Below are 112,773 nucleotides of genomic sequence, written 5' to 3'. Positions count from 1 at the left end.
TGCGGGTGTGCCCGGTGCGTTGGTGTTGGGGGTGATGACCTTCGGCTTCAGCCTGATCATGGTGCCACCACTGATCTGGGGCCCCGCTGTGGGCTGGTTGTTCTGGCAGGGCGAAGTCGGCATGGGCATCTTCCTGCTCATTTGGGGCATCTTTGTGATCAGCGGCGTCGACAACATCCTCAAACCTTACCTGATCAGCCGCGGCGGCAACTTGCCGTTGATTGTGGTGTTGCTTGGGGTGTTTGGCGGCATCCTGGCGTTTGGCTTTATGGGCCTGTTCCTTGGCCCAACGTTGTTGGCAGTGGCCTACAGCTTGCTGAGTGACTGGGTAAGAACTCCCATTGCGAGCAACAGCAGTGCTGAGCCTGCCGAGCCGCCACGCAGCTAGGTGCTCAGTGGCTAGCGCTCTCCGCGTTCGTATTTATCCAGCGTGTCGCTGGCGATCTGCCGACCGAGCATGATCAGCTCCGGGGCCTTGTAGAACTCAAAGAAGCGGCATACTCGTTTGGGCACGTTGATCAGGATGTCCGGCGGGTAGCCGGCAATTTTGTACTGTGCCAATGAAGTCTGCATGACCTCAAAACTCTGGTTGATCAACTCAAGCAACGAGGCGGGGCCGCTGAGATCGGCCACCCGCGAGCCGCTGGCCGATTTCGGTGCGGCGGGCTTGTTCAAACTGCTGCGGGCATTGTGCTGCCAAGGATTCATGGCTTCAGGTTGCACGCCATTGTCGCGCTCTTCGAGCAAGAGCATTTCGTCATCTTCGCCGTGTTTGCGTTTGAACGAAGGCAGGTGCGAGCCCAATGAGCTCATCAGCAGGTCGAAACGCCCTTTGAGTGCGGGCGTGCGCTCGATTATCGGCAGCTCGTACTGCCGCTGATTATTCGAGTTGAGGTTAACCGCGACAATCAAATCGCAGTGGCTGGACACCACCGGCACGATGGGCAGTGGGTTGAGCAGGCTGCCATCGACCAGCATGCGGTTGCCTTGAATCACTGGGGTGAACAGGCTGGGAATTGCCGCCGACGCGCGCATGGCCTGGTGCAGGCAGCCTTCCTGAAACCAGATTTCCTGCTGATTGGTGAGGTCGGTGGCCACTGCAGTAAAGGGGATCGACAGGTTTTCGATGTCGATTTCGCCGACCATTTCGCGAATCTTGCCGAAGACTTTTTCTCCGCGAATCGCCCCCAGGCTAAAACTCACATCGAGCAGGCGTAATACGTCCAGGTAATCCAGACTTTGTGTCCATTCCCGGTATTCATTGAGCTTGCCGGCGGCATAGATCCCGCCGACCACCGCGCCCATGGAGCAACCGGCAATGCAGGCGATTTCATAGCCACGGGCTTCCAACTCTTCGATTACCCCGATATGCGCATAGCCACGCGCACCCCGGAGCCCAATACCAGTGCAATACGCTTACCCATCAGCCTGTCCTCCGTAACTAGATATGCAGTGAACATACGCGCGGTACAGCGCGCCGCCAAGGCGCGATTTGCTTAGTATCCATGGCATTCACGCTCGAATGCGCGGTTGCTTGAGGTGTGGGCACTTTTATCTGTTTTGTGCGTCTGAAAGGCTGTGTTAACGCGTGGCGATCAGGTGTTATTCAGCATCCTGATACGCAAGCAAAGTATGTCTCTCTTTCTGGAGTTACCTGATGAAACTGTGGATTGTGTTGCCTATGGTGTTGCTGGTGCTCAGTGGTTGCGCCGGAAAAACCGCTTATCGCGACAGCTGTGCCAACCAGTTAGATGCCTCCTGGCGTGAGCTGGACTTGGCCAAGGCCGAGGGTTTTGCCGGCACCGTGAGTTACTCCAAAGCCTTGTCACTGCTGACCGCGGCGAAAACCCAGCAGCAGTTTGAAGCCTACAAAGGCTGTACAGCGAAGGCTGAGCGGGCGCGTTTCTACATCCGTGAATCGCGAGCGGGGCGTTAATGCAGCTTAATTTCAGCACCCTTGAACCGCTTGAGCGTTATCGCTGGTTAGCGTCGACCATCACGCCGCGGCCGATTGCCTGGGTCTCCAGCCTGTCGGCAGACGGGATCACTAACCTGGCGCCGTTCAGCTTTTTTACCGTTATCAGCGATGATCCCGCGACCCTGCTGATAAACGTCAATCACCGGGGCGATGGCAGCCTGAAAGATACCTTGCTGAATGTGCAGGCCAGTGGCGAGCTGGTGATTCAACTGGTGTCTTTCGAGCAGGCCGAGGCGATGAACGCCAGCGCGGCGCTATTGCCTCACGCCATCAGCGAATTCGAACACTGTGGCATCGCCAGCCTGCCGTCGGTGCATGTTAAGCCGCCGCGGGTGGCCGGGGCGGCAGTGGCTTTCGAGTGCCGTTTGGTTGAGGCCATGCCGTACCCAAAGGCGGCACCTAACTGCCACCTGTTGTTTGCCGAAGTGCTGTTGGCGCATATCGATGAGCGCGTGCTCAACGAGCAGGGCCGCATTGATGCCGGCAAGCTCGACTTGATTGGTCGCCTCGGCGGCGCGGCCTACTCACGCACCACCGAGCGCTTTGATCTAAAACGGCCGTCCTGAGCTGTTCGTGTCACAAGTTCGTCAGTAAAGGTTTCCAGTGGCTATGCCCTGGCCGCGTCGCGCAGTAGCATCGTCCGCTAGCCTTTAAGGAGTGGTTCATGCGCGCCAAACTGGAAACTGTGCTGCAGACGGTCAATCACGTGCTCTTGGGCAAGGAGCCGCAGGTACGCCTGGCGCTGACTTGCCTGTTAGCCCAAGGCCATTTGTTGATTGAGGACTTGCCCGGTATGGGCAAAACCACCCTCAGCCATGCCCTGGCCAAAGTACTGGGGCTGAGTTTTCAGCGTATCCAGTTCACCTCTGACCTGCTGCCGGGGGACATCCTTGGCACCTCGGTGTTCGACAAGGACACTGGGCAGTTCATCTTCCATCCTGGGCCGATCTTTGCCGAGTTGGTGCTGGCCGATGAGATCAACCGCGCTACGCCGAAAAGCCAGAGCGCATTGCTTGAGGCCATGGAGGAGGGCCAGGTGACCATCGAGGGCGCGACCCGACCGTTGCCTGAACCGTTTTTTGTCATTGCCACGCAAAACCCGGTGAGCCAGGGCGGCACCTTCGCCTTGCCTGAGTCGCAGCTGGACCGCTTTCTAATGCGCTTGTCGCTCGGCTACCCCGGCAAAGCGGCGGAAAAAGCACTGTTACTCGGTGATTCGCGGCGTTTCTTGTTGCCCAATCTGCCAGCGCTGCTGGATCACGCTGAATTGGCGCTGATTCAGGCCGAAGTGCCAAAGGTGCGCGCCAGCGATGCCTTGGTCGATTATGTGCTGCGCCTGGTCGATGCCACACGCACTCAGCCGCAATTTGCCTGGGGTCTGTCACCGCGGGCCAGCCTGGCACTGCTCGCCGCGGCGCGAGCTTGGGCGTTTCTCGCCGGGCGTGATTATGTGATTCCGGAAGACGTTCAGGCGGTGTTGCCTTCGGTGGTCGGTCATCGCCTGCGTGAACGTGCTGACCCGGCCGGGCATGGGGCTGGCAGTTTGGTGCAGTGGCTGCTGCGTGAGGTGCCGGCGCTTTGATCGCTCAGCTCAGGCCACGCTGGAATCGCTGGCTGACCCGGCGCATTCCGCCCGCAGCCAGTGTGCGGCTCAACCAGCGACGAATTTTTATCATCCCCAGCCGGGTCGGCGCGGCCTTTATGTCGGCGTTACTGCTGATGTTGCTGGCCGCAATCAATTACCAGAACAGCCTGGCTTACGGCCTGACGTTTCTGTTGGGATCGGTGTTTGTTGTCGCCATTCTGCACACCTACCGCAACCTGGCCGGGCTAATCATCAAGGCCGGCAGCACACCAGCGGTGTTTGTTGGCGAGCCCGCCGGCTTTCGCGTACGCCTGGAAAGCAGCCAGCGGCCGCATCAGGCCGTCAGCCTGGGTTGGCCTCCCGCCGAGTTACAGACCCTAGACGTGCCGGCTCAAGGCGTGAGCGAGTGTCAGTTGAACCTGCCTGCGTTACAGCGCGGCTGGCTGCGGCCAGGCCGTTTGCGGGTCGAGAGCCGCTTTCCGTTGGGGATTTTGGTGGCTTGGAGTTGGCTCGACCTGGATCAGCGCGTCTTGGTCTATCCGCGTCCCTTGGCGGGTGAGTTGCCGCTGTCCGCCGGTGCCAGTGAAGACCAGGACGAGGAGGGCAGTCGTCCCCATGGCCAGGGTGTCGATGATTACCAAGGGCTGAAAAACTATCAGCCGGGTGATTCCAAACGGCGTCTGCACTGGAAGGCCTATTCCAGAGGCCAGGGCCTGTTGGTCAAGGATTTTGTCTCGATCAGCGGGCGTGATCTGCATCTGGATTTCGACGCCATGACCGGTGATGTTGAAACGCGCTTGTCATTACTCTGCCATTGGGTGCTGCAACTGGCAGAGCGCCAGCAGCCATTTGCCCTGAGTTTGCCGGGCCAGCTGTTGAGCGCCGATAGCGGCGAGCTGCATCGTGATGCCTGCTTGCGCGCGCTGGCACTGTTTGGCCGTGCGCCATGAGCCGAGTCATGACAATTCCCCGGGTCAGCCTAACGTGGTTGCTGGTGGCGCAGCTGCTGGTGATTATTCCGCACCTAAGCCATTTGCCGTTGTGGATCATCGGCCTGTGGCTGGGCAGTGCGGCTTGGCGGATTCAGATTTTCCGCATGCGCGCGCGCTACCCGAATGCCTGGGCCAAGGGCGCGTTGATGCTGGCGGCAGCCGTGGGGGTGTTTGTGTCCCGCGGCAGCTTAGTCGGACTGGATGCCGGGGTGGTGCTGCTGATCGCCGCGTTTGTCCTCAAGTTGCTGGAAATGCGCACGCGGCGTGATGCGCTGGTGTTGATCTTCCTCGGCTTCTTCGTGGTGGTCACCGCCTACCTATTCGATGACAGCATGCTGATGGCCTTCTACAGCCTGTTGCCGGTCACCGCCTTGCTTGCCGCGCTGATTGGCCTGCAGCAGAGCAGCCTAGCCACTCAGCCGTGGCCAACTGCGCGCCTGGCTGGCAGTCTGATGCTACAGGCGCTGCCGGTGATGCTGCTGCTGTTTGTATTCTTCCCGCGCATGGGGCCGCTCTGGTCGTTGCCGGTGCCCAACGACAAGGCCACTACCGGCCTATCAGACAGCATGGCGCCGGCGGATATTGCCGACCTCAGTCGCTCCGCCGCGTTGGCGTTTCGCGCCAGTTTCAATGGTGCAACGCCGCCACGCAGTGAACTGTATTGGCGTGCCTTGACCCTTGATCGCTTCGATGGGCGGCGCTGGTCACAATCTGATTACGCCGAGTTTGCTCCCAGTGCGCAGTGGCAGCCACGTGGTGCAGCGCTTAACTACAGCATTGTTATGCAGCCGAGCGGGCAGCGCTGGTTGTTTGCCCTGGATGTGGCGCAAACCAATCTAGAGCAGACGCGGCTGATGAGTGATTTTCGCCTGCAGCGTCGGCAACCGGTGGATCGCTCGTTGATCTATCAGGTCAGCTCCTGGCCGCAGGCGTTGCGTGAGCCGCAATTGGCGGCTGGACTCATGCGCCGAGCCTTGCAACTGCCGGCGCAAGGCGAACCGCGCAGTCGTGCCTGGGCTGAGCAGCTCAAACGCGACTATCCCCAGCCTGAGCAGCTGGTGCAGGCGCTGCTCAGCCACTTCAACCGTGAGCCCTATGCCTACACCCTGCGTCCGCCGGCGCTGGGGGTGAATAATATCGATGACTTTCTGTTCGAGACGCGCAGCGGCTTCTGCGCCCACTATGCCGGCGCGATGACCTTTGTGTTGCGCGCGGCTGGCATTCCGGCGCGGGTGGTGGCGGGCTATCAAGGCGGGGAGTTCAACCCGGCGGGCAACTATGTGCAGGTGCGGCAATTCGATGCCCATGCCTGGGTTGAGTATTGGCAGGCGGGACGTGGCTGGGTCAGTGTCGATCCAACCTTTCAGGTAGCGCCCGAGCGGATCGACCTGGGGCTGGAGGAAGCCTTGGCAGGCGAGCAGAGTTTTCTCGAGGACTCGCCCTTTTCGCCACTGCGCTATCGCAACCTCAGTTGGCTGAATGAGCTGCGCCTGGCTTGGGACAATGTGAATTACGGCTGGCAGCGTTGGGTGCTGGGCTACCAGAGCCAGCAGCAGTTGGAGTTTCTGCAGCGCTGGTTGGGCCGTGTCGATGCCCAGTCACTGGTAATCGGCTTGGTCGGCGGCGGTGGCGTGCTGCTGGGTATGCTCGCGCTCTGGCTATTCAAACCTTGGCAGCGAGAGCGTGACGTACAGCAGCGCTTGTTCCGCCGTTTCGAGGCGCTGCTGGCGCGCCATGGTGTACCGCGGTATCCCGGCGAAGGCCCGCGCGACTATGCCGCAAGGGCAGGCCTGCTGTTACCTGACCAGGCGCAGGCGATTGCAGATTTTGCGGCGGCATTCGAGGCGCAGCGCTATGCCGGTCAACTGCTAAGTGCCGTGCAACTGCGTCAGCGTCTAAAGGCACTGCGCCGGGAATTGCCATGGCGTTTTACCCGTGCGCAGCCCTAGTGACGTTTGAGCACTTGTGGCAAATCAATAAGCGCATAAGCTTGGGGCACGATTTCACAGGAGTGAGGCGATGCAAGGCTTGAAGGATGAGATACAGCAGCACGTTGTGCGCACGCAGGTTCGTTTGTTTGCCTGTCGTGAACGGCTGCAGGCGGACACAGACAATGAGGCGCTGCATGATCTGCGCATTGCCTTGCGCCAACTGCGCAGCCTGTTGCGGCCGCTAACGGCGCTGACAGCCTGCGCGGACCTGCAACAGCGTGCGGCCGAGTTGGGCCGCTTGACGGGGCCGCTGCGTGACCTTGAGGTGCTGCACGGTTATTTGCACGAGCAAGGGCTCAACATGGCCGCGCAGGCGCGCCAGCCACTGCTGCGCCAGGGCTATAGCGCGATGCTGAGCAGTGCACCGCTGGCACAGCTTTTGACTGCCCTGGATGAGTGGCCGCAGCAGTGGCGAGAAGCGGCCGGCAGCGGAGAGCTGCATGGCCTGCATACGTTGATTGGTAAGCGCTTACGCAAGGATCGCCAGCGTTTGCTGCAGGCGCTGCTTGATCCGACCCATGACCGTCACCGCCTGCGCTTGCTGGTCAAACGCCTGCGCTATGCGGCTGAGGCTTATCCGCAATTGAGCGAGTTATCAGGGCGCACGCGGATGCGCTTGAAACAGGCGCAGTCCGCACTGGGTGATTGGCACGACCATTGGCAGTGGTTGCTACGCGCCGAGAGCGAGGCTGATTTACAGCCGTGCGTGCCCACTTGGCGCGCAGCCATGCAGCGGGCTGAGCAAGAGGCCGATCTGGCCTTGGCGCAATTGGCTAAGGCTTTTGCCCGCGCGAAGGGCTGATCAGCGGATATACCTTCGGCTTATTTGGCTGAAATGCCGTGCCAATCACCGCTGTCTTTGCCCTAAGATCACCGGCATCTTTAGTGGTTGAGGTGGTTATGGGCTTTTCCGAGTTACTCCAAGCGGTGCGCGACAACCCGCAGGCCGTGCATATTCCCGCGCAATGGGGGCAGGGGCGCGCCAGCTTTGGCGGCCTGGTGGCGGCGTTGGTATACGAAGCCATGCGTGCCCAGGTGCCCGATGGACGCCCGCCACGCTCCCTGGCGATCACCTTTGTCGGCCCTGCTGCGCCGGATGTACCCATCAGCTTTACCGTGGAAGTGCTGCGTGAAGGCAAGGCCGTCAGCCAGGTGCTAGGCCGTGCCGTACAGGATGGCCAGGTGGTGACCATCGTGCAGGGGAGTTTCGGCGCCGGGCGTGATTCACGCATCGCGGTTCAGGCTGAGCCGGCCCGCAGGCCAAGCCGGTCGATGAATGCCAAGAGCTGCCCTATATCCCCAACGTAACCCCGGAGTTTACCCGTCACTTGGCAATGCGCTGGGCCATTGGTGGCATGCCGTTTAGCGGCAATCCATCGCGGGAGATGGGCGGGTGGGTACGTCTGCGCGACCAAACCCGCATCGAGGCTGCCGATGAAGCCCATCTGCTGGCCCTGGTTGATGCCTGGCCGCCTGCGGTGCTGCCGCATCTGACTGCACCGGCACCCGGCAGCTCGCTGACGTGGACCATTGAGTTCGTGCAGCCCATGAGCACCTTGAGTACCGCGGACTGGTGCCTGTACCGCGCGCAGATAGAGCATGCGCGCGACGGCTACGGGCATGTAGCCGCAGCGCTATGGTCGCCAACAGGGGGGCTGTTGGCGATCAGTCGCCAGACCGTGGCGGTGTTTGCCTAGGACGCGTTGAGCACGCTCTAGAGCTTGAGCTGGCGAATGGCGGTATTTAGTTCGCCGGCCAGGCTGGCTAGGTCAGCACTGGTGACGGCCGACTGGCCGGTGCGGCTGACGGTCTGTTCGGTTACATCGCGAATGCGGATCACCGCGCGGTTCATCTCTTCGGCCACCTGGCTCTGTTGTTCAGCCGCGACGGCGATTTGCGTATTGCTTTCACGCATGTGCGCCACGGACTCGGTGATAGCAGCCAGCGCCTGACCGGCTTCATCGGCTTGTTTGACGCACTCATCGGCCTTGATCGAGCTGTCCTGCATAAACTCCACGGCATCACGGGTGCCACTTTGCAGGGTGTTGATCATCTGGGTGATGAGGTCGGTCGAGTCCTGTACGCGCTTGGCCAGGTTGCGCACTTCATCGGCGACCACGGCAAAGCCTCGCCCCATTTCGCCTGCGCGGGCCGCTTCGATTGCGGCGTTAAGGGCGAGCAGGTTGGTCTGTTCGGCGATGCCATGAATCTCGCTGACCACGCCGCCGATCTTCTGGCTGTCGGCAGCCAGTTGCTCGATCATCTGCGCGGTTTGCTGCACGCCGCTGGACAGCCCGGAAATGGACAGCGCCACGCGGTTGACCACCTGCTGACCGCTGCGGGTCAGTTGCTCGGCGGTTTTCGATTGATCGCGGGTGTCGGCGGTGTGCTCGGCAATATGGTGAACCGTGGCGGACATTTCGTTGATGGCCGTGGCGGCCTGTTCGGTTTCGCTTTGCTGCTCCAGCATGCCGTGGCGCACATCACGCATATTGCCGGCCAGGCGTTCGGCGCCTTCATCCAGCTGCGCTGCCGACTGCGCAACAATGCCCACCACTCGTTGATAACCGGCTTGCATGGCATTGAACGCGCTGGCCATTTGGCCCACTTCGTCACGGCAGTCGAGTGGTACGCGGGCGCTCAGGTCGCCGCTTTTCTCGACCTGTAGCATCACGTCCTTGAGGGTGTTTAGGTGGCTAAGGAGGAAACGAATCAATAATTGCGACGCGGCAAGCAACAACATCATCAACAGCGCGACGACCCCGGCATAGCTGAGGGCACGGTCGAAAAATACGTCGCTGAAGCTCGGCGCCACAGCGCTGATGGCCAGGCGCTGACCGTCTTCACGGACGATAACCTCAGCCCCGATCAGACCCTCACTGCCGTTTAACTCGACCCAGCCGCGCGCGTTGAGCAAGGCGCTGCCCTGGTTGTCCGGCAGGCGCGGTGCCTGATCTGCGCTAAAGCTCAGCAGGTTGTTGGCGCTCGGCAAGGCCTGGCCTTGAGGCCATTGGCTTAACAAGCGGGCCTGTTGCTGCGCCGCCTGCTTGGCCGCGTCGTAATGCGATTGTTGTTCCAGGTGCAGGGCGTAGAGCACCAGTAACAAAGTGGTGAAGAAGGCCACCGCGTTTACAGCCCAGAATTTGTATTTCAGGGAAAGATCGCTAATCCAGTGACTCATGCACATCTCTTCCTTGTGAAGGTTGATTGCCGGTATTCAGATTTGCTGGGTAATCGAAGGCAATTGTTCGACAAGCCTTATATCGGCGAAGAGCCCATCGGGTTTAGGCCGCCGGCTAAAAATCATTTTTGGCAAAGTGCCAGCAGTATCGGCTAAAGCCAATCATGGCCTATTGATCCTTATCAATAGGCCCCACTCAACTGGCCGATTGAGCACTATTCAGGCTTGGCAAATTGAAGAAAGCCTGTGCGCTGGCACTGCTGTGAGCAGCCACGTCCTGCTCAGTTTCACCGCGGTGTAGGGCCACTTCACGGAGCACTTCAACAAGAAAGGCCGGCTCATTGCGGCCGCTCTTGGGTTTCGGCCGCAGGCTGCGTGGTAGCAGGAAGGGCGCATCACTTTCCAGCATCAGGCGGCCGCGGGGTATTTCCTTAACCAGTGGATGCAGGTGGCTGCCGCGGCGTTCGTCACAGATCCAGCCCGTAATGCCGATATGCAGGTCCATATCCAGGTAGTTGAACAGCGCACGTTTCTGCCCTGTGAAGCAGTGCACCACGGCTGCCGGTAGCTGGTCACGGTAGTGGCGCAGGATTGCCAGCAGGCGCTCGTCGGCATCGCGTTCATGCAGGAAGACGGGCAACTGCAGCTCCACCGCAAGGGCCAACTGCTGCTCAAGCACAAGTTCCTGTTGCGGGCGTGGCGAGAAATCACGGTTGAAGTCCAGGCCGCATTCGCCCACTGCACGCACCCTGGGATCGGCCAGAAGGGCCTTGTGTTCGGCGTAGCTGTCGCTGTTCCAGCTGCTCGCATCGTGTGGGTGCACACCCGCGGTGCTGAACAAATGCTCGGCGCTATCATCCAGCTGTCGGCAGAGTTCCAGGGCGTGCTGGCTTTCGCCTAGGCTGGTACCGGTTAGCAGCATTTGCTGGATGCCCGCCGCATAGGCACGTGCGAGGAGTGCTTCGCGCTGTTCGGCAAAGCTTGGATGAGTCAAATTGACGCCGATATCGATGAGTTGCATGGTGCTACCTGCTGAATTGACAGGCCAGCATAGCAGAGCTTTTTAAATAGATTAAAAGTCAACAAATACAATGACTTAAATCGTATATGTGATGTTGCGTGTGATTGCTAGCTGGTATCCGCGGGCAGGCTGTGCCAACCTCCGCGCCCCGCGCGAGGGGCCGTTGCCCTGTACGTAGGCTGTTTCGATGGGCTGCTGCACTGAGCGATCGGCCGACTTTTCCCTGGAGCCTTGATGGTGCGAGTGCTGCTCACCTGCTGCCTATTGCTGCTGTCGTGCACGGCAGTCGCGCGCGTGGCTGGGCCGTTAGAGGTTGAGCAGGCCAAGGCCGCCCGAGATCTTGCGAGTATCCGTAGCAGTGGTGAGTTGCGCGTGCTGGTCAACCAGAGCCGCAACAGCTCCGGTGAGGTCAAGGGGCAGAGTATTGGCGTTGAGTACCAGCGCATGCGCGCCTTCGAGCAGTACCTCAACCGCAACGCGCGTGATGGCCGTACGCTCAAACTCAAGGTCATACCCCGTGCCAAGGATCAGCTGCTAGCGGCCTTGCAGCGCGGTGAAGGTGACTTGGTCGCCCCTGGTGAGCTGCTGAATATACCGCCGGGCAGCAAACTCAGCGCCAGCGTGGCGATCCGCAGCAATGTACCGCTGATCATCGTTGCTAAGCAGGGTAACCGGCGTTATCAGAACCTTGAACAGTTGTCCGGACGCAGCCTGGCGTTGCCTGCGGGCAGCGTAGCGGGTGAGGCCATCCGGGCGCTCAACCAGCGCCTGATCGCAAGCAAGCGTTCCCCGATCATTGTCGAATGGGTCGACCCGAGTCTGGCCGTCGAGGATGTATTGGAAATGGTCCAGGCTGGCATCTTCAGCGTCACGGCGGTCGAACAGCCGATTGCCGAGCGCTGGGCCAAGGTCATGCCCAAGCTGCGTCTGGATCGTCATTTGCCGCTGTCCAAGGACGGCGACATGCGCTGGTATGTGCGCCGCGATACGCCAATGCTTGGCGCGAGCATCGATCGTTTTCTCAAGGGCTACCGCGACCCAGCGGACCAGGACGCGGCGTTCCAGCGCGTTTACCGGCGCTTGTACAAGGTGCATTACCCGCTCGGTCGCACTGAGCGTCAGCGTCTGGAAAGGGTGCGCTCGGTGCTGCAGCGCTATGCCAGCCAAAATAACTTTGACTGGCTGGCCCTGGCTGCCGTGGCCTTTAAGGAATCCACCCTTAACCCGGCTGCACGGGGGGCGGGTGGTGCCACGGGGCTGATGCAGATCACCCCGGCGGCGGCACGCAGCGTGGGTGTCAGCAATATCAATGTGCTGGATAACAATGTGCAAGCCAGCGCCAAGTACCTGGCGCTGATCCGCCGCAACTACTTCAATAGCCCGCAGCTTAACGAGCGTGAGCGCATGGCTTTTATCCTGGCCGGCTACAACATGGGGCCGCAACGGGTGCAGAGCCTGCGTGCGGAAGCGCGTAGGCGCGGCCTGAATCCTAACCAGTGGTTCTTTCAGGTGGAACGTGTGGCCATGGAGCAGATCGGCATGGGCGTCGTCAGCTATGTGAATAGCGTCAATAAGTACTACCTTGCTTATGACCGTGAGCGCTATTTGCTGGAGCCATAGCGCAGGGTAGAAGGGCAGATATATTAATTTTTTAGATTGTTTGTAGCGATTTTATCCGCTTTAAGTATTGGTAAATTTGTTTAATCTGCACGCCATCAACTCCTCACTACAAGGACCGCTGCATATGAACACGCTGATCAAATCTGTTGTTGCTACTCAAGCGGGCTACGGCCTGACCGTGCTGCGCATTATCGCTGGCCTGACTTTTGCCGCCCACGGCGCGCAAAAGCTGTTTGGCTGGTTTGGCGGTTATGGCCTCGAAGGTGTGGGCCAGTGGATGGAAAGCATCGGCCTGGCCCCGGGCTACCTGCTGGCGCTGATGGCGGGCAGTGCAGAGTTCTTCGGCGGCCTGGCCTTGGTCATCGGTCTATTAGCGCGCCCTGCGGCTGCCGTATTGGCAGTGACCATGGTGGTGGCGATTGCCACGGTGCACCTGGCCAATGGCTTCTTTATGAGCAACAACGGTTATGAATTCGCTCTGGCGTTGCTGGCCATCAGCGTAGCGATTCTGCTTGAAGGTGCTGGCAAGCTGTCGCTGGATAAGCGCATCGCCAATTAAGCGTTACACGACTCGGCAGCAGCTTGCTAAAAGCCCACTTCGGTGGGCTTTTAGCGTTTTAGGGGTGTGGCGTTTTCTGGGTCGCCAGCTGTTCGGCGGCTTCCAAACGCAGTTGTTCACGCTCGTTGAAGTTTTCTATGACCAGTTGGGCAATGGCGCTGCGTTTGTCACTGTCGCTTAGGCCGGTATTGTTCTCGATAGTGGCTTTGTCGCGGCGGTACTGAGCGATGCGTTTTTTCCAGGTCTTTCGCTGTTGGTCGAGTACTTCCAGGCGCTGAGTGGCTTCAGCCCCCACCAGGTGCTGGCGCAGTTGGCGAATCTGTTCGGGTTCTGCGCCGGCGGCCTTTAATTGAGCCGTCTGCTGGCGCAGATCGTTCTGCAGTTGTGGCAATACCGTGTCCTGCATCTCGGCCGGCAGGCTGTTGCGCAGCTGGTCGACGGCGGCGGCTTTACCAGCATCGTTTAACTGCGTGTTATGCAGGATGGCCAGGCGCTGCAGGGTGAACTGGTTGTAGGCCGTTTCCCTGGCAAAGAACGCCTGCTGGGTCTGAGCATCAAAGATACGTGCCCGTAGGGCCTGCACCGCGGCCTCGCGCTGGCGCAGGGCTTCCAGGTTGGCCGTCTGTGGCAGGTCGCGCTCGAGCAGCACCAGTTCGCGTTTGTAGTCGAGGTACTGGTTGAGCAGGGCCAGCGCCTGCCCACGGGCATTGGCCGGCAGTTGCGCAGCAATGTAGGCGCGTAATCGCTCGACACTGGTGCGCAGCGGTTCTTCGCCTGCGGCGGCGAGGAAGTAGTCGAAGACCCGTCGAATGTCCTCGCTGATGAGCAAATTGCCATCGGCATCCAGACGAAAGGTGCCATCCACCGTTGTACCACCGAATGAGGCGGGCAGGTTTTTCAAGGGGCCAACTCTGCTATTCGGCTGTTTTGGGAGCGGGGTAGTGGGCTGTGTTGCTGCGGGCTCTAAGGTAGGTGATGTGTTGCGGCTGAGCTGGGTAGGCGTTTGCAGCGGTTGCAGGTAAAGCGCCAGCGCCAGGCATAGGGCGAACAGCAGCGGGGATAGCAGCAGGATTTTTTTCACAGGCACTCTTTAGACGGTAATTGTAGAAACGCCAGGGGCTGTTTGCAGCCCCTGGCACATCCATTACAGGCCGTCGTTTTTCAGGCGGTTGGCATGTTGCCGATAGACCGTGACCGGGTCGGTCTCGAACAGGCTGGTTAGCCCTAGTGTCTGGTTAACCTCATCGAGGTGGTTCATCCGGTAGTTGTCGCGAATCACCTTACCCATGTGCGAGCTGCAGCGGCCGACCAGGCCATCGTTGGCTGCGCCGTTGAAGGTCAGCGCGGTGGCACCCAGCAGCAGGTCACTCGGGTCGATAATATTGGTCACCGGGCTGGTTCCGCTCCACGAGTAGTAGCGCACGCCGTTTACGCTGTAAGCGCCTTCACCGCAGGAGGAGGTGGGAATGCCTTGCGGAAACTTGGCGTTGAAGCGCGCGGCGCCTTGGCTGTTGAGTGATTCCAATGAGCCCAAGGCGTTTTGCGGGCTGGTGCTAGAACTGCCGGACAGGAAGTTGATCAGCGTGCCGAGGCCATTGACGATGCCCGCGAGCAAGGTTTCACCGGCCGAGCCGGGCGGTACCTGGCGGATAAAGTCGGCAGCGGCCGAGCCTTTATGCGGTGCGCCGACGCTGGTGGCTGAGGCAATCAGGTTGGGGCTGACGGCGGCGACATAGCGAATGGTGGGCCCGCCATGGCTATGACCGATCAGGTTGACCTTGGGCTTGCCGCTGATGGCGACAATCTCCTCCACCTGTGCCAGCAGTTCTTCGCCGCGAGCTTCGGAGGTGTTCAGTTGGCTGACCTCGGTGATGTACACGCTGGCCCCGTCGCGACGCAGCGCGCCTGGAATGCCGTACCAGTAGTCGATACCGAGCAGGCTGTCGAAACCGAGCATGCCATGTGCCAGGACGACCGGGTATTTGGTTTGCGTATAACCGGAGGAGCCAAACCAGAAGGCCTGGGTGTTGCCAGAGGCCAGTAAACCGGCGCCGAGGCAGAGGGCGAGCAGAGTCTTATTGTTGTTCATGTGTGCTCTCGCTAGGGTTGATCGGGCTGTTCAAGGCAATCCATGCAGCCAAAACGCCGATCCTGCGGCGTGTACGTCAGCTGAGGGTTATTGGCAGAAAGCGTGCCAGTAGTAGGCGAAGTGACTTTTAGCGCTCTATTTCAGGTGTTTTGTCTGATTTTTGCCGCTTTTAACCGCGTGTTAGTGGCGCGGTCTGTTACGCAGCGTAACGTTGCAAGGACGTCGTGAGGCCTCAATAACGTGCTGTGGGGCTGCGCGTTGCACGCCACTTCAAAGCCGCGCGAGGCTAACTAAGCAGCCAACTGGCGGCGCGTGCTTGATGCCGTGTATTGACAGCTTTACGCGGCCTTCTCTAGGATGCCAACCCATGCGCCGATTTAAACAGCTACTTGCGGGGCGCCGGGTTGCTTGCTCACAGCACAACCCTCAGAAGTACTCCACGGAGGCTTCGAAATACCGCTAAAGCGCTGGTTCGGTGTCGCCTCTCACCGCTGCCCAGCGGATCCAATGAGGCGGAGACACACCATGACCTGTCCCCAACCGCTTATTCGCCTGGCCCCCATTACCTCTGGGCTGGTGCAACGCAATCCGAAAATCCTGCTTGGCGGCAGCCACCAGCCAACCCTGCTGCGTTACCTCGACGGCTGGCCAAAACGCTGGGCGGGGCCGCGTACCTTTCTGATCAATTTTGTTCACGATGGTGAATCCTTGGCGCGCTTTTCCAGCAATCACTTCGATATGGCGGTGATCCAGGCGCCGACATCGGCGCAGCTGGAAGAGACTGTGCGGCAGCTGACGCGCGTGGCCAAGCAAGGGCTGATTACTCGGCGTTAGCCGCAGGGCAGGTGCTTGGTCAGCCAAGGCACGGCTTATCCGCTAGGCTCAAGCGATATTGTCAGGGAGTAAAGCATGTTCGAATCTGCCGAGATTGGCCGCTGCATCGATAAAGACACCTTCGACGCTGAGGCGCCAGCCCTGCGTGAGGCGCTGCTGGAGGCGCAGTACGAGCTGCAGCAGCAAGGACGCTTTGCCGTCCTCATCCTGATCAACGGGATTGAAGGGGCGGGCAAGGGTGAGACGGTCAAACTGCTCAACGAGTGGATGGACCCTCGGCTGATTCAGGTCAGCACCTTCGACCAACAGACCGATGAGGAACTGGCGCGCCCGTCGGCCTGGCGCTACTGGCGACAACTGCCGCCCAAAGGGCGCATCGGCGTGTTTTTTGGCAACTGGTACAGCCAGATGCTGCAAGGGCGCGTGCATAAGCGCATCAAGAATGCGGTACTCGACCAAGCTATCGACACCACGCTGGGCATGGAGCGCATGCTCTGTGACGAAGGCACGCTGATCTTCAAGTTCTGGTTTCACCTGTCCAAGCAGCATATGAAGGCGCGCCTTAAAGCGCTGCGGGACGATCCGCTGCACAGCTGGCGGATCAGCCCGCTGGACTGGCAACAATCGAAAACCTACGACAAGTTTGTGCGTGTCGGTGAGCGCATCTTGCGCCGGACCAGCCGCGACTACGCACCGTGGTATGTGGTGGAGGGCGTGGATGAGTATTACCGCAGCCTGACTGTCGGGCGCATTCTGCTCGATGGCCTGCAAGCCGCGCTGAAGGCAAAGAGCCGGCCGCTGCCTCACCCTCATGCGGCACCGCTGACCTCCAGCCTGGGTGAGCACGGGCTGCTGGATAGCCTGGACATGAGCCAGGTCTTGGACAAGGACACGTACTCCGAGCAACTGATCACTGAGCAGGCGCGGCTCTCTAGTTTGATGCGAGACAAGCGCATGCGTCGGCATTCGCTGATCGCGGTGTTCGAAGGCAACGATGCAGCGGGCAAGGGCGGGGCGATTCGCCGGGTGATTGGCGCGCTCGATCCACGTCAGTACCGTATCGTGCCGGTGGCCGCACCCACTGAGGAAGAACGTGCGCAGCCGTATCTCTGGCGCTTCTGGCGGCATATTCCCGCGCGCGGCAAGTTCACCCTGTTCGACCGCTCCTGGTACGGCCGGGTGCTGGTGGAGCGGGTCGAAGGCTTCTGCGCACCTGGCGACTGGCTGCGCGCCTATGGCGAGATCAATGACTTTGAAGAGCAACTCAGCGAAGCCGGCGTGGTACTGGTGAAGTTCTGGTTGTCGATTGATCAGCAAACCCAGTTAGAGCGCTTCAAGGCCCGCGAGCAGATCCCCTTCAAACGCTTCAAAATCACCGAAGACGATTGGCGCAACCGCGAGAAGTGGCCGCTGTACCGCGATGCAGTGGGCGATATGGTCGACCGCACCAGTACAGAGATCGCGCCCTGGACGCTGGTGGAAGCCAATGACAAGCGCTTTGCCCGGATCAAAGTGTTGCGCACCATTAACGAGGCGCTTGAGGCGGCGTTCGACAAGCACTGAGTGGCTACGCGCCAGGGCTAGAGGATGGTTGCGCATACGGCTGATGAATGATCATCGCCGCGCGAGATTGTTCGGTCTTATTCTCATGGGCAACTTAACCCGATGACAATGAGGTGCAGCATGCGTGAAGTGGTGATCGTTGACAGCGTACGGACTGGTTTGGCTAAGTCTTTCCGCGGCAAGTTCAATCTGACCCGTCCAGACGACATGGCGGCCCATTGCGTCAATGCACTGCTGGCGCGCACTGGCATCGATCCAGCCTTAGTGGATGACTGCATCGTCGGCGCCGGCTCCAACGAAGGCGCGCAGGGCATGAACATCGGCCGCAACGTCGCTGTGCTGTCGGGGCTGGGCATCAATGTGGCGGGCATGACCCTTAACCGTTATTGCTCCTCGGGCCTGCAGGCCATTGCGATTGCGGCCAACCAGGTGGCGTCCGGTTGCAGTGATGTGATCGTGGCCGGTGGTGTTGAGTCGATCACCATGACCCTAAAAAGCATGAACATGCAGAACTTGTTCAACCCGGTGCTGCAAAAAGACGTACCCGGCATCTACTACCCCATGGGCCAAACAGCAGAAATCGTCGCGCGGCGTTACAACGTCAGCCGTGAGGCACAGGACGCCTACGCCCTGCAAAGTCAGCAGCGCACCGCGCGAGCTCAGGCTGAAGGTTTGTTTGACGATGAAATCGTGCCGATGCACGTCAAGTATCAGGTCGAGGACAAAGCCAGCGGTGAAAAGAGCATTGTTGATGGCATCGTCGCCCATGATGACTGCAACCGCGCCGACACCACCCTGGAAAGCCTGGCCGCGCTCAAGCCGGTATTCGCTGATGACGGTTCGGTAACGGCGGGCAATGCTTCGCAGCTGTCCGACGGTGCATCGATGACCCTGGTCATGAGCCTGGAGAAAGCCCTCGAGCTGGGCCTCAAACCATTGGCCTTCTTCCGCGGTTTTGTTGCTGCTGGTTGTGAGCCGGATGAAATGGGCATTGGCCCGGTGTTCTCAGTGCCCAAGCTGCTCAAGGCCAAGGGCTTGAGCATTGCCGATATTGACCTGTGGGAACTCAATGAGGCGTTCGCCTCGCAGTGCCTGTACGCGCGCGATCGTCTGGGGATCGACAACGCCAAGTACAACGTTAACGGCGGCTCCATCTCCATCGGTCACCCGTTTGGCATGACCGGCTCACGCCAAGTTGGACATCTGGTGCGTGAGTTGCAGCGGCGCAACCTGCGTTACGGCATCGTCACCATGTGCGTGGGTGGCGGTATGGGGGCAACAGGGCTGTTTGAAGCCGTGCGCTGATTTGCATCTGCGATGAGCAACAAAAAACCGCGAGTTATCGCGGTTTTTTTGTTTATAGGGTGCGATGACTTAGAACGCACGGCTCTCGATGATTTCGTTCGCCTGGATCATCCGACGAATATAGAAAGCAATCTCACGCTCCGCATCCGTTCGTGTGAAATAAGGCCCTTCCAATGATCCCTCGCGGGTGGAGAAGAAGTATTGACCGTTGACCGCGCTGACGCGCTCGCTGCGATAGTGAGTGCCAGGGCTGTGATCGATAGCGCGTTGACCGAACATAGATGAACTCCCGCGAAATAAGGTGCTGGGTGGAGTCTAAACCTCACCGGACCATCTATCTGAGTTAACGATAGATGGTCGTTGTTGCGGGTTATTTGCAGGTTTTTGCGTGCTTTTGGTGAGTTTTGACGCCAATTCGCTGGCCTGATGCTGTTCGGCTATCAGTACAGTTGCGCTATTTGCTGGCGCTTCGCTGTAGCTGTGCCGGTTTGGGCTGGCGACCTAAACTGTGCGTTCGCCGTTGTAACCTGCGTTGGGCAAAGGTTGAGGCGTTGATTGCGGAACAGGTATGCATATTTCTTCTGGTCGTTGGCTCTACGGTCTATTTCTCGCATTGCTGACCGCCGTGTTGTGGGGCGTTCTGCCGATCAAGCTCAAGCAAGTGCTGCAGGTGATGGACCCGGTTACGGTGACGTGGTTTCGCCTGCTGGTGTCCGGCTCGATTCTGCTGGCTTATTTGGCCGCCAGTAGGCGCTTGCCGGCGTTCCGCCCGCTGGGCAAAAAGGGCGCGTGGTTGCTGTTGCTGGCGATCGCCGGCTTGACTGCCAACTATGTGCTGTACCTCGTGGGCCTTAATTTGCTCAGCCCTGGCACCACTCAGCTGGTTATTCAGGTGGCGCCGATTTTGTTGCTGATCAGCAGTTTGTTCGTCTTTCGCGAACGCTTCAGTCTGGGCCAGGGGCTTGGCTTGCTGGTGCTGCTGGTTGGTTTCGCCTTGTTCTTTAATCAGCGCTTGGATGAATTGTTGAACTCGCTGACGGCTTACACCACTGGCGTGTTGACCGTGTTGCTGGCCGCCTTTGTTTGGGCATTTTATGGCCTGGCGCAAAAACAGTTGCTGACGGTGTGGAACTCGCTGCAGGTGATGATGGTGATTTATCTGGCGTGCGCCTTGCTGTTAACACCCTGGGCGCATCCACTGCAGGCGCTGGAGTTGAGCGCGCTACAGGGCTGGCTGCTGTTGGCCTGCTGCCTGAATACCCTGGTGGCTTATGGCGCATTTGCCGAGGCGCTGGCCCATTGGGAGGCCTCGCGGGTTAGCGCGGCGCTGGCCATTACGCCGTTGGTGACGTTTACCTCGGTGGCGCTGGCAGCCAGTTGGTGGCCTGAATATGTGCAGCCGGAGCAGATCAACTGGCTGGCTTACGCTGGCGCGGTGTTGGTGGTGCTGGGCTCGGCGCTGACTGCGCTTGGGCCTTCGCTACTGGCGGGTTGGCGCGCCCGCAAGGCGCGTTTGGCCGCGCTGGCTTGATAGGTTTAAGCGCGCACGCCGAGTGCTTCAGCGCGGCGTAACCAGCTCTGGCGTTGTTCTTCGCTGGAGGGGCGTACCGGAGCGAATTCGGCCAGGCGGCGGGTTTTGATGCCGCTGAAACCGAGAATGGTACGGGTCATTTGTCGATGCCCGGGCGCGCCATAAATCCAGCGGAAGTACCAGGGTGGGGTGTCCATCGTCACTAGCAGGTCTGCGGTGCGGCCGCTTAGCAGTTTGTCCCAGCGTTGCGAGCGGTTGCGGTACTTGAAGGCAAAGCCGGGCAAAAACGTACGGTCAAAAAAGCCTTTGAGTAGCGCCGGAATCCCGCCCCACCAAACCGGATAGACGAACACCAGGTGCTCGGCCCAATGTATCTGCCGTTGCGCTTCCAGCAGGTCGGGTTCCAGTTGCTGGCTTTGCTCGTAGCCATCGCGCAGCACGGGGTCATAGTTCATTTCGCCCAGCTTCAACTGGCGCACCACGTGGCCCTTGCTGCGAGCGCCCTGGGCATAGGCTTCACCTAATGCATGGCACAGGCTGCTGTTTTTCGGTGTGCCGAGGATCATCAGGATGCGCTTGCCATCACCTTCCAAGGGCGTTGCACCGCTCTTTGCTGCATCACTCATGTTGACCTGCCTCCAGCATGTTTTCCGGGCGCACCCAGGCGTCGAATTGCTCATTGCTCAGGTAGCCCAGTTGCAGCGCCGCTTCACGTAGGGTGGTGCCGTCCTGGTAGGCCTGTTTGGCGATTTGCGCTGCTTTGTCGTAACCGATATGCGGGTTGAGCGCGGTGACCAGCATCAGGCCGCGTTCCAGGTGTTCGGCCATGCGCGTGGCATCCGGCTGCAGGCCGGCGATGCAATGCTGCTGGAAGTTATGGCAGCCGTCGGCCAGCAATCGTACCGATTGCAGCAGGTTGTGAATGATCACCGGTTTGAACACGTTGAGTTGCAGATGCCCCTGACTCGCGGCAAAGGCAATGGTGGTGTCGTTGCCCAGTACCTGGCAGGCCAGCATCGACAGCGCCTCACACTGGGTTGGGTTGACCTTGCCCGACATGATCGAGCTGCCAGGCTCATTGGCCGGCAGGTGAACTTCGGCAATCCCTGCACGTGGTCCAGAGCTCAATAAACGTAAGTCGTTGGCCAGTTTCATCAGCACCACGGCGAGGGTTTTCAACGCGCCCGACAGCGCGACCAGTGGCTCGTGGCCCGCTAGAGCAGCAAATTTATTCGGCGCGCTGACCAGTGGCAGGCCGCTCAATGGGCCCAGTTCGGCGGCCATGGCTTCGGCAAACCCTTGCGGTGAATTCAGCCCGGTGCCCACGGCCGTGCCGCCTTGGGCCAGCTCGCAGACGGCGGGTAGGGCGACCTGGATGGCCCGTTCGGCGTAACCCAGTTGGGCGACAAAGGCCGACAGCTCCTGGCCGAAGGTCATCGGCGTGGCGTCCATCATGTGCGTGCGCCCGGTTTTGAGCAGATGGGCATGGCGCTCGGCTTGTTCCTGCAGGCCTTCACGCAATTCACGGATGGCCGGTAACAATTGCTGCTGCACGGCCTGCGCAGCGGCGATATGCATGGCGGTAGGGAAGCTGTCGTTGGAGCTTTGCGCGCGATTGACATGGTCATTGGGGTGTACGGGTGACTTGCCGCCACGGCCATTACCGGCTAGTTCATTGGCCCGCCCGGCGATGACTTCATTGACGTTCATGTTGCTCTGCGTGCCGCTGCCGGTCTGCCAGACCACCAGCGGGAATTGCGTATCGTGTTGGCCGGCCAGCACTTCATCGGCGGCTTGCTCGATCAGCCTGGCCAGGTCGGCGGGTAGCTCGCCAATACGTTGGTTGACGCGTGCGGCAGCCTTTTTGATCAGCGCCAGGGCATGCACCACCGGCAACGGCATGCGCTCTTGGCTGATTGCAAAGTTGATCAGTGAGCGCTGGGTCTGTGCGCCCCAGTAAGCCTCATCCGGTACTTCAATCGGGCCCAGGCTATCGGTTTCAGTGCGGCTCATGGCGGCTCTCCTTATCATGGCGCATGCAGCATTAAGAGTTGCCGGGCCATTGCCTGGCTCGGCCTTATCCCAGCTTAGGTCGCTCAGTAGGCGCAGAGGTTCAACATTGAGGCTCTTCTACCAGCGGGCGCGAGTGTCGCCGAGCCAGCCGAGAGCGTTTTGGACCGGCACGCGCTCGCCTTGCGGGCCATGCAAGACCCCGTCGAAATGCCCGAACCACTGCCGCGTATCGGCATAAAACGGCCCTAATTGGCGGTAGGCCTTGTGGCGTTGGCGTGGGGTAAAGGTCAGGTTCACGCTGTCATCCGGGCTACACAGCTGCCAGGGCGCCAGCGAGCTATGCGGTGACTGGGTGATGGTGATGGGCATATCCAGATGCTGCAGTTCGCCGCCAAACCACAGGGTGTTTTCCGACAAGCCGCTGTAGTCCGTCCAGCCCGAACCAAAGTTACCGGCAATGCCGCCTGGCGCCGCGAAGGCGGCGCGGGTCCAGTGGCTGTTGAGCGGCCAGACGCCGCGCCCGAAGTCCAGCGAGGCAAAGCTTTGCCCTGCGACGCAGCTGTACTGCTGTTTACCCAAGCGCACGCTGCCGCTGCAGGGCAGGCCAAGATGACGGCTGGTGGCATGGAAGCACTGCGGGCCCAGCGGGGCAACCAGGTTGACTGAGTCCAGGTGAGCCGGCCGTTGGACATCCAGATCAACCTGCAACGGCTGACCGCCAATGCTTGAAGCATTGATGGTAATGCAGCTACGGCCCGCCTGTTCAGCGACGCGTAATTGCAGACGAGGGTGGTTGAACGCGTGGCTTTTCTGCGGTTGGTCTGGCAGATCATGGCCGCGACCGAACAGGTGGAACTGGCTGTAGGCGGCGGCCTGGCCGGTTTCCAGGTCAAGAAAATAGGCGGCGGCATAACCCAGGTAGTCGAGGTCGGCCTGGGTAAAAGACAGCATCCAGTGCGGCGTTGTGATGCACCAGTGGTTCCAGCGTTTGCGCCGACCAAAATGGCCGGAGATGGCGCAATCCACCATGGGCCGGGGTGACCAGCCGATCGCTTGGGGGTTGAGTTGGCCCCGGCTGTCGCATAGCGCGAGGGCGGCGAAAGGCTCAGGCTGAGTGAAGCTGTTCATCGGGCACGTCCATGTGTGTGCGAGTGCTTGGCCTTTATGGGCGTGGGCACGTTGAATCTTGCGGGACAATCCACCGAGCATGCACGGGTGTGTGTCAGCTCGACAATTACTGGCATTTTGGCCTTTAAGCAGGCTGTGCGCCAGTGCACAGTTGTAGCGTGAATTGCGTGGGCCGCCGCTCATGCTTGAGTAGGACAAGCGCTTGGGCACAAAATGCCGCTAATCGAGTCAAACAGGGCTCTTCATGTTCAGGAGTAGTACATGTCACGTTTACCCGCCTTTTGTGCTGCCTTATTGCTGACGTGCGGTAGCGCTCAGGTTGTCGCCGATGCCAAGAGCCATGCCGCAGATGCCGAGCGCTTCCTGTTATTGGCGCGTGCTGACAAGCTGGCGGTGCCGGTGTACGCCCAAGTGCAGCAGATGTTTGCCCAGCGTTTTGCCGAGAGCAATGCGCCGCAAAGTGAAAAGGCCGTACTGGAAACCTATCAAGCCCAGGCCAATACGGCCCTTGAACAGGCCGTGGGCTGGGACAAACTCAAGCCGGACATGGTCAAGCTCTACACCCGCACGTTCAACGAGCAGGAAATGAAGGACCTGATTCGCTTCTACGAATCGCCGCTGGGCAAGAAAGTGCTGGAGCAAATGCCTACGTTGACGGCCCAGTCGGCGCAGTTGACCCAAAGCAAGCTGGAAGCGGCAGTGCCCAAGGTCAATCAATTGCTGGCAGAAATGACCACCAAACTAACCCCTAAGAAGCCCTGAGTGAGCCCCGTGATGCCGAAGATTGATCTGTTGCAGGAGGCTTTACAGGCTCTGCAGCCCCAGCACCTCGACGTGCTGGATGAAAGCCACATGCACAGCCGTGGCCTGGAAACCCACTACAAAGCCGTGGTCGTCAGCGAGCAGTTTGCGGGGCTGAATGCGGTCAAACGCCACCAGAAGACTTATGCCTGCCTGGGTGAGTTGATGGGGCAGATTCATGCCCTGGCGCTGCACACCTACACCCCCGATGAGTGGTCGCAGCAGGGCGTGGCGCCTGCCTCACCCACCTGTAAAGGCGGCCACTGAGGCGATTCGCCTCTACACGGTTTGTCTGAAGGACAGTAAACTGTCGCCCCCGCCGGCCTAGCGCCGGCGTATTTATTTGTGCACCGCTTCGCCTGGCGGTCACGTTGTAACTCGCCGCGGGGCAAAGTGAACAATCGCTTCCGGTAATTTTATCTATCCCAGTCCGCCCTTTACGTGGGCGACTACTGAAGGACATACCCATGACTGACAAGATCGTTGTCGCCGCGCTGTATAAATTCGTTTCCCTGCCAGATTTTCATGAGCTGCGTGAACCGCTGCTGCAAGCCATGCTGGATAACGGCATCAAGGGCACGCTGCTGATTGCCGAGGAAGGCATCAACGGCACCGTGTCTGGCAGCCGCGCCGGTATTGATGGCCTGCTGGCCTGGTTTGGCCTGGATACGCGCCTGGCCGATATCGATCACAAAGAGTCCTATTGCGATGAGCAGCCGTTCTACCGCACCAAGGTCAAACTAAAGAAAGAAATCGTCACCCTGGGTGTACCTGGCGTCGATCCGAACCAGAAGGTCGGCACCTACGTCGAGCCCAAGGATTGGAACGCGCTGATCAGCGACCCGGAAGTGCTGCTGATTGATACGCGCAACGATTACGAAGTGTCGATTGGCACCTTTGAGGGCGCGGTAGACCCAAAAACCAAGTCGTTCCGCGAGTTTCCCGAGTACATCAAGGCGCACTTCGACCCGGCCAAGCATAAGAAAGTCGCGATGTTCTGCACCGGCGGCATTCGCTGTGAGAAAGCCTCCAGCTACATGCTCGGTGAAGGCTTTGAGGAGGTCTTTCACCTCAAGGGCGGCATCCTCAAGTACCTGGAGGAAGTGCCGCAGGAACAAACCAAATGGCAGGGTGACTGCTTTGTGTTCGATAACCGCGTGACCGTGCGTCATGACCTGACGGAAGGCGACTACGACCAGTGCCATGCCTGCCGCACGCCGGTTTCCGTGGCGGATCGTCACTCCGAGCTGTACACCCCAGGTGTCAGCTGCCCGCATTGCTGGGATTCGCTGCCAGAGAAAACCCGCGCCGGCGCCCGTGAACGCCAGCGGCAGATCGAACTGGCCAAGGCGCGCAATCAACCGCACCCCTTGGGCTACAACCACCGCCAAGCGCGCGAGGCTTGAGCATGCACGCACGCCTGCTGTATGTGATGGACCCGATGTGTTCGTGGTGCTGGGGGTTTGCCCCAGTGCTGGAGTCCCTCGCCGAGCAGGCCGCTGCGGCCGGAGTTGGCCTGCAACTGGTACTCGGTGGCCTACGCCGCGAGAGCGTAGCCATTGATGCTGCCGCGCGGGTGCGTTACCTGGGTTACTGGCAGGCGGTGAATGCCAGCACCGGCCAGCTGTTCAACTTTGATGATGGTTTGCCCGAAGGCTTGGTCTACGACACCGAGCCGGCTTGCCGCGCCTTGGTGACTGCCCGCCATCTGAACCCGGAACTGGCCTGGCCGTTGGCCCAGTTGATTCAGCGCGCGTTCTATAAAGAGGGCGTAGATGTTACCCGGGCGAGCGTATTGGTGGAGTTGGCTGAGCGTGCTGGGTTTGCATGCAGCGAGTTCGCCGAGGCGTTCGACAGCGTCGCGCAGCGTGAGGCCACCGCCGCCGACGTTAGCTGGGCTCAGAATTTGGGCATTGCCGGCTTTCCGACCCTGTTGGCTGAACGCAACGGCCAACTGGCGCTGCTGACTAACGGCTACCAACCGCTTGATGTGTTGCAGCCGTTGCTGGCGCGCTGGCTGGAGCGTGTTGAACATGCTTGATCGCCTGAGCTGGGCAGAAATACGCCGGCTGGCCCTGCAGCATAAAAAAGCCCTGATTTGGGCCAATTGTGTCGCGGTGTTGGCCACGCTGTGCAGCGTGCCGATTCCGCTGCTGTTGCCATTACTGGTCGACGAAGTACTGCTCAATGACGGCGATGCCGCGCTCAAGGTGATGGATAACTTCCTGCCGAGCGACTGGGAAACAGCCGCCGGCTATATCGGCCTGATGCTGGTGCTGACCTTTTTCCTGCGCAGCGGCGCATTGGTGTTTAACGTGCTGCAGGCGCGGTTGTTCGCGCGCCTCTCCAAAGACATCGTTTACCGCATCCGTATTCGCCTGATCGAGCGCCTCAAGCGGATTTCCCTGGCCGAATATGAAAGCCTCGGTGGCGGCACCGTGACCACGCACCTGGTTACGGACCTGGACACCCTCGACAAGTTTGTCGGTGAAACCCTCAGCCGTTTCCTGGTGGCCATGCTCACCCTGGCCGGCACCTCGGCGATTCTGATCTGGATGCACTGGCAGCTGGCGTTGTTAATTCTGCTGTTCAACCCACTGGTGATCTACGCCACGGTGCAGCTGGGCAAGCGGGTCAAACACCTTAAAAAACTGGAAAACGACAGCACCTCGCGCTTTACCCAGGCGCTGACGGAAACCCTGGAAGCCATTCAGGAAATCCGCGCCGGCAACCGTCAGGGCTTTTTCCTCGGTCGCCTCGGTGGCCGGGCCAAGGAAGTGCGCGACTTTGCGGTGAACTCGCAATGGAAAACCGATGCCTCCAACCGTGCCAGCGGTTTGCTGTTCCAGTTCGGTATCGATGTGTTCCGTGCGGCAGCCATGCTCACTGTGCTGTTTTCCGACCTGTCGATCGGCCAGATGCTCGCGGTGTTCAGCTACCTGTGGTTTATGATCGGCCCGGTCGAGCAGTTGCTCAGCCTGCAATACGCCTTCTATGCCGCTGGCGGCGCGCTGACACGGATCAACGAGCTGCTGGCGCGGAAAGACGAGCCGCAATACCCAGGCCGTGTCGACCCGTTCAAGGGGCGCGACACGGTTGGCATTGACGTCCACGGCCTGACCTTTGCCTACAACGATGAGCCGGTGCTGAATAATCTCAACCTGAGCATCGCGCCGGGGGAGAAGGTCGCCATTGTCGGCGCCAGCGGCGGTGGCAAAAGCACCCTGGTGCAACTGCTGCTCGGGCTGTATACGCCGCAGGCCGGTACTATCAGCTTTGGTGGCAGCAGCCAGGAAGAGATTGGTTTGGAAGCGGTGCGCGAGAATGTCGCCGTGGTATTGCAACATCCCGCACTGTTCAACGACACGGTACGCGCCAACCTGTGCATGGGCCGTGAGCGCACGGACGAGTTCTGCTGGCGCGCCCTGGAAATTGCCCAGTTGGCTGGCACCATTCGCGCCTTGCCGCAGGGGCTGGACAGTATTGTCGGCCGCTCCGGCGTGCGCCTCTCTGGCGGTCAGCGCCAGCGCTTGGCCATTGCGCGGATGGTCCTGGCTGAGCCCAAAGTGGTGATTCTCGACGAGGCTACCTCAGCCCTCGACGCCGCGACTGAATACGCCCTGCACCAAGCCCTCAACCAGTTCCTGCGCGGCCGTACCACGCTGATCATCGCCCACCGCTTGAGCGCGGTGAAACAGGCTGATCGGGTGCTGGTATTCGACGGCGGCAGCATCGCCGAAGACGGCGGCCACCAAGAGTTGATTGCCGAAGGTGGGCTCTACGCCAAACTCTACGGGCATCTGCAGCACTGATAGGCGCGCTGGGAAAACCGTAGGGTGGATGACGCTCTTTTCATCCACCGTGAGGTCGCATTGGCGGATGGGTGAAGCGTCATCCACCCTACGGTGCCTTTTGATCGCGCCTTTTCTTGCGGGTATTGACCCGGTTAGACGCACTGCGGCCCTGCACTTGGCAGTTAAATCGACCGCTTTGTAAATCTTTCGTTACGCGATGTGGGTGGTTGCAGTCAGCAATCACGCTGTTTTTCTGGGTGTATTAAAAACTTGCCGGAAGGCCTAGCCAATCCTGCGGCAGGGTGCTCTGGGCCCGCTTGTTAGCGCGGCGGCGCTCGGTTGTTATGAGGTCAATCCGCACCGTGCGACGGGCCGTCGCAGGGTTGATCAAAACAACAACGAGGAGGCGCAATGAACGCCGTGAACAAGATCGAACAGCACAACCCTATAGGCACTGACGGCTTCGAGTTCGTCGAGTACACCGCGCCGACCCCGGAAGGCATCCAGCAGCTGCGTGAGCTGTTCACCGCCATGGGCTTTACCGAAACCGCCAAGCACCGCTCGAAAGAGGTCTGGTTGTTCCAGCAAAACGACATCAATTTCGTGCTCAACGGCAGTCCCACCGGGCATGTGCGTGAGTTTGGTTTGAAGCATGGCCCGAGTGCCTGCGCCATGGCCTTCCGCGTGCAGAACGCGGCTCAGGCTGCTGCTTATGTCGAATCCCAGGGCGCCAAACTGGTGGGCAGTCACGCCAACTTTGGCGAGCTGAATATTCCCTGCGTCGAAGGCATCGGTGGTTCGCTGCTGTACTTGGTTGATCGCTTTGGCGACAAGAGTATCTATGACGTGGACTTTGAATACATCGAAGGCCGCACGCCAAACGACAACTCGGTTGGCCTGAGAGAGCTGGACCACCTGACCCACAACGTTAAGCGCGGGCAGATGGACGTCTGGTCCGGCTTCTACGAGCGCATCGCCAATTTCCGCGAGATTCGCTACTTCGATATCGAAGGCAAGCTCACCGGTTTGCTGTCGCGTGCCATGACCGCGCCTTGCAGCAAGATTCGCATCCCAATCAACGAATCGGCCGACGACAAGTCGCAGATCGAGGAATTTATCCGCGAATACCAAGGCGAAGGTATCCAGCACATCGCCCTGAGTAGCGAAGATATCTACGCCACCGTGCGCCAACTGCGCGCCAATGGTGTGGATTTTATGGTCACTCCCGGCACCTACTACGACAAGGTCGACACCCGCGTCGCCGGGCATGGCGAGCCGACTGATGTGCTGCGCGACCTGAACATCCTGATCGACGGTGCACCAGGTGACGACGGCATCCTGCTGCAGATTTTCACCAATACGGTGATTGGTCCGATTTTCTTCGAGATCATTCAGCGCAAGGGTAATCAGGGCTTTGGTGAGGGCAACTTCAAGGCGCTGTTCGAGTCCATCGAGGAAGACCAGATCAAGCGCGGCGTGATCAAAGTCGATTGATCGGTAAACCGTAGGGTGGGTTAGGCGCAGGCACGATGATCGGAATTCACCATGATTTCGTTGCGCCGTAACCCACCTTTGCGGTGTCGGATTGGTGGGTTACGCGGCGCTCATGCACCGCAATAAACGACCCATCAGGGTTAGCGCCGCTAACCCACCCTACGAAGCGCCGTATTTAGGAGATACCGGCCATGAGCCGTAACTGGATCAGTTTCCCCCTGCGTGAAGGCGAGTGTTCGCGTCAGGCGCACTGCGACTTTCCCGAGGGCACCTACGAGCGTGAAATGGGCCGCGAAGGCTTCTTCGGCCCTACGGCGCACCTGCACCACAAGCATCCACCCACCGGCTGGATCGACTGGCAGGGGCCGCTGCGTCCGCATGCGTTCAACTTCAATGATATTTCCAGCGAGCGTGATTGTCCGCTGGCCGCGCCGCTGACCCTGCACAACAGCGATGTGAAGCTACGCGTTTGGAAAACCCACGGGGCCATGCGCCACCTGGTTCGTAATGCCGATGGCGATGACCTGCTGTTTATCCATGAGGGGGCAGGGCACTTTTACTGTGACTTCGGTCATTTGACCTACCGCGACGGCGATTACCTGTTGATTCCACGCGGTACGGCTTGGCGCATCGAAGCCGATGAGCCGACCTTTATGCTGCTGATCGAAAGCACCGATGGGGCTTATCAGCTGCCGGACAAAGGCCTGGTTGGCCCGCAGGCGATCTTCGACCCAGCGGTGCTCGACCATCCGAAACTGGATGAGGCCTTCAAGGCGCAGCAGGACGAAGACACCTGGCTGATCCGCATCAAGCGGCGCGGCCAGATCAGCACCGTGACCTATCCCTACAACCCGCTGGATGTGGTCGGCTGGCATGGCGACAACACCGTGGTACGCCTCAACTGGCGCGATATCCGCCCGCTGATGAGCCACCGTTATCACCTGCCGCCCTCGGCGCACACCACCTTTGTCGCCAACGGTTTTGTGATCTGCACCTTTACCCCTCGACCGGTGGAAAGCGACCCCGGTGCGCTGAAAGTGCCGTTCTATCACAACAACGACGACTACGACGAAGTGCTGTTCTACCACCGTGGCAACTTCTTCAGCCGCGACAATATCGAGCAAGGCATGGTCACCCTGCACCCGTGTGGCTTCCCTCACGGCCCGCACCCCAAGGCGCTGAAAAAGGCCCAAACCGATCCGGCGACCTTTATCGATGAAGTGGCGGTGATGATCGACACCCGCCGTGCCCTGGAAGTCGGCGAAGCCGCTGCTGGGGTCGATGTTCCCGACTATGTAAATTCCTGGCGTGCGCCGGGCAAGGAATCCTGATGAAACTCGCATCACTGAATCAAGGCCGCGACGGCGTGCTCGTTGTAGTGTCGCGCGATCTGAGTCGCGCCACCGAAGTCCCGGCGATTGCCGCCACCCTGCAGGCCGCGCTGGATAACTGGGCAGTTGCCAAACCCAAGCTGGAGGCGGTGTATCAGCGCTTGAATGATGGTTTGGAAGAGGGCGCATTTACCTTCGAACAGGCGGCCTGCCACAGCCCGTTGCCGCGTGCTTATCACTGGGCCGATGGCAGTGCCTACGTCAACCATGTGGAGTTGGTACGCAAGGCGCGCGGCGCTGAGATTCCGGAGAGCTTCTGGCACGACCCACTGATGTACCAGGGCGGCGCCGACTGTTTTATCCCGCCGCACAGCCCGATTCAGATGGCCGACGAGGCCTGGGGCATCGACCTTGAAGCCGAGATCGCCGTCATCATCGATGATGTGCCGATGGGCGCCAGCGCTGCCGAGGCTGCCGGGCATATCCAGCTTCTGATGCTGGTCAACGATGTGTCGCTGCGCAATCTGATTCCTGGTGAGCTGGCCAAGGGCTTCGGCTTCTATCAGAGCAAGCCGTCGTCGAGCTTCTCGCCGGTAGCGATTACTCCGGATGAGCTGGGCGATACCTGGCGCGATGGCAAGGTGCATCGGCCGCTGGTGTCGCATATCAACGACGCGCTATTCGGCCAGCCGGATGCCGGTGTAGACATGACTTTCAACTTCCCGACCTTGGTTGCCCACGCCGCCAAAAGCCGGCCATTGGGCAGCGGCACCATTATTGGTTCCGGCACCGTGTCGAACTACGACCGCAGCGCCGGCTCCAGCTGCCTGGCGGAAAAACGCATGCTGGAAATCATCGAAAGTGGCGAGGCGAAAACCCCGTTCCTCAAGTTCGGTGACCGAGTGCGTATCGAGATGTTCGACGCTGCTGGTCACAGCCTGTTCGGCGCTATCGACCAGGCGGTAGAGCGCTATGAGCACTGAGTTGAGGCTCTATTCTTACTGGCGCTCCAGCGCCGCCTACCGGGTGCGTATTGCGCTCAACCTCAAGGGCTTAGCCTATGAGCAAGTGCCGGTGCATCTGGTTAAGGACGGTGGTCAGCAGCACAGCACTGACTATCAAGCGCTGAACCCGCAGGAACTGCTGCCGCTGTTGGTCGATCACGGCAACGGCGGGGTGCGCATTGCCCAGTCGCTGGCCATCCTTGAATACCTCGATGAGAGGTTCCCCGACACGCCGCTGCTCCCCCGCGCCCCGGCGCAGCGCGCTCAGGTGCGTGCCCTGGCGCTGCATATCGCCTGCGACCTGCACCCGCTAAACAACCTGCGGGTGTTGCAATACCTCACTGGCGAACTGGCCGTGGGGGAGCAAGCCAAGGATGCCTGGTACCGCCATTGGCTGCACAAAGGTCTGGCCGCTGTCGAAGCCGGCTTGGTGGTTTTCAATGATCGCCTGTCACTCGGCGAACAACCCGGATATCTGGAAGCGTGTCTGATCCCGCAGTTGTATAATGCGCGCCGTTTTAACTGTGACCTTGATGCGTACCCACGCATTCTCGCCATGGCGGCGCGCTGTGAACCCCTCGAAGCCTTTGCGCAAGCAGCTCCGGAGGTGCAACCCGACGCCGTTTAAGGTGGACCTGCCTTGCCACTCCGCCGCGCCACAAGCGCAGCGGGTTCTATTTCGTCACAGATAAAAACAAACAGGTGACGCATGACTCGTGAAAAACCCAAGAACCTCTGGCTCTCGCGCTGGGGCTTTATCCTTGCTGCTACTGGCTCCGCTGTGGGCTTGGGCAATATCTGGAAGTTTCCTTACATCACCGGCGAATACGGCGGTGGTGCGTTTGTGCTGATGTACCTGGCCTGCATTCTGGCCATCGGTATTCCGGTGATGATGACCGAGATCGCCATTGGCCGGCGCGGCCGTGGCAGCCCGATTGATGCGATCGGCCGGGTGGTTAAAGAGAATGGCGGCAACCCGTTGTGGAAGGCCGTGGGCGGCATGGCCATGCTCGCCGGCTTTATGATCCTGTGTTTCTACGTGGTGGTGGCGGGTTGGGCGTTTGCCTATACGGTGAAAATGCTCGACGGCTCGCTGGCGGCGACCAGTGTCGAGGCGCTGGCTGGGGTATTTGAGGCGCACAACGCCAACCCCTGGCAGCTCGGTAGCTGGAGCGTGCTGGTGGCGCTGCTGACCCTGTGGATCGTGGCCAAAGGCGTGCAAAAGGGCATCGAAAATGCCGTGCGCTGGATGATGCCGGGGCTGGCCGTCATGCTCGTGGTGTTGGTGGGCTACGCCTTCACCAGTGGCGGCTTCAGTGCTGGCTTTGATTTCCTCTTCAGCTTCGATGCCTCGAAAATAACGGGTGAAGCACTGCTGGCGGCCTTGGGTCATGCCTTCTTCACCCTGAGCCTGGCCTCTGGGGCGATTCTCACCTACGGCTCCTACTTGCCGGATGGCCAGTCGGTGGCGCGCACCACCTTTGTGGTGGCCATCTGCGACACCTGTGTGGCGCTGTTGGCTGGCTTGGCGATCTTCCCGATTATCTTTGCCAACGGCATGAGCCCAAGCGCGGGCCCTGGGCTGATCTTTATGAGCCTGCCGCTGGCCTTCCAGCAGATGCCGTTTGGTACCGCCTTTGGTGCGCTGTTCTTCGCGATGGTGTCGATTGCCGCGCTGACCTCGGCCATCTCCATGATTGAAGCGACCGTGGCTTACCTGAATGAGAAGTACGGCGTCAGCCGCTTCAAAGCGGCAGCAGCCTCCGGTGCGGTGCTGCTGGTGATCAGCTTGCTGGCCATGCTGTCGTTCAACCTGATGGCGGGCTGGACCCCCATGGGCAAGAACTTCTTCGATTGGCTGGATTACCTGACCTCACGTTGGATGATGCCGCTGGGCGGGATCTTTATCGTGCTACTAGCCGGTTATGCACTGCGCAGCGAGATCATGCGTGATGAGCTGGGCCTGCCGCCGCTCGGCTACGCCTTGTGGCTGTTTATGGTGCGCTACGTCAGCCCGGTGCTGATCATGGTGGTGTTCCTGCACGCCTTGGGCTGGTTGATGTTTGACCCGGTTGCCCATTGGTACTGGATCGCCGGAGCGATTGGTGTGCTGGCAATATTGGGCGAAGTGCTGCGCCCACGGGTCGTGCCGGCGCTCGCAGGGCGATAAACCAGACGCACTGAGCCGCAAAAGCAGCAGAGGGCGCATGGGCGAGAGCCGTGCGCCCTTTTGCTTGCCTGCTGACTAGAGGCTTTCGCCATCATGGTGACGAAGATTCTCTGGCGGCTACTCGCCACTGTTGCCGAGCGATCAGCGGAAACTTGCCGATACACCAGGCAAAAGGCGTTTTCTGGCCAGCTGCTTTACGCCGCTGCGTCGCCGAATACCGCACGGGCTCAGGCGTTGGCGATGCTTTTAAGGTTTTGCCGTGGCATAGCAGCAGGCTGGCGCAAGGGTTGCAGTAAAGCCGAGCTAAGCTGCTAGCTGGTGTGCATGTGCTAGCCAGTACCGTCATTGCCATGTCGGGCTGCACTCGATAATAAAAACGGAGCTGTCGTTATGTCTTCTTCTGCCCCCCGCCTGTTGGCCGATTTGTCTGTCAGTAAAAAGCTTATGAGTGGCTTCGGCCTGGTGCTGTTGCTCACGGTTGCCGTGACGGGCAGTGGCTTTCTGGCGGTGCAAGCCGTGCTGGAAGGGCATGCCAGCACCAGTGGGCTGTCGACAATCGATGCCGAGGTGCTGCAGGCGCGCCGCGCCGAGCGTGATTTTGCCCTGCGCCAGAGCAGCGAGGCGGCCGCTCAGATGCATGCGCAGTTGGACCGTGCTAGCGCGGCATTGGCTCAGCAACTGGCAGGCGCTGCCAGTGCTGACCAAGCGGGCTTGAACGACATGCAGCAGGCCCTCGATGGCTATCGCCAGCAGTTCGATCGTTTTGTTGAGCAGCAAAATAATGCCCGCACGGCACGTACACAGATGCGTGAGGCGGCGGGTGAGGCGCGCGATCAGTTCGATGTGATTGAGCTGGATATGTATGACGCCGTGCGTGAATTACGCCTGGAGGGCGACAAGCTGCGTGGCAGCGATCCGCTGACCCTGGCGGAAACCGCTTCGGGCCTGAGCAAGCGCATGCTCGACCTGCGCGGTTATGAAAGCCAGTACATCATCGAGGGTTCAAGCGAAGCCTTAGATGAGTGGACCTACATCAACGATGACCTGCAAAGCGTGGCGCGCAGCCTGATGGTCTGGCTGGATGACGACCAGAAGCGTTCAATCGAGACCGCCTTGCAAGCCCTGACGCTCTACCAGCAGGCATTTACCAATTACCGCCAGGTGCGCGAACAGAGTCAGCAGAGTGAAGCGCAGATGCTTGAGCAGGCCCGCGCGTTGCTCGCGCTGGTGGAACAAAGCAAAGCGCAGCAAGAGCAAGCCATGGCCGCAGACAGTCGTCAGGCCTTAATGATGCTCGGCGCCATGGGCATTGCAGCGGTGATCCTGGGCATGCTGGCGGCGCTGGTTATTTCCCGTTTGATTGTCGCGCCGTTGCAGCAAACCGTGCTGTTTGCCCAGCGTATTGCCGCCGGCGATCTGAGCCACGACCTGCCTGAAGATCGACGTGATGAACCCGGCCAGCTGATGGCCGCAATGCAGGTGATGAGCGTCAGCCTGCGTACCCTGGTTGGGCGTATTGGCGGTGGCGTGAGCCAGATTGCCGCCGCCGCCGAGCAGCTCTCGGCGATTACGGCACAAACCAGTGCCGGCGTGCTGAGCCAAAAAATGGAAACCGAACAAACCGCCACCGCCATGCACCAAATGGCCGCCACCGTGCAGGAAGTGGCGCACAACGCCGAGCAAGCGTCGCTGGCCGCCCGCGTGGCCGACAACGAAGCGCAGCAGGGTAATCAGGTGGTGCAGCAAACGGTCAGTCAGATCGGCCAACTGGCCACTGAGGTGGAAGAGTCCGCCGAAGCCATTGCGGCGTTGAACCAGGAGAGCGCGCGCATCGGCGGCGTGTTGGAAGTGATCCGCAACGTGGCCGAGCAGACTAACCTGCTCGCGCTAAATGCGGCCATCGAGGCCGCGCGGGCTGGCGAACAGGGCCGTGGCTTTGCCGTGGTCGCCGATGAAGTGCGCGCGCTGGCCAAGCGTGCGCAGGACTCCACCGAGGAAATCGAAGGCCTTATCGTCAGCCTGCAGCAACTGGCCAAGGGCGCCGTGGAGAAAATGGACAGCAGCCGCACCTTGACCCAACGCACGGTGACCCTTGCGGGTGAGGCGGGGGATGCGCTGGGGCGGATCACCCAGGCGGTGAGCACCATCGAACAGATGAACCAGCAAATTGCTGCCGCCGCCGAAGAGCAGAGTGCGGTGGCCGAGACCATCAGTGAAAGCGTCACGCGGGTGCGCGATATCGGCGAGCAAAGCGCCAGCGCCAGCCAGCAAACTGCTGCCTCCAGCGCTGAGCTGGCGCGCCTGGGCGTTGAACTGCAGGGCCTGGTGGCGCAGTTCCGCAGCTGAGTGGGCGGTTCTTAGGCTGGTGTCACACAGTGCCTGCGCAATAGGCGCTATTGGCCGTCGCGGCGCGCCAGCGGTGTTCTGCGCAGCTCGTCGGCCCAGGCCAGCAGTGGCACTTGCACCGAAGGTTGCCAGGTACGTGCCCACAGCAGTTTTAGCCGCGATAAATCGCCACGTTCAGTTGGCAGGTGCTGAATCTCGTCAGCGACGCGCCATTGACCGTTTTCCCGATTAGCGAAGGCGAAGCGGAACGGGTGAAAGCCAGTCATGCCCAGGCGAATATCGGTGACCACCAGCTGTTCGCCCAACTGGTCGTAACGCAGTACGCCATTGGTAAACCAGGCGAGGCGCGCATGCGCCGGCGAGTCGGCCAGCGCGGCTGCCAGGTGCGTGCCACGGGGAATGCGCTGCAGTTGCGGTGGGGCAGCGTCGAACCAGCTGACCAACGCCTCATGGTAATCCTCACCGTCCAGCACAATCACCCGCCACAACAGGCTGTTGAACGGTGTCGGCGTGCTGAACAACTGCTGCGCCTGTATGCCTTGGCGCGCCAGTTCGGCTTCTACGCGTTGTTCGGCCATGTATTTGCCGCCCAAGGTCGAGGTCAGGTACAGCGATGAAACCAGCAACGCCAGTACCGGGGCTTTGGCTGCTTTGTCGCGTAAGCCAAACAGCAGCCCCAGCGCTACGGCAATCAGCAGCGGCACGGTGTAGAGCGGGTCGATGATAAAGATGCTCGACCACGCCGTAGGGATCGGCGTTAGCGGCCAGAATAATTGCGTGCCATAGCTGGTGAAACTGTCGAGCAGCGGGTGGGTAATCAACACCAGCCATATCGTTAGAAACAGCCGTTGTGATGAGTAACCGGGGTTATGCCGAAAGCGCCGCATCAGCCAGGTCAGCAGCAGGGCCACACCGGTGAGGACAAACAGCGAGTGGCTGAAGCCCCGGTGGTACGTCATGTCGGCCACGGCGTCGCCGTAATCAATCACTACATCCAGATCTGGCAGGGTGCCGAGCATGGCGCCATACAGCAGCGCCTTGCGGCCTTGCCAGCGGCCGAGCAGTGCGCCCTGAATACTGGCGCCAAGTACCGCCTGGGTTATCGAGTCCATGACTGATGCCTGAATTAAACAGAGGGGTAAATTAGCCGACTGACCTGATTTTGGCTGCGGCTAATGTTCAAGCAAAGGTTTCAGCTGCGCTGCAGCCAGGTATTAAAGGGCCAGGCCAATGTGCCTGCCCTGGCGGCCCAGATAGAGCAGGTGCTACAGCTTGAAAAAGCTGACCTTGTCGGTCAGGCGGTTCGCCAAGGTGGTCAGTTCACGGCTGGACGCTGCCACTTGCTCGGAGCCGGCTGAGGTTTCCAGGGTGGCGTTGTGGATGCGGTTGATGTTCTGGTTGACCTCTTCGGTCACCGCGCTTTGCTCTTCCGAGGCACTGGCGATCTGCGCGTTCATGTCGTTGATGGCCGTAACTTCACTGCGGATTTTGTTCAGCGCGGTTTCCGCCTGGCCGGTTTGCTCGACGGTTTGCTGCGCCAGTTGGCGGCTGTTGCGCATCACCTCGGCGGCCTTGCCGGCACCTTCCTGCAGCTTGCCGATCATGCCGCGGATTTCCCGCGTGGAGTCCTGAGTACGGGTTGCCAGGGAGCGGACCTCATCGGCCACCACGGCAAAGCCGCGGCCATGTTCGCCGGCCCGTGCGGCTTCAATGGCTGCGTTCAGGGCGAGGAGGTTGGTCTGCTCGGCGATGGCGGTGATCACCTCGATGATTTTCTCGATGTTTTCGCTGTCGCTGGAGACCTGCTGCACACTTTCAGCGGCGCTCTCCAGGGTGCGTGCCAGGTTCTGAATGGCAGTCGCTGTGGCGCTGACCACCTGATTGCCTGTGGCCACCTCACTGTCAGCGTTGCGTGTGGCCGATGCGGCGCTGGCTGCATAGTTGGCCACTTCATTGACGGTTGCTGCCATTTGATTAATGGCGGTGGCCATCTGTTCGGCCTCGCTGGACTGCAAGCGGATCTGCTGGTTGTTGCTGTCGGAGATGGTGAGCAGTTGGTCTGAGGCCAGGGTCAGCTCACGGGCGGCGCTGCGCACTTGGGTGATGGTCTCAGCCAGGTGTTTGACCGTGTCCTGCAAGGCCCCCATGACGCTCTCCGGATAACGGGTCTGGATGCGCTGGTTAAGTTCACCATTAGCCAGGCGCTGAATTGCCTGGGCGACCTCATAGGGCTCGGCACCGAGGGTAGATTTCAGTTTGTTGATGATGATCAGTGACACGCCAATGCTCAGCAGCACAGCGGCGGCAGTGATCAGCAGAATCAACATTTGAAAGCCGCCAGCGGTCTCGCGTACCGCGCCAATATCATTGCCGATGACTTGTTCCTGATAATCGATATAGGCGTTGATGCGCTTGAGCCATTCCTTATAAGCCGGCGAGGCTTGCTCCATCAGTAGGCTTTTAGCTGCGTCCGTATCTCCTCGACTGCGCAGGCTGATCAGTTTGTCGGTCAAGGTCAGGGTGCTGCGCTCAATAGCCTGAATATCGCTCAAAAGGCGCTGCCCTGTAGCTGTTGGCGGTTGCTCCCGCTGCAGGTTATCCATGGACCGGGCGGACTCCTGGTAGAAGTCCTTGAGGCGTTGAATCTCTGACAGTTGGCGATTCAGTGCGGCGTCGTTATCCACCAATACTGCATCGCGTATCGCAATGGCGCGGTCATGCACGCTTCCACGGAAGTTAATGGCATAGCGCTGCTTAAGCGAAGCCCCTTCACTCACCGACGTGAGGGTCTCGTCGATAAAGCCAACACGCTGCACACCGATCAGGGTAACCAGGATCATTAGCGACAGAATCAAGCCAAACCCGAGGCTCAGGCGTTGCGCAATGCTCAGTTGTGATTGCATGAAGTCAATTCCTCTTGCCCTGTAGGGCGGCGACGGTGTGTTGCGATTTGAAAAGAAGGGCTATACCAGCTGAATCTTTGAGTTGTGCAAATCTTATACATGAATATTTATTTGTACAATTATGTTTTGCGGTGTGATGAGGGTGAATGCCGTAATTATCCTGAGCATCCACCCACGCAGAACAGCGTAAATCCTTAATAATTAGGTTTGCGCTGTTATGTAGACGATGTGGTGGCGGCTTTGGTGGCACAGGCGATGCGCGCTGTAACCTGTACCTGGGTTGTACAAGTTACAGCGCTAGGTAGAAACGCCCGCACGTTGCCAAATCAAGGGGCTAGTGGCGTATCAATTGGCCTGCTGGCCGGGGATTAGAAGGAGTTGATGATGCGCCCGAGCACGATCATGGCGTCTTCGCTCTGCGCATTCCACGGATGGCCGTAGTTGAGGCGGGCGCAGTTGCCGAAGCGTCGGGTGGCCGAGAAAATCGGCCCCGGGGCCAGGCTAATGCCCTGGGCCAGGGCTAATTGAAACAGGCGCAATGCGTCGACCTGTTCGGGGAACTCGAACCAGAGAAAGTAGCCACCGCTGGGCCGGGTGACTTTACTGCTGGCGGGGAAGTGCCGCGCTGCTGAGGCCAGCATCGAGGCTTGTTGCGCTTCCAGGGCATGGCGCAGCTTGCGCAGGTGGCGGTCATAACCGCCGTGTTGCAGGTAATCCGCCAGCGCAGCTTGGGCCGGTACAGACGGTGAGATGGTGGTCATCAGTTTGAGCCGGCTGATTTGCTCGGCATAACGCCCACCGGCCACCCAGCCGACCCGGTAACCGGGCGCCAGGCACTTGGAAAACGAGCCGCAGTGCATCACCAGGCCTTCGCGGTCGAAACTCTTGACCGGCTTGGGCGGCTGGCTGCCGAAGTACAGCTCGGCGTACACGTCGTCCTCAATCAATGGCACCTGATGGCGTTGCAGCAGCTCATATAAACCGCGCTTCTTGTCGTCACTCATGCTCGCGCCCAGCGGGTTCTGCAGGCTGCTCATAAACCAGCACGCCTTGATCGGCAGGCTGCTCAAGCGCTCGGCCAATACGTCCAGGTCGATACCCTCGCGCGGGTGGACTGGAATTTCCACGGCCTTGAGTTTCAAACGTTCCAGCACCTGCAACGTGGCGTAAAACGCCGGAGCCTCAATCGCCACCAGATCGCCGGGTTGGGTCACCGTTTGCAGGCACAGGTTCAGCGCCTCCATGGCGCCGCTGGTGATCACCAGTTCCTCCAATGGCAACATCACGCCGCTGACCATATAACGCAGGGCAATCTGCCGGCGCAGGTTGGGGTTGCCCTCGGTCATATCGGCGATCACCGCGTGCGGTGACAGGTCGCGTATGGCATGGGCCATGGAGCGGGCCAGGCGTGGCAGAGGGAACAGGTCGGGGCTGGGGAAGGCCGAGCCGAACGGCACGGTGTCGGGGTCTTTCAGCGAAGCCAGCACCGAAAACACCAGTTCGCTGACGTCCACCTCGGTGGTTTGCGTCGGCTGTTGGCTGGTTTCGGGTTCGGCCAGCGAATGCCGCGCCAGTTCTCTAACGAAATAGCCGGAGCGCGCCCGGGCCTGAATCAGGCCACGGTCTTCCAGCAGGTAATAAGCCTGGAACACCGTGGACGGGCTGACCCCGTAGGTGCGGCTGGCGTGGCGCACTGACGGCACTTTTTCACCAGGGGCGAGCACGCCAGTGCGGATCAGTTCGGCAATCTGGTCGGCAAATTTCTCGTAGCGTTTCATCGTGTCCGTCGGTGCGCTCAGCAGGACAGCGCACTCTACGGGGAGTTGCTTTGCCATGCGACTGTCAGCGTCCACGTGGCGAGAGAAAAATGCTCTGCGTTTGCGCCTGCTCGCTGGCATCGGCCAGGTTATGGATCACAAACCTCACCGGCATCGTGCTGGCGCTGGCCGTTTCGCTCTCCAGCACCAGGGTTACGGGCACATCGAGAATTTCCCCAGGGTTCAACTGCAACTGTTGCGGTGCATCCAGGCGCAGGCCGGGGCTGTCGCGTAACGCCAGGGCATACTGCTGCGGTTGCTGAGTCTTGTTTATGACCTTGAGCAGGTAGGTGTTCTCGATCTGCCCCAGCTGGTTTTCACGGAACATGCTGCGGTCCTTGGCCGAGTCGATGGACAACATCGAGCGTGCGCTCAGCGCCCAGGCGAACGCTGCGAGCATCAACACCAGGGCGATGCTGTAGCCGATCAGCCGTGGCCGCAGCCAGTGGGTTTTACCCCCTGCAATTGGCGCTCGGAGTGATAGCCGACCAGCCCGCGGGCGTAGCCCATTTTGTCCATGACCCCGTCGCAGGCATCGATACAGGCGCCGCAGCTGATGCAGTCGATCTGCAGGCCATCGCGGATATCGATCCCGGTCGGGCACACCTGCACGCACATAGTGCAGTCGATGCAGTCACCCAGGCCTTCGGCCTTGTGGTCGCTTTCCTTTTTACGGGGGCCACGGCCTTCGCCGCGCTTGGCGTCGTAGGCCACCAGCAAGGTGTCATCGTCAAACATCGCACTCTGGAAGCGCGAATACGGGCACATGTGCACGCAGACCTTCTCGCGCAGCCAGCCAGCGTTGAGGTAGGTGGCGGCCATAAAGAACAGCACCCACACAAGCGTGCCGCCGTCCAGTTGCAGGCGCAGCAGGTCGCTGGTGAGTTCGCGGATCGGCGTGAAGTAGCCAATAAAGGTCAGCGCTGTGAGTAGGCTGACACCCAGCCAAATGCTGTGTTTAGCACTGCGCCGCAGCAGCTTGTTCAGCGACCAGGGCGCGGCATCCAGCTTGATGCGCTGATTACGCTCGCCCTCGGTGATTCTCTCGGCCCACATAAACACCCAGGTCCACACACTCTGCGGGCAGGTGTAACCACACCACACGCGCCCAGCCACCACGGTGATGGTGAACAGGCCAAAGGCGGCGATGATCAGCAGCGCCGACAGCAGGGTGAAATCCTGCGGCCAGAAGGTCGCGCCGAAGATGTAGTAACGGTGTTCGGCGAGGTTCCACAGCACCGCTTGACGGCCGTCCCAGTCGAGCCATGCAGTGCCGAAGAAAATCAGAAACAACAGGCCCGCACCGTACAGACGCAGGTTGCGGTAAAGGCCCGTGAAGCTGCGGGTGTGGATCGGGCCACCGGCCTGCGAAGGCGTCAGGTGGATGGGCTTGCTCGGATCGATAGTCTCGATGATCTGCGCGGGAATACGTTCGCTCATTGCGGGCCTCGTGGGCTTTATCAGGCGGGGCGAATGATGCGACTGGAGCTGATCCGATAACAGACTCAGGTTTTCAAATAAAAAGCGGATCAGATGGCCGGGTAGGCCATGTGACGGTGAGTGGTGGCTGACTTAGAAAGCGTTGGCGACCACCAGCCGCCTTTATGCGCTACGGTCGCGCTGCTCAGGCGGGCCTGCTAAAGCGGCTCACTGGCGGATCGGCTCGGCAGCACTAAGTCCACCCGCAGGCCATTGGCGCTGCTGACAAACTCAAGCGCGCCACCGCAGCGCTGAACGATGGCGTTGACGATGGAAAGGCCGAGGCCGCTGCCGTCACCGGCTGAGTTGCGCCAGAAGCGCTCGGTTAGCTGGGGCAGCTTTTCGGCGGCCACGCCAGGCCCGGCGTCTTGCACGCTAAAGCACAGGTGCTCCCCACGCGATTGCACACTCAAACTCACGGCCGCATCGGCTGAGTTATGCCGTTGGGCGTTGTCCAGCAGGTTGCGCAGCGCGGCAATGGCCAGGGTCGGTGGCATTGCCAGGAGGCGCTGGGCACTGGCATCGAGCAGGTGCAGTTCGATAGGCCGGCTGTCCGGTTGCTGAGCATCACTGATGGCCATGTGGGCCACTTGCGCAGCGCTGTATTGCAGGGGCTCGTCAAATGGCAGGCGGCCTTCCACCCGGGCCAGTAGCAGCAGTTGTTCCAGGGTCTGGTGCAGGCGGTCAGTGCCGGCTTCGGCATGGGCCAAGGCCTGACGAGCAATCGCGCCTTCAGTCATGCTGGCCACTTGCAGGTGGGTTTTGATCGCCGTCAGCGGGCTACGCAACTCATGGGCCGCGTCATCAGTCAGCCGGCGTTCGCGCTCAATCGCCTGGCCAATGCGTTGAAACAGCTGATTCTGGGTGGCCACCAGCGGTTGCAGCTCTTGCGGCAGGCCGTCGACATGCAGCGGTTCGATGCTGTCGGCGCTGCGTTCGGCCAGCGCCTGGCGAATGCGCCGCAAGGGCGATAACTCGCGGCTTAGGCCAACCCATAGCACCAGTAAACTGCCGAGCAAGGCGAGCACTACAGGCGCAGCAGCTGCCAGCAAAATCGAGTGGTTGAGGGTGTCGCGCTCGTCCAAGCGGTCTGCTGTGGTTACGCGCATGTCACCTTCAATCAAGGTGAAGGTGCGCCAAGTGATGCCGTCAATGTTGCGCTCATGGAAGCCTTTTTCATCCACGCCCAGGGCGCTGCCTGGCGCGGCGCGGCTGCTGGCGAGAATCTCGCCGCGCACCGAACTGATCTGGCAGGCAATGCCTTCCGGCATCCCCAGCTGTTCGGTACTCAGCGGCGCACTGCCTTCGGTTTGCTGCAATTGCGGCAGTTGCAGGAGCAAGCCCGAGACCATCCGCGCCGAAGACGCCAGGCGTTGGTCGAGGGTCAACATCAGCTGGTTGCGCAGGTCGAACAGCATCCACACGGCGGCCAGCGACCAGAGCAGCACAAAGGCAGAGCCGAGAATCAGGCTAAGGCGCAAGCGTAGGCTCATGGCGTGTGTTCCTCGTTGTGGCCGGCGGGGCCGAGGCGGTAACCCAGGCCGCGCACCGTCTCTACGATGGCGCTGCCTAACTTGCGCCGCAAATGGTGAATATGCACGTTGAGGGCATTGCTCTCGACCTCGTCGTCAAGGCCGTAGACCGCATCCTTAAGCTGTTCGCCACTGAGCACCCGACGAGGATTGTGCAGCAGCGCTTGCAGCAGTTCTTGCTCGCGGCGCGACAGGTCGATTGGCTGCCCATGCAAAAAAGCCTGGCAGGCCACCGGGTCGTAGCGCAGCGGACCGTGTTCGACCAGTGAGCTGGCGCGCCCAGCGGCGCGGCGTAGCAGGGCATGCAAGCGGGCGGCAAGTTCACGTAAATCGAACGGTTTGACCAAATAGTCGTCCGCCCCCTCCTGCAGGCCAGACACCCGGTCGGCTACTGAATCGCGGGCTGTCAGCAGCAACACTGGTATGGCCACGCCGCGCTGGCGCAGGCGCCGCAGCAGGCTCAAACCGTCTTCATCCGGCAGGCCCAGATCCAGCACCCAGGCATCGAACTGCAGCGTGCGCAGCAGGGCTTCAGCTTCAGCGGCGCTGGCCGCATGCATAACGCGAAAGCCCTGGGCGGTGAGCCCGGCGACAACGCCGCTAGCAATCAGGGCATTGTCTTCAGTTAGCAATATGTTCATGACGCCGATCCGTGGAGGGGAGGTGAAGTATCCATCAGCAGGATTAAGTCAGGGTTATAGCGGGGCCACGAATGATAACGGGCTGTGGGTATTTACGCGGATTAACCCGAGTTTAATCCTGACTTAACCGCCAACTGCGATGCTCGGCATCTGATTATTTGTCGGTGTGGTTTTGCATGCGTTCTTTTCTGCTGTTTTCGCTGTTCTGGGCTTGGCTGCTGCAGCCCCTCCAGGCCGCCAGTTTTACCGCCAATCCGCTGCAGGCGGGCAACACCCAGCAGGCCGAGTTTCTCCCCGTTGAGCAGGCATTCAACTTTCGCGTCGAGCGTCAGGCCAGTGGTGAAACCCGGCTGCGTTGGGATATTGCCCCCGGCTACTACCTCTATCAGCAACGCTTGCAGTTCAGCGGCTTGCCGGCAGATGCCGCCCCAGAGCTGCCTGCAGGCTTGCCTTATAGCGATGAGTTCTTCGGTGATTCGCAGATTTATCGCGAGCGCTTAACGCTGACGCTCCCCGCGGGGCTTGCCGGCAGCATTCAGGTTGGCTGGCAAGGCTGCGCCGATGCCGGGTTGTGCTACCCACCGCAGACCCAGCAGGTTGATTTGTTGAGCGCCGGCGCGCCGAGCGAACCGGGCACCAACCTGGCTGAGGACCAAACCCTGGCCGGTGGTTTGCAAAACCAACACCTGATGTTGAACGTATTGCTGTTCTTTGGTCTGGGTTTGTTGCTGGCCTTTGCCCCATGTTCCTTGCCAATGCTGCCGATTCTGGCGGGCATTGTGGTGGGCAGCGGGGCCTCGCCACGGCGCGGCTGGTCACTGGCGGCCAGCTATGTGGTGAGCATGGCACTGGTGTATTCCGTGCTGGGCGTGGTCGCTGCGTTGCTGGGCGCTAACCTGCAGGGGCTGCTGCAACAGCCCTGGTTGCTGGCCAGCTTCGCCGCGCTGTTTGTGCTGCTGGCCTTGCCGATGTTCGGGCTGTTTGAGCTGCAGTTGCCCGCGGCCCTGCGTGACCGCTTAGCGCATGCGGGGCGCAAGCAACAAGGCGGCAGCCTGGTCGGTGCGGGCATGCTCGGTGTGTTCTCCGGCCTGCTGGTGGGGCCTTGCATGACCGCACCGCTGGCCGCCGCGCTGCTGTATATCGGGCAAAGTGGCGACGCGCTGCACGGCGGCCTGGTGTTGTTTGCATTAGGCCTGGGCATTGGCACGCCGCTGGTGTTGTTGGTGACGCTCGGTAATCGCTTCTTGCCAAAACCCGGCGCGTGGATGAATCGGGTCAAGGTGCTGTTCGGCTTTCTGTTTCTACTCGCCGCGCTTTTGGTGATCCGCCCGCTGCTTGCGGAGCCGACCTGGCTGGGTTTGTGGGGCGCGCTATTAATTGTGCTGGCCAGTACGTTGCTGCATCTGTCGCGGCAAGTGCTGCAACACGCCAGCGTGGCCAAGGCGATTGGCGCGTTACTGGGTATTTGGGGCATGGCGATGGTGCTGGGGGCCGCCGGGGGTGCCAGCGATCCGCTGCAGCCCCTCAAGGTGTATGCCGGCACCGGCATTGCGGCGGCGTCGAATGCACAGCAGGTTATCGGCATGAACGAGCCGGCCACGCTGGAGCGTGAGCTGGCGGCGGCCAAAGCCGAGGGCCAGTGGGTGCTGATTGATTACTACGCCGACTGGTGCGTGTCGTGCAAAGTCATGGAGAAAACCGTGTTCGCTAACCCCGATGTGCAGGCCAGCCTGCAAGGCGTTCGCCTATTGCGCCCCGACGTGACTCAAAGCAACGCGGCAAGCCGTGCGTTGTTGGAACGCTTTAAAGTGCTGGGCCCGCCCACTTTGTTGTGGATCGGCCCGGACGGTGAGGAGCGCCGTTCGCAGCGCATAACGGGCGCGGTGAATGCCGAGCAGTTCTTAGATATTTGGACGACTACCCAGGAGCGCGGTTGATGCTGACGGTGAATATTGGTCCCTTGGCCCTCAGCACCGCCCACGTGCTGTTGATGATCAGCCTGCTGCTGGCGACTGTTACCGGCTGGTATGTCGGCCGGCGCAGTGCGGTCAATCCGGAAAAACAGCTGTTTCGTTTGTTGTTGGTGGCCTTGCTGGTCGCACGGCTGGCGTTTGTTGCCGTGTACCTCGAGCACTACCGCGCGCAACCCTGGCAGGCGCTGGATATCCGTGACGGTGGCTTTATCGCCTGGCCTGGCGTGTTGGCCGCGCTGTTGTTGGGTGCCTGGCAGGCCTGGCGTACCCCAGCCATCAGAACATCCTTGGCCAGCGCATTGGCCGTCGGCGTGTTCAGTTGGGGCTTGGGTAGCCTGACGTTGTATGGGCTTGAGCAGGGCACCCGGCTGCCGGCGTTGTCCTTCAGAGACAGCAACGGCGCCTCAGTGGCGCTGCACGACTACGTCGGCAAACCGCTGGTGGTCAACCTTTGGGCCACGTGGTGCCCACCGTGCCGTCGGGAAATGCCGGTGTTGGCCGAGGCGCAGCGCAACCATCCCGAACTGACCATCCTGTTCGTCAACCAAGGCGAGGGTCAGGGCGAGGTTAACCACTACCTGGCCGCCGAAGCCCTCGGTTTGGACAACGTATTGCTCGACAGCGGCGGCCGTCTGGGCCAGCACGTTGGCTCCATGGCGTTGCCCAGCACGCTGTTTTACGACGCCGAGGGTCGCCAGGTTGGTAGCCACTTGGGTGAATTGTCGCGCGCCAGCCTGGCTCGCGCGCTTGAAGTACTGAACAAGGATCAATAACCATGCTGCGACTTACCCACCTGGCTGCACTGCTCACGACGTTCTTGGTGCTGCCCCTGGCGCAGGCTGAGGAATGGCCGGCCCCGATCAAGGCGATCGAGGCGCGTGGTGCCGAGATTATCCAGCGTTTTGACGCGCCCAGTGGTCTGCAGGGCTATGCCGCGCGCTTCAACGGCCAGGGCGTTGCCCTGTACCTGACGGCCGATGGCCAGCACGTGTTGGTCGGCAGCCTGCTTGATGCCCAAGGCGAAGACCTTAGCCGTGAGCCGCTGGATAAACTGGTGTACGGGCCGCAGGGCAAGGCAATGCTGAGCAAGCTGGAAAAAAGCAGCTGGATCACCGACGGCAAGGCCAGCGCACCGCGCATTGTCTATGTGTTTTCCGATCCCAACTGCCCGTACTGCAACCTGTTCTGGAAACAAGCGCGGCCTTGGGTCGAGGGCGGTGCTGTGCAGGTCCGCCATGTAATGGTCGGCATGTTGCGCCAAGACAGCGCCGCCAAAGCCGCCGCGTTACTCAGCGCCAGCGATCCCCAGGCGGCGCTGCATGAACATGAGTCGGCCGGTAAAGCCAGCACCTTGCAAGGGCTGAAAAAAATCCCCGACGCCATCCAGCAGCAGCTCGACCACAACCTTGGCCTGATGGCTGAAATGGGCGCCTCGGCTACGCCGGCGATTTTCTATCAGGATGAAGCGGGCCAGTTGCAGCAACAGCTCGGCGCACCGAGCCCCGAGCTGCTGATACAAATCCTGGGGCCGCGCCCCTGAATCCAGGGCGGAGAGCGGGGCGGGGTATAAGGGCGTGCAAGGCCGACTGCTTAAACGCAGGCTGCGCACTGCGCGAAGTTTTAACCCGAAAAACGCCCTGACCGTCCAGCCACTCGCCTGGCTTCTCGCGGCGCTTTTCTTTATTCTGGCGGCCCGCAAAAAAGCTTGAGTAATCAATATGTTGGAAAATGATCTGAGTCAGTTGGAACAACTTGTCAGCGAGTTGGTGCAAGAGAACAAAGCGCTGCAAGAGGCGAACCAGCAGATTCGCAACGAATTGGCTCAACTCAAGGACGAAAATGACGCGCTGCAAATGAGCGCACTGGAGCAAGACGAGCTGAACAGCACCACCGCCGCACGTATTCAGGCATTGGTTCAGCTGGCTAGCGGCACTGCCAACGCGGCGCCGAGTCCTGCCCAGGCATGAGCCTCGAAGGGGACACGGTCACGGTCATTTCCATCCTCGGCAATGACTACAGCATCAAGGCGCCTGCCGGAAAACAGCAGGCCTTGAGCGACTCGGTGCGGCTGCTCAAAGAGCGCCTGGCTGAAAGCAAGGCGGCCTCACCAACCCTGCTTGGCGACCGCCTGCTGGTGCTCACGGCGTTAAAACTGTGCGCCGAACAGGCCGAGCAAGAGCAACGCCATCGTCAAGACATGCAACGCCTTGAAGAACACGTGAGTCAGCGCCTCACCAGCATTGCCAGCCTGATCCCGCGCTAACCCTCTTGCTCCGCTCTCGCCGGCTATAGCCATAAGGCTCGGCCGGCTGGCGGCGGTGTGCGTGATGCTCACGTGGTTATCAGCATGGCGAGGGCGCTGGAGATGGTTGTATAGGCTGCCGCTGCTTTGGTTAAAGGGCGGGGTTTAGCCCGTCCCAGTGAGCTAGGCCAAGGATTCAAGTTACTTGTTAGGTTTGGCCTACACAAACCATGTGACCGCACCGACAACGCAAATGATCGGGACGGACGCAATAACCAAAAATAGACCAAGACAACCTGACTTTGATGAAGCATAAGCGCTTCGGCTTTCTTGTTGGTCTTTAGGTTGTTCGCGCAGCCATGCCTGGTGACAAGGTTTACAATATAACCGATTAAACCCTCTATTCCAGGCAAGCACTGTTCTCTCGTCGTGACTGGAGACTGCACGGCATTTTGAGCATGAAAATAATTTGTTTTCAGGCTGTTTCTTTCTATTTAATGAAAAGAACAAAACCACTAAAAAAATTGCACCAGGCACTAACGAAGACTCTGGTGTACCTGTTTCTATTAATAGGCCTAGTGAGATGGCAAGAAGTGCAACCAAAATAAAGTAGGTAAAATAATCTAGCGCATCCTTCTTGACGGGCTTCGTGAATATTCTTTTAGAGGTGCCTGGGTTTACAAGTGATACACCCTCAAGTAGTACATGGGTTGCTTTGGGGCGACCTTGAGAGTCTTTGGCTGCTTCAAAAATAACCACATCGCCAACTTCAGGTTTGCGCGCTGCCTTTTTAACACTAGAGATGTGGAAGAAAACCTGTTCGCTTTTACCTTCAGGAGTGATGAAGCCGAAGCCTTTGTCATCCTTCCATGAAATAATTTTCCCTTTCATTCTTGTGGTGCTCTCATTTGTATTGGTGTGCTTAAAGTTTGCCTATAGTCCGTTTTTAGGTCGTACCAGTCAGCGCAGCGAACGGTTTGAACCAGTTGTTATGTTTTACGAAACACGGACTCGCGGTGAAAACTAATGTACTTCTGATGTTCAGGCTTAAGAGCGATTACCATTGAGGAATTAATGCCTATACTGCCTGGCTCTTGTAGCAGTGGTGAAATTAAAATTTTTCCGGCTTCATTAAAAGATATAAAGCCTGAGTCAAATGCTTTGTCGAGATTAGGCAGCAAAAGCAGACCGTTGTAGGTATCAAGCCGTTCGGCATTAGATGATGCGCTCCATGGTTTGATATGCGAGGCCACAAGCATTGAAAGGTCTTTGTAGCCTGTAATGGAGCAGCCGCCCCAAAGTGAAATTAGTTTTTGACGGAAATTCCCCTGGCCAATTCTAGTTTTTAGCAACAGCAATTTTTCTGTATCTGAAATATTAATTTCCAGAAATATTGACTCAACATCAGATTCTATGTCTGAATCAAATCCTTCCTGTAAGTATTCCGTGTACTTTTTAATGCGCTGCTATACATGTAGTGGCCGCGATCATTTCGCGCCTGATAGGTTGGAGTGTTTTGCAAGCCAATAGCTATTTTTTCGAACTGACTATAACTCTGGATTGAAGTCAGTGGTCCATCCAGTAGTCCCTCTTGTACGGCCCACTCGGAAATTATGCCGCTGACAGCACCTTCGTATTTCTTTATTGAGGACTCCGATAAGCCTCGGAGTCTCATCCATTTCTCAAAGGTCACAACACACCCTGATTTGTAAAACATAACGTTTGGTTAAGGGCGGGCTTTAGCCCGTCCCAACGAGCGGAGCGAGCGATTTGAACCACTTGTTAGCCGGCCCCAATAGGTGCATTGCAAACGGGGCAGTGACGGAATCGGGTATTCACTCGGGTGGTAGAGGATTTTTGACGTTTTGAGTCCCAGCATGCTGGGCAGTAAAGACCGCTGTCGGCCTCGAAGATATAGCAGCCCCACTTTCTTCCAGTAGGTTTTTCATCAGCGGGCTGTGATGTCTTTTTAAGCAGTTCATTTTCTTCTTGGAGATGGGCGATGCGCTCTTTAAGAAAGGCTGCCTCCAACTTTAGGTCAGCAAGTTCGCTCGAAAGATCAGCTAACAGGTTTTTGAATTCGGCGTCTTCAATATTTTTGGAGATTTCACGGAGCCACTTCGTCAGGCTAAGTGATGTACTTATTGTTGAGATGATGTCCATAAGCTCTTCCTTGATAGGCTAACTATTAATTAAGCGACATGCTGTCGCATAACGTCGAAAAGAGCGTCGTATAACGCTCCCTATTTATCTGTAAATCCTTGCGCAGACTAACTGTTGACTCTGCAAACACGACATTGCGATGGGTAAACGCGACATGAGTTGCATGCACATTACTGGTGCGCGGGGCGGTGTGTCCACGGGTGATGCTGCTGTGGTGGCGGGGCGGCGTGCCGATGCATACCTGTACAGCGATGTCGCAAGGTGCAGCTGAATTCACTCCGGCTACAGGCGTCAACGCCACTACCGGTTTAGGTGGTGCAGCGTACAGACCCGATGCCGCTTAAGGTCGACCATCGTTGATCAAGCGCGTAGTCGCGCATGCAGCAATGGTTGGCGGGTTAAAGCGCCTGTCGCATTGCCATGGCAGCAGGTTGAGCGGCTGGGTATGTGTAGGCGTGACCTTCGGTATTTATGTGCTTGACCTTGCCACGATGGCAAGGCTGAAGGTGAGTCAACAACCACTGCCCTTAAAGGAGCACACGATGATTACGTTCGACGTACAAGGCATGACCTGCGGACATTGCACAAAGGCGATTACCCAAGCAGTGCTGGCCGTGGATGCAGCTGCCAAGGTGCAGGTCGACCTGCCGTCACAGCGGGTGCAAATTGAGTCGGTTGTCGGCGAGGCTGAACTTAGCCAGGTCATTGTGCAGGCGGGCTATACCCCGGTTTTACTGACTGGCGAGCCGGCCATCAGTACGCCGGCCAAGAAGGCCGGTGGCTGCTGCTGTAGCTGAGCGGCTGCCGATGCAGCGCGTTGAGAGTGATCAATGCGCGTTGATAACGCCGACGTAGATTAAACCCAGTTTTTGGAGGTTCGCATGAACACTAAACTACTTGTCGCCACCCTGGCATTCACCTTCGTGGCCGGTGCGCAGGCCGCCGCGCCTGCTATGCAAGGCCAGCAGCCGGCTGATGCCGCCGTTGCAGTTGCGGCGCCACAGTTTGACGCCGGCAAATTCGATCAGCACACCAAGGCGATGCAGGCCATACACCAACAATTTATGGCGGCCCGGACACCTGAAGAACGTGATGCGTTACGTCAAACCGGCATGGCTGCCATGCAGGACGGCATGACGATGATGAAGCAGATGCCTATGGGTGGGGACATGCCGATGGGCAACCATATGGGTGGTATGGGCATGGCCAACGGTATGCCGATGGACTGCGCCGGTGCAGACCGACGCATGGAGATGATGGACACGATGATGAAGCTGATGAATGACCAGCAGCTGCCGGCTAAGTAGTAAGGCCGAGCACTAAAGCGCATGACTGGGCGAGGATTGCCCAGTCGCGATCAGGGCGGCGAGGCTGAGCTAGAGGCCCTTGCCCAGCATCTGCCCGTTAATGGTTTTGCCGTATAAGTTGACGCCGTCATTGGCGTGGTACTTGTCGCGGGTTTTCTCGACCGAGCCATCGATCAAGCGCGGGTCTTGCGGGCGTTCATGGCTGTTCATAAAGGCGGCCACATGCCAGGCGTCTTCATTGGACAAGGTGCCGCCTTTGCCCAGCGGCATGTTCTCTTTGATGAATGCTGCGGCGGTGTTGATCCGGTGCATACCGGCGCCCCAGTTGAATGAGTCTGCCCCCCACAGTGCGGGGAGCACGTAATCCTCGCCGGCCTTCTGCCCCTCGCCATTCTTGCCGTGGCATACCGCGCATTGTGCCGCGTAAACCTTCTCGCCTTGGGCAAGGTCGAACCCGTCCTTGGGCTCCGGCACTGACGGATAGGCACGGCCTGGCAGTTCTTGCCCGGTCGGTGCGCCGGTTGCAAGCCAATAGGAGTAGGCGGTGAGCGCGGTGATAACCGGGCCGTTGGCTTCAGGGGCTTTGCCGTTCATGCTGAATTGAAAGCAGCCCTGCAAACGCTCGGTGTAGCTGTTGACCTTGTCGTTTTTCTTACGGTACGCCGGGTACATGGTGTACGCGGCCCAAAGCGGCGCAGAGTTGGCTTTGCGGCCTTGGTCCAGGTGGCAGTTGGTGCAGGCCAAGCCGTTGCCTACATAGTCTGGCGCGTGTGTTTTAGTATCTACGAAGATGGCGCGGCCTTGCTGTACCAGCTTGCCAAAGGCGTTGTCTGCAAGTTGGCTTTCCAGCGGTGGCTGGAAGTACGGGCTGCTGGCAGGGACCGCTGCGGCGGCGGTGATTTGTGATTGATCATCCATAGCGATGTCTGCTGCATGCGCAGGTATGGCCAGTGCGATCAGCAACAAGGCGCTTGTGGGGGCGTTCATTTGCCGGCTCCTGTTTCGGTCAAGGTGGCGAAGTACTGCGACACGGCATTGACCTCGTCTTGGCTAAGGCTGCGGGCGATATGCCCCATCAGGTCGTTGGGATCATTCTTGCGAGTTCCCTGCTGCCAAGCGACGAGCTGCGCAGACAGGTACTGGGCGGACTGTCCGACAAGGGGCGGGAAGGTGTCGCCAACGCCTACACCGCTTGGCCCGTGGCAGGACACACACTCTGGAATATTGCGATCCCAGGCGCCACGTAATGCAAGCACGGCACCTAAATCTGTGGCCGGCGCGGCGCGGCTGATGCGCTCGACCTGTGGTGACGGCTTGTTGGCGAGCAGCGCCGTTACCGCGTCCGCTTCCTCGGCCGTCAAGGCTGCTGCAATCGGTTGCATGATCAGGTTGGCGCGTGCGCCGGAAGCAAAATCGGCCAGCTGTTTTTTCAGGTAGCCGGCGGAGAGGCCGGCCAGCCGCGGGAACCCGGCTGCGGCCAGGCCTTCACCCTCGGCACCATGGCAGGTGGCGCAGGCCATCGCCGCCGGGTTGCTACCGCCTTTGCTATAAACAGTGGCCGCATCGGCAGCGTGGGTAGGTAGCGCTAGCGCCAGTAGAAGCCCAGCAAAGGGCCAGTGAGCGAGGTTCATGTAGCCTCCACATTATTTTCAGGTAACGGCACTGAGTCGCTTGGTCGTGGATTAATACTTCGCGCAGAGCGCCCGATAAGTGGATTCAGCGGCTTGGCACTCGAACACCTTGCGATTACGCAGGGCGCCCACTCCCACAAGCGGCGCCAAGGTTGCTTTAGGTCGTGTGTTTACCTTAGTCGAAATGCGGCGACGGGCTTAAGTTTGCGTGCGCGGTGTGTCGTTTGCACAACCGCCAAGCATTGACCGCTCCGCGCAGCCTTGCAGAAGTGGGCCATAGCCCTGCTGGGTATTATTTGCCGCCGCTGTAACGGGTTCGGTATCAGGGGAAACGCCAGGGCGTGGACGGCGTCGGAGTTGGCGGGCGTCACATGGGCTTTGATCAGTCGAGGCTGACTAGAGGCGGGGGAAGATGCCTTGCGGGGCATGTGGGGTTACAGATTCAGCCGCGAGAAGGTGCTCGCTTTTTGCCGCGGGCAAGAAGCTGTTTTTAGATCTTGCGATCATCTTCAACCAGCCAGAGTGGTCTGGCATCTGTCCTGGTTGATAGGCGTTGCGCCTGGCCTACAGCCGCTGCAGGCAGCGGCTATTTCAGCCATTAGGGCTATACGGACCGGTTTCAGCCGTTGCTCTGCTCTGTTTTTACGGACGCGTCAGCCTGCTCCTGCTTGGCAGCCTGGAACGCTTGCATCGATACTGCACGGGCCTTTTCCATGCGGGCGAAGGTACGATCAGCGCCGCCTTCGGCCATGGCCAGGCTGGAGACACTTAGAGCAGCCAGTACGAGCAGGGTTTTCAGCGATTTCATTTAGGTATTCCTCATTGTTTCGGTAAGCCCCTGCTAACAGCAGGAGTTGAGCGTTGCGTTCGAAACAAGATTAACCAGGGCACCCCGTCAGTAAGCTGAAGCTAGGGTTACATTTTCGTAATCTGCGCGGGCTTGCGGCGTTTGCGCGTGGTTGCTGAGTGCGGCCTTTGCAGGGGGGGCTTGTGGGGTTTGTATGGGCTTTGCTCGCCACCGTTACGGCATCGCGGCCTGACAAAGACCGGGCGAATGGCGGCAGCCAGGCAGCGTTCGCGTTATCCTGAGCGGCCTTTCTTGTGTTGAAGCCTGGCCATGCTGGTTATTTCCAACAGCGTTCATCTCCCAGATGACGAAATCGAACTGACGGCCATCCGTGCCCAGGGCGCGGGTGGGCAGAACGTCAATAAGGTCTCCAGCGCGATGCACCTGCGCTTCGACAGCCAAGCGTCATCCTTACCGCCGTTCTACAAGGAGCGCTTGTTGACGCTGCGCGACAGTAGGGTCACCGCCGAGGGTGTGGTGATCATCAAAGCCCAGCAGTACCGCACCCAGGAGCAGAACCGCGCCGATGCCCTGGAACGCCTCGCCGAGCTGATCCGTAACGCCGGTAAAACCGAAAAAGTCCGCCGCCCGACCAAGCCAACCCTGGGCTCGAAAAAGCGCCGCCTGGAAGGTAAAACCAAGCGCGGGGCGATCAAGGCGGGGCGGGGGAAAGTGGATTTCTAAGCCTTGCGCCTTAGCGGCGGGGCTTTCGCATGCATGGCACGCGGCATTTCATCTCAGGCACCGCTAGGGTGTTTGCAAGGCGAACCTCGCTGGCTGGGTGGGGTCTGCTTTAGAGGGTGGACGCTGCTGTACCTGGGCTGATCTGCCTGTGACCGATGCATAACGACTGTTAACGCTAAGGAGTAAGCAGATGAAAATTCATGCCTATTTAACCTTCGATGGCCAATGCGAGGCGGCGTTTAAGTTCTATGCCGATTGCCTGAACGGTAGCCTGGAGTTGATGCGTTTCGGTGAGGGCCCCGAGGCCGGCAATGTGCCAGAACAATTTCATGACAGGGTCATGCATGTGAGCCTCGCCGTGGGTGATCAACTGCTGATGGCGTCCGACACCTGCCCTGGCATGGGTGCGCCGTATGAGGGCATCAAGGGCTGTTCGGTTTCTCTGCACGTGGAGAACGTGCCAGAGGCCGAGCGGCTGTACGAAGTGCTGTCTGCCCAGGGCTCGGTTCAGATGGAGCTGCAACCAACGTTTTGGGCCACGCGGTTTGCCGTGTTCACGGACCGCTTTGGCGTGTCATGGATGATCAATTGCAACATTGATGCGCAGATGGGCTAAGCCACTAAGCCACTAAGCCAATACGCAACAGCCCGGCCATGGGCCGGGCTGTTTGCATACAGGCTCAGTTCAGACGACTAGGCCCAACGCGCGGTCGAGCTTTTCTTCCGGGTCGCTGACGGCCGCAAGGAACTCATCGCCCCAGCGGCGGATATCGTTATAGCTGACGATATCGAACAGTTCACGCAGGCGATCCTGAGCTTCAGCCTTGGGCATGTTGAGTGCCACATAGCAGGTTTGCACCATATCCATCGGGTCGTGCGGGTTGGTCAGTAGCGCGCCTTTGAGCTCAGCGGCAGCGCCGGCAAACTCCGACAACACCAATACGCCACGCCCACCAAGCAAGCCTTGAGCGGCGACGAATTCCTTGGCCACCAGGTTAAGGCCGTCGCGCAGTGGGGTAATCCACATCACATCGGCCATGGCGTACCAGGCGCTAACTTCTTCGAAGGGCAGGCTGCGGAAGAAGAACTGCAGCGGCGTCCAGCCAATGCGCGCGAAGCGCCCGTTAATTCGGCCCACGGCTTGTTCGATTTGCCCTTGCAGCTCGTCGTAGATGGTCATTTCTTTGGCCGCCGGGACGCAGACCGTGACCAAGGTGACTTTGCCCAGCAGCTCCGGGTTTTCTTCCAGCAAGCGCTCGTAGGCGTTGAGTTTTTCCAGGATGCCTTTGGTGTAATCGAGGCGCTCGACCGAGAGAATCAGTTTGACTCCGCTCAGCTCGGTACGCAGGCGTTCCATCATCTCCTTGATCTTCGGTGACTCCAGGGCGCTGCTGACGCGGTTGATGTCCAGGCCCACCGGGTGCGCACCGAGTTTGACCACCCGAGTGCCGGTGTCCACGGCCGTGGTCATGCGCTCCAAGCCCACGGCGCAGCCATAGGTGATAAAGCGCGGCGCGCAGTTCTGCCGGCTGATGGTTTGCAGCGGCATCACGCCGCGCGCAGCATCGACGAAGTTCTCCACCTGACGCGGGATGTGGAAGCCGATGTAGTCGCACTGCAGCAGGCTGCCGATGATCTGCCGGCGCCACGGCAGCACGTTGAACACATCCGCCGAAGGGAAGTAGGTGTGGTGGAAAAAGGCGATGCGCAGGTCGGGGCGCAGCTCGCGCAAGTAGCCCGGCACCATCCACAGGTTGTAATCATGCAGCCACACGGTGGCGCCTTCGGCAGCTTCCAGTGCGGTGCGTTCGGCAAAGGCGCGGTTGACCTTGAGGAATACTTGCCAGTCGTCTTCGCGGAACTGTGCACGCTCCCAGAAGGTGTGCAGGGTTGGCCAGAAGGCCTCTTTGGAGAAGCGTTTGTAGAAGATGTCGACTTCTTCTTTGCTTAACGCCACCCGTGCTGCGGTCAGCGTGGGGTAGCGTTCGGCATCCACGGTGGTGTGGCTTTCGAAGGTTTCGCCGCTGGCTTCGTCATGCTCGGCCCAGGCCACCCAAGAGCCCGCACGGCCATCGCCGAAAAAGCTCAGCAGGGTCGGGATAATGCCGTTGGGTGAGGTCGGGCGGCGGCGTTGCAACTTGCCATCCTTGCCGCGGTACTCCTCATAAGGCAGGCGGTGGTAAACCATCACCAGATCCGCTTTGCCGGGTTCGGCGACTTGTTTGCCCTCTGCGGCGATGCCTTGTTTACCGAGAAAGCCAAAATGCACAAAGGCTTCCAGGATACCGCCGCAACCGGCGCGCTCAGCATGCAGCACGCGCGAGTACTGACGCGTGGCTTGCAGCAAGCCGTCTTCGGATTCGCCTACGCACACACCTTTGAACTGGCCGCTGAGCATGCTCAGGTCGTTCAAGGTGTCACCGGCGGTCAGCACCTGGTCATGGTCCAGTTCCAGCCAATCGATCAGCGCTTGCAGGCTGCTGCCCTTGTTGACGCCTTTGGGCAGGAAATCCAGATAACGCTCGGCGGAATACAGCAGGTCGCAGCCCAGGCTCTCGGCGATTTTCAGCAGTTCCGGGTTGGCGGCTTCTTCAGGGCTGCAGAAGTAGGAGCAACGGCGCACTTGCGGCACGTCTTGGCGCTCCAGGGCCAGATGTTCGATGGCACTGGCAACCTGGCTGTCGCCGGGCCAGAGGGCATCTACCGCGCTTTGCAACGGCTGGATTGGCTGCAAGGTGTCGCCATGCACCAGGCTGGCGCCGACATCGGAGATGATGAAGTCTGGTTGCGGCAAGGTTGGGTCGGCCAGCAATGGCAAAACCGATTCCAGGCTGCGCCCGGTGACATAGGCCAGGCGAATTTCTGGATGGGCGGCGATGGTCTGATAAAGGCTCAAACGATCCTTGGGGTCGCCGCCAAGAAAGGTTCCATCGAGATCGGTTGCAAGTAACATGCGCTGTCCTCCTGTTTTGTTAGTGGGTGCAGTGACACGCCGAGATGACCCGACGCGCTGTACCAGGCGCTTACGCTTCATGCGCACGCCTTTTTTATGTCGGAGTCTGCTGCTCCTGATGTTGAGGTTCTTCGGTGTGTTCCGTTGAGTCTGTAGGGGGGGCGTCAGGCATCAGCTCAAGCACCGTATGACTGGTTCGTAGCATAGGCATAAAGTGCCCAGCGGGTGCGCTGACCAGATCGCTGACATGGCGCAGGCGATATAAGGTGTAAGCCGCGAGCAGGCCGAGGGTTACCGCGAAATACAGAGGCAGGGCCTTAGCGCCCAGATGCTGCATCAACAGGCCCGCAAGCAGCGGCCCGCAGACCGAGCCAATGCCGTTAACCATTAGCAAACTGCTGGAGCCGGCGAGGACTTCATCGCTGTGCAGTTGGTCGATCAGCTGTGCCACGGCAATGGGATAGATGGCAAAGGTCAGCCCACCCCAGATAAACATCAGCCCGAGCAGCAATGAGCCCGCCGGCAACAGGCTCATCATGAGGGCCACCACGACTGACAGCGTGACCACCCAGAGCAGCACCACGCGGCGGTCGTGTTTGTCGGAGTAGATCCCGATCGGCCATTGCAGCAGTGCGCCGCCAAGAATGCTGCTACTCATCAACAGGCCCACGCCTGTCGCATCAAAGCCATTCAGGCTGGCATACACCGGTGCCATGCCCAGAACGCACCCAGCGCTAAACCGGATAGGCCTGCTGCGGCGATGGCCAGCGGTGCAATGCCGACAATCTGGCGCAGGTTGGTATGCAGGGTGTCCGGTACGCTGGGCTGGACCTGACGAGTCAGGGTAATGGGCATCAAGGCCGCGCTGATCAGCATGGCAGCCAGCACGAAGAGGACGAAGTCGGTTGGCTTGGCCAGGTTCAGCAACTGCTGAGCGGCGGCCAGTGCGCCGAGGTTGACCGCCATGTACACCGCGAACACTTGGCCGCGCTTATCGTTCGGCACCTGGGCGTTAAGCCAGCTCTCGATCACCATATACAAGCTGACCAGCGCCAGGCCGTAAAGCACGCGCAAACCCAGCCAAACCCACGGGTCGACGATCAGTACATGGAGTAGGGCGGTGATAGCTGCCAGCGCGGCACAAAAGGCAAACGCACGGATATGCCCAACGCGGCGAACTAGCGGAATCGCTAGCCAGGTGCCAAGGAGAAAACCGACGAAGTACCCGGACATAATCAGTCCGAGCATCGAGGTGGAGTAGCCTTCAGCGACGCCACGCAGGGTCAGTAGGGTGTTAAGCAGGCCATTGCCGAGGAGGAGTAATGCCACCCCTCCCAGCAACGAGCTGATTGGGGCAATTAAGGACCACATAGCGATCTACCCTAAGCAAAACAGCCGCGCTTGGCAAATCAAAGGCGGTGTTCAGAAAGGCATGCTCTGTTTTTAAGCTATTGTTTTAATTGAATTTAATTTCGTATATGAGCGTGCTAATTATTTTTCAGACGCTGGTTTTTTAGGTACTGCCAGCAACGCAATAGGTTGTTTAAGGTCATTGTTCTGGTTAATGCGATCGATCAACTGGTTAATGGCCTCACGCTCACGGCTGTTGTACAGGCAGTGGTCTGCGGTTTCTTGAGCGCTGTGAACATGCTTGAGTAAATCTGTTTTTTGCTGCGCGCGTAGGGGATGGTAAAGCAGGTTCTTGTAGGCCTGTAGCAACCCGAACAGCACACTGGCATCAGACCCGCCGTAATTACGAATAGGGCCAAAAACCAGCAGTAACAATTCATCCAGCGACAATTCGTAATGGAACAGGCGCGGTGGCTCATCATCCAGCAGCGCGAAATCCAGGTCAGGTAAAGCCAAGCGTTTGCTCAATAGCACGCTGAGTAAATCGATGGCGGTGAGCGCGGTGCCTGGGTCGTTGATCCCTGGGCTGAGTGCTTTGACGGCGATTTCGGAGATTTGTGTGCAGCCAAACAGGTAGTGGGCATGGGCGTACTCTTCGATAAAGAAGTCGAAGCAGTCTAGTAGGGCGTTGGTTACGTCCTCGTCCACTTGCCGATCAAGCTTGAACAGCGGTCGACCACTCGTCACGAAAAAACCATGGTGAATCATCACGGTCATGCGCAGGTCGTGTTCAATTAACAGGGTGTTGATTGCATTGGTATTGAGTTCTTTGAAGTAACCATTGCGCTGAGCGCGAACGTGTTGCCAATGCTGGTCATCGGGCCAGCTGGGGATTGTATCGACGCTGGCTAATTTGGCTTCTCGTGCGGCGAGCTTTTTTAGCGTGGTCTGGTAGAGGTTATTGAGGATGTATTCGACTTGAATCGAGCGGGAAATGGAGTGGATAAAGTGGACAAAAAGGCCAAGGCACGCGATGCCCATGCCCAGTGCGAGCAGTACCCGAGGCTGGGCACCTGGCTGGAGTTACCTTGCTCGATGCTGGTGATCAGTAACAGCGAATAGAGAATAGTGCCGAGATAGAAGCCCAGAGTTTTCTGGTGCCCCTTGTCACTGATTAGGCCCGGTAGCACACGGGTGAGAGAGCGGCTGATGCGTTATTCAGCACCACCATGACCATGGAGAAGCTAAAGACTGTCAGCGACAGGATGCCCCTACCAGGGTGCTGAGTATCAAGCGGGCATTTTCGGCGTTGCGGACCAGGCCTACATCGACGTCGCGCTTGAGTGACATTAGCCAGGGCTGATACTCGATACTCATGACTAACAGGCACAGGCCAAAAAAGCCAAGGCGATCAGCGTCGGATAGAGCGCCAGGCTGTGCAGGGTGCGCTGGTAGATGCGAAACACAATATTAGAAAGGCGGGACACAGGCATCTCGGGATGATGGGCGTGCCCGACTATAGCAAGCCTAGGTGCGTCTGCAGCCGCTCAGGCCGAGCGCAAGGCGTTCGAGGTGTTTTAGTCCAAGCATACGCAGGCGATGGCACTGGCCAGCTGGTCCAGCCGATTGGCATCCAACCCCGCCATATTGGCCCGGCCGTTGCCGACCATGTACACGCTGAATTCATCACGTAGGCGCTGCACGTGCTGTGCGCTGAGGCCGGTGTAGGAGAACATCCCGCGTTGTTGATTGATGTGCGCGAAGCGCTCGGCCAGCCCATGGGGTTGCAGGGCGTTAACTAGGCCCGCGCGCAGGCTGACAATCCGTTGCCGCATGCTTTCTAGTTCGTCCATCCACAGCGCCTGCAGTTCGCTGTCTGCCAGTATGGTGGCGACCACCGCCGCGCCATGGGCGGGAGGCGTGGACCACAAGTTGCGGGCCAGAAACGCCAGCTGGCTGCGCACATCCTGCAGTTTTGCCGGTGTTTCGGCGCAGACGATCAGCGCGCCCGTGCGCTCGCGGTACAGGCCGAAGTTTTTCGAGCAAGAGCTGGTGATCAGCAGCTCAGGCAACTCCGCCGCAAACAGGCGCACAGCCAAGGCGTCCTGCTCCAGGCCGTCGCCAAAACCCTGGTAGGCGAAATCGATTAATGGCAACAACTCGCGCGCCTTGACCACCGCCAGCACGCGCGCCCAGTCCTCTGCTGTGAGGTCGAACCCGGTGGGGTTGTGGCAACAGGCATGCAGCAGCACCACATCGCCTTTTGGTACATGGCTGAGGGCGGCGAGCATGGCCTCGACATTCAGCTGGTTGTCCGCGCCCACATAGGGGTAATGACTGACGCGTAAACCGGCGGCCGCAAAGATACTTTCGTGGATGGGCCAGGTCGGGTCGCTTAGCCAGATGCCGCGGCCCGGTAGGCAGTGAGCAATAAACTCCGCGCTCAGGCGCAGCGCGCCAGTGCCGCCAGGGGTTTGCGTGGGCGCTGCACGCTCCTCCAGTAAGGGATTGTCTGCGCCCAGCACCAGCTGGCTCAGCAGCCTGCCGAACAGCGCGTCGCCATGGCCGCCGATGTAGCTTTTAGTCGCTTCGCTTTGTTGCAGCGTCAGCTCCGCCAGCTTGACCGCCTGAGGAATGGGCGTCAGGCCATGGGCATCCTTGTACACACCCACACCAAGGTCGAGCTTGGCGGGGTTGCGGTCAGCCCGGTAGGCGTCCATCAGGCCGAGGATGGGGTCCCCCGGCACTCGGGCGATGTGCTGGAAATGGCTCACTTGCGACCCTCTGCACTGGCAGCCAGTACATCGGTGCGCGCGGCCAGGATAAAGTCATTGCGATGCAGGCCGCCCATTTCATGGCTCCACCAGGTCACGGTGACTTTGCCCCATTCAGTAAGCAGCGCCGGGTGGTGGCCGACTTCTTCGGCGATGGCGCCGACGGCGTTGGTAAAGGCCAGGGCATGACGGAAGTTCTTGAACGCATAAACCCGCTCCAACTCCATGTGGTCGTCACGTACTTCGATGTTCCAGTCGGGGATCTCGCGTATCAGTTCAGCCAACTCGTCATCGCTGACCTTCGGGGCATCGGCACTGCAGGCTACGCATTTGGCTTGGGCAAGGGACATAAGGTTTCTCCTGAATTTAAGTGTGAAACGTAGGGCGGATTGAGTGTTGCGATACCCACCCTACCTCTGTAGCTAAGCGGCTTTTGGCGCAAATTTCGGGGCGTGCAAGCCCTGGCGCATGGCCTGCTTGACCATGCCCATGATGTCTTCATGGGCCAGTTCGAACAGGCGCTTGAGCTCCGGCAGGACGAAATACACAGGCTGCAGAATGTCGATGCGATAAGGCGTGCGCATCGCCTCGATGGGATCAAAGGCCAGGTGCTCAGGTTCATTGGACAAGCAATACACGGTTTCCTTCGGTGAGGAGAGAATACCGCCTCCGTAAATCTTGCGGCCCTGGCTGGTGTCGAGCAGGCCGAACTCGATGGTTAGCCAGTACAGCCGCGCCAGGTAGACGCGCTCCTCCTTGCTTGCGGCCAGGCCAAGCTTGCCGTAGGTGTGGGTAAATTCGGCAAACCAGGGGTTGGTCAGCAGGGGGCAGTGGCCGAATATTTCGTGAAAGATGTCCGGTTCCTGCAGGTAGTCCAACTCCTCTGGCGTGCGGATAAAGGTGGCTACCGGGAATTGCTTGCTGGCCAGTAATTCAAAGAAGGTCTGAAACGGAATCAGCGCCGGCACCCGCGCCACCTGCCAGCCGGTGCTGGCTTGCAACACTTGATTGACTTCACCCAGTTGCGGGATGCGCTCATGGGGCAGGGCGAGTTGTTCAATGCCGTCCAGGTATTCCTGGCAGGCACGGTTCTCGATCACTTTGAGCTGGCGGGTGATCAGGGTATTCCACACCTGATGCTCAGCTTCTGGGTAATCGATAAAACCCCTGTCATCCGGTTCGCGCGCTGTGTAGTGCGTGCTCTTCATTGCAGCCTCCTGCTGGGGCTTTGTTGTTGTATTTGAGCTAGAAATACCGTGCTTGGTGCCCGGGCGCAGCGCTTTGGCGAGCGCGCGGCAAGGGTTTAGGGTGATTTTCTGTAAAGAATTGATTACGAGACTGCCGGCATGGCGAACTATCGCCTTGCTGCTGCGCTGATCTGTCACATATTCTTGACGAACAATCCGCCGCCAGCGCTGATTCTTTTGCGCAGCGGTCTAATAAAAAGCCTGATCAGAGCCCTGCCATGCGTATCAAAGTCCACTGCCAGAACCGAATTGGCATCCTGCGCGACATCCTCAACCTGCTCGTCGAATACGGTATTAACGTCGCCCGGGGGAGGTGGGCGGCGAGCAGGGCAATGCCATCTACCTGCACTGCCCGAACCTGATCAACCTGCAGTTCCAGTCGCTGCGGCCCAAGTTCGAGGCCATTGCCGGGGTGTTTGGGGTTAAACGCGTGGGCTTGATGCCCAGCGAGCGGCGTCATCTGGAGTTGAACGCCTTGCTAGGCGCGCTGGATTTCCCGGTGTTGTCCATCGACATGGGCGGCTCGATTGTCGCCGCCAACCGCAGCGCCGCTCAGCTGTTGGGCGTGCGGGTGGATGAAGTGCCGGGCATTGCGCTGTCGCGCTACGCCGAGGACTTCGACCTGCCCGAGTTGGTGCGTAGCAATAAATCGCGGATCAATGGCCTGCGCGTGAAGATTAAAGGCGACGTATTTCTCGCGGACATCGCGCCGCTGCAAACCGAACACGATGAAAGCGATGCCCTTGCGGGTGCGGTGTTGACGTTGCACCGGGCGGACCGTGTCGGTGAGCGCATCTACAACGTGCGCAAACAGGAGCTGCGCGGCTTCGACAGCATCTTCCAAAGTTCCAAGGTGATGGCGGCGGTGGTGCGCGAGGCGCGGCGCATGGCCCCACTGGATGCGCCGCTGCTGATTGAGGGCGAAACCGGCACCGGCAAAGAGTTGCTGGCGCGAGCCTGCCACCTGGCCAGCCCGCGTGGGCAGTCGCCCTTTATGGCGCTGAACTGCGCCGGGCTGCCGGAGTCCATGGCCGAGACTGAGCTGTTTGGTTACGGCCCCGGTGCCTTCGAAGGCGCGCGCCCAGAAGGCAAGCTCGGCCTGCTGGAACTGACGGCCGGCGGCACGCTGTTTCTCGATGGCGTGGGCGAGATGAGCCCACGCTTACAGGCCAAGCTGCTGCGCTTTACAGGATGGCTGCTTCCGCCGTGTGGGCAGTGATGAGGAGGTGTATCTGGATGTGCGGGTGATGTGCGCCACCCAGGTTGATCTGTCCGAGCTGTGCGCCAAGGGCGAGTTCCGTCAGGACCTCTATCACCGGCTTAACGTACTGAGCCTGCATATACCGCCGCTGCGTGAATGCCTGGACGGCTTGCCGCCCTTGGTTGAGCATTTTCTCGATCAGGCCAGCCGGCAAATAAGTTGCCCGCTGCCGACGCTTGCGCCTGCGGTGCTGGACAAACTCAGTCATTACCATTGGCCAGGCAATGTGCGCCAACTGGAGAACGTGCTGTTTCAGGCCGTATCGCTGTGTGACGGCGGCATGGTCAAGGCCGAGCACATCCGTCTGCCGGATTATGGCGCGCCGCAGCCGCTGGGTGAGTTCTCAGTCGAAGGCGGGCTGGATGAAATTCTCGGGCGTTTCGAGAAAGCCGTGCTGGAGCGCTTGTTTCATGATCACCCCAGTAGCCGCCAGCTGGGTAAGCGCCTGGTGTGTCACACACCACCATCGCCAACAAGCTGCGTCAGCATGGCTTGGGGAAGGAGTAGTGCGATCAAGGCTGCGATGTGCCGCGCCAGGCCGATATGACGCGTTGGCGCATCACCTGGCGATCTTGCAGCGTGCTGATTGCCTGTTCTGCCAGATTGATCCAATAACGGTCCACGCCGGCTTGGTGATTCGAGGTGTGGGCCGCCAACTCGGCCCAAGCCGGCGGCAACCCTTTGCCGGTAAAGCCGCCGGGCTTATCGACGGCCAGGTAACGCACACGGGGTATGCCTGCCAGCAGGATGCGGCCATAGCACATTAGGCAGGGCTGCAAGCTTACGTACAACGTGAGGGTGCTGCGGTCTTGGTGCGGGTGCTCGGCTTCTAGCGTGTCGAGCAGCTGCATCTCAGCATGCCCGGCACTGTTGTAATGGCCGTCGACAAACACCTGGTTGCGTGCACTGCACAGCAATTCGTGCGCCTGGTTAACCAGCACGGCACCTACACCATAACAACCGTGTTCCACCGCCAGGATTGCTTGTTCACAGCACAGTCTGGCCCAAGTGTCGGCGGGTTTTTGGCTGTGCGGGGCATTTTTCAGTAAGGCGGCATGCTGTTCGTTCATCGCGGCGTCCGTGAGCGTGTTGGGTAGGTGCCGCTTAGCTGCGGCAGGAAATCGCTGCGGCCTGCAGGTGCGTTTGGCGCGATGCTTATGCGCCTTTGTAAAACGCTTGCTGGTTCAGCGCGTCGTCAACGCGTTAACGTTAGCCTGTGTGGCCCGTCGTTGGGCAATGGACCGTAGCAAGGATTGCCATGCCAAATTTGAACCGCAGTGATGCCCAGCAACGTGCCGACGATATCGGCATTTTCAACCGTGAGTTGGCACGCCTAGAGGCTGAGCAGGTGTTATGCCTGAGCGACAGTCAGCGCGCCAGCGTGCAGGATTACCAGCAGCAACTGCTTGACGCTACCGGGCCGCCTTTGATATCGATCACGACACTCAAACCCGCCAACTGTCGCTGGGGATGCGCATTGCGTCGTTTCTGGGCGCGTTAACGTTGGCGGCCAGTGTGTTTTTTCTGTTCTATCAGTTCTGGGGCTTTTTCAGCACGGCGGGGCAGGTGGCGATTCTGTTAACGGCGAGCATTGCTTCGTTTGGCCTGACGCTGTGGTGCAGCATCGTGATGGCGCCGGTTATTTCAGCAAGCTGGCGGCGTTGGTGGCGTTTACCTGTTTTGTGCTGAACATCGTCATGCTCGGGCAGATCTTCAATATCACCCCATCGGCTAATGCGCTGTTGCCCTGGGCTCTCTATGCGTTGTTGCTGGCGTACGCCTGCGGTACACGCTTGCTGTTGGCTATCGGGCTGAGCTGTTTGTTGGCGTTTTTCGCCGTGCGGATCGGCAGCTGGGATGGCATCTACTGGCTGGGTTTTGCTCAGCGCCCGGAGAGTTTTATCGCCCAGCGCTGCTGATTTTTGTGCTGCCGTTGTGGCTCGATCAACGCCGTTTTGATGGTTTTGCGCTGATCTATCGGGTAGGCGGCCTGCTCGGGGTGTTCTTGCCGTATTGCTATTGGCGCATTGGGGCGACGGCAGTTTTTCGATTATCCGCCTGAGTACATCGAGAGCGCTTACCAGTTTGCGGGTTTTATTCTGGCGGCCTTGGTGATCTGGCTGGGCGTATGCCGTGAGTGGCCGGATACGGTGAACACTGGCTGACATTCTTTGTGCTTTCCTCTACAGCAAGCTATTCGACTGTGGTGGGAGAGCATGCCCAAGTACCTGTTTTTCCTGATGCTGGGTCTATGTGCGGTATTGATTTTGCTGGTGCTGCGGCGCTTGCGTAGCCGTCATGGCTTGCTGGGAGGTGCGCAGTGAACGGCTTTCGTCCTCGATACCTGATCGCTGGCCTGGCGCTGATTGGTCTCGTCAACGCCATCGTCCTGGCGGGTGTAGCCTGGAATCGCCAGCCACCGGCGCAGAGCCACTTGCTCTTATCCGAGCGCGAGTTGGGTAGTACTCATATGTATTGGCGTAAGGACAACAGCAGCCTGGCGCTGCGCCTGGATTATCGCTGGCCCAGTCAGGCGGATAATGAGCAATACGGCTTGTCGATCAGTGCTAAAGATGGCGGTGCTGGGTTTCCAGGTGCCCGCGCAGGTGAATGAGGCAGCAGTAAGCCGCTATCGCCGTCAGCTGGACCGCGAGGCGCTGCTGGTGCTGGAACTCAATGGCACGGCCTATCAGCGCGAGGTGGCGTTGCTACGGGCAGCACATGCTGAAGCCCTGCGTCTGCAAACGTCCGTACCCGACAGTAAAGAGCTGCAGATGCGGCACAGAACGCCGGCAAAGCTCTGGAATATGAGCAGCAGCGCGCCAGCCGTCTGCTGGCAGTGGACGTTGGCGCTGATCAGCAGGCGCTGCGTGCGCGTTATCCGGATCGACAGCGTTACGCCATCGTTCGTGGCATTGTCGAGGCGCGGGTCAGCAGTGTGGCCAGTGAGTGGACGGGGGAGGGTAAGGATCCGCGCCCGCAAAGCCAGCGCGTCACCTGGCTATTGGGTGGTTCGGCAAGTACCCCGGGGCTGCACAGTCTTAACCTGCCTAGACGCTGGCATGCGGTGTTCGACAGTTTGCCGCCGCAGGGCGAGTTATCGGGTATGGATTACCCGGCTTATCAGCAGCGCTTTACTGCCAATGTCGCCTTTGGCCGGCGTCTAGAGCCTTGGTTTGTTGAGGTGAGCGGCCCTACGACCAAGGTGCAATAGCTGGGCACGCTGTTCGGGGGAGACTAATTGCATTCCAATCCTGCGTGATTTGAATGCAAGCGTTTCTCCATTCCTCCCCCGGAATGATTTGGGTGGCGACCTATTTAGGTCGCTTTTTTTTGCCCGCAGAAAAGCGCTGGCCAGCCCGTGAGACTATCGTCTTAGAGCGTTAAGACCATGGTCGAATGGCCCTGCAGTGGCGTGCTGGCTACAAAATGGGGCATAGAACAACAACTACCCACCGAGGTGTTTCTAATGAGTGCTGCGTCCTTGTATCCCGTGTCCCCTGAGGCGGCGGCCCAGTCGCTGACTGACGAGGCGACTTATAAAGCCATGTACCAGCAGTCGGTGATCAACCCCGATGGTTTCTGGCGTGAGCAGGCTCAGCGCCTGGACTGGATCAAGCCGTTTACTCAAGTCAAGCAAACCTCCTTCGATGATCACCGTGTCGACATCAAGTGGTTTGCCGATGGCACCTTGAACGTTTCCTACAACTGCCTGGACCGTCATTTGGCCGAGCGCGGTGATCAGGTGGCGATTATTTGGGAAGGCGATGACCCGTCTGAAAGCCGCAATATCACCTACCGCGAGTTGCATGAAGAAGTTTGCAAGCTGGCCAACGCCCTGCGCGGCCAGGATGTGCACCGCGGCGACGTGGTGACCATCTACATGCCGATGATCCCCGAAGCTGTGGTCGCCATGCTGGCCTGTACCCGCATCGGTGCCATTCACTCGGTGGTGTTCGGCGGCTTCTCTCCTGAAGCGCTGGCGGGCCGCATCATCGATTGCCAGTCCAAGGTGGTGATCACCGCTGACGAAGGTCTGCGTGGCGGCAAGAAGGTTGCACTCAAGGCCAACGTTGACGACGCCCTGACCAACCCTGAGACGCGCAGCATTCAGAAGGTCATCGTGGTCAAGCGCACTGGCTCCGAGATCAAGTGGAACCCGCATCGTGATATCTGGTACGACGACCTGTTGAAGGTGGCTGGCAGCGTTTGCGCGCCCAAGGAAATGGGTGCCGAAGAAGCGCTGTTTATCCTCTATACCTCCGGCTCGACCGGTAAGCCTAAAGGCGTACTGCACACCACCGGCGGCTACTTGCTGTATGCCGCGCTGACCCATGAGCGGGTATTCGACTACAAGCCAGGCGACGTTTACTGGTGCACTGCCGACGTTGGCTGGGTCACGGGCCACAGCTATATCGTGTATGGCCCGCTGGCTAACGGCGCGACCACGCTGATGTTCGAAGGCATTCCGAATTATCCTGATGTGACCCGTGTGTCGAAGATCATCGACAAGCACAAGGTCAACATTCTCTACACCGCGCCGACTGCAATTCGCGCCATGATGGCCCAGGGCGATGCTGCCGTGGAGGGTGCTGATGGTTCCAGCCTGCGCCTGCTTGGCTCGGTAGGCGAGCCGATCAATCCTGAAGCGTGGCACTGGTACTACGAGAAGGTAGGCCAGTCGCGCTGCCCAATCGTCGACACCTGGTGCAGACTGAAACGGGTGGTTTCATGATTACTCCGTTGCCGGGTGCCACAGCGCTCAAGCCAGGTTCGGCGACTCGCCCGTTCTTCGGTGTAGTGCCAGCCTTGGTCGATAACCTAGGCAACCTGATCGAGGGGCCGGCCGAAGGCAACTTGGTTATCCTCGATTCCTGGCCGGGTCAGTCGCGCACTTTTGTTTGGCGACCACGACCGCTTCGTCGATACCTACTTCAAGACCTTCAAAGGTATGTACTTCACTGGTGACGGTGCTCGTCGTGACGAAGACGGTTACTGGTGGATCACCGGTCGTGTGGATGACGTGCTCAACGTATCCGGTCACCGCATGGGTACTGCCGAAGTGGAGAGCGCCATGGTCGCCCACCCGAAAGTCGCCGAAGCCGCAGTGGTTGGTGTGCCGCACGACATCAAGGGGCAGGGCATCTACGTTTACGTGACCCTGAACCAGGGTCAAGAGCCGTCCGAGCAACTGCGACAAGAACTTAAAAATTGGGTGCGCAAGGAAATTGGCCCAATTGCTACGCCGGACGTTATTCAGTGGGCCCCAGGCCTGCCGAAAACGCGCTCGGGTAAGATCATGCGCCGTATCCTGCGCAAGATCGCTACCGCCGAATACGATGGACTCGGCGACATCTCCACGCTGGCCGATCCTGGCGTGGTGCAGCACCTCATTGACACCCACCGCCAGATGCAGGCTGCCTAACAGCCGTTAAAGCACCTGCAAGCAACGCCCTGTTTCGGCCACAAGCCGGGCAGGGCGTTGTGCTTTCTGCTCGATAATTAGTGCAAAGTCGCAGTGATCGATTTTCATCTGTGTCGCTGACTGTCACCCTGGCGTAACACCGCGCACTTTTATGAGGTGTGCGGGAACGTTTTGCGCCAAAATGGCGCGCCGCTACTGCGGTGGGGAAGATAAAATGTATGGCCAGGCCACTAAAATAAAGGCCTGAATAAAATGCGGCGCGCTAATTGCTTTATTAAAAGGTTTGCTATCTTTCTGTCCCCATGTTTTTTAGGGGCTGTCAATATCCCCGCAGTGCTTGTTCGGGTCTTTTGTAATTACTTGTCGCATTGAAGAAATATCGACTTTCGAGCTGTCGCTAGAATGCCGCTCACTCGGCTGAGGCCGTCTGAGCGCTTTGCACCGCGCAGCTTGACGCTGACTCACTACAATTTATGCAGCCCGAATGCGCCACAATATGCGCGGCCAGTGTTCGCTCTGCTGCTTGATACCCACTTAAAGCCATACCCATTCGAAGGAGTCATAAGATGAAGAAGATTGCACTTCTCGGCGCACTGGCGCTGTCCATGCTGTCGCCGCTGGCCATGGCTGAAGAGGCCAAACCTCTGCGTATTGGTATCGAAGCGGCTTACCCGCCGTTTGCTTTCAAAACCCCAGAAGGTGCCATCAGCGGTTTCGACTACGACATCGGCGTCGCCCTGTGCGAAGAGATGAAAGTGGAATGCAAGTGGATCGAGCAGGAGTTCGACGGCCTGATCCCTGCGCTGAAAGTGCGCAAGTTTGACGCCGTGCTGTCTTCGATGAGCATCACCGAAGATCGCTTGAAATCGGTTGATTTCAGCAGCAAGTACTACCAGACCCCGGGCAAGCTTGCGATGAAGGCGGGTACCGTACTCAACGACCCGCTGGTTGATCTGAAAGGCAAAAAAGTTGGCGTACAGCGCGCATCCACCTACGACCGGTACGCTACCGATGTCTTTGCCCCTGCTGGTATCGAGATCGTGCGTTACAGCTCGCAGAACGAAGCCTTTCTTGATCTGACTTCCGGCCGTCTGGACGCCACCTTTGCTGACGTGGTCAATCTCGACGATGGCTTTATCAAGACCGATGCCGGTAAAGGCTTCGCCCTGGTAGGCCCAGACTACGCCGACGAGAAATACATCGGCATGGGCGCCGGTATTGCCGTACGCAAGGGTGACAAGGCTCTGGCTGACAAGATCAGCGCTGCCATCCTGGCCATCCGGGCCAACGGTAAGTACAAGGAAGTGCAGGACAAGTACTTTGACTTCAACGTCTACGGCGACTGATTGAGTTCGCTCGGTCGTCTTCACTGAAAGTGGCGTAAACCCGCCTTAATTTGAGGTTTACGCCACTTTTCCGTTGTACTCCCAGGCGCCGCCCGGCGTTTGCATGAGGTATTCAGAGCATGCTCAACGGCTACGGCTCGACCATTTTAGAGGGTGCCTGGCTCACCCTGATTCTGGCGCTGACGTCGATGGCGGTGGCCATCGTGTTGGGTTTGCTGGGTGCGGCGTTTCGCCTGTCGCCCATCAAGTGGCTGGCGCTACTGGGTGAAACCTACGCCACAGTGATTCGCGGTATTCCTGATTTGGTGCTGATCCTGCTGATCTTTTACGGCGGTCAGGACATGGTGAACCGTCTGGCGCCGATGCTCGGCTACGACGACTACATCGATATCAATCCGTTTATTGCCGGTGTGTTCACCATGGGTTTCATCTTTGGTGCTTACCTGTCGGAGACCTTCCGTGGCGCCTTTATGGCCATCCCCAAGGGGCAGGCTGAAGCGGGCGCGGCGTATGGCATGAGTGGTATGCAGGTGTTCTTCCGCATTTTGGTGCCGCAGATGGTCCGCTTCGCTATTCCGGGCTTCACCAATAATTGGCTGGTGTTGACCAAGGCCACCGCGCTGATCTCAGTGGTTGGTCTGCAGGACATGATGTTCAAGGCGAAAAGTGCCGCCGATGCCACGCGCGAGCCGTTCACCTTCTACCTGGCGGTTGCCGCCCTGTATCTGGTGCTGACCAGCGTGTCGCTGCTGGCTTTGCGTTACCTGGAAAAACGTTACTCGGTCGGCATTAAAGCCGCTGATCTGTAAGCGGGGGAGCGCAGCGATGATTTTTGACTACAACGTAATCCTGGAAAGCCTGCCGCTGTACTTTGGCGGTGTACTGGTTACCCTGAAAATTCTGCTGATTTCCCTGGCGTGTGGTTTGGCTGTGGCCATCCCCCTGGGGCTGATGCGTGTTTCAAAATCGCCCTGGGTCAATTTCCCGGCCTGGCTCTACACCTATGTGATTCGCGGCACGCCGATGCTGGTGCAGCTGTTTCTCATCTATTACGGCCTGGCCCAGTTCGAGGCAGTACGTGAGAGCTTCCTTTGGCCATATTTCTCCAGCGCGACCTTCTGTGCCTGCCTGGCGTTCGCCATCAATACCAGCGCTTACAGCGCCGAGATCCTTGCCGGTAGCCTGAAGGCCACGCCACATGGCGAAATCGAGGCGGCCAAGGCCATGGGCATGTCACGCTTTAAACTGTACCGCCGCATTCTCCTGCCGTCGGCCTTACGTCGGGCGCTGCCGCAGTACAGCAACGAAGTGATCATGATGCTGCACACCACCTCGCTGGCTTCGATTGTCACCCTGATCGACATCACCGGCGCGGCGCGTACCGTAAGCTCCCAGTATTACCTGCCGTTTGAGGCGTTTATTACCGCCGGCCTGTTCTACCTGTGCCTGACCTTTATTCTCGTCCGCCTGTTCAAGCTCGCCGAGCGCCGCTGGCTGGCTTACCTCGCTCCGCGCAAGGCCTGAGGGTAAGCGTATGCAGCGCATTGATCATCCACTGCCGTGGGTTGCCCCGGTACGGAACGTCGGCTGAGCGTGTTTCGCTTCGGTCGTGGTCCGTGCAAGGCTTATATCCAGGCCTCGTTGCATGCCGATGAGTTGCCCGGAATGCGCGTGGCGGTTGAACTCAAGCGCTGCTTGCGTGAGTTAGAAGCCCAAGGTCGCTTGACCGGCGTGATCGAGCTGGTGCCCGTGGCCAACCCGATTGGCTTGGGGCAGGTGTTCCAGGCTGCCCATCAGGGTCGTTTCGAGCTGGGCAGCGGCAAGAACTTCAACCGCGACTTTACTGATCTGGCTGCTGCCATCGCGCCAGCTTTGCAAGGCTGCCTGGGCAGTGACGGCCCGAGCAATGTGCGGCTGATACGCGCCGCCATGCAGGCCGCGCTGGAAGCGTTGCCGCCAGCCGGCTCGGAGCTGCAAGGCATGCAGCGCCTGCTGCTCAAACATGCCTGTGATGCCGATGTGGTACTCGACCTGCACTGTGATTTTGATGCCGCTGTGCACCTCTATCTGTTGTCACAGCAATGGCCACAGTTGCGCTCACTGTCGGCGCGGCTGCAGGCGAGGGCGGCGCTGACCGTCGAGGATTCCGGCGGCAGCTCCTTCGATGAGGCCTGCGCCTTGCCCTGGGTACAGCTGGCGCGGCAGTTTCCTCAGGCCGCTGTGCCATTGGCCTGCCTGGCGGTGACCGTCGAGTTGGGCGGCATGGCCGATACCGGCAAAGCCCAAGCCGAGGCCAGTGCCGAGAACATTCTGGCGTTCCTCGCCGAGCAGGGGCTGATTGCCGGTGACTGGCCGCCCGTGCCCATCCCAAGCTGCGACGCCACGCCGTTTGCCGGCGCGCAATACGCCTATGCCCCGCACGCTGGAGTGGTAAGTTTTCTGCAACCCGTGGGGCCACCGTTAAAGCCGGCGACCCATTGTTTGAAGTGATCGATCCACTGGAAGATCGCCACACCACCGTCTGTGCCGTCACCGAGGGTGTGCTCTATGCGCGTGAACGGTTGCGCTTTGCCCAGCCCGGTTTGTGGTTGGCCAAGGTGGCCGGTCGTACCCCTATTCGCCAGGGTCGCTTGCTCAGCGACTGATTCAAGAGAGTGGAAACCATGTACAAACTTGAAGTTCAGGATCTGCACAAGCGCTACGGCAGCCATGAAGTATTGAAGGGCGTGTCGCTGGCCGCCAAGGCCGGCGATGTGATCAGCATCATCGGCTCGAGTGGCTCGGGCAAGAGTACTTTCCTGCGTTGCATCAACCTGCTGGAACAGCCACACAGCGGCAAGATTCTGCTCAACAACGAAGAGCTGAAGTTAGTCGCCAATAAGGACGGAGGCCTCAAAGCCGGTGACCCCAAGCAGTTGCAGCGCATGCGTTCACGGCTGTCGATGGTGTTCCAGCACTTCAACCTGTGGTCGCACATGAGCGCCCTGGAAAACGTCATGGAAGCCCCGGTGCACGTGCTCGGCATGAGCAAGAAAGACGCCCTGGAAAAAGCCGAGCACTACCTGAATAAGGTCGGTGTGGCCCATCGTAAGGATGCCTACCCCGCGCATATGTCCGGTGGTGAACAGCAGCGTGTCGCGATTGCCCGCGCCTTGGCCATGGAGCCCGAGGTGATGCTGTTCGACGAGCCGACTTCGGCCCTCGATCCGGAACTGGTTGGCGAAGTGCTTAAGGTGATGCAGGACTTAGCCCAGGAAGGCCGTACCATGGTGGTGGTGACCCACGAAATGGGCTTTGCCCGCGAAGTGTCCAACCAGCTGGTGTTCCTCCACAAAGGTGTGGTGGAAGAGCGCGGTTGTCCGCGTGAGGTGTTGGCCAACCCCCAATCCGAGCGTTTACAGCAGTTCCTCTCTGGCAGTCTCAAGTAACCAGCGGCAACTGCTGTAGCCATTTCTGCTATGCCCATAATTGCCAACAGAGCCTAAACTGCCCCCATGAACTCCCACCGAATTGGCTTTCTGCTTTGGCCCTCCACCAAGCCGTTGACCCTGGCCTTGGCCGAGGAAGCGCTGCGCGTCGCTCAGCGCGTCCACCCCGAGGTGGTCTACGAGCTGGTGTTCCTGCAGGCTGAAGCGCCACTTGAAGGGGCCTGGCAACTGCCGGGTGAGTCTTGGGTGGGCAAGCTTGAGGGCTGCCAAAAGCTCTTCTTGTTGGCGGATGAGCCGCCTGGGCCTATACCAGCGGCGTTATCGGCCGCGCTCAAGCACGTGGTACGCGGCGGCTGTGTGGTCGGAGCGATTGCCGCTGGCGTCTATCCCTTGGCGCAACTGGGGCTTCTTGATGGTTACCGCGCGTCGGTGCACTGGCGTTGGCAGGATGATTTCAGTGAGCGTTTCCCCAAGGTGATTGCCACCAGCCATTTGTTTGACTGGGACCGCGATCGTTTGAGCGCCTGCGGTGGCTTGGCGGTACTCGACTTACTGCTGGCCTTGTTGGCTCGCGACCATGGCGCTGAGCTGGCTGGCGCGGTGAGCGAAGAATTGGTGGTTGAGCGCATCCGCGAAGGCGGCGAGCGTCAGCGCATTCCCCTGCAAAACCGTCTGGGCTCCAGCCACCCCAAGCTGACCCAAGCCGTGCTGTTGATGGAAGCCAATATTGAAGAGCCGCTGACCACCGACGAAATCGCTCAACACGTTTGTGTGTCGCGTCGGCAGCTGGAACGCATCTTCAAGCAATACCTCAACCGTGTGCCCAGCCAGTACTACCTGGAGTTGCGCCTGAATAAGGCGCGCCAGCTGTTGATGCAAACCAGCAAGTCGATCATTCAGATTGGCTTGTCCTGCGGCTTTTCCTCCGGCCCGCATTTCTCCAGCGCCTACCGCAATTTCTTCGGTGCCACCCCGCGTGAAGACCGCAACCAGCGGCGCAGCAACAGTCCGTTCGAGCTGACTTCAAGCGCGGCTGAGCGCGGCTGAAGGTCGCCGCCAGGCAATAAAAAACCGCAACGCGTTGCGGTTTTTTATTGCCTGGGTAGTGCTCAGCTTTGCTCGGTGTGTCGTGTGTACAGGGGGTTACCGCAGCGGCTGCAGAAGGACGCGCCCTGCTCGTGGAGGTCTTTCGCGCAGCTGGGGCAGTCGTGGCTCAGTTGATCGCCGCCGCGCATGGCGTTGGCCAGTTCGGCGGTGAAGATGCCAGTGGGCACGGCAATGATCGAGTAACCGGTGATCATCACCAGGGTTGAGAGCGCCTGACCCAGCGGGGTTTTCGGCACGATATCGCCGAAACCCACCGTGGTCAGGGTGACCACAGCCCAGTAGATGCCTTTGGGAATGCTGGTAAAGCCATGCGCAGGGCCTTCGATCACGTACATCAGGGTGCCGAACACCGTGACCATGGTGGCAATGCAGGCGAAGAACACGATGATCTTCTGTTTACTGCCGCGCAGCGCGGTCAGCAGAAAGTTGGCCTGGCGCAGGTAGGGGCTGAGTTTCAGTACGCGGAACACCCGCAACATGCGGATTACGCGGATGATCAGCAGGTACTGCGCGTCGCCATAAAACAGCGCCAAGATGCCCGGCAGGATGGCCAGCAAGTCAATCAGACCGAAGAAACTAAAGGCGTAGCGCAGCGGCTTCGGTGAGCAGTACAGGCGCACTACGTATTCAATGGCGAACAGCAGGGTAAACGCCCACTCAATTCCGGCCAGCAGCTGTTGATACTGGCTGTGAATCGTGTCGATGCTGTCGAGCATCACCACGACCAGGCTGGCCAAAATGGCCAGCAGCAGGTAGCGGTCGAAGCGCTGCCCGGCTGGTGTGTCAGTGAAGAAGATGATGCTGTACAGCTGCTGACGCAGGTTTTGCGGCGTGTCCATGGTGTTCTGGCTGCTCCGTTGACGTCGCCCTTATGCCAAGCGCACGACTGAGTGCGCAGCCTAGGGAGTTTTATCCTGACGATGCAAGCTTTTGCCCTTACGCGGCGGCCGTGGTGTGCAGTCGCCTGCGGCGTTGCGCAGTAGCCGTTGGCTGGCGCTCACCAGCCAGCAGGTAAGAATAAAGGGCATGGTCAAGGCGGGCAGCCCCAGCGCACTGAAGCCAGGTTGCAGCGCCAACGCCAGCACGATGCCCAATGCGGGCAGCCAAACCTGTCGGTTCACCTGGCTTATGGCAATAGCGGCCAGCGCAGCGTTGTAGCCATACAGGCCGATAAGTGCGCTTTGTTGTCCCAGGCCTTGGTTCAGCGCCAGGGCCAAGCCGCCGGCGGAGCCCAAGAGCGCCCAGCAGGCGGCGCGCCGATCAGCCAACAGCAGGCCAAATAATATGCAGGCGCCGGCTATGGGGTGATCGAGAAAAATCACCTGGCCCAAACCGCGCGCCATAGCCAGCACACTGGCCAGCCAATCGAGCGGCAGTAGCTGGCTCGGCGCTGGCTGTTGCAGCTGCAATTGCAGGGCCGGGGCCAGCCATAGCACCAGCCAGCTTAGGGCCACAAAGGGCAAGGTGAAGGCCGGCAGCCACTGGTGCTGACGCATGCGCCGCATCCAGGGTTCCAGCAACAGGCTGGACAGTCCGGCAATGGCGATGATCAACAGCGGCAGTAATAGCGACCAAGTGAACTGCAGGCTGATCAGCATGCCCAGCAATATGCCGTTGTAGCCATACAGGCCCAGTTCGATATCTGCGCTGGCAAAGCCGCGGCGCTGCGCCGTCAACGTGCTGCTGAAGCCGCCGAGCAGTGCGCCGGCCAGTAACTGCGGTGCGCCAACGGCGATGGCCAGCACCACCAGCAGGCCGCACCCGGGGTGAGTTTGCAGGAAAATCTGGCTGAAACCGTTGAGCAAGATGCGCAAGCCTTGCCGGGTGCTGATGGGGAGCGGGAGTGACGACATGCAAACGAACCTGAATAAAATGACAGGGCTCTTTTTAACGCCACGCAGCGACGGCCCAAGCGGTGTCCGCCTGGGGCGCGGGCCATAAAAAAGAAGCACCCACTGCGGGAACAGAGGGTGCCTTAAAACTGGCAAAGCCAGGGGTAGCACTTATGCAGCGGGCCTAGAAACCGCTGCAGTCATGACTCAGTGGAGAATTTCGATACGCAGGCTGTTGGTGCTGCCAGGCTGGCCGAACGGCTCGCCTGCGGTGATCACCACGGTGTCGCCGGTCTTGGCTAAGCCTGTGCTGCGGGCTGTTTCCAAGGCCGTGCGGGTAACGTCTTCAACCTTGCTCAAGCGTGCGTTGACCACCGAATACACGCCCCAGGCCACACTCAGGCGACGAGCCGTGTTGAGGCTTGGCGTCAGGCTGAGGATCGGCACGGCAGGGCGCTCGCGTGAGGCGCGCAGGCTGGAACTGCCCGACTCGGTGTAATTGACCAGTGCGGCGACCGGCAGAATGGTGCTGATGCGGCGGATCGCGCAGCTGATGGCGTCGGAGGAGGTGGCTTCGGCGACCGGGCGGCTAACGTCGAGCTGGGCCTGGAAGTCCGGGCCGCTTTCCACCTGGCGAATGATCTTGCTCATCATCTGCACGGCTTCTTGCGGGTAATCACCGGAAGCGGTTTCCGCCGAGAGCATGACCGCATCTGCGCCTTCGGCCACGGCGTTGGCCACGTCGGTGACTTCGGCCCGCGTCGGTGCTGGCGAGAAGCGCATGGATTCAAGCATCTGCGTGGCCACTACCACCGGCTTACCCAGCTGGCGGCAGGTACGGATGATGTCTTTCTGGATGCGCGGTACATTTTCTGCCGGCACTTCCACGCCCAGATCGCCACGGGCAACCATGATTGCGTCGCACAGTTTGGCAATTTCTTCCAGGTGCACCACGGCCGAGGGCTTCTCGATCTTGGCCATCAGCAAGGCTTTGCCCTGGATCAGCTCGCGCGCTTCGATGATGTCTTCTGGACGCTGCACGAACGACAGTGCGACCCAATCCACACCCAGCTCCAGGCCAAAGGTCAGGTCGCGGCGGTCTTTCTCGGTCAGCGGGCTGAGTTGCAGCACAGCTTCCGGTACGTTTACGCCTTTGCGGTCGGACAGTTCACCACCGGCGATCACCTGGGTGTCGACGGCATCGCTGTGTTTGGTGGTGACTTGCAGGCGCAGGCGGCCATCGTCGAGCAGCAAGCTCATGCCCGGCTGCAGCGCTTCGATGATTTCTGGGTGCGGTAGGTTGACCCGCTCGCTGTTGCCTGGGGTCTTGTCCAGATCCAGGCGCAGGCTTTGCCCGCGTTCGAGCATGACTTTGCCCTCGGCAAATTTGCCGACGCGTAGTTTAGGGCCTTGCAGGTCCATGAGAATGCCGATCGGCGTATTCAGCTGTTTTTCAACTTCACGCACCCAGTTGTAACGCTCGGCGTGATCGGCGTGCTCACCGTGGCTGAAATTCAGGCGAAACAGGTTGGCGCCGTTTTCCACCAACTGACGGATGTCGTCGATGGTTTTAATGGCAGGGCCAAGGGTGGCGAGTATTTTTACTTTTTTATCGGCGTTCATTGGGCAGAACCTTCGAGAATAAGAATGGCGCGGAAATCATTGACGTTGGTGCGCGTCGGCCCGGTGATGATCAGTTGGTCAAGGGCGGCGAAGTAGCCATAGCCGTTGTTGTTGTCCAGCTCATCACTGCTGCTTAAGCCCAGTGCGGCGGCGCGGGCGTGGCTCTCGGGGGTCATGATCGCCCCGGCGTTGTCTTCGGAACCGTCGATGCCGTCGGTGTCGCCGGCCAGGGCATACACGCCCGGCAAGCCCTTGAGGCTGTCGGTAAGGCTGAGGAGGAATTCGGCATTGCGCCCGCCACGGCCGTTGCCGCGTACGGTCACGGTGGTTTCGCCACCGGAGAGAATCACACAGGGCGCCTTGATCGGCTGGCCATGCAACACCACCTGTTTGGCGATGCCAGCGTGGACCTTGGCCACCTCGCGCGACTCGCCTTCCAGGTCGCCGAGAATCAGCACCGGCAAGCCAGCGGAGAGCACCACCGCCGCAGCGGCATCCAGCGACTTCTGTGGGCGGGCGATCAGCTGGAAGTGGCTGCGCGCTAGGCACGGGTCGCCGGGTTTAATCGTTTCCGACTCGGGGCTTTGCAACCAGCTGCGCACGTTGGCGGGGATCTCGATGCTATAGCGGGCGAGAATCGCCAGGGCTTCGGCGGAGGTGGTGGGGTCGGCCACGGTCGGGCCGGAGGCGATCACTGTTGCTTCATCGCCTGGCACATCAGAAATCGCATAGGTGTACACGCTGGCCGGCCAGCTGGCCTTGGCCAAACGACCGCCCTTGATCGCCGAGAGGTGCTTGCGTACGCAGTTCATCTCACCAATGGTGGCGCCGGATTTCAGCAGCGCCTTGTTGATCGCTTGCTTGTCAGCAAGCGAGATGCCCGCCGCGGGCAGGGCGAGCAGTGACGAGCCGCCGCCGGAGAGCAGGAAAATCACCCGGTCGCTTTCGCTGAGGTTACTCACCAGCTCTAAAACGCGGCGGGCGACACGCTCACCAGCATCATCGGGGACCGGATGCGCAGCTTCGACGACTTCGATTTTCTGGCAATTGGCACCGTGCTCGTAGCGGGTCACCACTAAGCCTGAGACCTCACCGTGCCATTCCTGCTCGATCACTTCGGCCATGGCCGCGGCGGCCTTGCCGGCACCGATGACGATGACGCGGCCGCTGCGGTCTGCGGGGAGGTAATTTGCCAAAACCTGGCGCGGGTGGGCGGCGTCGATGGCGCTGGCGAACAAGTCGCGTAGCAGGCGTTGCGGATCGATGGACATGGCGATCTCTCTAGGTCTGGACCAACTTCAATTCTAGTGCGCAGGGTCTTCTGGGAAGGCCCTCTGCACTAGAATCGATCCACCCGGCAAACAGGCCGTGACACCGTTTTACCGGGCAGATCGAAAGGGGCGTTCTGAGGCGGCTGACCCCGACTCAGAACGGTAATCGTCCCCACGCTCCAGCGTGGGGGCAGCGTTTGATGTACTGCATCATAACGTTTGACGCTGGAGCGTCCTAAGCGCCGCACCCGTGTTGCGTGTGGGTGCGATCAGGTTGAGCCAACCTACCTTGGTTCAACCCGCTGATGCAGTGATCAACGCTGCTAGGGCTTACTCGCCGCGGATGTTGAAATTGGCCATGTGTTCCAGGCCTTTGATCAACGCCGAGTGGTCCCAGTTGCTGCCGCCGATGGCCGAGCAGGTGCTGAACACTTGCTGCGCGTTAGCGGTGTTAGGCAGGTTAAGGCCCAACTCGCGTGCGCCGGCGAGGGCGAGGTTGAGGTCCTTCTGGTGCAGGCTGATACGGAAGCCCGGATCAAAGGTGCCTTTGATCATGCGCTCGCCGTGCACTTCAAGGATTTTCGAGCCGGCGAAGCCGCCCATCAGCGCTTCACGCACCTTGGCTGGATCGGCGCCGTTCTTGGCGGCGAACAGCATGGCTTCAGCAACTGCCTGGATGTTCAGGGCCACGATGATCTGGTTGGCGACCTTGGCTGTCTGGCCGTCGCCACTGCCACCGACGTGGGTGATGTTCTTACCCATAGCCTGGAACAGCGGCAGCGCGCGCTCGAAGGCTTTCGGGCAACCGCCGACCATGATCGACAGGGTGGCGGCTTTAGCGCCCACTTCACCACCGGAAACCGGCGCGTCGAGGTATGCAGCGCCCGTGGCTTTGATCTTGTCGGCGAACACCTTGGTGGCGGTCGGCGAGATCGAGCTCATGTCGATCACGATTTTGCCAGCGCCAGTGCCTTCAGCCACACCGTCTTTGCTGAACAGAACGTCTTCAACCTGCGGGGTGTCCGGCACCATGATGATGATGAATTCGGCTTCCTGCGCCACTTCACGTGGGTTGGCCAGGGCGACAGCGCCTTCGGCTACCAGATCAGCCGGGGCCTTGTCGTGGTGTTCGGAAAGGAAGAGGGTGTGACCTGCTTTTTGCAGGTTTTGCGCCATGGGCTTACCCATGATGCCCGTGCCGATAAATCCGATTTTAGCCATGTGAGAGATCCTCCGATTAGATGGCGTTGTGAACTTTCATCCAGCCAAGGCCGGCAGCGGTAGTGGTGGCTGGCTTGTATTCACAGCCAATCCAGCCCTGGTAACCAATGCGATCCAGGTGCTCAAAGAGGAAGCGGTAATTGATCTCGCCCGTGCCCGGCTCGTTGCGGCCCGGGTTGTCGGCCAGCTGCACGTGGTTGATCACAGCCAGGTTGGCCTCGACGGTACGCGCCAGGTCACCTTCCATGATTTGCATGTGGTAGATGTCGTATTGCAGGAACAGGTTGGCGCTGGCGACTTTGTCGCGAATGGCCAGGGCCTGCGCCGTGGTGTTCAGGTAGAAGCCGGGGATGTCGCGGGTGTTGATCATCTCCATCACCAGCTTGATGCCGGCGGCTTGCAGCTTCTGGGCGGCAAACTTGAGGTTATCAACGAAGGTCTGCTCAATCGTTGCGCAGTCGTAGCCTTGCGGGCGGATACCGGCCAGGCAGTTGATCTGCGTATTGCCCAGCACCTTGGCGTAGGCGATAGCCTGATCGACGCCAGCACGGAACTCCTCGACGCGGTCAGGGTGGCAGGCGATACCACGCTCGCCCTTGGCCCAATCGCCGGCTGGCAGGTTGAACAACACCTGCTCAAGCTGGTTGGCATCCAGGCGCGCTTTAATCACTTCGGCGGCGAAGTCATAGGGGAACAGGTATTCGACACCACTGAAGCCAGCGGCAGCGGCGGCATCGAAACGCTCCAGAAAGTCCACTTCGGTGAACAGCATGGACAGGTTGGCGGCAAAACGGGGCATGGTGTGCTCCTTTATCGTTTGCGTAGGGTGGATGTGCTGAGTGACAGCCACCCTACGGCTGGATCAATCGAGCATGGAAATCGCGGTGGGTGCATCGACGCCACGTTCGGCGAGTTCTTCGAACTCGTTGACGGCGTTGATCTCAACACCCATGGAGATGTTGGTGACGCGCTCCAGAATGATTTCAACCATCACGGGTACGCGGAACTCTTCCATCAGCGCCTTGGCTTTGGCCAGTGCCGCCTGAATATCGTTCGGTTCGAACACGCGAACGGCCTTGCAACCCAGACCTTCTACCACGGCAACGTGGTCGACGCCGTAGCCGTTAAGTTCTGGCGCGTTGATGTTCTCGAAGGCCAACTGCACGCAGTAGTCCATCTCGAAACCGCGCTGCGACTGACGGATCAGGCCCAGGTAGGAGTTGTTCACCACAACGTGGATATACGGCAGGTTGAACTGCGCGCCCACGGCCATTTCTTCGATCATAAACTGGAAGTCGTAGTCGCCGGACAGCGCCACGACGTTGCGGCTCGGGTCGGCCTTGACCACGCCCAGCGCTGCTGGGATGGTCCAGCCCAACGGGCCAGCCTGACCACAGTTGATCCAGTGGCGTGGCTTGTACACGTGCAGGAACTGCGCGCCAGCGATCTGCGACAGACCGATGGTGCTGACGTAGCAGGTGTCTTTGCCGAAGAACTCGTTCATCTCTTCGTACACGCGCTGCGGCTTGACCGGCACGTTGTCGAAGTGAGTTTTACGCTGCAGGGTGCGCTTGCGCTGCTGGCACGACTCGACCCAGGCGCTGCGATTTTTCAGCTTGCCAGCGGCTTTCCATTCTTTGGCCACTTCGATAAATGCGTCCAGAGCAGCGGCGGCGTCAGAAACGATGCCCAGGTCCGGGTTGAATACGCGGCCGATTTGCGTCGGCTCGATGTCCACGTGAATGAACTTGCGTCCTTCGGTGTACACGTCGACGCTGCCGGTGTGGCGGTTGGCCCAGCGGTTACCGATGCCGAATACTAGGTCGGATTCCAACAGAGTGGCGTTGCCGTAGCGATGCGAGGTCTGCAGGCCGACCATGCCGACCATCAACTTGTGGTCGTCCGGGATTGCGCCCCAGCCCATCAGGGTTGGGATAACCGGTACGCCGGTCAGTTCGGCGAACTCGACCAACTTGTCTGCGGCGTCAGCGTTGAAGATACCGCCGCCGGCTACCAGCAATGGGCGCTCGGCGTCGTTCAACATGGCCAGGGCTTTCTCAGCCTGCACGCGGTTGGCAGCCGGTTTGGCCAGTGGCAGAGGCTCGTAGGCGTCGATGTCGAATTCGATTTCGGCCATCTGCACGTCAAACGGCAGGTCGATCAGCACGGGGCCTGGGCGGCCACTGCGCATTTCATAGAAGGCTTTCTGGAAGGCACGTGGCACTTGGCCCGGCTCCATGACGGTGGTCGCCCACTTGGTCACCGGCTTAACGATGCTGGTGATGTCGACGGCCTGGAAGTCTTCCTTGTGCATGCGGGCACGCGGCGCTTGGCCGGTGATGCACAGAATTGGGATGGAGTCGGCGCTGGCCGAGTACAGACCGGTGACCATGTCGGTACCTGCCGGGCCGGATGTACCGATGCACACGCCGATGTTGCCGGCATTGGTGCGGGTGTAGCCCTCTGCCATGTGCGAGGCGCCTTCGACGTGGCGAGCCAGGACGTGGTCGATACCGCCGATTTTTTCCAGTGCAGCGTACAGGGGGTTGATGGCAGCGCCGGGAACGCCGAACGCAGTTTCAACGCCTTCGCGGCGCATCACCAGTACGGCGGCCTCGATTGCTCTCATTTTGGCCATTGCCTTGTGCCTCGTTTTTTATCAGATTGTATACAAAACAGCTGGCTAGGATTCTATTCATGGCTTGACCTTCTGGTCAATAAGTTTTCTCAACCAGTGATCACTCAGCGGAAAATCTTTAAAACAAGCGTTTTAGCGGGTTTGTCTGATAGGTCGTGGCCAGTGGCTATAATATATGTATACAAAAAGATAAGAAATTGTATTCCTCTATTGAGTTTTTTGTCTCTGGTGAGATAGTGGTGCTGAGCTTTGGATTACCCGGCGTTTGCCCGCAGGCTCTGCAGGCGGCTAACAGCGGGTGCTTCGTAGGATTTATCAGCCTTGAGGAGTCATCACTATGAGTACGTTGAATCTGCAAATCGCCACCACCATCAGTAACCGCGCCCTGGCTGTCGGCCGGGAAATATCAGCCGCTCCGTTGACTGTGGCGGTGTTGGACGCCGGCGGTCACCTGATTAGCTTGCAGCGCGAGGACGGCGCCAGCCTGCTGCGTCCGCAAATATCTATCGGCAAGGCCTGGGGCGCATTGGCGCTGGGCAAAGGCTCACGGCTGATCGCCGCCGATGCGCAGCAACGCCCGGCGTTTATCGGTGCAGTGAATAACCTGGCTGACGGCCAGCTGGTGCCTGCACCGGGCGGTGTGTTGATTCGCAATGAGCGGGGCGAGGTGATCGGCGCGGTAGGCATCACCGGCGATACCTCGGACATTGATGAACAGTGCGCCATCAGTGCGGTGGAGTCGGTTGGGCTCACGCCGGATGCAGGCATCGCCGCTTAATGATGCAGAACTGAGGGAGGGGCTTTCGGCTCTGGCATCCTGCTTCGCGATCCACAGGGATGTGGTAAATGCCGCGGGCCTGCTTACAGGCAGGCCGCGCTGTAATAAAAAACGGTGGATGCTATGCAGGCATTCACCGTTTTTTTATGGGTATCGTTTGAGGGGCAGGGTTAGGCGCTGATGATCTGTGCCGATGGACTGGCTCGGCTTTCATCAACCTCACAGCCTTTGATGACCAGGCGAATGATGGTCTGTGCAGCTGCTTCGTAATCGGCATCATCAAGGCTGGCTTTGCCGGTGACGGTAGAGATCTGCCAATCGAAATCCGCGTAGGTCTGGGTGGCGGCCCAGATGCTAAACAGCAGGTGGTGCGGGTCAATCTTGGCCATCAGGCCCTGGTCAACCCAGCTTTGGATGCACGCAATATTGTGCTTGGCTTGAGCGTTGAGTTGCGCGGCTTGATCGGCGGACAAGTGCGGCGCGCCGTGCATGATTTCGCTGGCGAACACCTTGGAGGCCGATGGCAGTTCGCGGGAGATGCGGATCTTCGAGCGGATGTAGGCGCGCAGCACGTCGGCCGGCTGGCCCGGCTGGTTGAAGGGCGCAGAGGCCTCCAGCAGCGGTTCGATAATGCTTTCCAGCACTTCGCGGTAGAGATTTTCTTTCGACTTGAAGTAGTAATAGACGTTGGGCTTTGGCACCCCAGCCTTGGCGGCGATATCGCTGGTTTTGCTGGCCGCAAAACCTTTGTCGGCGAACTCCTCACTGGCTGCGCGTAAAATCAGCGCTCTGTTACGTTCGCGAATACTGGTCATAAGCCTCATTGCTTCTGTCGTTCGCCCGGCGCAGGGCAGCGGCGGGCATGGTAGCACCGGCTTTACGGGGCGCTCAAGGCGCGTGGGCTGGGCCTTGGTGGGCTACCTGACTATCGGGTCAGCTTGTTGTGTACAAGATTTGGCTTTTCTGTTTTTATCTCGGCGTGTGTATTCATAACAAAGCCTCTCGCCTCGTTGCGCGCCAGAATCGTTATCTAACGCAGCAGGACCGACGCGCAGCAGGCTTTGCATAGGTGCTCAGGAGATATGCCGTGAACCATCAGTTAGTTGACCCCTTCGGTCGGCGTATCACTTATCTGCGGTTATCGGTTACCGATCGCTGTGATTTCCGCTGCACCTACTGCATGAGCGAAAACATGCAGTTCGCCCCGCGCGAACAGATCCTCAGCCTTGAAGAGCTCTATGCAGTGGCGGACGCCTTTATCGGCCTTGGGGTTAAACGTATCCGCATCACCGGTGGTGAGCCGTTGGTGCGCAAGAATCTGCTCAGTCTGCTAGCCCGCCTTGGGCAGCGTGCGGAGTTGGAAGACCTGGCCATCACCACCAACGGCTCGCAGCTGGCTGAGCTGGCGCCGCAACTGCGCGCCGCCGGGGTTAAGCGCCTGAATGTCAGCCTGGACTCGCTGCAGCGTGAGCGCTTTGCCGCGTTCACTCGGCGCGACAAGCTCGACCAGGTTCTGGAAGGTATCGAGACAGCGCGCGCTGCTGGTTTCAGCAAAATCAAACTCAATGCTGTGGTGCAGAAGGGCCGCAATGATGACGAAGTACTCGACCTGGTCGAGTTCGCCGTGGCGCGTGGTTTGGATATCAGCTTTATCGAAGAAATGCCGCTGGGCAGTATTTCCAGCCACCAGCGCGAGCAGACCTTCTGTTCCAGCGACGAGGTGCGCGCGCGTATCGAACCGCGCTATGCCCTGGTGCGCAGCAGCAAGTTAACCGGCGGGCCGTCACGCTACTGGCAGGTGGTTGGCAGCGATACTCAGGTGGGGTTTATCTCGCCGCACAGCAATAATTTTTGTGGCGACTGCAATCGCGTACGGGTGACCGCCGAGGGCAAGCTGGTGCTCTGCCTGGGGCATGAAAATGCGTTAGATCTGAAAGGCCTGATGCGCGCTCATCCCGGTGACAGCCAGCGGCTGCGCGAGGCCTTAGTGAATGCCCTGCAGCTCAAGCCAGAACGGCATCACTTCCAGGCCGATGAGCAGGTGCAGGTTGTGCGCTTTATGAGCATGACCGGCGGTTAGGTTCTAGCTGTTTGCCTGTCGCCTTATGCTTCACCGCTGCAAGTGAAGCCCTCTTGCCTCTGCAGTGATCGTCTGTGGTGAATTTAAAACCTGGCGCTTGAGCCATAAAAAGCCCGATCCCTTTGCAGGGATCGGGCTTTATCTGTTCTGCACCCAGCGCAAACGCTATGGCTTAGCGGTACTCACACAGATAGGCAGTGTCCGCGGCGACCTTGAGTTGGAATTTGCTGTTGGCCGGTACGGTGAAGTTGCTACCGCTGGTGAAGGTTTCCCAGCTCTCGCTACCGGGCAGTTTGACCGTCAGAGCGCCGGCAACCACATGCATCACTTCCAGCTGGTTGGTGCCAAATTCATATTCACCCGCCGCCATCACCCCGATAGTGGCCGGGCCTTCAGCCATGCCGAAGGCGATCGATTTAACGGTGCCATCGAAGTACTCATTGACCTTGAACATCTGCAATTCCTCGAAAGGGGGTTAGAAAGGCTGGCGGCTATCAACGGCCCGAAGGGGCCCGTTAAGACCGGTCATAAAAAGGCACGCCAGTATGCCCAAGCGCTATTTCTTCGTCATCTGCTTTGCGCAGGCAATACCAGTGGTAGCAGCCGGGCTGTATTGCGTGCATCGCTCAGGGCTCGGTGTTGCTGACCTTGAAACTGTAAACCAGCCAGGTTAAGGGCCATTTTCAGGCCGATTGGCCTGGGTAGGTGGCGGGCGTCGGCGAAGCGTTTTTTCAGGTTGATATGAGGGATATCGCTCAGGTAGCTGCTCAGCGCATGGGTGCGCCATTCTTGTTCAAGTTGGCGGCGATCGTAGTCGCCCCAGCTAGCCCAGCCCGCCAGCTGCGGCTGGTGGGCCAGCAACCAGCGCTCAAATTGCGCCCAAACATTGCTCAGTGGTGCTGCGGTATCGACATCGGCCTGGCTGATTTGTGTGAGCTGACGGCAGAAATGGGTCAGGTGTGGGCGCCGGGTAGGTCTCACAAAACGCTGGAAATACTCGATCTCATGACCGTTCGGGTTGACCAGACTGGCGCCAATTTCAATGATTTCCATCTCGTTGATCGGCCAGCCACCTTCTTCGGTGGTGGCTTCCAGGTCGATTACCAGCCAATGCTGCATAAGCCCTCCTTAGCGTGCGGCGAGTATGGAATGAGTGTTGTCATTGGGTAAAGCCTGTTGCCTGGGCGCATTCATACAGTTTTGCCAGGCGGCTGTACTGGCGCTGATTTCATGTGGCGGGCATGCTTACGGTCGGAATCGTATCGGCCGTGCAACGGTGATATGGGGTTTAGCACAAGCGTGCGCTGTTGATGGCGTTCTAATACAGAGGTGTATATGGCAAAGCTGGCGTTTATCGGACTGGGCGTAATGGGTTACCCAATGGCCGGGCACTTGGCGCGCGCGGGGCATCAGGTGTGCGTGTATAACCGCACGGCTGCTAAGGCTGAGCAATGGGCCACCGAGTATGCCGGCAGCCATGCACCGACCCCGCGTGAGGCGGCTGCAGGTGCTGAGTTTGTAATGGTTTGCGTCGGTAATGACGATGACTTGCGCGGTGTTGTATTGGGTGAGCAGGGCGCTTTTGCCGGCATGCAGCCTGGCGCCGTGCTGGTCGATCACACCACGGCTTCGGCGCAGGTGGCCCGTGAGTTAGCCGCCTATGCCGTCGAGCACCAGTTGGGCTTTCTCGATGCGCCGGTATCCGGTGGTCAAGCCGGCGCGCAGAACGGTGTGCTGACCATCATGGTCGGCGGTGATGCAGCGACCTATGCCAAGGCTGAGCCTGTGATTCAGGCTTATGCACGCATGCTTCGGCTGATGGGTGAGGCTGGCAGCGGCCAGTTGACCAAGATGGTCAACCAGATCTGCATCGCCGGCCTGGTCCAGGGGTTGTCCGAAGCCCTGCACTTTGCCCAGTGCGCAGGGCTTGATGCGCAGGGTGCCATGGAGGTCATCAGCAAGGGCGCAGCGCAGTCCTGGCAGCTTGAAAATCGCCATAAAACCATGTTGGCGGGCGAGTTTGAGCACGGTTTTGCCGTGGATTGGATGCGCAAGGATTTGTCGATTTTGCTGGCCGAGGCCCGAAGTAATGGTGCTCAACTGCCGGTAACGGCCCTGGTTGATCAGTTCTATGCCGACGTGCAAAGCATGGGGGGCGGGCGCTGGGACACGTCCAGCCTGTTGGCTCGCTTGCAGGGGCGATAAGGGGGCGTCAAAAGTCCGAATACCGCAAACAGGTATGGCGGCGTAGACTTGGCTGCTCTTTCGGTTTGACTTGGTTTCGAGGTTTGCCCTGATGAATTGCCGTGCAGGCTGCGGTGCTTGCTGTATTGCGCCTTCTATCAGCTCGCCCATCCCGGGTATGCCTGGCGGTAAGCCTGCGGGCGTGCGTTGCGTACAGCTGGATGCCAATAACCACTGCCTGATCTTTGGTCAGCCTGAGCGGCCAGCGGTTTGTTCGGCATTTCAGGCTGCCGAGTATGTGTGCGGCAGTAATGCGGAAGAAGCCTTGCAGTTGATTGGTTGGTTGGAGCAGAGCACGTCAGTTGCGGTTTGATGCAGTAGTGCGCGATTGCGGCTCTGCTGGAGGCGTGATGTTGCGGTTGTCCGGGCTGGTCTTAGGTGTTGTTTCGCTGCTGGTTATTAGTGCTGCGCATGCAGGGCAATGGCGCTTAGTCAAAGATGAAGCCGGCATTCAGGTGTACCTGCAGACTATTCCCAGGTCGAGTTTTCAAGCGTTTCGTGGCGTTACCCGGATGCGCGTGAGCATGCCCAGGCTTCTGGCCTTGCAGGATGATGTCAGTGCGGCGTGCGCCTGGATGCATGCCTGTGGCGAGCAGAAGCTGCTCAAGCATGAGGGGAATCTGAGTTGGGCCTACAGCCGCTTTAAGGCGCCCTGGCCAGTGAAGGCACGTGACTCGATCGTGCAAGTAACCACGCTGCACGCTGCTGGTGGGCAGGTAACTCGCACGCTGCATGGCGTTGCCGATTATCTACCGGTGCAGCCTGGCTTCGTTCGCGTTAACAGGGTCGAGGGTTTCTGGCAGCTCACGCCGCGTGATGGCGAAATCGAAGTGATCTATCAGGTGCATTCCGAACCGGGTGGTAGCGTGCCAGCGTGGCTGGCCAATGGCTTTGTGGTGGATGCGCCGTTCAATACCTTGCAGGCGCTGCGCCAGCTTGCCGAGCAACAATAAGGCTAAGCGTTCAGGTACAAAAAAAAGGCTGCCCGTGGGCAGCCTTTTTTGTGCGGCATTAACTGAGTTATTTCTTCAGGTCACGCTGCGGGTAGCCGGTATACAGCTGGCGTGGACGGCCAATCTTGTATGGGCTGGAGAGCATTTCTTTCCAGTGCGAGATCCAGCCGACGGTCCGCGCCAGGGCGAAGATTACGGTGAACATGCTGGTTGGAATGCCGATGGCCTTAAGGATGATGCCCGAGTAGAAGTCTACGTTCGGGTACAGGTTGCGCTCTTTGAAGTACGGATCGGTCAGGGCGATCTCTTCCAAACGCATGGCCAGCGCCAGCTGCGGATCGTTGGTGATGCCCAGCTCTTTCAGGACTTCGTCACAGGTCTGTTTCATCACGGTGGCGCGTGGGTCGCGGTTTTTGTAAACGCGGTGACCGAAGCCCATCAGTTTGAACGGATCGTCCTTGTCTTTCGCCTTGGCAATGAACGTGTCGATGTTGTCGACGCTGCCAATCTCATCAAGCATCGCCAGAACGGCTTCGTTAGCGCCGCCGTGTGCCGGGCCCCAGAGGGCGGCAATGCCGGCCGCGATACAGGCAAACGGGTTGGCACCCGAAGAACCTGCCAGGCGAACGGTCGAGGTGGAGGCGTTCTGCTCATGGTCGGCGTGCAGGATAAAGATCTTATCCATGGCTTTGGCCAGCACCGGGCTGATCGGTTTGATCTCGCACGGGGTGTTGAACATCATGTGCAAGAAGTTTTCCGCGTAGTTCAGGTCGTTACGCGGGTACATCATCGGCTGACCCATGGAGTACTTGTAGGTCATGGCGGCGATGGTTGGCATCTTGGCGATCAGGCGCATGGCCGAAACTTCGCGGTGATGCGGGTTCTTGATGTCCAGGGAGTCGTGGTAGAAGGCAGACAGCGCGCCAACTACACCGCACATGATGGCCATTGGGTGAGCGTCACGGCGGAAGCCGTTGAAGAAGGTCTTCAGTTGCTCGTGAACCATGGTGTGGTTCTTGATGGTGCTGACGAAGGTAGCTTTTTCTTCAGCGTTCGGCAGTTCGCCGTTCAGCAGTAGGTAGCAGGTTTCCAGGTAATCGGAGTGTTCTGCCAACTGCTCAATGGGATAGCCGCGGTGCAGCAGGATGCCCTGATCACCATCAATATAGGTGATCTTCGACTCGCACGAGGCGGTGGACATAAAGCCAGGATCAAATGTGAAACGGCCCGTGGCGGTTAAGCCCCGTACGTCAATTACATCGGGACCAACGGTGCCGGTTAAAACGGGCAGCTCGACGGGGGCTGCGCCCTCGATGATCAACTGCGCTTTTTTGTCAGCCATGTTTGGCCTCCTAGTTATGCTTGAAATCATCTGACTGCCCCCCACGCAGGGCCCGCACCACTATAGTGAGATAAATTCTAATGTCAATTTGCGAGAACCCAGGCGGTAGAAGGGTTTGCGGGTGGTTTCAGCGCTGTTAAAGCCGTCCTTTACGCCATTTATTAATGCTGCGCAATGCGCTTTTAGGTCGGGGGCTTTGCGTTGTCATTAGTAACCTAACTGTCTATACTCTGCGGCCAACTGCCAAGGGCTTTACGCCCGTATTTTGGTGGTTGTCACTCCTTGGGTGATGGGTACCTGACCAGTGCACTTCCCGACAACTTTGCCCTGATAGTTAGGGGCTCTCAGTGTGATAAAAAAGCCGTGAATAGCCAAAGACCTGTAAACCTAGACCTTAGGACTATCAAACTCCCAATCACTGCTTACACGTCCATTCTTCACCGTATCTCCGGTGTCATCCTCTTTGTTGGTATTGCCATTCTGCTTTATGGCCTCGACAAGTCGCTGACTTCCGAAGAGGGCTTTGCCCAGGTGCAGGAATGTTTGACCAGCCCGCTGGCCAAGTTCGTGATTTGGGGTCTGTTGTCCGCTCTGCTGTACCACCTGGTGGCCGGTGTTCGCCACTTGATCATGGATATGGGCATCGGTGAGACGCTGGAAGGCGGCAAGCTGGGTTCGAAAATCGTTCTCGTCGTATCGGCGATCGTGATCGTGCTACTGGGGGTGTGGATATGGTAACCAACGTCACGAACTTCTCGCGTTCGGGTCTTTATGACTGGATGGCGCAGCGTGTGTCTGCTGTCGTTCTCGCGGCTTATGTGCTGTTTCTGCTCGGCTTTGTCGTGTGCAATCCAGGTTTGGGTTATGCCGAGTGGCAGGGGCTGTTCTCCAACAACGCCATGCGTATTTTTAGCCTGTTGACTCTGGTGGCGCTCAGCGTTCACGCCTGGGTTGGCATGTGGACAATTTCCACCGACTACCTGACGCCGATGGCGCTGGGTAAGTGGGCTACTACCGTGCGTTTTCTGTTCCAGGCCGCGTGTGGCGTTGCCATGTTCGCGTTCTTTGTCTGGGGCGTGCAGATTTTTTGGGGTAACTGATCCATGACAAGCATTCGCACTCTTTCTTATGACGCCATCATCATTGGTGGCGGCGGCGCGGGTATGCGCGCTGCACTGCAGTTGGCTCAGGGTGGTCATAAAACCGCAGTTGTGACTAAGGTCTTCCCGACCCGTTCGCACACTGTGTCCGCTCAGGGTGGCATCACCTGCGCCATCGCTTCGGCCGATCCGAACGACGATTGGCGCTGGCACATGTACGACACTGTCAAAGGTTCCGACTATATCGGTGACCAAGACGCTATCGAGTACATGTGTTCCGTAGGCCCAGAAGCCGTATTCGAACTCGAGCACATGGGCTTGCCGTTTTCTCGCACTGAACAAGGGCGTATTTATCAGCGCCCGTTCGGCGGTCAGTCCAAGGGGCCGGATAACCCGACTCAGGCAGCCCGTACCTGCGCTGCAGCTGACCGTACCGGTCACGCACTGCTGCACACGCTCTACCAGGCCAACTTGAAAGCCGGTACTTCGTTCTTGAACGAATGGTACGCAGTCGATCTGGTGAAGAACCAGGACGGTGGTGTGGTCGGTACGATTGCTATCTGCATCGAAACTGGCGAAACCGTTTACATTCGCTCCAAGGCCACTGTTCTGGCTACCGGCGGTGCGGGTCGCATCTATGCCTCCACCACCAATGCCCTGATCAACACCGGTGACGGCGTGGGCATGGCCCTGCGTGCTGGCGTTCCGGTGCAGGACATCGAAATGTGGCAGTTCCACCCGACGGGTATCGCAGGTGCCGGCACGCTGGTAACCGAAGGTTGCCGTGGTGAAGGTGGTTACCTGATCAACAAGCACGGCGAGCGTTTCATGGAGCGCTACGCGCCAAACGCCAAAGACCTCGCCGGTCGCGACGTAGTTGCACGCTCGATGGTCAAAGAAATCATTGCCGGTAACGGCTGTGGCCCTGATGGCGATCATGTAATGCTCAAGCTCGATCACCTGGGTGAGGAAGTGCTGCACAGCCGCCTGCCAGGTATCTGCGAGCTGTCGAAGACCTTTGCTCACGTAGATCCGGTTGTTGCGCCAATCCCTGTGGTGCCAACCTGCCATTACATGATGGGCGGCGTGCCGACCAACATTCATGGTCAGGCCATCACTCAGGATGCCAACGGCAACGATAAGATCATCGACGGTCTGTTTGCGGTCGGTGAAGTGGCCTGCGTATCGGTGCACGGTGCTAACCGTCTGGGCGGTAACTCGTTGCTTGATCTGGTGGTGTTTGGCCGTGCGGCCGGTATCCACTTGGAGAAAGCGCTGAAAGAAGGCGTGGATGCGCGTGGCGCATCCGAGACAGACATTGAGCTGTCGCTCAAGCGTTTGGCTGGCGTCAACGAGCGCACAACTGGCGAAGATGTAGCGCCGCTGCGTAAAGAACTGCAGAACTGCATGCAAAATTACTTCGGTGTGTTCCGCACCGGTGAGTACATGCAAAAGGGCATCGAACAACTGACCGACCTGCGTGAGCGTATCTCGAACGTTAAAATCGCAGATAAGAGTCAGGCGTTTAACACTGCGCGTATTGAAGCGTTGGAACTGCAAAACCTTCTCGAAGTGGCTGAAGCCACCGCGATCGCCGCTGAGGTTCGTAAAGAATCCCGTGGTGCTCACGCTCGTGAAGACTTTGAAGAGCGTGATGACGAAAACTGGCTGTGCCACTCCCTGTATTTCCCAGGTGAGAAGCGCGTCAGCAAACGTGCCGTCAACTTCACGCCGAAAACAGTGCCGGCGTTCGAACCCAAGATTCGTACTTACTAAGGGTGGCCGATATGTCGCAAGCCAATCTGTTGCAAGTAAGCGTTTATCGCTACAACCCGGAGCAGGATGCTGCGCCGTTTATGCAGGAGTTCCAGGTCGACACCGGCGGCAAGGACGTTATGGTCCTTGACGTGTTGGCGTTGATCAAGGAACAGGATCAGGGTTTTTCTTACCGTCGTTCCTGTCGCGAGGGCGTATGTGGCTCTGACGGCATGAATATCAACGGTAAGAATGGCCTGGCCTGCATCACGCCGCTTTCGGCTGCTGGCCTTAAAGGTGGCAAGCTGGTGATCCGTCCGCTGCCTGGCCTGCCGGTCATTCGTGACCTGGTTGTTGATATGAGCATCTTCTACAAGCAGTACGAGAAGGTGCAGCCGTTTTTGCAGAACGATACGCCGGCCCCGGCCATTGAGCGTCTGCAGACTCCGGAAGAACGTGAGAAGTTGGACGGTCTGTATGAGTGCATTCTGTGCGCCTGCTGCTCCACCAGCTGCCCGTCGTTCTGGTGGAATCCAGACAAGTTCCTCGGTCCGGCTGCATTGCTGCAAGCCTATCGTTTCCTGGCGGACAGCCGTGACACCAAGACCGAAGAGCGTCTGGCGTCCCTGGATGATCCGTTCAGTGTGTTCCGCTGCCGCGGCATCATGAACTGCGTGAACGTTTGCCCTAAGGGTCTTAACCCGACCAAGGCAATTGGCCACGTACGCAATATGCTGTTGCAGAGCGGTACCTGATTAACGATTGTTTGCTAGACCTGTAACACCTGCGGCGCTGGTTTCTACCCAGCGCCGTAGTTTTAGCCAGAACTGCTGCTCACAAAGCGGTGGTTCTACCTTGAAAAATATGACGACCAGCAGGGGCATCCGGGCTGGTGCCCGGACTATCTGCGGGATCCGTGGTGGCTTACCAGTCGCTGCTTCAGGACTGAAAGCCATACGGTTTCTTCGCCGGTGGTGTCCCCTTACCGAGGGTGACCAAGCATGCAAGAAAGCGTGATGCAGCGCATGTGGGACAGTGCCCACCTATCCGGTGGTAACGCTGCCTATGTGGAAGAGCTCTATGAGCTTTACCTGCACGATCCCAACGCTGTGCCAGAAGAGTGGCGCACTTACTTCCAGAAGTTGCCGACTGACGGCAGCGCCGCTACAGACGTATCGCATTCAACGATTCGCGATCATTTCGTGTTGCTTGCTAAAAATCAGCGCCGCGCCCAACCGGTGTCCGCTGGTAGCGTCAGCAGTGAGCACGAGAAGAAGCAAGTCGAAGTGCTGCGCCTGATTCAGGCTTATCGCATGCGCGGCCATCAGGCCGCTCAGCTCGATCCGCTTGGCCTCTGGCAACGTCCTGCTCCGGATGATCTGGTGATCAATCACTATGGTCTGACGGATGCTGATCTCGACACCACATTCCGCACAGGCGGGCTTCACCTTGGTAAGGAAGAAGCCACTCTGCGCGAAATTCGTGATGCGTTGCAGCAGACATATTGCCGCACCATCGGTGCTGAGTTCACCCATATCGTCGATTCCGAGCAGCGCAGCTGGTTCCAGCAGCGTCTGGAAAGCGTGCGTAGCCGTCCACAGTATTCGGTCGACGTGCAGAGCCATCTGCTTGAGCGCCTGACTGCCGCTGAAGGTCTGGAAAAGTATCTAGGTACTAAGTACCCGGGTACCAAGCGCTTTGGTCTGGAGGGCGGCGAGAGCCTGATCCCGCTGCTCGATGAACTGATTCAGCGCTCTGGCTCTTACGGCACCAAGGAAGTCGTTATCGGCATGGCTCACCGTGGCCGCCTCAACGTACTGGTCAACACGTTTGGTAAGAACCCGCGTGATTTGTTCGACGAGTTCGAAGGCAAAAAAACCGCGGGCTTGTCTTCTGGTGACGTGAAATACCACCAGGGCTTCTCCTCCAACGTGATGACCGCTGGCGGCGAAGTACACCTGGCGATGGCGTTCAACCCTTCGCACTTGGAGATCGTTTCTCCGGTGGTCGAGGGTTCTGTACGCGCCCGTCAGGATCGTCGTAATGATGCATCCGGTGAGAAGGTTCTTCCTGTTTCCTTACACGGTGACGCGGCGTTCGCTGGTCAGGGTGTGGTCATGGAAACCTTCCAGATGTCGCAGACCCGTGGCTTCAAAACGGGCGGCACCATCCATATCGTGATCAACAACCAGGTTGGCTTTACGATCAGCAACCCGCTGGACTCGCGTTCCACCGAGTACTGCACCGATGTGGCGAAGATGATTCAAGCGCCGATCCTGCACGTCAATGGTGACGATCCAGAAGCCGTGCTGTTTGTGACGCAACTGGCTGTCGATTACCGCATGCAGTACAAGCGTGACGTAGTCATTGACCTGGTTTGCTACCGCCGTCGCGGTCACAACGAGGCCGATGAGCCAAGCGGCACTCAGCCGATCATGTATCAGCAGATCAGTAAGCAGCGCACTACCCGTGAGCTGTATGCCGACGCGCTGACTGCTGCAGAGCGTCAGACGACTGAAGAGGTGCAGGCTAAGATCGACGAGTACCGCACTGCGCTGGACAACGGTCAGCATGTGGTCAAGAGCCTGGTCAAAGAGCCGAACAAGGAGCTTTTCGTCGATTGGCGTCCGTATCTGGGGCATACCTGGACGGCGCGTCACGACACAAGTTTCGAGTTGAAAACCCTGCAAGAACTGTCGAGCAAGCTGCTGGAAATCCCAGAAGGCGTGGTCGTCCAGCGCCAGGTGGCGAAGATTCTGGAAGACCGGCAGAAAATGGGCGCAGGTGCGCTGTCGATCAACTGGGGTTACGCCGAAACGATGGCGTACGCGACCCTGTTGTTTGAAGGCCATCCTATCCGCATGACCGGCCAGGACATCGGCCGTGGCACGTTCTCGCACCGTCATGCGGTACTGCATAACCAGAAAGATGCCAGTGCCTATGTGCCGCTGAAGAACCTGTATGACGGCCAGCCAGCCTTTGACCTGTATGACTCCTTCCTCTCGGAAGAAGCCGTACTGGCCTTTGAATATGGCTACGCCACGACTCAGCCGAATGCGCTGGTCATTTGGGAAGCCCAGTTTGGTGATTTTGCCAACGGTGCCCAAGTGGTATTCGACCAGTTTATTTCCAGTGGTGAGCACAAGTGGGGTCGCCTGTGCGGCCTAACCATGTTGCTGCCGCACGGTTATGAAGGGCAGGGGCCTGAGCACAGCTCGGCGCGTCTGGAGCGCTACCTGCAACTGTGCGCCGAGCACAACATGCAAGTGGCCGTACCGACCACCCCTGCACAGATCTACCACTTGCTGCGTCGTCAGGTGATTCGTCCGCTGCGCAAACCATTGGTCGTATTGACGCCGAAGTCGCTGTTGCGCCACAAACTGGCCATCTCGACGCTGGAAGATCTCGCCGAAGGTTCGTTCCAGACCGTGATCCCGGAAATCGATGCAATCGACCCGAAAAAAGTCGAGCGCTTGGTACTGTGCAGCGGCAAGGTTTACTACGATCTGCTGGAAAAACGCCGCAACGAAGGCCGCGAAGACATCGCTATTGTGCGTATCGAGCAGCTCTATCCGTTCCCGGAAGATGATTTGACCGAGACCTTGTCTGCGTACAAGAACCTCAAACACATCGTCTGGTGCCAGGAAGAGCCGATGAACCAGGGCGCCTGGTACTGCAGTCAGCATCACATGCGTCGCGTGGCAACAGCGCACAAAAAATCGCTGTTCCTCGAGTACGCCGGGCGTGATGCGTCCGCCGCTCCAGCCTGTGGTTATGCATCGATGCACGCCGAACAGCAGGAAAAACTCCTGCAAGACGCCTTTACTGTTTAACGCCTTCGTGCAGCAGGCGGCCGAATGGGTCGCCTGCTAGAAGAAACCGAATTTAAGGAACCACACACAATGGCTATCGAGATCAAAGCCCCTACTTTCCCCGAATCGGTTGCCGACGGCACCGTGGCCACTTGGCACAAGAAACCGGGCGATGCGGTCAAGCGCGACGAGCTGATCGTCGACATTGAAACCGACAAAGTAGTGATCGAAGTGCTGGCCGAGGCCGATGGCGTCCTCGCGCAAATCATCAAAAATGAAGGCGATACCGTCCTCAGTAACGAAGTGCTGGGTTCGCTGGGTGAGGGTGGCGCTACTGCTCCGGCCCCGGCTGCCGCCGCTCAGGCTGCTGCGCCTGCAGCTGCTCCAGCTGTTGCCGCTGGCGATGACCAGATCCTTTCGCCGGCTGCGCGCAAAATCGCCGAAGAAAACGGCATCGATCCGAACAGCATCGCGGGCACCGGCAAAGGTGGTCGTGTGACCAAAGAAGACGTAGTGGCCGCCGTTGACGCGAAGAAGAACGCCCCTGCAACCCCAGCGGCCAAGCCGGCTGCCCCAGCTGCTGCAGCACCAGTCTTCGCTTCGGGTGATCGCACCGAGAAGCGCGTACCGATGACCCGCGTACGTGCCACCGTGGCCCGCCGTCTGGTTGAAGCGCAGTCGAACATGGCCATGCTGACCACGTTCAACGAAGTCGACATGACCGAAGTCATGGCGCTGCGTTCGAAGTACAAGGACTTGTTTGAGAAGTCCCACAACGGCGTGCGCTTGGGCTTTATGTCGTTCTTCGTCAAAGCCGCTACTGAAGCACTGAAGCGCTTCCCAGCGGTCAACGCTTCGATTGACGGCGCTGACATTGTTTACCACGGCTACGCGGACGTGGGCGTCGCAGTCTCCAGCGATCGTGGCCTGGTGGTTCCGGTACTGCGTAATGCGGAACTGATGAGCCTGGCTGAAATCGAAAACGGTATTGCTACTTTCGGTAAGAAGGCCCGTGACGGCAAATTGTCGATCGACGAAATGACCGGCGGCACCTTCACCATTACTAACGGCGGCACCTTCGGTTCGATGATGTCGACCCCGATCGTCAACCCACCGCAAGCGGCGATCTTGGGGATGCACAACATCCTGCAGCGCCCTATGGCCATCAACGGCCAAGTGGTGATCCGTCCAATGATGTACCTGGCGTTGTCGTACGATCATCGCCTGATTGATGGTAAGGAAGCCGTGACCTTCCTGGTGACCATCAAAAACTTGCTGGAAGACCCGGCGCGTCTGCTGCTGGATATCTAAAAGCCAGTTTCTCCCACGGCGGCCCTGCAAATGGGGCCGTCCGGTTTATTCGAGAAGGAATACGTTATGACCCAAAAATTCGACGTGGTAGTCATCGGTGCCGGCCCTGGCGGTTATGTAGCCGCGATCAAAGCCGCTCAGCTTGGTCTGAAAACAGCGTGCATTGAGAAGTACCAGGATAAGGAGGGTAAGACTGCCCTCGGTGGTACTTGCCTGAACGTCGGCTGTATTCCGTCTAAGGCATTGCTGGACAGCTCCTGGAAATACTACGAGGCGAAGGACCACTTTGCCATTCACGGTATCGAAGCCAAGGGCGTCACCATCGACGTACCGGCAATGATTGGCCGTAAAGCCAACATCGTGAAGAACCTCACCGGCGGCGTTGCTACCCTGTTCAAGGCCAATGGCGTGACCCTGCTCGAAGGTCATGGCAAGCTGCTGGCGGGTAAGAAGGTTGAAGTCACTGGTTCTGATGGCAAGACGCAGATCGTTGAAGCTGAGAACGTGATTTTGGCCTCCGGCTCCAAGCCGATTGACATCCCACCGGCTCCAGTTGATCAAGACGTGATCGTCGACTCCACCGGCGCCCTGGAATTCCAGAGCGTACCGAAGAAGCTTGGCGTGATCGGCGCAGGTGTAATTGGTCTGGAACTGGGTTCGGTCTGGGCGCGTCTGGGTGCTGAAGTCACCGTGCTGGAAGCCCTGGACAAGTTCCTCCCGGCTGCCGATGAGCAGATCGCCAAAGAAGCACTGAAGACCTTCACCAAGCAAGGCTTGAAAATCCGTCTGGGCGCACGCGTTACCGGTTCGGAAGTGAAGAAGAAGCAGGTTACTGTTAACTTCACCGACGCTGAAGGCGAGCAAAACATCGTTTTCGACAAGCTGATCGTTGCTGTCGGCCGTCGTCCGGTCACCACCGACCTGTTGGCTGCCGATAGCGGTGTCGACATGGACGAGCGTGGCTTCATCTTTGTTGATGACCAGTGCGCCACCAGCGTTCCAGGTGTTTACGCCATCGGTGACGTGGTACGTGGTGCGATGCTGGCTCACAAAGCCTCGGAAGAAGGCATCATGGTTGCTGAGCGCATCGCCGGTCATAAAGCCCAGATGAACTACGACCTGATTCCGTCGGTTATCTACACCCACCCGGAAATCGCATGGGTTGGTAAGACCGAGCAGCAGCTGAAGACCGAAGGTGTGGCCGTTAACGTCGGCACTTTCCCATTCGCAGCTAGTGGTCGTGCCATGGCGGCTAACGACACCGGTGGTCTGGTTAAAGTCATCGCTGATGCCACCACCGACCGTGTTCTGGGTGTCCACGTGATTGGTCCGAGCGCTGCCGAGCTGGTACAGCAGGGCGCAATCGGTATGGAATTCGGCACCAGCGCCGAGGATCTGGGGATGATGGTGTTCTCCCACCCGACGCTGTCCGAAGCACTGCACGAAGCTGCATTGGCAGTGAATGGCCAGGCCATTCACATCGCCAACCGCAAGAAGCGTTAAATCGTTGTTGGTTTGAGTTGTGGCCTGCGCCGGCGTTGTGTACCGGCGCAGGCCACCGCTCAAACTGGAAGAACCACGGCAGATGACCCGCGTTCAGCCTCTTAAGCTGCTGCGCGGAATATCAGCCGGATTGCCCTAGAAGCAGTCACAGGTGGTGCGGCACCACAAGTGCAGCACCGTATGCGCAATACCTAAACGAAGACGGTAGACAAGCATGAATCTCCACGAGTATCAGGGTAAGCAGCTGTTCGCTGAATACGGCCTGCCCGTATCCAAGGGCTTCGCGGTAAACACCCCGGAAGAAGCCGCAGCAGCCTGCGAAAAAATCGGTGGCACTGAGTGGGTCGTTAAGGCTCAAGTTCATGCCGGTGGTCGCGGTAAAGCGGGCGGCGTGAAGCTGGTTAAGAGCAAAGAAGACGCCAAGGCCTTTGCTGCCAACTGGCTGGGCAAGCGTCTGGTGACTTACCAGACTGATGCCAATGGTCAGCCGGTCAACCAGATTCTGGTCGAATCCTGCACCGACATCGCCAAGGAACTGTACCTGGGCGCCGTTGTTGATCGTTCCAGCCGTCGTATCGTGTTCATGGCGTCCACCGAAGGTGGCGTGGACATTGAGAAGATCGCTCACGACACCCCTGAGAAGATCCTCAAAGCCACTATCGATCCACTGGTCGGCGCTCAGCCGTTCCAGGGCCGCGACCTGGCTTTCCAGCTGGGCCTGCAAGGTGATCAGATCAAGCAGTTCACCCAAATCTTCGTTGGTTTGGCCAAGCTGTTCCAGGACTACGACCTGGCGCTGCTGGAAGTAAACCCGCTGGTGATCAAGGCTGACGGCAATCTGCATTGCCTCGATGCCAAGATCAACATCGACGCCAACGCCCTGTACCGTCAGCCTAAGCTGCGCGCTATGCACGATCCGTCCCAGGACGATCCGCGTGAAGCCCACGCTGCTAAGTTCGAGCTGAACTACGTTGCGCTGGAAGGCAACATCGGTTGCATGGTCAACGGTGCTGGCCTGGCCATGGGTACCATGGACATCGTCAACCTGCACGGCGGCAAGCCAGCCAACTTCCTCGACGTAGGTGGCGGTGCAACCAAAGAGCGCGTGACCGAAGCCTTCAAGATCATCCTGTCCGATAGCAACGTAGCTGCCGTACTGGTAAACATCTTCGGCGGTATCGTTCGTTGCGACATGATTGCTGAAGGCATCATCGGCGCAGTGAAAGAAGTCGGCGTGACAATTCCGGTTGTCGTTCGCTTGGAAGGTAACAACGCTGAGCTGGGCGCCAAAGTTCTGGCTGAAAGCGGCCTGAACATCATCGCGGCAACCAGCCTGACCGACGCTGCTCAGCAAGTCGTCAAAGCTGCGGAGGGCAAATAATGAGCGTCCTGATCAATAAAGACACCAAAGTTATCTGCCAGGGCTTCACCGGCTCGCAGGGCACTTTCCACTCCGAACAAGCCATTGCCTACGGCACCAAAATGGTTGGCGGCGTGACTCCGGGTAAAGGCGGCACTACTCACCTGAATCTGCCGGTGTTCAACACCGTGCGTGAAGCTGTTGAGCAGACTGGCGCAACTGCAAGTGTGATCTACGTCCCAGCTCCGTTCTGCAAGGACTCGATCCTTGAAGCGGCCATGGGCGGCATCAAGCTGATCGTCTGCATCACCGAAGGCATTGCAACCATCGACATGCTCGAAGCCAAGGTTAAGTGCGACGAGCTGGGCGTGGTCCTGATCGGCCCGAACTGCCCAGGCGTTATCACTCCGGGCGAGTGCAAGATCGGCATCATGCCAGGTCACATCCATTTGCCAGGCAAAGTAGGCATCGTGTCGCGTTCCGGCACCCTGACTTACGAAGCTGTTAAGCAGACCACTGACGCCGGTTTCGGTCAGTCCACCTGTGTCGGCATCGGCGGTGACCCGATCCCGGGCTCCAACTTCATCGACATCCTGAAGCTGTTCCAGGAAGACCCGAAGACCGAAGCGATCGTCATGATCGGTGAGATCGGCGGTTCGGCTGAAGAAGAAGCGGCTGCCTACATCAAGGCCAACGTGACCAAGCCTGTAGTTTCTTACATCGCTGGTGTAACCGCTCCGGCGGGCAAGCGTATGGGCCATGCCGGTGCAATCATCTCCGGCGGCAAGGGTACTGCAGACGAGAAGTTCGCAGCCCTGCAAGACGCCGGCGTAAAAACCGTGCGCTCCCTGGCTGACATCGGCAAAGCCCTGGCTGAGCTGACCGGTTGGGAAGTTAAAAAAGCCTAAGGCTTTTTTAATTTAAAAAAAGCCACCTTCGGGTGGCTTTTTTATTTGGGGCATAGGATAAGTGTCGTTGAGGCGACAGCTTTTTTCACCAGCCCGACAGCCCGACATGCGCCAGTGCCGCTGGCTGAACAAATTCGTTAGGCTTGCAACTAATTAGCCCCTGCTTCGCCAAAAGCGGCTCAAGGTGCTGCAGTGGCTCCGCTTAACCGGCGGGGTGACGTTTCCCCCGATCCACCGGGAAACCCTCGGAACTTTAACTTTCTGCCTGTGGTATTCCCCTCTATGACACGTTTGAAAGGCTCGGATGTCCTGGCCCTCGGTTTTATGACGTTTGCGCTGTTTCTCGGCGCCGGCAACATTATTTTTCCACCCAGTGCCGGCATGGCCGCGGGTGAGAACATTGGCCCGGCCGCGCTGGGTTTTCTGCTCACAGGCGTCGGCTTGCCATTGCTGACGATCGTTGCGCTAGCGCGCGTGGGCGGCGGTATGGCACTGCTGACTGCGCCGCTGGGCAAGCGCGCAGGCCTCGTGTTTGCCGTGGCGGTTTACCTGGCCATAGGCCCATTGTTCGCCACGCCACGAACGGCAGTGGTGTCGTTTGAAATGGGCATCGCGCCTTTTAGTGGCGATAACAGCACAGCATTGTTGCTCTACACCCTGGCTTACTTTGCGGCTGTGCTGTTCTTGTCGCTGAATCCAGGGCAGCTGGTTGACCGCATCGGCAAATTCATCACGCCTGTTCTACTGGCGGCCTTGCTGGTCTTGGGCGGCGCTGCGTTGGTCATACCGGCAGGTGAGATTGGTCAAGTGTCGGCGGATTACCAGCGCGCGCCATTTGTGCAGGGGTTCCTGCAGGGCTACCTGACCATGGATACCCTAGGTGCGCTGGTGTTCGGGATCGTGATTGCTACCGCGATCCGTGACCAGGGCGTAACCGATGGCAAGCTGGTTACCCGTTACTCGGTGATTGCTGGCCTGATCGCTGCGGTTGGTCTTTCGCTGGTGTATCTGGCGCTGTTCTATCTTGGTGCAACCAGCCAGGGGATTGCCGGTGAAGCGCAGAATGGCGTGCAGGTGCTCACCGCTTATGTGCAGCACACCTTTGGTATCACTGGCAGCCTGTTGTTGGCTGTGGTGATCACCCTGGCGTGTTTGACCACCGCTGTGGGCCTGTTGACTGCCTGTGGCGAGTTTTTCAGCAGCCTTTTGCCGGTTTCTTATCGAACAGTGGTAATCGCTCTCGGGCTGTTCAGTCTGCTGGTGGCGAACCAAGGGCTGACCCAGTTGATCAGCTTCTCGATTCCAGTGCTCGTAGGGCTGTACCCGCTGGCGATCGTGCTCGTAGCACTGAGCCTGCTGGATGACCTGTGGTGTTCCTCGGCGCGGGTATTCCGCCCGGTTATGGCGGTAACCTTGATTTTTGGTTTGGTTGACGGTGTTGCCGCTGCTGGCGGTAAGGCCCTAATCCCGAGTTTCTTCAGCGAATTACCGCTGGCCGATCAAAGCTTAGGTTGGCTGTTGCCGGTACTGGTTACGTTGGTGCTGGCCGTGGTGGTGGACCGCGTACTGGGTGCGCCGAAAACTGCGGCAGCCTAAGTTCTGCTGCTTAGCCTCTGTTGTGTACCCCAGGCCGCTCACTGAGCGGCCTTTTTGTTGGCCAGCTGAAAGCCAGGCCTGTCTATAATCGGCACAGGTTAACAAGGAGTTTGCATGTCGATTAGTGACTATTACCTGCCGCACCTGCTTGCCGTTCTCTGGTTTGTACTGTGTTGGGCCGGTTATACCCGTTATGCCCAGGCCAAGGGGCGCACTACGCCATGCCTGGCCAGCGTGCTGCACCTCTACCGTGAAGACTGGATGCGCCGCATGCTGCTGCGCGACAACCGCATCGCCGATGCCAATGTGATTGGCAATCTGGAGCGCAATGCCTCATTTTTTGCCTCCAGCACGCTGATTATTCTCGCCGGTATTCTTACGGTGCTTGGCGCGTCTGATCGTGCTGTGTCGCTGTTGGCTGATCTGCCGTTTGTCCAGGCTGCCAGTCGCGGGCTTTCCGAGGTCAAGTTGCTGTGTTTGGGGGTGGTATTCGTTTATGCCTTCTTCACGTTCAGTTGGTGCATGCGCCAATACAATTTTGCGGCGGTACTGGTGGGTTCTGCTCCCATGATTGGTGAGCGGCATGTTACCGAGCAAGAGCGCAAAGCCTTTGCCGAGCGCACTGCACGGGTGATTTCGATGGCCGCTAACCAGTTTAACCAAGGGCTGCGCGCCTATTACTTCGGCATGGCGACGCTGGCCTGGTTTATCAATCCCTGGTTTTTCATGCTGGTCAGCGCAGGCGTGGTATTTGTGTTGTACCACCGCGAGTTTCACTCCGATGTGTTGGAAGTGATGGTCTACACCCAAACCCCCGCGTTCGAATCGCCCAAGGAGAAAAGCGAATGAGCATTCCGTTCTGGTGCATTTTTATCAGCGCGCTATTGATATTTATCGCCAAAGCCCCTGTGGCTAAGGCGATGGCGAAGGAGGGTGGCGGTCGCTACGACAACCATCACCCGCGCGCTCAGCAAGGGCGTCTTACGGGTTTTGGTGCGCGTGCTTTGGCGGCGCACTTGAACAGCTTTGAGGCGTTTCCGCTGTTCGCCGCAGGTGTGCTGATGGCGCATGTGACCAATAACCACGGCGTCTTGGTGGATGTATTGGCAGTGACCTTCGTGGTGGCGCGGGTGCTGTATCTGTTTTTCTACTGGGCTGACCTGCACTGGCAGCGCAGCGTGGTCTGGGTGGTTGGGCTGTTATGCAGCTTGCTGCTGATGCTCACTCCAGCGCTTTAATTGCGCCATAAACAATAAGACCCGCACTATGCGGGCCTTATTGTTTTAGCTAAACGACTTAGTTGCCGTCAACGGCGTCTTTAACTTCGTCGCCTGCGTCGTCCATGGCATCAGCTGCATCATTGGCAGCATCTTCGATTTTCTCGCCAGTGGTTGGCTCGGTGCCCATGACTTTATCGGCTTTCTGCTCGATGGCATCGCCAGTATCTTTAACAGCGTCACCCATTGATTCCATGGCTTCAGATGCGGATTCCTTGGCCGACTCCATTTTGTCTTCCGGGGTTTTCTCACAAGCGGCCAGGGCAAGCATAGCGGCGAGAAGCAGGGCATAGGTGAATGGCTTTTGCACAGTTCGTACTCCTTGTAATGGGGTGATCAATACCTGGTGGCCCAAGCATAGCCATTAAACAGCGGCTTTTCGCCGAAGTTCCTTGGTTAGAAGTCGTCAGTTCTCATCAAGAGGCTGTCGCCGTGATGTCGGGCCTGCTATCAGCGGGTATCATGCGCACCCTTTGTACAGTTGCCCTGGGTCTGAAGTCATGAGCGAATCCCCTATTGTTGAGCGGGCGCAGCGTTTTCTATCGGTATTGCGTCATTGCCAGGTGCTGGGCATAAGCGTGCACAGTGCCGAGCCAAAAGGGCTGATTCTGCGTTTGCCCTACAGTGAGCAGATTGTGGGTAACCCGGAAACCGGGGTGATCCACGGGGGCGCCATTACGACGCTAATGGATACAACCTGCGGTATTTCTACCGTGTGTGTGCTGCCTGAGTTTGAAATCTGCCCGACCCTAGACCTGCGCATCGACTACATGCGCCCAGCTGAGCCGAATAAAGATGTATTCGGTTTTGCCGAGTGCTATCGGGTTACCGAGACCATCATATTTACCCGTGGTTATGCCTATCAGGACAACCCCGATGAGCCCATTGCCCATGTGGTGGGCGCTTTTATGCGCATGGGCAAACCGGCCGATCTGCAGCGTGCTGCTAAGGGAGCCGACCAATGAGTGCGTTGAACCTTAATCAGTTGGTGCGTGAAGCCCATGCGCAGAATAACTACGACCCGCTGATCAGCCTGATGCCCTACGCAAAATTGCTCGGTATTGAGTGCTTGCGAATGGGCGATGACATGGTCTTTCGCCTGCCCGCCAATCAAGACTGCATCGGTAATCCGACCTTGCCGGCGCTGCATGGCGGGGTAATCGCCGGCTTTATGGAGCATTCGGCGATGCTCCATTTGTTGATGTTTATGGGCATTCCACATTTGCCGAAAATCATCGACTTCTCGATAGATTACCTACGCGCTGGCCTTTATCGTGACACCTTCGTGCAATGCCAGGTGTGGCGGCAGGGTCGCAGGGTTGCCAACGTGGCCATCACGGCCTGGCAAACCAAGCAGGCTGAACCCATCGCCACGGCGCGCGCTCACTTTAAGGTCGATGAGCCCTAGCCGTCAGGCCTGCGCATGACGACTGACTTTTATCAACGCTAAGGAACACTGAATGGATGCGCTGCTGATTCTGGGGGGCTTGCTGCTGATACTCGCCGGATTGGTTTGGCTGGTGATGCGCGCCTTTACGACCAGCCTGCTTTGGGGCTGGGCCAGTCTATTGCCACCATTCACCTTGCTGTATGTGTTGCGCCACTGGCGTTCAGCGCGACCCGCCTTGCTTCTGTCTGGGTTGGGCATCATCCCACTGGTGGTCGGCCTGACCTTGCTGGCCAGCCATGATGCGCAGCGTTTAGAAGCCATCCTCAGTCTTTCATGGCTCAAGCCTGAGGTGCAGGCACCCGCCGAGTTGGCTATCGACCTGCGCGGTCAGCTCAATGGGCGGCCCTTTGCGCCGCAGCAGGCTGAGTTGCTTGACGGCGTATTAAGCCTGCGTGAAGGGCAGGACTTCTTCGCTCAGAGCGAGTTGGTGATTCGTCTACCGGAGGTCGATAGTGGTCCGGTGCAGATTGATGTGCTGCCCGCAGACACAGGCGTATTGCCGGAAGTAGAAATCAGCTGGCTGTTGCCTGAGCAGGAATTACCCGAGGCGCGGCGTTTGAGCCGTGGCTACACCTTACACCTGGACCTGCAACCGGTTGCACCGAACAAGCTGGCGGGTGATTTTCATCTGGTCATGCCGGCGCAATTTAAAACCACCCTGAGCGGCAAACTTGAGTTATTCCGTAATGGCCTGCGCTATCAAGGCGACCAGGTCGATCGCCAGTTCGACTCAGTCGATACTGTCAGTCACGTCATCCACGACTATCTGGAGCGCCGTTTTGCTACTCGCCAGGTGCAGCTGCAGCCAATTGGCAGCCTGAACTTTCCTTTGCAAAGCATTGACCTGAACGTCAGCGCGCGGATCAACGGGAACCTGCAGCTGTTGCCGATCACGCTGCAAAAGCTGGAAGGTCGTGGTTGGCAGGTGGCATCTGACAACTTTGCTGCGTTACCTAGCGCTGCAGTTCCGCCCGTTGCAGAAAAGCCTGAAACGGCTGTCGCTGCGCTGCCGGAGCGGGTCACTAGGCCCCTCGATCGCCGCGTGCGTTTTAGTCTTGAAGGCTTGTTGCGCAGTCCTAGTCGCTATCACGACCTCAGCATGCGGGCGGTCACTGAGCGCGGCAATACTGCTGAAGGACGCTTTCAGGGGGTTGATCAGGATGAGCGGATCATCCTGCGCCAGCGCATGAATGGGCGGGGGGAGGTCAGCTACAGGCTGCTTCCGCAGGAGATTATTCGTATCGAGTTGCTCGAGCCCTGAAGCGCGCCTCAGCCAAACACTTGAAATCCCACAACATGCCCCCACCTGTATGACATTCGCCGCACTGCGGCTTCGTCAATAAAGTGGAGTAAGAGAGCATGAGTGTGGAAACTCAAAAAGAAACCCTGGGCTTCCAGACAGAGGTGAAGCAGCTGCTGCACCTGATGATCCATTCGCTGTACTCGAACAAGGAAATCTTTCTTCGCGAACTGATTTCCAACGCTTCAGACGCAACCGATAAGCTGCGTTTCGAGGCCCTGGCCAAGCCCGAGCTGCTCGAGGGTGGCGCTGACTTGAAGATCCGTGTGAGCTTCGACAAAGACGCTAAAACCGTCACCCTCGAAGACAACGGCATCGGCATGAGCCGTGAAGACGCCATCACCCACCTGGGCACCATCGCCAAGTCGGGCACTGCTGACTTTATGCAGCACCTGACCGGTGACCAAAAGAAAGATTCCCATCTGATTGGTCAGTTCGGTGTGGGCTTCTATTCAGCCTTTATCGTGGCCGACAAGGTTGACGTGTACAGCCGCCGTGCCGGCAGCCCGGCCAGCGAAGGTGTGCATTGGTCGAGCAAAGGCGAGGGCGAGTTTGAAGTTGCCAGCGTTGAAAAAGCCGAGCGTGGCACGCGCATCGTACTGCACCTGAAGAGCGGTGAAGAAGAGTTCGCTGATGGCTGGCGCCTGCGCAATATCATCAAGAAATACTCCGACCACATTGCTCTGCCTATCGAACTACCGAAAGAGCAAACCACTGCCGAAGGCGAAGAAGCGCCGGTGCTGGAGTGGGAAACGGTCAACCGTGCCAGCGCGTTGTGGACCCGTCCGCGTACCGAGATCAAGGACGAGGAATACCAGGAGTTCTACAAGCACATCGGCCACGATTTCGAGAACCCGCTGAGCTGGAGCCACAACAAGGTCGAAGGCAAGCTGGAATACAGCTCACTGCTTTATGTGCCGGCGCGTGCTCCGTTTGACCTGTACCAGCGTGAAGCACCGCGTGGGTTGAAGCTTTACGTGCAGCGCGTATTCGTCATGGATCAAGCCGAGTCGTTCCTGCCGCTGTACCTGCGCTTTATCAAGGGCGTGGTTGACTCCAACGACCTGTCGCTGAACGTCTCCCGTGAGATTCTGCAGAAAGACCCCATCATCGATTCGATGAAGTCGGCGCTGACCAAGCGCGTATTGGACATGCTGGAGAAACTGGCGAAGAACCAGCCGGAAGAATACAAAAGCTTCTGGAAGAACTTCGGTCAGGTACTCAAGGAAGGTCCGGCAGAAGATTTTGCCAATAAAGAGAAAATCGCCGGCTTGCTGCGCTTTGCCTCTACCCGCAGTGAAGAGGGCGAGCAGAGCGTCGGCCTGGGCGACTACATCGGGCGCATGCAGGAAGGTCAGGACAAGATCTACTACCTGACTGGCGAATCCTACGCGCAGGTGAAGAACAGTCCGCACCTGGAAGTGTTCCGCAAGAAAGGCATTGAAGTACTGTTGCTCACCGACCGTATCGACGAGTGGCTGATGAGCTACCTCACCGACTTCGACGGCAAGCAGTTTGTCGATGTGGCCCGTGGCGATCTGGACCTTGGCAAGTTGGATTCGGAAGAAGACAAAAAAGCTCAGGAAGAAGTTGCCAAGGCTAAAGAGGGCCTGGTTGAGCGCCTGAAAACTGCGCTGGGTGAGCAGGTTGCTGAGGTGCGGGTTTCCCATCGCCTGACCGACTCGCCAGCGATTCTGGCCATTGGTGAGCAGGACATGGGGCTGCAAATGCGCCAGATTCTTGAAGCCAGCGGGCAGAAGGTGCCGGACTCCAAGCCGATTTTCGAGTTCAACCCTGCGCATCCGCTGATTGAAAAACTGGATGCTGAGGCCGATGAACAGCGTTTCGCCGATCTCAGTCACATCCTGTTTGACCAAGCGGCACTGGCGGCCGGCGATAACCTGAAAGATCCAGCCGCTTATGTTCAGCGTTTGAATAAGTTGTTGGTTGAGTTGTCTGCCTGAGCTGCGCTAACACCGCGGTCTGTTAATGGCCGCAGTACTGCCGGCTTAAGTCGTTAAGATTTGGCAGTACTGCATCCGGAAAATCCGACACCCGCTGTTCTGGTGTCGGATTTTTTTGCCTTTCAGGCGGCTCCTACTCAATGCTTGGCGAGCGACGCGCAGCATGCGTGAAAGGTGGCTTAGTGGCTAATTTTCAGCCCGAGCAGGCCGCAGATGATCAAGGCCACACTGGCCAGGCGCAGCGGTGTCACGGCTTCGCCAAACAGAATGATGCCCGCGATCACCGTGCCAACAGCGCCTATGCCGGTCCAGATCGCATAGGCAGTGCCCAGTGGCAGTTCCTTCATGGCCACGCCCAACAGCGCGACGCTGAAGACCATTGCGGTTACGGTTAGCAGGGTGGGGAGGGGGCGGGTAAAACCGTCGGTGTATTTCAAACCGACAGCCCAGCCAATTTCAAATACACCGGCCAGCAGCAAAATGATCCAGGACATAGGAACCTCCATCGTTGATGCAGAAGGGCCGTCCCGTGGTGATCACTCGGAGAGTGGTGAGGTCGTCCTCACGCGTTGCAGCTTTGGTCTGTTGGCGCGCGCAGTGGAGCAGAGGTTTGTTCCGCTGCGCGTGCAGCTTAGCGGTTAGATGCCCTGTGGGGTGTCTTCGCCGCCCAGTGCTTCGAATAACTTCGGCAGGAACTCCACCAAGGTCATCATCATCAGGGTGAAGCTGGCGTCCTGCTGGCCAAGGTCGTCGCCGCCATCCTGTTCGGCCTGATCCTGCAGCAGGTCTTCGAAGCGCAGGCGTTTGACCACCAGCTTGTCATCCAACATGAAGGACAGTTTGTCCTGCCAGGCCAGGGACAGTTGGGTGACCTGTTTGCCGGCGGTCATGTGCAGCTGGATTTCGTCGCTGGTCAGGTCTTGGCGCTTGCAGCGAACTACGCCGCCATCTTCGTGGGTGTCACGCAGTTCGCATTCGTCTAGGACGGTGAAGTCAGCGGCTGCTTGTTGGGTCT

98 protein-coding genes and 13 pseudogenes (2 of these 111 cut by a window edge) are annotated in these 112,773 nt (G+C 59.0%); 67 read left to right on the top strand and 44 right to left on the bottom strand.

Annotated features, from left to right (window positions below):
• Positions 1–388, top strand: the 3' portion of a protein-coding gene (locus ACEPAJ_RS12065) for an AI-2E family transporter (RefSeq protein ID WP_425915023.1). It extends 686 nt beyond the left edge of the window; only the last 388 of its 1,074 coding nucleotides appear in the window; the start codon falls outside the window, past its left edge; the stop codon is at positions 386–388.
• A gap of 11 nt (positions 389–399) precedes the next feature.
• Here the strand turns inward: ACEPAJ_RS12065 and ACEPAJ_RS12060 are convergent.
• Positions 400–1,424, bottom strand: a pseudogene (locus ACEPAJ_RS12060) (patatin-like phospholipase family protein).
• Positions 1,425–1,657: 233 nt separating this feature from the next.
• Here ACEPAJ_RS12060 and ACEPAJ_RS12055 point away from each other — a divergent pair.
• The 7 genes and pseudogenes from ACEPAJ_RS12055 to ACEPAJ_RS12025 all read left to right on the top strand — a co-directional run bounded on the left by ACEPAJ_RS12055 (position 1,658) and on the right by ACEPAJ_RS12025 (position 8,243).
• Positions 1,658–1,936, top strand: a complete 279-nt coding sequence (locus ACEPAJ_RS12055; RefSeq protein WP_425915022.1) for a hypothetical protein — start codon at positions 1,658–1,660, stop codon at positions 1,934–1,936.
• Positions 1,936–2,544 carry a flavin reductase family protein gene (locus ACEPAJ_RS12050; RefSeq protein WP_425915021.1) on the top strand — a complete coding sequence of 203 codons (609 nt, stop codon included), beginning with the start codon at positions 1,936–1,938 and terminating at the stop codon, positions 2,542–2,544. The genes ACEPAJ_RS12055 and ACEPAJ_RS12050 overlap by 1 nt, the downstream gene beginning before the upstream one ends.
• Before the next feature lie 98 nt (positions 2,545–2,642).
• On the top strand, positions 2,643–3,560 hold the full coding sequence (locus tag ACEPAJ_RS12045; RefSeq protein ID WP_425915020.1) for an AAA family ATPase: 918 nt from the start codon (positions 2,643–2,645) through the stop codon (positions 3,558–3,560).
• Positions 3,557–4,513 (top strand): DUF58 domain-containing protein, encoded by a 957-nt coding sequence (locus tag ACEPAJ_RS12040; protein ID WP_425915019.1) that lies wholly within the window; start codon positions 3,557–3,559, stop codon positions 4,511–4,513. The genes ACEPAJ_RS12045 and ACEPAJ_RS12040 overlap by 4 nt, the downstream gene beginning before the upstream one ends.
• Positions 4,510–6,504: a transglutaminase TgpA family protein gene (locus ACEPAJ_RS12035; protein WP_425915018.1), complete on the top strand. Its 1,995-nt coding sequence runs from the start codon at positions 4,510–4,512 to the stop codon at positions 6,502–6,504. Before ACEPAJ_RS12040 ends, ACEPAJ_RS12035 begins: the two co-directional genes overlap by 4 nt.
• A gap of 70 nt (positions 6,505–6,574) precedes the next feature.
• Positions 6,575–7,348 (top strand): CHAD domain-containing protein, encoded by a 774-nt coding sequence (locus tag ACEPAJ_RS12030; protein ID WP_425915017.1) that lies wholly within the window; start codon positions 6,575–6,577, stop codon positions 7,346–7,348.
• 98 nt (positions 7,349–7,446) lie between these two features.
• A pseudogene (locus ACEPAJ_RS12025) lies at positions 7,447–8,243 on the top strand (acyl-CoA thioesterase).
• A gap of 17 nt (positions 8,244–8,260) precedes the next feature.
• Here the strand turns inward: ACEPAJ_RS12025 and ACEPAJ_RS12020 are convergent.
• The 3 genes and pseudogenes from ACEPAJ_RS12020 to ACEPAJ_RS12010 all read right to left on the bottom strand — a co-directional run bounded on the left by ACEPAJ_RS12020 (position 8,261) and on the right by ACEPAJ_RS12010 (position 10,748).
• A complete protein-coding gene (locus ACEPAJ_RS12020; protein WP_425918021.1) occupies positions 8,261–9,016 on the bottom strand; it encodes a methyl-accepting chemotaxis protein in 756 nt (251 codons plus the stop codon).
• 114 nt (positions 9,017–9,130) lie between these two features.
• Positions 9,131–9,289: pseudogene (locus ACEPAJ_RS12015) on the bottom strand (HAMP domain-containing protein); the annotation flags it as partial.
• A gap of 634 nt (positions 9,290–9,923) precedes the next feature.
• Positions 9,924–10,748, bottom strand: a complete 825-nt coding sequence (locus tag ACEPAJ_RS12010; RefSeq protein WP_425915016.1) for a TatD family hydrolase — start codon at positions 10,746–10,748, stop codon at positions 9,924–9,926.
• A 234-nt stretch (positions 10,749–10,982) separates the two neighbouring features.
• On the opposite strand from ACEPAJ_RS12010, the gene ACEPAJ_RS12005 reads away from it, so the two are divergent.
• A complete protein-coding gene (locus ACEPAJ_RS12005; protein WP_425915015.1) occupies positions 10,983–12,368 on the top strand; it encodes a transglycosylase SLT domain-containing protein in 1,386 nt (461 codons plus the stop codon).
• Positions 12,369–12,492: 124 nt separating this feature from the next.
• Positions 12,493–12,927, top strand: a complete 435-nt coding sequence (locus tag ACEPAJ_RS12000) for a DoxX family protein (protein ID WP_425915014.1) — start codon at positions 12,493–12,495, stop codon at positions 12,925–12,927.
• A 58-nt stretch (positions 12,928–12,985) separates the two neighbouring features.
• On the opposite strand, the gene ACEPAJ_RS11995 is transcribed toward ACEPAJ_RS12000, so the two are convergent.
• Together ACEPAJ_RS11995 and ACEPAJ_RS11990 are read right to left on the bottom strand one after the other, a co-directional pair.
• Positions 12,986–14,008 (bottom strand): lipase secretion chaperone, encoded by a 1,023-nt coding sequence (locus ACEPAJ_RS11995; protein ID WP_425915013.1) that lies wholly within the window; start codon positions 14,006–14,008, stop codon positions 12,986–12,988.
• Positions 14,009–14,071: 63 nt separating this feature from the next.
• Entirely contained in the window at positions 14,072–15,016 is a 945-nt protein-coding gene (locus ACEPAJ_RS11990; protein WP_425915012.1) for a triacylglycerol lipase, read from the bottom strand.
• Between the two features lie 525 nt (positions 15,017–15,541).
• On the opposite strand from ACEPAJ_RS11990, the gene ACEPAJ_RS11985 reads away from it, so the two are divergent.
• The 3 genes from ACEPAJ_RS11985 to ACEPAJ_RS11975 all read left to right on the top strand — a co-directional run bounded on the left by ACEPAJ_RS11985 (position 15,542) and on the right by ACEPAJ_RS11975 (position 18,718).
• Positions 15,542–15,850: a class I SAM-dependent methyltransferase gene (locus tag ACEPAJ_RS11985; protein ID WP_425915011.1), complete on the top strand. Its 309-nt coding sequence runs from the start codon at positions 15,542–15,544 to the stop codon at positions 15,848–15,850.
• Between the two features lie 75 nt (positions 15,851–15,925).
• Positions 15,926–17,413, top strand: coding sequence for a polyphosphate:AMP phosphotransferase (pap, locus tag ACEPAJ_RS11980; RefSeq protein WP_425915010.1), 1,488 nt, complete (start codon positions 15,926–15,928; stop codon positions 17,411–17,413).
• A 120-nt stretch (positions 17,414–17,533) separates the two neighbouring features.
• Positions 17,534–18,718, top strand: coding sequence for a thiolase family protein (locus ACEPAJ_RS11975; RefSeq protein ID WP_425915009.1), 1,185 nt, complete (start codon positions 17,534–17,536; stop codon positions 18,716–18,718).
• A gap of 69 nt (positions 18,719–18,787) precedes the next feature.
• Here ACEPAJ_RS11975 and ACEPAJ_RS11970 read toward each other — a convergent pair whose 3' ends face one another.
• Positions 18,788–18,997: a DUF6316 family protein gene (locus tag ACEPAJ_RS11970; protein WP_322948706.1), complete on the bottom strand. Its 210-nt coding sequence runs from the start codon at positions 18,995–18,997 to the stop codon at positions 18,788–18,790.
• A gap of 289 nt (positions 18,998–19,286) precedes the next feature.
• On the opposite strand from ACEPAJ_RS11970, the gene ACEPAJ_RS11965 reads away from it, so the two are divergent.
• Positions 19,287–20,249, top strand: a complete 963-nt coding sequence (locus ACEPAJ_RS11965; protein WP_425915008.1) for a DMT family transporter — start codon at positions 19,287–19,289, stop codon at positions 20,247–20,249.
• A 5-nt stretch (positions 20,250–20,254) separates the two neighbouring features.
• Here ACEPAJ_RS11965 and ACEPAJ_RS11960 read toward each other — a convergent pair whose 3' ends face one another.
• From ACEPAJ_RS11960 to ACEPAJ_RS11950, 3 genes are all read right to left on the bottom strand, one after another.
• Positions 20,255–20,875 (bottom strand): NAD(P)H-dependent oxidoreductase, encoded by a 621-nt coding sequence (locus tag ACEPAJ_RS11960; RefSeq protein ID WP_274088583.1) that lies wholly within the window; start codon positions 20,873–20,875, stop codon positions 20,255–20,257.
• Entirely contained in the window at positions 20,868–22,262 is a 1,395-nt protein-coding gene (locus ACEPAJ_RS11955; protein ID WP_425915007.1) for a class II fumarate hydratase, read from the bottom strand. Before ACEPAJ_RS11955 ends, ACEPAJ_RS11960 begins: the two co-directional genes overlap by 8 nt.
• Positions 22,263–22,379: 117 nt before the next feature.
• Entirely contained in the window at positions 22,380–23,390 is a 1,011-nt protein-coding gene (locus ACEPAJ_RS11950) for a DUF2804 domain-containing protein (protein ID WP_425915006.1), read from the bottom strand.
• Positions 23,391–23,651: 261 nt separating this feature from the next.
• Between ACEPAJ_RS11950 and ACEPAJ_RS11945 the strand changes: the two genes are divergently transcribed.
• The 12 genes and pseudogenes from ACEPAJ_RS11945 (at position 23,652) to ACEPAJ_RS11890 (ending at position 36,330) form a co-directional block, all read left to right on the top strand.
• On the top strand, positions 23,652–24,152 hold the full coding sequence (locus tag ACEPAJ_RS11945) for a DUF2059 domain-containing protein (protein WP_425915005.1): 501 nt from the start codon (positions 23,652–23,654) through the stop codon (positions 24,150–24,152).
• 12 nt (positions 24,153–24,164) lie between these two features.
• Positions 24,165–24,458: a BolA family protein gene (locus tag ACEPAJ_RS11940; protein ID WP_425915004.1), complete on the top strand. Its 294-nt coding sequence runs from the start codon at positions 24,165–24,167 to the stop codon at positions 24,456–24,458.
• 200 nt (positions 24,459–24,658) lie between these two features.
• Positions 24,659–25,597 carry a rhodanese-related sulfurtransferase gene (locus ACEPAJ_RS11935; protein WP_425915003.1) on the top strand — a complete coding sequence of 313 codons (939 nt, stop codon included), beginning with the start codon at positions 24,659–24,661 and terminating at the stop codon, positions 25,595–25,597.
• A gap of 2 nt (positions 25,598–25,599) precedes the next feature.
• Positions 25,600–26,232, top strand: a complete 633-nt coding sequence (locus ACEPAJ_RS11930; RefSeq protein ID WP_425915002.1) for a DsbA family protein — start codon at positions 25,600–25,602, stop codon at positions 26,230–26,232.
• Positions 26,225–28,003, top strand: a complete 1,779-nt coding sequence (locus ACEPAJ_RS11925) for an ABC transporter ATP-binding protein (RefSeq protein ID WP_425915001.1) — start codon at positions 26,225–26,227, stop codon at positions 28,001–28,003. The genes ACEPAJ_RS11930 and ACEPAJ_RS11925 overlap by 8 nt, the downstream gene beginning before the upstream one ends.
• Positions 28,004–28,396: 393 nt before the next feature.
• On the top strand, positions 28,397–29,479 hold the full coding sequence (hppD, locus tag ACEPAJ_RS11920; RefSeq protein ID WP_425915000.1) for a 4-hydroxyphenylpyruvate dioxygenase: 1,083 nt from the start codon (positions 28,397–28,399) through the stop codon (positions 29,477–29,479).
• Positions 29,480–29,670: 191 nt separating this feature from the next.
• Positions 29,671–30,810 carry a homogentisate 1,2-dioxygenase gene (locus tag ACEPAJ_RS11915; RefSeq protein WP_425914999.1) on the top strand — a complete coding sequence of 380 codons (1,140 nt, stop codon included), beginning with the start codon at positions 29,671–29,673 and terminating at the stop codon, positions 30,808–30,810.
• On the top strand, positions 30,810–31,793 hold the full coding sequence (locus tag ACEPAJ_RS11910; RefSeq protein WP_425914998.1) for a fumarylacetoacetate hydrolase family protein: 984 nt from the start codon (positions 30,810–30,812) through the stop codon (positions 31,791–31,793). The genes ACEPAJ_RS11915 and ACEPAJ_RS11910 overlap by 1 nt, the downstream gene beginning before the upstream one ends.
• A complete protein-coding gene (gene maiA, locus ACEPAJ_RS11905) occupies positions 31,783–32,442 on the top strand; it encodes a maleylacetoacetate isomerase (RefSeq protein WP_425914997.1) in 660 nt (219 codons plus the stop codon). Before ACEPAJ_RS11910 ends, maiA begins: the two co-directional genes overlap by 11 nt.
• 81 nt (positions 32,443–32,523) lie before the next feature.
• A complete protein-coding gene (locus ACEPAJ_RS11900) occupies positions 32,524–33,984 on the top strand; it encodes a sodium-dependent transporter (protein ID WP_425914996.1) in 1,461 nt (486 codons plus the stop codon).
• 390 nt (positions 33,985–34,374) lie between these two features.
• Positions 34,375–35,472 (top strand): annotated as a pseudogene (locus tag ACEPAJ_RS11895) (methyl-accepting chemotaxis protein); the annotation flags it as partial.
• Entirely contained in the window at positions 35,449–36,330 is an 882-nt protein-coding gene (locus ACEPAJ_RS11890) for a methyl-accepting chemotaxis protein (RefSeq protein ID WP_425918019.1), read from the top strand. The pseudogene ACEPAJ_RS11895 and the gene ACEPAJ_RS11890, both read left to right, overlap by 24 nt.
• A 47-nt stretch (positions 36,331–36,377) precedes the next feature.
• Here ACEPAJ_RS11890 and ACEPAJ_RS11885 read toward each other — a convergent pair whose 3' ends face one another.
• The 7 genes and pseudogenes from ACEPAJ_RS11885 to ACEPAJ_RS11855 form a co-directional block, all read right to left on the bottom strand.
• Positions 36,378–37,442, bottom strand: a complete 1,065-nt coding sequence (locus ACEPAJ_RS11885; RefSeq protein ID WP_425914995.1) for a metal-dependent hydrolase — start codon at positions 37,440–37,442, stop codon at positions 36,378–36,380.
• A gap of 153 nt (positions 37,443–37,595) precedes the next feature.
• Positions 37,596–38,300 carry a methyl-accepting chemotaxis protein gene (locus tag ACEPAJ_RS11880; protein WP_425918017.1) on the bottom strand — a complete coding sequence of 235 codons (705 nt, stop codon included), beginning with the start codon at positions 38,298–38,300 and terminating at the stop codon, positions 37,596–37,598.
• Positions 38,301–38,717: 417 nt separating this feature from the next.
• Positions 38,718–39,233, bottom strand: a pseudogene (locus ACEPAJ_RS11875) (MCP four helix bundle domain-containing protein); the annotation flags it as partial.
• A gap of 368 nt (positions 39,234–39,601) precedes the next feature.
• Positions 39,602–41,011 carry a GntR family transcriptional regulator MpaR gene (gene mapR / locus ACEPAJ_RS11870; protein ID WP_425914994.1) on the bottom strand — a complete coding sequence of 470 codons (1,410 nt, stop codon included), beginning with the start codon at positions 41,009–41,011 and terminating at the stop codon, positions 39,602–39,604.
• 64 nt (positions 41,012–41,075) lie between these two features.
• Positions 41,076–42,490, bottom strand: a pseudogene (ccoG, locus tag ACEPAJ_RS11865) (cytochrome c oxidase accessory protein CcoG).
• 197 nt (positions 42,491–42,687) lie between these two features.
• Complete coding sequence (locus ACEPAJ_RS11860) at positions 42,688–44,022, bottom strand: ATP-binding protein (protein WP_425914993.1); 1,335 nt, start codon at positions 44,020–44,022, stop codon at positions 42,688–42,690.
• Positions 44,019–44,702, bottom strand: coding sequence for a response regulator (locus ACEPAJ_RS11855; protein WP_425914992.1), 684 nt, complete (start codon positions 44,700–44,702; stop codon positions 44,019–44,021). Before ACEPAJ_RS11855 ends, ACEPAJ_RS11860 begins: the two co-directional genes overlap by 4 nt.
• A gap of 176 nt (positions 44,703–44,878) precedes the next feature.
• Between ACEPAJ_RS11855 and dsbD the strand changes: the two genes are divergently transcribed.
• From dsbD to ACEPAJ_RS11830, 5 genes are all read left to right on the top strand, one after another.
• The gene (gene dsbD / locus ACEPAJ_RS11850) at positions 44,879–46,639 is read left to right on the top strand and encodes a protein-disulfide reductase DsbD (RefSeq protein ID WP_425914991.1); all 1,761 of its coding nucleotides are present in this window, start codon (positions 44,879–44,881) and stop codon (positions 46,637–46,639) included.
• A complete protein-coding gene (locus ACEPAJ_RS11845) occupies positions 46,639–47,448 on the top strand; it encodes a TlpA family protein disulfide reductase (RefSeq protein ID WP_425914990.1) in 810 nt (269 codons plus the stop codon). Before dsbD ends, ACEPAJ_RS11845 begins: the two co-directional genes overlap by 1 nt.
• A gap of 2 nt (positions 47,449–47,450) precedes the next feature.
• Positions 47,451–48,215 (top strand): thiol:disulfide interchange protein DsbG, encoded by a 765-nt coding sequence (gene dsbG / locus ACEPAJ_RS11840; protein ID WP_425914989.1) that lies wholly within the window; start codon positions 47,451–47,453, stop codon positions 48,213–48,215.
• A 178-nt stretch (positions 48,216–48,393) separates the two neighbouring features.
• Positions 48,394–48,642 (top strand): hypothetical protein, encoded by a 249-nt coding sequence (locus ACEPAJ_RS11835; protein WP_425914988.1) that lies wholly within the window; start codon positions 48,394–48,396, stop codon positions 48,640–48,642.
• The gene (locus ACEPAJ_RS11830; RefSeq protein WP_425914987.1) at positions 48,639–48,938 is read left to right on the top strand and encodes a cell division protein ZapA; all 300 of its coding nucleotides are present in this window, start codon (positions 48,639–48,641) and stop codon (positions 48,936–48,938) included. Before ACEPAJ_RS11835 ends, ACEPAJ_RS11830 begins: the two co-directional genes overlap by 4 nt.
• A gap of 198 nt (positions 48,939–49,136) precedes the next feature.
• On the opposite strand, the gene ACEPAJ_RS11825 is transcribed toward ACEPAJ_RS11830, so the two are convergent.
• The 3 genes from ACEPAJ_RS11825 to ACEPAJ_RS11815 form a co-directional block, all read right to left on the bottom strand.
• On the bottom strand, positions 49,137–49,808 hold the full coding sequence (locus tag ACEPAJ_RS11825) for a cold shock domain-containing protein (protein ID WP_425914986.1): 672 nt from the start codon (positions 49,806–49,808) through the stop codon (positions 49,137–49,139).
• A 98-nt stretch (positions 49,809–49,906) separates the two neighbouring features.
• Entirely contained in the window at positions 49,907–50,275 is a 369-nt protein-coding gene (locus ACEPAJ_RS11820; RefSeq protein ID WP_425914985.1) for an HNH endonuclease, read from the bottom strand.
• A gap of 424 nt (positions 50,276–50,699) precedes the next feature.
• Positions 50,700–51,080: a hypothetical protein gene (locus ACEPAJ_RS11815; protein ID WP_425914984.1), complete on the bottom strand. Its 381-nt coding sequence runs from the start codon at positions 51,078–51,080 to the stop codon at positions 50,700–50,702.
• 542 nt (positions 51,081–51,622) lie between these two features.
• Here ACEPAJ_RS11815 and ACEPAJ_RS11810 point away from each other — a divergent pair.
• The gene (locus tag ACEPAJ_RS11810) at positions 51,623–51,877 is read left to right on the top strand and encodes a heavy-metal-associated domain-containing protein (RefSeq protein WP_425914983.1); all 255 of its coding nucleotides are present in this window, start codon (positions 51,623–51,625) and stop codon (positions 51,875–51,877) included.
• Between the two features lie 84 nt (positions 51,878–51,961).
• Positions 51,962–52,387 (top strand): hypothetical protein, encoded by a 426-nt coding sequence (locus tag ACEPAJ_RS11805; protein ID WP_425914982.1) that lies wholly within the window; start codon positions 51,962–51,964, stop codon positions 52,385–52,387.
• Positions 52,388–52,456: 69 nt separating this feature from the next.
• Here ACEPAJ_RS11805 and ACEPAJ_RS11800 read toward each other — a convergent pair whose 3' ends face one another.
• From ACEPAJ_RS11800 to ACEPAJ_RS11790, 3 genes are all read right to left on the bottom strand, one after another.
• Positions 52,457–53,374: a c-type cytochrome gene (locus tag ACEPAJ_RS11800; protein ID WP_425914981.1), complete on the bottom strand. Its 918-nt coding sequence runs from the start codon at positions 53,372–53,374 to the stop codon at positions 52,457–52,459.
• On the bottom strand, positions 53,371–54,018 hold the full coding sequence (locus tag ACEPAJ_RS11795; RefSeq protein WP_425914980.1) for a c-type cytochrome: 648 nt from the start codon (positions 54,016–54,018) through the stop codon (positions 53,371–53,373). Before ACEPAJ_RS11795 ends, ACEPAJ_RS11800 begins: the two co-directional genes overlap by 4 nt.
• Positions 54,019–54,637: 619 nt before the next feature.
• Positions 54,638–54,826, bottom strand: a complete 189-nt coding sequence (locus ACEPAJ_RS11790) for a co-regulatory protein PtrA N-terminal domain-containing protein (protein WP_425914979.1) — start codon at positions 54,824–54,826, stop codon at positions 54,638–54,640.
• Positions 54,827–55,135: 309 nt separating this feature from the next.
• Here ACEPAJ_RS11790 and arfB point away from each other — a divergent pair, with 309 nt between their 5' ends.
• Positions 55,136–55,549: an alternative ribosome rescue aminoacyl-tRNA hydrolase ArfB gene (arfB, locus tag ACEPAJ_RS11785; RefSeq protein WP_425914978.1), complete on the top strand. Its 414-nt coding sequence runs from the start codon at positions 55,136–55,138 to the stop codon at positions 55,547–55,549.
• Positions 55,550–55,739: 190 nt separating this feature from the next.
• Positions 55,740–56,165 carry a VOC family protein gene (locus ACEPAJ_RS11780; RefSeq protein ID WP_425914977.1) on the top strand — a complete coding sequence of 142 codons (426 nt, stop codon included), beginning with the start codon at positions 55,740–55,742 and terminating at the stop codon, positions 56,163–56,165.
• A 69-nt stretch (positions 56,166–56,234) separates the two neighbouring features.
• On the opposite strand, the gene ggpS is transcribed toward ACEPAJ_RS11780, so the two are convergent.
• The 6 genes and pseudogenes from ggpS to phhA all read right to left on the bottom strand — a co-directional run bounded on the left by ggpS (position 56,235) and on the right by phhA (position 63,834).
• Positions 56,235–58,502, bottom strand: coding sequence for a glucosylglycerol-phosphate synthase (gene ggpS / locus ACEPAJ_RS11775; protein ID WP_425914976.1), 2,268 nt, complete (start codon positions 58,500–58,502; stop codon positions 56,235–56,237).
• Between the two features lie 94 nt (positions 58,503–58,596).
• A pseudogene (locus ACEPAJ_RS11770) lies at positions 58,597–59,873 on the bottom strand (MFS transporter).
• Between the two features lie 120 nt (positions 59,874–59,993).
• Positions 59,994–61,339: pseudogene (locus ACEPAJ_RS11765) on the bottom strand (DUF2254 domain-containing protein).
• Positions 61,340–61,429: 90 nt separating this feature from the next.
• Positions 61,430–62,626, bottom strand: a complete 1,197-nt coding sequence (locus ACEPAJ_RS11760; protein WP_425914975.1) for an amino acid aminotransferase — start codon at positions 62,624–62,626, stop codon at positions 61,430–61,432.
• Positions 62,623–62,976, bottom strand: coding sequence for a 4a-hydroxytetrahydrobiopterin dehydratase (locus tag ACEPAJ_RS11755; RefSeq protein WP_425914974.1), 354 nt, complete (start codon positions 62,974–62,976; stop codon positions 62,623–62,625). The genes ACEPAJ_RS11760 and ACEPAJ_RS11755 overlap by 4 nt, the downstream gene beginning before the upstream one ends.
• 72 nt (positions 62,977–63,048) lie before the next feature.
• A complete protein-coding gene (gene phhA, locus ACEPAJ_RS11750; protein WP_425914973.1) occupies positions 63,049–63,834 on the bottom strand; it encodes a phenylalanine 4-monooxygenase in 786 nt (261 codons plus the stop codon).
• Between the two features lie 257 nt (positions 63,835–64,091).
• On the opposite strand from phhA, the pseudogene ACEPAJ_RS11745 reads away from it, so the two are divergent.
• A pseudogene (locus ACEPAJ_RS11745) lies at positions 64,092–65,641 on the top strand (sigma-54-dependent transcriptional regulator).
• A 5-nt stretch (positions 65,642–65,646) separates the two neighbouring features.
• On the opposite strand, the gene ACEPAJ_RS11740 reads toward ACEPAJ_RS11745, so the two are convergent.
• A complete protein-coding gene (locus tag ACEPAJ_RS11740; RefSeq protein WP_425914972.1) occupies positions 65,647–66,204 on the bottom strand; it encodes a nucleoside deaminase in 558 nt (185 codons plus the stop codon).
• 188 nt (positions 66,205–66,392) lie between these two features.
• On the opposite strand from ACEPAJ_RS11740, the pseudogene ACEPAJ_RS11735 reads away from it, so the two are divergent.
• From ACEPAJ_RS11735 to ACEPAJ_RS11690, 10 genes and pseudogenes are all read left to right on the top strand, one after another.
• Positions 66,393–67,458 (top strand): annotated as a pseudogene (locus ACEPAJ_RS11735) (DUF2157 domain-containing protein).
• Positions 67,455–67,748, top strand: coding sequence for a DUF4824 family protein (locus tag ACEPAJ_RS11730; RefSeq protein ID WP_425914971.1), 294 nt, complete (start codon positions 67,455–67,457; stop codon positions 67,746–67,748). Before ACEPAJ_RS11735 ends, ACEPAJ_RS11730 begins: the two are co-directional and overlap by 4 nt.
• Positions 67,675–68,348, top strand: a pseudogene (locus ACEPAJ_RS11725) (DUF4824 family protein). Before ACEPAJ_RS11730 ends, ACEPAJ_RS11725 begins: the two are co-directional and overlap by 74 nt.
• A gap of 255 nt (positions 68,349–68,603) precedes the next feature.
• A pseudogene (gene acs, locus ACEPAJ_RS11720) lies at positions 68,604–70,559 on the top strand (acetate--CoA ligase).
• A gap of 566 nt (positions 70,560–71,125) precedes the next feature.
• Positions 71,126–71,905 carry an ABC transporter substrate-binding protein gene (locus ACEPAJ_RS11715; protein WP_425914970.1) on the top strand — a complete coding sequence of 260 codons (780 nt, stop codon included), beginning with the start codon at positions 71,126–71,128 and terminating at the stop codon, positions 71,903–71,905.
• A 119-nt stretch (positions 71,906–72,024) separates the two neighbouring features.
• On the top strand, positions 72,025–72,714 hold the full coding sequence (locus tag ACEPAJ_RS11710) for an ABC transporter permease (protein WP_425914969.1): 690 nt from the start codon (positions 72,025–72,027) through the stop codon (positions 72,712–72,714).
• A gap of 16 nt (positions 72,715–72,730) precedes the next feature.
• Positions 72,731–73,429: an ABC transporter permease gene (locus ACEPAJ_RS11705; RefSeq protein ID WP_425914968.1), complete on the top strand. Its 699-nt coding sequence runs from the start codon at positions 72,731–72,733 to the stop codon at positions 73,427–73,429.
• Positions 73,430–73,439: 10 nt separating this feature from the next.
• Positions 73,440–74,550 (top strand): annotated as a pseudogene (locus ACEPAJ_RS11700) (succinylglutamate desuccinylase/aspartoacylase family protein).
• A gap of 18 nt (positions 74,551–74,568) precedes the next feature.
• A complete protein-coding gene (locus ACEPAJ_RS11695) occupies positions 74,569–75,333 on the top strand; it encodes an ABC transporter ATP-binding protein (protein ID WP_274088905.1) in 765 nt (254 codons plus the stop codon).
• A 66-nt stretch (positions 75,334–75,399) separates the two neighbouring features.
• The gene (locus tag ACEPAJ_RS11690; RefSeq protein ID WP_425914967.1) at positions 75,400–76,380 is read left to right on the top strand and encodes a GlxA family transcriptional regulator; all 981 of its coding nucleotides are present in this window, start codon (positions 75,400–75,402) and stop codon (positions 76,378–76,380) included.
• 62 nt (positions 76,381–76,442) lie between these two features.
• Here the strand turns inward: ACEPAJ_RS11690 and ACEPAJ_RS11685 are convergent, their stop codons facing one another.
• The 7 genes from ACEPAJ_RS11685 to gcl all read right to left on the bottom strand — a co-directional run bounded on the left by ACEPAJ_RS11685 (position 76,443) and on the right by gcl (position 85,025).
• Complete coding sequence (locus ACEPAJ_RS11685) at positions 76,443–77,279, bottom strand: ion transporter (protein WP_425914966.1); 837 nt, start codon at positions 77,277–77,279, stop codon at positions 76,443–76,445.
• A gap of 60 nt (positions 77,280–77,339) precedes the next feature.
• The gene (locus tag ACEPAJ_RS11680) at positions 77,340–78,293 is read right to left on the bottom strand and encodes an urea transporter (RefSeq protein ID WP_425914965.1); all 954 of its coding nucleotides are present in this window, start codon (positions 78,291–78,293) and stop codon (positions 77,340–77,342) included.
• Positions 78,294–78,479: 186 nt separating this feature from the next.
• Positions 78,480–79,895: a pyruvate kinase gene (pyk, locus tag ACEPAJ_RS11675; protein ID WP_425914964.1), complete on the bottom strand. Its 1,416-nt coding sequence runs from the start codon at positions 79,893–79,895 to the stop codon at positions 78,480–78,482.
• Positions 79,892–81,166: a glycerate kinase type-2 family protein gene (locus ACEPAJ_RS11670; RefSeq protein ID WP_425914963.1), complete on the bottom strand. Its 1,275-nt coding sequence runs from the start codon at positions 81,164–81,166 to the stop codon at positions 79,892–79,894. Before ACEPAJ_RS11670 ends, pyk begins: the two co-directional genes overlap by 4 nt.
• 330 nt (positions 81,167–81,496) lie before the next feature.
• Positions 81,497–82,387 carry a 2-hydroxy-3-oxopropionate reductase gene (locus ACEPAJ_RS11665; RefSeq protein WP_425914962.1) on the bottom strand — a complete coding sequence of 297 codons (891 nt, stop codon included), beginning with the start codon at positions 82,385–82,387 and terminating at the stop codon, positions 81,497–81,499.
• Between the two features lie 16 nt (positions 82,388–82,403).
• Positions 82,404–83,186 carry a hydroxypyruvate isomerase gene (gene hyi, locus ACEPAJ_RS11660; RefSeq protein WP_425914961.1) on the bottom strand — a complete coding sequence of 261 codons (783 nt, stop codon included), beginning with the start codon at positions 83,184–83,186 and terminating at the stop codon, positions 82,404–82,406.
• 63 nt (positions 83,187–83,249) lie between these two features.
• On the bottom strand, positions 83,250–85,025 hold the full coding sequence (gcl, locus tag ACEPAJ_RS11655) for a glyoxylate carboligase (RefSeq protein ID WP_425914960.1): 1,776 nt from the start codon (positions 85,023–85,025) through the stop codon (positions 83,250–83,252).
• 337 nt (positions 85,026–85,362) lie between these two features.
• Between gcl and ACEPAJ_RS11650 the strand changes: the two genes are divergently transcribed.
• Entirely contained in the window at positions 85,363–85,803 is a 441-nt protein-coding gene (locus ACEPAJ_RS11650; protein WP_425914959.1) for a GlcG/HbpS family heme-binding protein, read from the top strand.
• A gap of 170 nt (positions 85,804–85,973) precedes the next feature.
• Here the strand turns inward: ACEPAJ_RS11650 and ACEPAJ_RS11645 are convergent, their stop codons facing one another.
• The gene (locus ACEPAJ_RS11645) at positions 85,974–86,618 is read right to left on the bottom strand and encodes a TetR/AcrR family transcriptional regulator (protein ID WP_425914958.1); all 645 of its coding nucleotides are present in this window, start codon (positions 86,616–86,618) and stop codon (positions 85,974–85,976) included.
• A gap of 272 nt (positions 86,619–86,890) precedes the next feature.
• Here ACEPAJ_RS11645 and moaA point away from each other — a divergent pair, with 272 nt between their 5' ends.
• The gene (moaA, locus tag ACEPAJ_RS11640) at positions 86,891–87,883 is read left to right on the top strand and encodes a GTP 3',8-cyclase MoaA (RefSeq protein ID WP_425914957.1); all 993 of its coding nucleotides are present in this window, start codon (positions 86,891–86,893) and stop codon (positions 87,881–87,883) included.
• Between the two features lie 172 nt (positions 87,884–88,055).
• Here moaA and ACEPAJ_RS11635 read toward each other — a convergent pair whose 3' ends face one another.
• The gene (locus tag ACEPAJ_RS11635) at positions 88,056–88,337 is read right to left on the bottom strand and encodes a pyrimidine/purine nucleoside phosphorylase (protein WP_425914956.1); all 282 of its coding nucleotides are present in this window, start codon (positions 88,335–88,337) and stop codon (positions 88,056–88,058) included.
• 113 nt (positions 88,338–88,450) lie between these two features.
• Positions 88,451–89,002, bottom strand: a complete 552-nt coding sequence (locus ACEPAJ_RS11630; RefSeq protein WP_425914955.1) for an exonuclease domain-containing protein — start codon at positions 89,000–89,002, stop codon at positions 88,451–88,453.
• A 210-nt stretch (positions 89,003–89,212) separates the two neighbouring features.
• Here ACEPAJ_RS11630 and ACEPAJ_RS11625 point away from each other — a divergent pair, with 210 nt between their 5' ends.
• The 3 genes from ACEPAJ_RS11625 (at position 89,213) to ACEPAJ_RS11615 (ending at position 91,080) form a co-directional block, all read left to right on the top strand.
• Entirely contained in the window at positions 89,213–90,088 is an 876-nt protein-coding gene (locus ACEPAJ_RS11625) for an NAD(P)-dependent oxidoreductase (protein WP_425914954.1), read from the top strand.
• Between the two features lie 91 nt (positions 90,089–90,179).
• A complete protein-coding gene (locus ACEPAJ_RS11620; protein ID WP_425914953.1) occupies positions 90,180–90,440 on the top strand; it encodes a YkgJ family cysteine cluster protein in 261 nt (86 codons plus the stop codon).
• Positions 90,441–90,477: 37 nt separating this feature from the next.
• A complete protein-coding gene (locus ACEPAJ_RS11615; protein ID WP_425914952.1) occupies positions 90,478–91,080 on the top strand; it encodes an START domain-containing protein in 603 nt (200 codons plus the stop codon).
• Between the two features lie 67 nt (positions 91,081–91,147).
• On the opposite strand, the gene gltA is transcribed toward ACEPAJ_RS11615, so the two are convergent.
• The gene (gene gltA / locus ACEPAJ_RS11610) at positions 91,148–92,422 is read right to left on the bottom strand and encodes a citrate synthase (RefSeq protein WP_425914951.1); all 1,275 of its coding nucleotides are present in this window, start codon (positions 92,420–92,422) and stop codon (positions 91,148–91,150) included.
• A gap of 363 nt (positions 92,423–92,785) precedes the next feature.
• On the opposite strand from gltA, the gene sdhC reads away from it, so the two are divergent.
• The 12 genes from sdhC to ACEPAJ_RS11550 all read left to right on the top strand — a co-directional run bounded on the left by sdhC (position 92,786) and on the right by ACEPAJ_RS11550 (position 107,005).
• Positions 92,786–93,160, top strand: coding sequence for a succinate dehydrogenase, cytochrome b556 subunit (gene sdhC / locus ACEPAJ_RS11605; RefSeq protein WP_425914950.1), 375 nt, complete (start codon positions 92,786–92,788; stop codon positions 93,158–93,160).
• Positions 93,154–93,522 carry a succinate dehydrogenase, hydrophobic membrane anchor protein gene (gene sdhD / locus ACEPAJ_RS11600; RefSeq protein ID WP_425914949.1) on the top strand — a complete coding sequence of 123 codons (369 nt, stop codon included), beginning with the start codon at positions 93,154–93,156 and terminating at the stop codon, positions 93,520–93,522. The genes sdhC and sdhD overlap by 7 nt, the downstream gene beginning before the upstream one ends.
• 3 nt (positions 93,523–93,525) lie before the next feature.
• Entirely contained in the window at positions 93,526–95,298 is a 1,773-nt protein-coding gene (gene sdhA, locus ACEPAJ_RS11595; protein ID WP_425914948.1) for a succinate dehydrogenase flavoprotein subunit, read from the top strand.
• A 26-nt stretch (positions 95,299–95,324) separates the two neighbouring features.
• Positions 95,325–96,032 (top strand): succinate dehydrogenase iron-sulfur subunit, encoded by a 708-nt coding sequence (locus tag ACEPAJ_RS11590; protein WP_274088929.1) that lies wholly within the window; start codon positions 95,325–95,327, stop codon positions 96,030–96,032.
• 246 nt (positions 96,033–96,278) lie between these two features.
• The gene (locus tag ACEPAJ_RS11585; protein ID WP_425914947.1) at positions 96,279–99,110 is read left to right on the top strand and encodes a 2-oxoglutarate dehydrogenase E1 component; all 2,832 of its coding nucleotides are present in this window, start codon (positions 96,279–96,281) and stop codon (positions 99,108–99,110) included.
• A gap of 69 nt (positions 99,111–99,179) precedes the next feature.
• Positions 99,180–100,400, top strand: coding sequence for a 2-oxoglutarate dehydrogenase complex dihydrolipoyllysine-residue succinyltransferase (gene odhB, locus ACEPAJ_RS11580; protein WP_425914946.1), 1,221 nt, complete (start codon positions 99,180–99,182; stop codon positions 100,398–100,400).
• Between the two features lie 66 nt (positions 100,401–100,466).
• Entirely contained in the window at positions 100,467–101,903 is a 1,437-nt protein-coding gene (lpdA, locus tag ACEPAJ_RS11575; RefSeq protein ID WP_425914945.1) for a dihydrolipoyl dehydrogenase, read from the top strand.
• A gap of 214 nt (positions 101,904–102,117) precedes the next feature.
• Entirely contained in the window at positions 102,118–103,284 is a 1,167-nt protein-coding gene (sucC, locus tag ACEPAJ_RS11570) for an ADP-forming succinate--CoA ligase subunit beta (protein WP_425914944.1), read from the top strand.
• Entirely contained in the window at positions 103,284–104,171 is an 888-nt protein-coding gene (gene sucD, locus ACEPAJ_RS11565) for a succinate--CoA ligase subunit alpha (protein WP_090242057.1), read from the top strand. Before sucC ends, sucD begins: the two co-directional genes overlap by 1 nt.
• A 282-nt stretch (positions 104,172–104,453) precedes the next feature.
• Positions 104,454–105,767, top strand: coding sequence for a branched-chain amino acid transport system II carrier protein (gene brnQ / locus ACEPAJ_RS11560; RefSeq protein ID WP_425914943.1), 1,314 nt, complete (start codon positions 104,454–104,456; stop codon positions 105,765–105,767).
• 114 nt (positions 105,768–105,881) lie between these two features.
• Positions 105,882–106,616 carry a DUF599 domain-containing protein gene (locus ACEPAJ_RS11555; RefSeq protein ID WP_274089373.1) on the top strand — a complete coding sequence of 245 codons (735 nt, stop codon included), beginning with the start codon at positions 105,882–105,884 and terminating at the stop codon, positions 106,614–106,616.
• Positions 106,613–107,005 (top strand): MAPEG family protein, encoded by a 393-nt coding sequence (locus ACEPAJ_RS11550; RefSeq protein ID WP_425914942.1) that lies wholly within the window; start codon positions 106,613–106,615, stop codon positions 107,003–107,005. The genes ACEPAJ_RS11555 and ACEPAJ_RS11550 overlap by 4 nt, the downstream gene beginning before the upstream one ends.
• A 58-nt stretch (positions 107,006–107,063) precedes the next feature.
• Here ACEPAJ_RS11550 and ACEPAJ_RS11545 read toward each other — a convergent pair whose 3' ends face one another.
• The gene (locus ACEPAJ_RS11545; protein ID WP_425914941.1) at positions 107,064–107,354 is read right to left on the bottom strand and encodes a hypothetical protein; all 291 of its coding nucleotides are present in this window, start codon (positions 107,352–107,354) and stop codon (positions 107,064–107,066) included.
• 190 nt (positions 107,355–107,544) lie between these two features.
• Between ACEPAJ_RS11545 and ACEPAJ_RS11540 the strand changes: the two genes are divergently transcribed.
• The 4 genes from ACEPAJ_RS11540 to htpG all read left to right on the top strand — a co-directional run bounded on the left by ACEPAJ_RS11540 (position 107,545) and on the right by htpG (position 111,758).
• Entirely contained in the window at positions 107,545–108,009 is a 465-nt protein-coding gene (locus ACEPAJ_RS11540; RefSeq protein ID WP_425914940.1) for a PaaI family thioesterase, read from the top strand.
• Complete coding sequence (locus tag ACEPAJ_RS11535) at positions 108,006–108,452, top strand: PaaI family thioesterase (protein WP_425914939.1); 447 nt, start codon at positions 108,006–108,008, stop codon at positions 108,450–108,452. Before ACEPAJ_RS11540 ends, ACEPAJ_RS11535 begins: the two co-directional genes overlap by 4 nt.
• Positions 108,453–108,504: 52 nt before the next feature.
• Positions 108,505–109,755 carry an MFS transporter gene (locus ACEPAJ_RS11530; RefSeq protein ID WP_425914938.1) on the top strand — a complete coding sequence of 417 codons (1,251 nt, stop codon included), beginning with the start codon at positions 108,505–108,507 and terminating at the stop codon, positions 109,753–109,755.
• A 98-nt stretch (positions 109,756–109,853) separates the two neighbouring features.
• Entirely contained in the window at positions 109,854–111,758 is a 1,905-nt protein-coding gene (gene htpG / locus ACEPAJ_RS11525) for a molecular chaperone HtpG (RefSeq protein WP_425914937.1), read from the top strand.
• Positions 111,759–111,937: 179 nt separating this feature from the next.
• Here htpG and sugE read toward each other — a convergent pair whose 3' ends face one another.
• Complete coding sequence (gene sugE, locus ACEPAJ_RS11520; protein WP_425914936.1) at positions 111,938–112,252, bottom strand: quaternary ammonium compound efflux SMR transporter SugE; 315 nt, start codon at positions 112,250–112,252, stop codon at positions 111,938–111,940.
• 144 nt (positions 112,253–112,396) lie between these two features.
• Positions 112,397–112,773 carry the 3' portion of a recombination-associated protein RdgC gene (gene rdgC / locus ACEPAJ_RS11515; protein WP_425914935.1) on the bottom strand. The gene runs 541 nt beyond the window's last position, so the window shows 377 of its 918 coding nt (coding positions 542–918); its start codon lies beyond the right edge, outside the window; the stop codon is at positions 112,397–112,399.

Source organism: Pseudomonas sp. GWSMS-1 (genome assembly GCF_049847425.1).
In the GTDB taxonomy this organism is placed as follows: Bacteria; Pseudomonadota; Gammaproteobacteria; order Pseudomonadales; family Pseudomonadaceae; genus Aquipseudomonas.
Note: the sequence above shows the minus strand (reverse complement) of the source record. Positions and strands in the feature narration are given on the sequence as shown.

Coding starts and splice junctions, on each gene's coding strand:
- ACEPAJ_RS12055 (WP_425915022.1), top strand. CDS start 1,658: ATGAAACTGTGGATTGTGTTGCCTATGGTGTTGCTGGTGCTCAGTGGT.
- ACEPAJ_RS12050 (WP_425915021.1), top strand. CDS start 1,936: ATGCAGCTTAATTTCAGCACCCTTGAACCGCTTGAGCGTTATCGCTGG.
- ACEPAJ_RS12045 (WP_425915020.1), top strand. CDS start 2,643: ATGCGCGCCAAACTGGAAACTGTGCTGCAGACGGTCAATCACGTGCTC.
- ACEPAJ_RS12035 (WP_425915018.1), top strand. CDS start 4,510: ATGAGCCGAGTCATGACAATTCCCCGGGTCAGCCTAACGTGGTTGCTG.
- ACEPAJ_RS12030 (WP_425915017.1), top strand. CDS start 6,575: ATGCAAGGCTTGAAGGATGAGATACAGCAGCACGTTGTGCGCACGCAG.
- ACEPAJ_RS12020 (WP_425918021.1), bottom strand. CDS start 9,016: ATGCTGGAGCAGCAAAGCGAAACCGAACAGGCCGCCACGGCCATCAAC.
- ACEPAJ_RS12010 (WP_425915016.1), bottom strand. CDS start 10,748: ATGCAACTCATCGATATCGGCGTCAATTTGACTCATCCAAGCTTTGCC.
- ACEPAJ_RS12005 (WP_425915015.1), top strand. CDS start 10,983: ATGGTGCGAGTGCTGCTCACCTGCTGCCTATTGCTGCTGTCGTGCACG.
- ACEPAJ_RS12000 (WP_425915014.1), top strand. CDS start 12,493: ATGAACACGCTGATCAAATCTGTTGTTGCTACTCAAGCGGGCTACGGC.
- ACEPAJ_RS11990 (WP_425915012.1), bottom strand. CDS start 15,016: ATGAACAACAATAAGACTCTGCTCGCCCTCTGCCTCGGCGCCGGTTTA.
- ACEPAJ_RS11985 (WP_425915011.1), top strand. CDS start 15,542: ATGACCTGTCCCCAACCGCTTATTCGCCTGGCCCCCATTACCTCTGGG.
- pap (WP_425915010.1), top strand. CDS start 15,926: ATGTTCGAATCTGCCGAGATTGGCCGCTGCATCGATAAAGACACCTTC.
- ACEPAJ_RS11975 (WP_425915009.1), top strand. CDS start 17,534: ATGCGTGAAGTGGTGATCGTTGACAGCGTACGGACTGGTTTGGCTAAG.
- ACEPAJ_RS11970 (WP_322948706.1), bottom strand. CDS start 18,997: ATGTTCGGTCAACGCGCTATCGATCACAGCCCTGGCACTCACTATCGC.
- ACEPAJ_RS11965 (WP_425915008.1), top strand. CDS start 19,287: ATGCATATTTCTTCTGGTCGTTGGCTCTACGGTCTATTTCTCGCATTG.
- ACEPAJ_RS11960 (WP_274088583.1), bottom strand. CDS start 20,875: ATGAGTGATGCAGCAAAGAGCGGTGCAACGCCCTTGGAAGGTGATGGC.
- ACEPAJ_RS11955 (WP_425915007.1), bottom strand. CDS start 22,262: ATGAGCCGCACTGAAACCGATAGCCTGGGCCCGATTGAAGTACCGGAT.
- ACEPAJ_RS11950 (WP_425915006.1), bottom strand. CDS start 23,390: ATGAACAGCTTCACTCAGCCTGAGCCTTTCGCCGCCCTCGCGCTATGC.
- ACEPAJ_RS11945 (WP_425915005.1), top strand. CDS start 23,652: ATGTCACGTTTACCCGCCTTTTGTGCTGCCTTATTGCTGACGTGCGGT.
- ACEPAJ_RS11940 (WP_425915004.1), top strand. CDS start 24,165: ATGCCGAAGATTGATCTGTTGCAGGAGGCTTTACAGGCTCTGCAGCCC.
- ACEPAJ_RS11935 (WP_425915003.1), top strand. CDS start 24,659: ATGACTGACAAGATCGTTGTCGCCGCGCTGTATAAATTCGTTTCCCTG.
- ACEPAJ_RS11930 (WP_425915002.1), top strand. CDS start 25,600: ATGCACGCACGCCTGCTGTATGTGATGGACCCGATGTGTTCGTGGTGC.
- ACEPAJ_RS11925 (WP_425915001.1), top strand. CDS start 26,225: ATGCTTGATCGCCTGAGCTGGGCAGAAATACGCCGGCTGGCCCTGCAG.
- hppD (WP_425915000.1), top strand. CDS start 28,397: ATGAACGCCGTGAACAAGATCGAACAGCACAACCCTATAGGCACTGAC.
- ACEPAJ_RS11915 (WP_425914999.1), top strand. CDS start 29,671: ATGAGCCGTAACTGGATCAGTTTCCCCCTGCGTGAAGGCGAGTGTTCG.
- ACEPAJ_RS11910 (WP_425914998.1), top strand. CDS start 30,810: ATGAAACTCGCATCACTGAATCAAGGCCGCGACGGCGTGCTCGTTGTA.
- maiA (WP_425914997.1), top strand. CDS start 31,783: ATGAGCACTGAGTTGAGGCTCTATTCTTACTGGCGCTCCAGCGCCGCC.
- ACEPAJ_RS11900 (WP_425914996.1), top strand. CDS start 32,524: ATGACTCGTGAAAAACCCAAGAACCTCTGGCTCTCGCGCTGGGGCTTT.
- ACEPAJ_RS11890 (WP_425918019.1), top strand. CDS start 35,449: ATGGCCGCAATGCAGGTGATGAGCGTCAGCCTGCGTACCCTGGTTGGG.
- ACEPAJ_RS11885 (WP_425914995.1), bottom strand. CDS start 37,442: ATGGACTCGATAACCCAGGCGGTACTTGGCGCCAGTATTCAGGGCGCA.
- ACEPAJ_RS11880 (WP_425918017.1), bottom strand. CDS start 38,300: ATGGCAGCAACCGTCAATGAAGTGGCCAACTATGCAGCCAGCGCCGCA.
- mapR (WP_425914994.1), bottom strand. CDS start 41,011: ATGAAACGCTACGAGAAATTTGCCGACCAGATTGCCGAACTGATCCGC.
- ACEPAJ_RS11860 (WP_425914993.1), bottom strand. CDS start 44,022: ATGAGCCTACGCTTGCGCCTTAGCCTGATTCTCGGCTCTGCCTTTGTG.
- ACEPAJ_RS11855 (WP_425914992.1), bottom strand. CDS start 44,702: ATGAACATATTGCTAACTGAAGACAATGCCCTGATTGCTAGCGGCGTT.
- dsbD (WP_425914991.1), top strand. CDS start 44,879: ATGCGTTCTTTTCTGCTGTTTTCGCTGTTCTGGGCTTGGCTGCTGCAG.
- ACEPAJ_RS11845 (WP_425914990.1), top strand. CDS start 46,639: ATGCTGACGGTGAATATTGGTCCCTTGGCCCTCAGCACCGCCCACGTG.
- dsbG (WP_425914989.1), top strand. CDS start 47,451: ATGCTGCGACTTACCCACCTGGCTGCACTGCTCACGACGTTCTTGGTG.
- ACEPAJ_RS11835 (WP_425914988.1), top strand. CDS start 48,394: ATGTTGGAAAATGATCTGAGTCAGTTGGAACAACTTGTCAGCGAGTTG.
- ACEPAJ_RS11830 (WP_425914987.1), top strand. CDS start 48,639: ATGAGCCTCGAAGGGGACACGGTCACGGTCATTTCCATCCTCGGCAAT.
- ACEPAJ_RS11825 (WP_425914986.1), bottom strand. CDS start 49,808: ATGAAAGGGAAAATTATTTCATGGAAGGATGACAAAGGCTTCGGCTTC.
- ACEPAJ_RS11815 (WP_425914984.1), bottom strand. CDS start 51,080: ATGGACATCATCTCAACAATAAGTACATCACTTAGCCTGACGAAGTGG.
- ACEPAJ_RS11810 (WP_425914983.1), top strand. CDS start 51,623: ATGATTACGTTCGACGTACAAGGCATGACCTGCGGACATTGCACAAAG.
- ACEPAJ_RS11805 (WP_425914982.1), top strand. CDS start 51,962: ATGAACACTAAACTACTTGTCGCCACCCTGGCATTCACCTTCGTGGCC.
- ACEPAJ_RS11800 (WP_425914981.1), bottom strand. CDS start 53,374: ATGAACGCCCCCACAAGCGCCTTGTTGCTGATCGCACTGGCCATACCT.
- ACEPAJ_RS11795 (WP_425914980.1), bottom strand. CDS start 54,018: ATGAACCTCGCTCACTGGCCCTTTGCTGGGCTTCTACTGGCGCTAGCG.
- ACEPAJ_RS11790 (WP_425914979.1), bottom strand. CDS start 54,826: ATGAAATCGCTGAAAACCCTGCTCGTACTGGCTGCTCTAAGTGTCTCC.
- arfB (WP_425914978.1), top strand. CDS start 55,136: ATGCTGGTTATTTCCAACAGCGTTCATCTCCCAGATGACGAAATCGAA.
- ACEPAJ_RS11780 (WP_425914977.1), top strand. CDS start 55,740: ATGAAAATTCATGCCTATTTAACCTTCGATGGCCAATGCGAGGCGGCG.
- ggpS (WP_425914976.1), bottom strand. CDS start 58,502: ATGTTACTTGCAACCGATCTCGATGGAACCTTTCTTGGCGGCGACCCC.
- ACEPAJ_RS11755 (WP_425914974.1), bottom strand. CDS start 62,976: ATGTCCCTTGCCCAAGCCAAATGCGTAGCCTGCAGTGCCGATGCCCCG.
- phhA (WP_425914973.1), bottom strand. CDS start 63,834: ATGAAGAGCACGCACTACACAGCGCGCGAACCGGATGACAGGGGTTTT.
- ACEPAJ_RS11740 (WP_425914972.1), bottom strand. CDS start 66,204: ATGAACGAACAGCATGCCGCCTTACTGAAAAATGCCCCGCACAGCCAA.
- ACEPAJ_RS11715 (WP_425914970.1), top strand. CDS start 71,126: ATGAAGAAGATTGCACTTCTCGGCGCACTGGCGCTGTCCATGCTGTCG.
- ACEPAJ_RS11710 (WP_425914969.1), top strand. CDS start 72,025: ATGCTCAACGGCTACGGCTCGACCATTTTAGAGGGTGCCTGGCTCACC.
- ACEPAJ_RS11705 (WP_425914968.1), top strand. CDS start 72,731: ATGATTTTTGACTACAACGTAATCCTGGAAAGCCTGCCGCTGTACTTT.
- ACEPAJ_RS11695 (WP_274088905.1), top strand. CDS start 74,569: ATGTACAAACTTGAAGTTCAGGATCTGCACAAGCGCTACGGCAGCCAT.
- ACEPAJ_RS11690 (WP_425914967.1), top strand. CDS start 75,400: ATGAACTCCCACCGAATTGGCTTTCTGCTTTGGCCCTCCACCAAGCCG.
- ACEPAJ_RS11685 (WP_425914966.1), bottom strand. CDS start 77,279: ATGGACACGCCGCAAAACCTGCGTCAGCAGCTGTACAGCATCATCTTC.
- ACEPAJ_RS11680 (WP_425914965.1), bottom strand. CDS start 78,293: ATGTCGTCACTCCCGCTCCCCATCAGCACCCGGCAAGGCTTGCGCATC.
- pyk (WP_425914964.1), bottom strand. CDS start 79,895: ATGAACGCCGATAAAAAAGTAAAAATACTCGCCACCCTTGGCCCTGCC.
- ACEPAJ_RS11670 (WP_425914963.1), bottom strand. CDS start 81,166: ATGTCCATCGATCCGCAACGCCTGCTACGCGACTTGTTCGCCAGCGCC.
- ACEPAJ_RS11665 (WP_425914962.1), bottom strand. CDS start 82,387: ATGGCTAAAATCGGATTTATCGGCACGGGCATCATGGGTAAGCCCATG.
- hyi (WP_425914961.1), bottom strand. CDS start 83,186: ATGCCCCGTTTTGCCGCCAACCTGTCCATGCTGTTCACCGAAGTGGAC.
- gcl (WP_425914960.1), bottom strand. CDS start 85,025: ATGGCCAAAATGAGAGCAATCGAGGCCGCCGTACTGGTGATGCGCCGC.
- ACEPAJ_RS11650 (WP_425914959.1), top strand. CDS start 85,363: ATGAGTACGTTGAATCTGCAAATCGCCACCACCATCAGTAACCGCGCC.
- ACEPAJ_RS11645 (WP_425914958.1), bottom strand. CDS start 86,618: ATGACCAGTATTCGCGAACGTAACAGAGCGCTGATTTTACGCGCAGCC.
- ACEPAJ_RS11635 (WP_425914956.1), bottom strand. CDS start 88,337: ATGTTCAAGGTCAATGAGTACTTCGATGGCACCGTTAAATCGATCGCC.
- ACEPAJ_RS11630 (WP_425914955.1), bottom strand. CDS start 89,002: ATGCAGCATTGGCTGGTAATCGACCTGGAAGCCACCACCGAAGAAGGT.
- ACEPAJ_RS11620 (WP_425914953.1), top strand. CDS start 90,180: ATGAATTGCCGTGCAGGCTGCGGTGCTTGCTGTATTGCGCCTTCTATC.
- ACEPAJ_RS11615 (WP_425914952.1), top strand. CDS start 90,478: ATGTTGCGGTTGTCCGGGCTGGTCTTAGGTGTTGTTTCGCTGCTGGTT.
- gltA (WP_425914951.1), bottom strand. CDS start 92,422: ATGGCTGACAAAAAAGCGCAGTTGATCATCGAGGGCGCAGCCCCCGTC.
- sdhD (WP_425914949.1), top strand. CDS start 93,154: ATGGTAACCAACGTCACGAACTTCTCGCGTTCGGGTCTTTATGACTGG.
- sdhA (WP_425914948.1), top strand. CDS start 93,526: ATGACAAGCATTCGCACTCTTTCTTATGACGCCATCATCATTGGTGGC.
- ACEPAJ_RS11585 (WP_425914947.1), top strand. CDS start 96,279: ATGCAAGAAAGCGTGATGCAGCGCATGTGGGACAGTGCCCACCTATCC.
- odhB (WP_425914946.1), top strand. CDS start 99,180: ATGGCTATCGAGATCAAAGCCCCTACTTTCCCCGAATCGGTTGCCGAC.
- lpdA (WP_425914945.1), top strand. CDS start 100,467: ATGACCCAAAAATTCGACGTGGTAGTCATCGGTGCCGGCCCTGGCGGT.
- sucC (WP_425914944.1), top strand. CDS start 102,118: ATGAATCTCCACGAGTATCAGGGTAAGCAGCTGTTCGCTGAATACGGC.
- sucD (WP_090242057.1), top strand. CDS start 103,284: ATGAGCGTCCTGATCAATAAAGACACCAAAGTTATCTGCCAGGGCTTC.
- brnQ (WP_425914943.1), top strand. CDS start 104,454: ATGACACGTTTGAAAGGCTCGGATGTCCTGGCCCTCGGTTTTATGACG.
- ACEPAJ_RS11555 (WP_274089373.1), top strand. CDS start 105,882: ATGTCGATTAGTGACTATTACCTGCCGCACCTGCTTGCCGTTCTCTGG.
- ACEPAJ_RS11550 (WP_425914942.1), top strand. CDS start 106,613: ATGAGCATTCCGTTCTGGTGCATTTTTATCAGCGCGCTATTGATATTT.
- ACEPAJ_RS11540 (WP_425914940.1), top strand. CDS start 107,545: ATGAGCGAATCCCCTATTGTTGAGCGGGCGCAGCGTTTTCTATCGGTA.
- ACEPAJ_RS11535 (WP_425914939.1), top strand. CDS start 108,006: ATGAGTGCGTTGAACCTTAATCAGTTGGTGCGTGAAGCCCATGCGCAG.
- ACEPAJ_RS11530 (WP_425914938.1), top strand. CDS start 108,505: ATGGATGCGCTGCTGATTCTGGGGGGCTTGCTGCTGATACTCGCCGGA.
- htpG (WP_425914937.1), top strand. CDS start 109,854: ATGAGTGTGGAAACTCAAAAAGAAACCCTGGGCTTCCAGACAGAGGTG.
- sugE (WP_425914936.1), bottom strand. CDS start 112,252: ATGTCCTGGATCATTTTGCTGCTGGCCGGTGTATTTGAAATTGGCTGG.